Origin of the sequence: Chromobacterium sphagni (assembly GCF_001855575.1) — a bacterium.
In the GTDB taxonomy this organism is placed as follows: Bacteria; Pseudomonadota; Gammaproteobacteria; order Burkholderiales; family Chromobacteriaceae; genus Chromobacterium; species Chromobacterium sphagni.
Genome location: NZ_MKCS01000001.1, coordinates 2,978,481 through 3,093,248 on the forward strand (window position 1 = coordinate 2,978,481; position 114,768 = coordinate 3,093,248).

The 114,768-nt window shown below is 64.2% G+C and carries 99 protein-coding genes and 5 pseudogenes (1 of these 104 cut by a window edge); 75 read left to right on the forward strand and 29 right to left on the reverse strand.

Annotation, left to right across the window (positions count from 1 at the left end; translation table 11 throughout):
• The 5 genes from BI347_RS23620 to tdh all read left to right on the forward strand — a co-directional run.
• On the forward strand, positions 1–98 hold the final stretch of the coding sequence (locus BI347_RS23620; RefSeq protein WP_139167057.1) for a hypothetical protein. 109 nt of this gene lie to the left of the window's left edge; the window shows 98 of its 207 coding nt (coding positions 110–207); its start codon lies beyond the left edge, outside the window; the stop codon is at positions 96–98.
• A 164-nt stretch (positions 99–262) separates the two neighbouring features.
• Positions 263–1,267: a porphobilinogen synthase gene (hemB, locus tag BI347_RS13825; protein WP_071116115.1), complete on the forward strand. Its 1,005-nt coding sequence runs from the start codon at positions 263–265 to the stop codon at positions 1,265–1,267.
• A 72-nt stretch (positions 1,268–1,339) separates the two neighbouring features.
• Positions 1,340–1,561, forward strand: a complete 222-nt coding sequence (locus BI347_RS13830) for a hypothetical protein (protein ID WP_071113957.1) — start codon at positions 1,340–1,342, stop codon at positions 1,559–1,561.
• A 136-nt stretch (positions 1,562–1,697) separates the two neighbouring features.
• Positions 1,698–2,903 (forward strand): glycine C-acetyltransferase, encoded by a 1,206-nt coding sequence (locus BI347_RS13835; protein ID WP_071113956.1) that lies wholly within the window; start codon positions 1,698–1,700, stop codon positions 2,901–2,903.
• Positions 2,904–2,960: 57 nt separating this feature from the next.
• The gene (gene tdh / locus BI347_RS13840) at positions 2,961–3,986 is read left to right on the forward strand and encodes an L-threonine 3-dehydrogenase (RefSeq protein WP_071113955.1); all 1,026 of its coding nucleotides are present in this window, start codon (positions 2,961–2,963) and stop codon (positions 3,984–3,986) included.
• A 66-nt stretch (positions 3,987–4,052) separates the two neighbouring features.
• Here the strand turns inward: tdh and BI347_RS13845 are convergent, their stop codons facing one another.
• Entirely contained in the window at positions 4,053–5,615 is a 1,563-nt protein-coding gene (locus tag BI347_RS13845) for a methyl-accepting chemotaxis protein (RefSeq protein ID WP_420837169.1), read from the reverse strand.
• Positions 5,616–5,784: 169 nt separating this feature from the next.
• On the opposite strand from BI347_RS13845, the gene hemG reads away from it, so the two are divergent.
• The 10 genes from hemG to mpl all read left to right on the forward strand — a co-directional run bounded on the left by hemG (position 5,785) and on the right by mpl (position 16,155).
• Positions 5,785–7,110, forward strand: a complete 1,326-nt coding sequence (gene hemG, locus BI347_RS13850) for a protoporphyrinogen oxidase (RefSeq protein WP_071116116.1) — start codon at positions 5,785–5,787, stop codon at positions 7,108–7,110.
• A 42-nt stretch (positions 7,111–7,152) separates the two neighbouring features.
• Positions 7,153–8,043, forward strand: coding sequence for a glycine--tRNA ligase subunit alpha (gene glyQ / locus BI347_RS13855; RefSeq protein ID WP_071113953.1), 891 nt, complete (start codon positions 7,153–7,155; stop codon positions 8,041–8,043).
• Between the two features lie 67 nt (positions 8,044–8,110).
• Positions 8,111–8,539, forward strand: coding sequence for a surface-adhesin E family protein (locus tag BI347_RS13860; RefSeq protein ID WP_071113952.1), 429 nt, complete (start codon positions 8,111–8,113; stop codon positions 8,537–8,539).
• Positions 8,540–8,549: 10 nt separating this feature from the next.
• Entirely contained in the window at positions 8,550–10,610 is a 2,061-nt protein-coding gene (glyS, locus tag BI347_RS13865; RefSeq protein ID WP_071116117.1) for a glycine--tRNA ligase subunit beta, read from the forward strand.
• A gap of 55 nt (positions 10,611–10,665) precedes the next feature.
• Positions 10,666–11,205 carry a D-glycero-beta-D-manno-heptose 1,7-bisphosphate 7-phosphatase gene (gene gmhB, locus BI347_RS13870; RefSeq protein ID WP_071113950.1) on the forward strand — a complete coding sequence of 180 codons (540 nt, stop codon included), beginning with the start codon at positions 10,666–10,668 and terminating at the stop codon, positions 11,203–11,205.
• Between the two features lie 16 nt (positions 11,206–11,221).
• Positions 11,222–11,998, forward strand: a complete 777-nt coding sequence (locus tag BI347_RS13875; RefSeq protein ID WP_071113949.1) for a lysophospholipid acyltransferase family protein — start codon at positions 11,222–11,224, stop codon at positions 11,996–11,998.
• Positions 11,958–12,668, forward strand: a complete 711-nt coding sequence (locus tag BI347_RS13880) for a M48 family metallopeptidase (protein ID WP_071116118.1) — start codon at positions 11,958–11,960, stop codon at positions 12,666–12,668. The genes BI347_RS13875 and BI347_RS13880 overlap by 41 nt, the downstream gene beginning before the upstream one ends.
• An 18-nt stretch (positions 12,669–12,686) precedes the next feature.
• A complete protein-coding gene (gene gloA, locus BI347_RS13885; RefSeq protein ID WP_071113947.1) occupies positions 12,687–13,076 on the forward strand; it encodes a lactoylglutathione lyase in 390 nt (129 codons plus the stop codon).
• A 139-nt stretch (positions 13,077–13,215) separates the two neighbouring features.
• Positions 13,216–14,625 (forward strand): sodium:proton antiporter, encoded by a 1,410-nt coding sequence (locus BI347_RS13890; protein ID WP_071116119.1) that lies wholly within the window; start codon positions 13,216–13,218, stop codon positions 14,623–14,625.
• Between the two features lie 156 nt (positions 14,626–14,781).
• Positions 14,782–16,155 carry a UDP-N-acetylmuramate:L-alanyl-gamma-D-glutamyl-meso-diaminopimelate ligase gene (gene mpl / locus BI347_RS13895; protein WP_204378085.1) on the forward strand — a complete coding sequence of 458 codons (1,374 nt, stop codon included), beginning with the start codon at positions 14,782–14,784 and terminating at the stop codon, positions 16,153–16,155.
• 66 nt (positions 16,156–16,221) lie between these two features.
• On the opposite strand, the gene BI347_RS13900 is transcribed toward mpl, so the two are convergent.
• The gene (locus BI347_RS13900; protein WP_071116121.1) at positions 16,222–17,157 is read right to left on the reverse strand and encodes a sensor domain-containing diguanylate cyclase; all 936 of its coding nucleotides are present in this window, start codon (positions 17,155–17,157) and stop codon (positions 16,222–16,224) included.
• A 546-nt stretch (positions 17,158–17,703) separates the two neighbouring features.
• Here BI347_RS13900 and BI347_RS13905 point away from each other — a divergent pair.
• The 9 genes from BI347_RS13905 (at position 17,704) to BI347_RS13945 (ending at position 27,943) form a co-directional block, all read left to right on the forward strand.
• The gene (locus BI347_RS13905) at positions 17,704–19,023 is read left to right on the forward strand and encodes a sodium-dependent transporter (protein ID WP_071116122.1); all 1,320 of its coding nucleotides are present in this window, start codon (positions 17,704–17,706) and stop codon (positions 19,021–19,023) included.
• Positions 19,024–19,102: 79 nt separating this feature from the next.
• Positions 19,103–19,810, forward strand: coding sequence for a substrate-binding periplasmic protein (locus BI347_RS13910; protein WP_158020792.1), 708 nt, complete (start codon positions 19,103–19,105; stop codon positions 19,808–19,810).
• Positions 19,811–19,877: 67 nt separating this feature from the next.
• Complete coding sequence (locus tag BI347_RS13915) at positions 19,878–21,107, forward strand: DUF1615 family protein (protein WP_239690888.1); 1,230 nt, start codon at positions 19,878–19,880, stop codon at positions 21,105–21,107.
• A gap of 150 nt (positions 21,108–21,257) precedes the next feature.
• Positions 21,258–21,710, forward strand: coding sequence for a (2Fe-2S)-binding protein (locus BI347_RS13920; RefSeq protein WP_071113940.1), 453 nt, complete (start codon positions 21,258–21,260; stop codon positions 21,708–21,710).
• A 9-nt stretch (positions 21,711–21,719) separates the two neighbouring features.
• The gene (locus BI347_RS13925; protein WP_071116123.1) at positions 21,720–23,888 is read left to right on the forward strand and encodes a xanthine dehydrogenase family protein molybdopterin-binding subunit; all 2,169 of its coding nucleotides are present in this window, start codon (positions 21,720–21,722) and stop codon (positions 23,886–23,888) included.
• A 15-nt stretch (positions 23,889–23,903) separates the two neighbouring features.
• Positions 23,904–24,446: a hypothetical protein gene (locus BI347_RS13930; protein ID WP_071113938.1), complete on the forward strand. Its 543-nt coding sequence runs from the start codon at positions 23,904–23,906 to the stop codon at positions 24,444–24,446.
• A 7-nt stretch (positions 24,447–24,453) separates the two neighbouring features.
• The gene (locus BI347_RS13935) at positions 24,454–25,446 is read left to right on the forward strand and encodes an XdhC family protein (protein WP_071113937.1); all 993 of its coding nucleotides are present in this window, start codon (positions 24,454–24,456) and stop codon (positions 25,444–25,446) included.
• Complete coding sequence (locus BI347_RS13940) at positions 25,443–26,012, forward strand: nucleotidyltransferase family protein (RefSeq protein WP_071116124.1); 570 nt, start codon at positions 25,443–25,445, stop codon at positions 26,010–26,012. The genes BI347_RS13935 and BI347_RS13940 overlap by 4 nt, the downstream gene beginning before the upstream one ends.
• Before the next feature lie 77 nt (positions 26,013–26,089).
• A complete protein-coding gene (locus BI347_RS13945; protein ID WP_071116125.1) occupies positions 26,090–27,943 on the forward strand; it encodes a methyl-accepting chemotaxis protein in 1,854 nt (617 codons plus the stop codon).
• 91 nt (positions 27,944–28,034) lie between these two features.
• Here BI347_RS13945 and BI347_RS13950 read toward each other — a convergent pair whose 3' ends face one another.
• The 7 genes from BI347_RS13950 to hcnA all read right to left on the reverse strand — a co-directional run bounded on the left by BI347_RS13950 (position 28,035) and on the right by hcnA (position 35,075).
• Positions 28,035–29,039: an ABC transporter ATP-binding protein gene (locus BI347_RS13950; RefSeq protein ID WP_071112443.1), complete on the reverse strand. Its 1,005-nt coding sequence runs from the start codon at positions 29,037–29,039 to the stop codon at positions 28,035–28,037.
• Between the two features lie 20 nt (positions 29,040–29,059).
• Positions 29,060–29,860 carry an ABC transporter permease gene (locus BI347_RS13955; RefSeq protein WP_071112444.1) on the reverse strand — a complete coding sequence of 267 codons (801 nt, stop codon included), beginning with the start codon at positions 29,858–29,860 and terminating at the stop codon, positions 29,060–29,062.
• Entirely contained in the window at positions 29,857–30,765 is a 909-nt protein-coding gene (locus BI347_RS13960) for an ABC transporter permease (RefSeq protein WP_071112445.1), read from the reverse strand. The genes BI347_RS13955 and BI347_RS13960 overlap by 4 nt, the downstream gene beginning before the upstream one ends.
• Before the next feature lie 69 nt (positions 30,766–30,834).
• Positions 30,835–31,935, reverse strand: a complete 1,101-nt coding sequence (locus BI347_RS13965; protein WP_071112446.1) for an ABC transporter substrate-binding protein — start codon at positions 31,933–31,935, stop codon at positions 30,835–30,837.
• 167 nt (positions 31,936–32,102) lie between these two features.
• The gene (hcnC, locus tag BI347_RS13970; RefSeq protein ID WP_071112447.1) at positions 32,103–33,359 is read right to left on the reverse strand and encodes a cyanide-forming glycine dehydrogenase subunit HcnC; all 1,257 of its coding nucleotides are present in this window, start codon (positions 33,357–33,359) and stop codon (positions 32,103–32,105) included.
• A gap of 1 nt (position 33,360) precedes the next feature.
• A complete protein-coding gene (locus BI347_RS13975) occupies positions 33,361–34,767 on the reverse strand; it encodes an FAD/NAD(P)-dependent oxidoreductase (protein WP_071116126.1) in 1,407 nt (468 codons plus the stop codon).
• Positions 34,764–35,075, reverse strand: a complete 312-nt coding sequence (hcnA, locus tag BI347_RS13980) for a cyanide-forming glycine dehydrogenase subunit HcnA (protein WP_071112449.1) — start codon at positions 35,073–35,075, stop codon at positions 34,764–34,766. The genes BI347_RS13975 and hcnA overlap by 4 nt, the downstream gene beginning before the upstream one ends.
• Positions 35,076–35,609: 534 nt before the next feature.
• Between hcnA and BI347_RS13985 the strand changes: the two genes are divergently transcribed.
• The 11 genes from BI347_RS13985 (at position 35,610) to BI347_RS14035 (ending at position 43,680) form a co-directional block, all read left to right on the forward strand.
• Positions 35,610–36,128, forward strand: a complete 519-nt coding sequence (locus BI347_RS13985) for a hypothetical protein (protein ID WP_083338879.1) — start codon at positions 35,610–35,612, stop codon at positions 36,126–36,128.
• A gap of 37 nt (positions 36,129–36,165) precedes the next feature.
• On the forward strand, positions 36,166–36,669 hold the full coding sequence (locus tag BI347_RS13990; protein WP_083338880.1) for a hypothetical protein: 504 nt from the start codon (positions 36,166–36,168) through the stop codon (positions 36,667–36,669).
• 85 nt (positions 36,670–36,754) lie between these two features.
• Positions 36,755–37,750 (forward strand): asparaginase, encoded by a 996-nt coding sequence (locus tag BI347_RS13995; protein WP_071116127.1) that lies wholly within the window; start codon positions 36,755–36,757, stop codon positions 37,748–37,750.
• Between the two features lie 607 nt (positions 37,751–38,357).
• The gene (locus BI347_RS14000) at positions 38,358–38,909 is read left to right on the forward strand and encodes an AAA family ATPase (protein ID WP_071112451.1); all 552 of its coding nucleotides are present in this window, start codon (positions 38,358–38,360) and stop codon (positions 38,907–38,909) included.
• Between the two features lie 205 nt (positions 38,910–39,114).
• The gene (locus BI347_RS14005; RefSeq protein WP_071112452.1) at positions 39,115–39,330 is read left to right on the forward strand and encodes an RNA-binding S4 domain-containing protein; all 216 of its coding nucleotides are present in this window, start codon (positions 39,115–39,117) and stop codon (positions 39,328–39,330) included.
• 1 nt (position 39,331) lies between these two features.
• Positions 39,332–39,529 carry an oxidoreductase-like domain-containing protein gene (locus BI347_RS14010; protein WP_071112453.1) on the forward strand — a complete coding sequence of 66 codons (198 nt, stop codon included), beginning with the start codon at positions 39,332–39,334 and terminating at the stop codon, positions 39,527–39,529.
• Positions 39,516–40,373: a 3',5'-nucleoside bisphosphate phosphatase gene (locus BI347_RS14015; protein ID WP_071112454.1), complete on the forward strand. Its 858-nt coding sequence runs from the start codon at positions 39,516–39,518 to the stop codon at positions 40,371–40,373. The genes BI347_RS14010 and BI347_RS14015 overlap by 14 nt, the downstream gene beginning before the upstream one ends.
• A gap of 13 nt (positions 40,374–40,386) precedes the next feature.
• Positions 40,387–41,010 (forward strand): L-threonylcarbamoyladenylate synthase, encoded by a 624-nt coding sequence (locus BI347_RS14020; protein WP_071112455.1) that lies wholly within the window; start codon positions 40,387–40,389, stop codon positions 41,008–41,010.
• A 25-nt stretch (positions 41,011–41,035) separates the two neighbouring features.
• Complete coding sequence (locus BI347_RS14025) at positions 41,036–41,680, forward strand: site-2 protease family protein (RefSeq protein ID WP_071112456.1); 645 nt, start codon at positions 41,036–41,038, stop codon at positions 41,678–41,680.
• An 83-nt stretch (positions 41,681–41,763) separates the two neighbouring features.
• Positions 41,764–42,405 (forward strand): site-2 protease family protein, encoded by a 642-nt coding sequence (locus tag BI347_RS14030; protein WP_071112457.1) that lies wholly within the window; start codon positions 41,764–41,766, stop codon positions 42,403–42,405.
• A 78-nt stretch (positions 42,406–42,483) separates the two neighbouring features.
• Positions 42,484–43,680 (forward strand): tryptophan--tRNA ligase, encoded by a 1,197-nt coding sequence (locus tag BI347_RS14035; RefSeq protein ID WP_071112458.1) that lies wholly within the window; start codon positions 42,484–42,486, stop codon positions 43,678–43,680.
• Between the two features lie 46 nt (positions 43,681–43,726).
• Here BI347_RS14035 and BI347_RS25000 read toward each other — a convergent pair.
• The 5 genes and pseudogenes from BI347_RS25000 to flgA all read right to left on the reverse strand — a co-directional run.
• Positions 43,727–44,068, reverse strand: a pseudogene (locus BI347_RS25000) (methyl-accepting chemotaxis protein); the annotation flags it as partial.
• 213 nt (positions 44,069–44,281) lie between these two features.
• Positions 44,282–45,196 (reverse strand): annotated as a pseudogene (locus BI347_RS25005) (PAS domain-containing protein); the annotation flags it as partial.
• A 33-nt stretch (positions 45,197–45,229) separates the two neighbouring features.
• Positions 45,230–47,818, reverse strand: a complete 2,589-nt coding sequence (locus tag BI347_RS14045; RefSeq protein WP_071112460.1) for a TonB-dependent receptor plug domain-containing protein — start codon at positions 47,816–47,818, stop codon at positions 45,230–45,232.
• Positions 47,819–48,084: 266 nt separating this feature from the next.
• A complete protein-coding gene (locus BI347_RS14050) occupies positions 48,085–48,333 on the reverse strand; it encodes a hypothetical protein (protein WP_071112461.1) in 249 nt (82 codons plus the stop codon).
• A 58-nt stretch (positions 48,334–48,391) separates the two neighbouring features.
• The gene (flgA, locus tag BI347_RS14055) at positions 48,392–49,093 is read right to left on the reverse strand and encodes a flagellar basal body P-ring formation chaperone FlgA (RefSeq protein WP_071112462.1); all 702 of its coding nucleotides are present in this window, start codon (positions 49,091–49,093) and stop codon (positions 48,392–48,394) included.
• A 130-nt stretch (positions 49,094–49,223) separates the two neighbouring features.
• On the opposite strand from flgA, the gene flgB reads away from it, so the two are divergent.
• From flgB to asnB, 14 genes are all read left to right on the forward strand, one after another.
• Positions 49,224–49,574 carry a flagellar basal body rod protein FlgB gene (gene flgB / locus BI347_RS14060; protein WP_275638016.1) on the forward strand — a complete coding sequence of 117 codons (351 nt, stop codon included), beginning with the start codon at positions 49,224–49,226 and terminating at the stop codon, positions 49,572–49,574.
• Between the two features lie 6 nt (positions 49,575–49,580).
• Positions 49,581–49,985 carry a flagellar basal body rod protein FlgC gene (gene flgC, locus BI347_RS14065; RefSeq protein WP_071112464.1) on the forward strand — a complete coding sequence of 135 codons (405 nt, stop codon included), beginning with the start codon at positions 49,581–49,583 and terminating at the stop codon, positions 49,983–49,985.
• Positions 49,982–50,674, forward strand: a complete 693-nt coding sequence (locus BI347_RS14070) for a flagellar hook capping FlgD N-terminal domain-containing protein (RefSeq protein WP_083338881.1) — start codon at positions 49,982–49,984, stop codon at positions 50,672–50,674. The genes flgC and BI347_RS14070 overlap by 4 nt, the downstream gene beginning before the upstream one ends.
• Positions 50,675–50,694: 20 nt before the next feature.
• Positions 50,695–51,876 (forward strand): flagellar hook protein FlgE, encoded by a 1,182-nt coding sequence (locus BI347_RS14075; protein ID WP_071112465.1) that lies wholly within the window; start codon positions 50,695–50,697, stop codon positions 51,874–51,876.
• A 3-nt stretch (positions 51,877–51,879) separates the two neighbouring features.
• Positions 51,880–52,611, forward strand: coding sequence for a flagellar basal body rod protein FlgF (locus BI347_RS14080; protein ID WP_071112466.1), 732 nt, complete (start codon positions 51,880–51,882; stop codon positions 52,609–52,611).
• 31 nt (positions 52,612–52,642) lie between these two features.
• Entirely contained in the window at positions 52,643–53,431 is a 789-nt protein-coding gene (gene flgG / locus BI347_RS14085; protein WP_071112467.1) for a flagellar basal-body rod protein FlgG, read from the forward strand.
• Positions 53,428–54,081 carry a flagellar basal body L-ring protein FlgH gene (gene flgH / locus BI347_RS14090; protein ID WP_071112468.1) on the forward strand — a complete coding sequence of 218 codons (654 nt, stop codon included), beginning with the start codon at positions 53,428–53,430 and terminating at the stop codon, positions 54,079–54,081. Before flgG ends, flgH begins: the two co-directional genes overlap by 4 nt.
• 8 nt (positions 54,082–54,089) lie before the next feature.
• A complete protein-coding gene (locus tag BI347_RS14095) occupies positions 54,090–55,196 on the forward strand; it encodes a flagellar basal body P-ring protein FlgI (protein WP_071116129.1) in 1,107 nt (368 codons plus the stop codon).
• Between the two features lie 11 nt (positions 55,197–55,207).
• Complete coding sequence (locus BI347_RS14100) at positions 55,208–55,660, forward strand: rod-binding protein (RefSeq protein WP_071112469.1); 453 nt, start codon at positions 55,208–55,210, stop codon at positions 55,658–55,660.
• Positions 55,661–55,673: 13 nt separating this feature from the next.
• Entirely contained in the window at positions 55,674–57,041 is a 1,368-nt protein-coding gene (flgK, locus tag BI347_RS14105) for a flagellar hook-associated protein FlgK (protein WP_071116130.1), read from the forward strand.
• 8 nt (positions 57,042–57,049) lie between these two features.
• Positions 57,050–57,958: a flagellar hook-associated protein FlgL gene (flgL, locus tag BI347_RS14110; protein WP_071112471.1), complete on the forward strand. Its 909-nt coding sequence runs from the start codon at positions 57,050–57,052 to the stop codon at positions 57,956–57,958.
• Positions 57,959–57,968: 10 nt separating this feature from the next.
• Complete coding sequence (locus BI347_RS14115) at positions 57,969–59,003, forward strand: hypothetical protein (RefSeq protein ID WP_071112472.1); 1,035 nt, start codon at positions 57,969–57,971, stop codon at positions 59,001–59,003.
• Between the two features lie 141 nt (positions 59,004–59,144).
• The gene (locus tag BI347_RS14120) at positions 59,145–60,359 is read left to right on the forward strand and encodes a phospholipase D-like domain-containing protein (protein WP_071116131.1); all 1,215 of its coding nucleotides are present in this window, start codon (positions 59,145–59,147) and stop codon (positions 60,357–60,359) included.
• A 213-nt stretch (positions 60,360–60,572) separates the two neighbouring features.
• Positions 60,573–62,423, forward strand: coding sequence for an asparagine synthase (glutamine-hydrolyzing) (asnB, locus tag BI347_RS14125; protein WP_071116132.1), 1,851 nt, complete (start codon positions 60,573–60,575; stop codon positions 62,421–62,423).
• A gap of 184 nt (positions 62,424–62,607) precedes the next feature.
• On the opposite strand, the gene BI347_RS25010 is transcribed toward asnB, so the two are convergent.
• The 3 genes from BI347_RS25010 to BI347_RS14135 all read right to left on the reverse strand — a co-directional run bounded on the left by BI347_RS25010 (position 62,608) and on the right by BI347_RS14135 (position 64,842).
• The gene (locus tag BI347_RS25010) at positions 62,608–62,763 is read right to left on the reverse strand and encodes a transposase (protein ID WP_083338882.1); all 156 of its coding nucleotides are present in this window, start codon (positions 62,761–62,763) and stop codon (positions 62,608–62,610) included.
• 1,012 nt (positions 62,764–63,775) lie between these two features.
• Complete coding sequence (locus BI347_RS14130) at positions 63,776–64,120, reverse strand: hypothetical protein (RefSeq protein ID WP_071112475.1); 345 nt, start codon at positions 64,118–64,120, stop codon at positions 63,776–63,778.
• A gap of 278 nt (positions 64,121–64,398) precedes the next feature.
• Positions 64,399–64,842, reverse strand: a complete 444-nt coding sequence (locus tag BI347_RS14135; RefSeq protein ID WP_071112476.1) for an Lrp/AsnC family transcriptional regulator — start codon at positions 64,840–64,842, stop codon at positions 64,399–64,401.
• A gap of 125 nt (positions 64,843–64,967) precedes the next feature.
• On the opposite strand from BI347_RS14135, the gene BI347_RS14140 reads away from it, so the two are divergent.
• Positions 64,968–65,576 (forward strand): LysE/ArgO family amino acid transporter, encoded by a 609-nt coding sequence (locus BI347_RS14140; RefSeq protein ID WP_083338883.1) that lies wholly within the window; start codon positions 64,968–64,970, stop codon positions 65,574–65,576.
• Positions 65,577–65,637: 61 nt separating this feature from the next.
• On the opposite strand, the gene BI347_RS14145 is transcribed toward BI347_RS14140, so the two are convergent.
• Positions 65,638–67,719 (reverse strand): methyl-accepting chemotaxis protein, encoded by a 2,082-nt coding sequence (locus BI347_RS14145; RefSeq protein WP_071112477.1) that lies wholly within the window; start codon positions 67,717–67,719, stop codon positions 65,638–65,640.
• Between the two features lie 72 nt (positions 67,720–67,791).
• Positions 67,792–68,609: pseudogene (locus tag BI347_RS22805) on the reverse strand (polyphosphate kinase 2 family protein); the annotation flags it as partial.
• 199 nt (positions 68,610–68,808) lie between these two features.
• On the opposite strand from BI347_RS22805, the gene BI347_RS14160 reads away from it, so the two are divergent.
• From BI347_RS14160 to BI347_RS14185, 6 genes are read left to right on the forward strand one after another with little or no spacing between them, the layout of a single operon-like run.
• Positions 68,809–69,510, forward strand: coding sequence for an ABC transporter ATP-binding protein (locus BI347_RS14160; protein ID WP_071116135.1), 702 nt, complete (start codon positions 68,809–68,811; stop codon positions 69,508–69,510).
• The gene (locus BI347_RS14165) at positions 69,507–70,883 is read left to right on the forward strand and encodes an ABC transporter permease (RefSeq protein WP_071116136.1); all 1,377 of its coding nucleotides are present in this window, start codon (positions 69,507–69,509) and stop codon (positions 70,881–70,883) included. Before BI347_RS14160 ends, BI347_RS14165 begins: the two co-directional genes overlap by 4 nt.
• Positions 70,884–70,893: 10 nt before the next feature.
• Positions 70,894–71,658, forward strand: coding sequence for an outer membrane lipoprotein-sorting protein (locus tag BI347_RS14170; protein WP_071116137.1), 765 nt, complete (start codon positions 70,894–70,896; stop codon positions 71,656–71,658).
• 3 nt (positions 71,659–71,661) lie between these two features.
• Positions 71,662–72,891 carry a hypothetical protein gene (locus BI347_RS14175; RefSeq protein WP_071116138.1) on the forward strand — a complete coding sequence of 410 codons (1,230 nt, stop codon included), beginning with the start codon at positions 71,662–71,664 and terminating at the stop codon, positions 72,889–72,891.
• A 9-nt stretch (positions 72,892–72,900) separates the two neighbouring features.
• A complete protein-coding gene (locus BI347_RS14180) occupies positions 72,901–73,923 on the forward strand; it encodes a sensor histidine kinase (RefSeq protein WP_071116139.1) in 1,023 nt (340 codons plus the stop codon).
• A 27-nt stretch (positions 73,924–73,950) separates the two neighbouring features.
• The gene (locus BI347_RS14185) at positions 73,951–74,673 is read left to right on the forward strand and encodes a LytR/AlgR family response regulator transcription factor (protein ID WP_071112484.1); all 723 of its coding nucleotides are present in this window, start codon (positions 73,951–73,953) and stop codon (positions 74,671–74,673) included.
• Positions 74,674–74,676: 3 nt separating this feature from the next.
• On the opposite strand, the gene BI347_RS14190 is transcribed toward BI347_RS14185, so the two are convergent.
• The 4 genes from BI347_RS14190 to BI347_RS14205 all read right to left on the reverse strand — a co-directional run bounded on the left by BI347_RS14190 (position 74,677) and on the right by BI347_RS14205 (position 78,248).
• On the reverse strand, positions 74,677–75,177 hold the full coding sequence (locus tag BI347_RS14190) for a cupin domain-containing protein (RefSeq protein WP_071116140.1): 501 nt from the start codon (positions 75,175–75,177) through the stop codon (positions 74,677–74,679).
• A 288-nt stretch (positions 75,178–75,465) separates the two neighbouring features.
• Entirely contained in the window at positions 75,466–76,221 is a 756-nt protein-coding gene (locus BI347_RS14195; RefSeq protein ID WP_071116141.1) for a hypothetical protein, read from the reverse strand.
• A gap of 244 nt (positions 76,222–76,465) precedes the next feature.
• Positions 76,466–77,392 carry a 2-hydroxyacid dehydrogenase gene (locus BI347_RS14200; RefSeq protein WP_071112487.1) on the reverse strand — a complete coding sequence of 309 codons (927 nt, stop codon included), beginning with the start codon at positions 77,390–77,392 and terminating at the stop codon, positions 76,466–76,468.
• An 85-nt stretch (positions 77,393–77,477) separates the two neighbouring features.
• The gene (locus tag BI347_RS14205; RefSeq protein ID WP_071116425.1) at positions 77,478–78,248 is read right to left on the reverse strand and encodes an HAD-IIB family hydrolase; all 771 of its coding nucleotides are present in this window, start codon (positions 78,246–78,248) and stop codon (positions 77,478–77,480) included.
• Positions 78,249–78,594: 346 nt separating this feature from the next.
• Between BI347_RS14205 and BI347_RS14210 the strand changes: the two genes are divergently transcribed.
• From BI347_RS14210 to BI347_RS14220, 4 genes are all read left to right on the forward strand, one after another.
• Entirely contained in the window at positions 78,595–79,821 is a 1,227-nt protein-coding gene (locus tag BI347_RS14210; RefSeq protein ID WP_071116142.1) for a hypothetical protein, read from the forward strand.
• A gap of 4 nt (positions 79,822–79,825) precedes the next feature.
• Entirely contained in the window at positions 79,826–80,407 is a 582-nt protein-coding gene (locus BI347_RS14215; RefSeq protein WP_204378045.1) for an EamA family transporter, read from the forward strand.
• Positions 80,404–80,715, forward strand: coding sequence for an EamA family transporter (locus BI347_RS24375; RefSeq protein ID WP_204378046.1), 312 nt, complete (start codon positions 80,404–80,406; stop codon positions 80,713–80,715). The genes BI347_RS14215 and BI347_RS24375 overlap by 4 nt, the downstream gene beginning before the upstream one ends.
• Positions 80,716–80,920: 205 nt before the next feature.
• Positions 80,921–82,483 carry a hypothetical protein gene (locus BI347_RS14220; RefSeq protein ID WP_139167222.1) on the forward strand — a complete coding sequence of 521 codons (1,563 nt, stop codon included), beginning with the start codon at positions 80,921–80,923 and terminating at the stop codon, positions 82,481–82,483.
• A 24-nt stretch (positions 82,484–82,507) separates the two neighbouring features.
• On the opposite strand, the gene BI347_RS14225 is transcribed toward BI347_RS14220, so the two are convergent.
• Positions 82,508–83,854 (reverse strand): HD-GYP domain-containing protein, encoded by a 1,347-nt coding sequence (locus BI347_RS14225; RefSeq protein ID WP_071116144.1) that lies wholly within the window; start codon positions 83,852–83,854, stop codon positions 82,508–82,510.
• A gap of 157 nt (positions 83,855–84,011) precedes the next feature.
• Here BI347_RS14225 and BI347_RS23625 point away from each other — a divergent pair, with 157 nt between their 5' ends.
• Positions 84,012–84,269 carry a hypothetical protein gene (locus tag BI347_RS23625; RefSeq protein ID WP_139167223.1) on the forward strand — a complete coding sequence of 86 codons (258 nt, stop codon included), beginning with the start codon at positions 84,012–84,014 and terminating at the stop codon, positions 84,267–84,269.
• 116 nt (positions 84,270–84,385) lie between these two features.
• The gene (locus tag BI347_RS14230; protein WP_071116145.1) at positions 84,386–84,781 is read left to right on the forward strand and encodes a hypothetical protein; all 396 of its coding nucleotides are present in this window, start codon (positions 84,386–84,388) and stop codon (positions 84,779–84,781) included.
• Here the strand turns inward: BI347_RS14230 and BI347_RS14235 are convergent.
• Positions 84,721–86,196: a protein adenylyltransferase SelO gene (locus BI347_RS14235; protein WP_071116146.1), complete on the reverse strand. Its 1,476-nt coding sequence runs from the start codon at positions 86,194–86,196 to the stop codon at positions 84,721–84,723. The two genes, BI347_RS14230 and BI347_RS14235, sit on opposite strands and share 61 nt — an antisense overlap.
• Before the next feature lie 437 nt (positions 86,197–86,633).
• On the opposite strand from BI347_RS14235, the gene BI347_RS14240 reads away from it, so the two are divergent.
• The 5 genes and pseudogenes from BI347_RS14240 (at position 86,634) to BI347_RS14255 (ending at position 97,385) form a co-directional block, all read left to right on the forward strand.
• On the forward strand, positions 86,634–87,752 hold the full coding sequence (locus tag BI347_RS14240; protein WP_239690889.1) for a TolC family protein: 1,119 nt from the start codon (positions 86,634–86,636) through the stop codon (positions 87,750–87,752).
• Positions 87,753–88,174: 422 nt separating this feature from the next.
• Positions 88,175–88,930 (forward strand): annotated as a pseudogene (locus tag BI347_RS25105) (ABC transporter transmembrane domain-containing protein); the annotation flags it as partial.
• 258 nt (positions 88,931–89,188) lie between these two features.
• Positions 89,189–89,833, forward strand: a pseudogene (locus BI347_RS25110) (ATP-binding cassette domain-containing protein); the annotation flags it as partial.
• Positions 89,834–89,838: 5 nt separating this feature from the next.
• Complete coding sequence (locus tag BI347_RS14250; protein WP_071116427.1) at positions 89,839–91,014, forward strand: HlyD family type I secretion periplasmic adaptor subunit; 1,176 nt, start codon at positions 89,839–89,841, stop codon at positions 91,012–91,014.
• A 56-nt stretch (positions 91,015–91,070) separates the two neighbouring features.
• A complete protein-coding gene (locus BI347_RS14255; RefSeq protein ID WP_167359396.1) occupies positions 91,071–97,385 on the forward strand; it encodes an Ig-like domain-containing protein in 6,315 nt (2,104 codons plus the stop codon).
• A gap of 263 nt (positions 97,386–97,648) precedes the next feature.
• Here the strand turns inward: BI347_RS14255 and BI347_RS14260 are convergent, their stop codons facing one another.
• Positions 97,649–99,922, reverse strand: a complete 2,274-nt coding sequence (locus tag BI347_RS14260; RefSeq protein WP_071116149.1) for a YgiQ family radical SAM protein — start codon at positions 99,920–99,922, stop codon at positions 97,649–97,651.
• A 286-nt stretch (positions 99,923–100,208) separates the two neighbouring features.
• On the opposite strand from BI347_RS14260, the gene BI347_RS14265 reads away from it, so the two are divergent.
• From BI347_RS14265 to BI347_RS14300, 8 genes are all read left to right on the forward strand, one after another.
• Positions 100,209–101,060, forward strand: a complete 852-nt coding sequence (locus BI347_RS14265; protein WP_071116150.1) for a Kdo hydroxylase KdoO — start codon at positions 100,209–100,211, stop codon at positions 101,058–101,060.
• A gap of 274 nt (positions 101,061–101,334) precedes the next feature.
• Positions 101,335–103,020: a glutamine--tRNA ligase/YqeY domain fusion protein gene (locus tag BI347_RS14270; RefSeq protein ID WP_071116428.1), complete on the forward strand. Its 1,686-nt coding sequence runs from the start codon at positions 101,335–101,337 to the stop codon at positions 103,018–103,020.
• A 93-nt stretch (positions 103,021–103,113) separates the two neighbouring features.
• The gene (gene ushA, locus BI347_RS14275) at positions 103,114–104,757 is read left to right on the forward strand and encodes a bifunctional UDP-sugar hydrolase/5'-nucleotidase UshA (protein ID WP_071116151.1); all 1,644 of its coding nucleotides are present in this window, start codon (positions 103,114–103,116) and stop codon (positions 104,755–104,757) included.
• A gap of 236 nt (positions 104,758–104,993) precedes the next feature.
• The gene (locus tag BI347_RS14280; RefSeq protein WP_071113835.1) at positions 104,994–105,338 is read left to right on the forward strand and encodes a fucose-binding lectin II; all 345 of its coding nucleotides are present in this window, start codon (positions 104,994–104,996) and stop codon (positions 105,336–105,338) included.
• 287 nt (positions 105,339–105,625) lie between these two features.
• Entirely contained in the window at positions 105,626–106,843 is a 1,218-nt protein-coding gene (locus BI347_RS14285) for a 6-phosphofructokinase (protein ID WP_071116152.1), read from the forward strand.
• Positions 106,844–106,977: 134 nt separating this feature from the next.
• Positions 106,978–108,351: a cysteine--tRNA ligase gene (gene cysS / locus BI347_RS14290; RefSeq protein WP_071116153.1), complete on the forward strand. Its 1,374-nt coding sequence runs from the start codon at positions 106,978–106,980 to the stop codon at positions 108,349–108,351.
• Positions 108,352–108,458: 107 nt separating this feature from the next.
• Positions 108,459–108,674 (forward strand): 50S ribosomal protein L31, encoded by a 216-nt coding sequence (gene rpmE / locus BI347_RS14295; RefSeq protein WP_071113833.1) that lies wholly within the window; start codon positions 108,459–108,461, stop codon positions 108,672–108,674.
• A 105-nt stretch (positions 108,675–108,779) separates the two neighbouring features.
• On the forward strand, positions 108,780–110,438 hold the full coding sequence (locus BI347_RS14300) for an ArnT family glycosyltransferase (protein ID WP_071116154.1): 1,659 nt from the start codon (positions 108,780–108,782) through the stop codon (positions 110,436–110,438).
• Between the two features lie 242 nt (positions 110,439–110,680).
• On the opposite strand, the gene BI347_RS14305 is transcribed toward BI347_RS14300, so the two are convergent.
• The 3 genes from BI347_RS14305 to BI347_RS14315 form a co-directional block, all read right to left on the reverse strand.
• Positions 110,681–111,604, reverse strand: a complete 924-nt coding sequence (locus BI347_RS14305) for an HDOD domain-containing protein (RefSeq protein WP_139167043.1) — start codon at positions 111,602–111,604, stop codon at positions 110,681–110,683.
• Between the two features lie 197 nt (positions 111,605–111,801).
• Positions 111,802–113,763, reverse strand: coding sequence for an acetoacetate--CoA ligase (locus BI347_RS14310; protein WP_071113783.1), 1,962 nt, complete (start codon positions 113,761–113,763; stop codon positions 111,802–111,804).
• A 62-nt stretch (positions 113,764–113,825) separates the two neighbouring features.
• Positions 113,826–114,728: a hydroxymethylglutaryl-CoA lyase gene (locus BI347_RS14315; protein WP_071116155.1), complete on the reverse strand. Its 903-nt coding sequence runs from the start codon at positions 114,726–114,728 to the stop codon at positions 113,826–113,828.
• Between the last annotated feature and the right edge of the window lie 40 nt (positions 114,729–114,768).

The window sequence follows — 114,768 nt, forward strand, 5'->3', positions numbered from 1 at the left end:
CGTCGGCTGCAACTAAAAATTTAGAGATTATAAAAATTTATGCAACAGCGCCCAAAGAAAATAGGGAGCAGACTTGGTTTTCTCGAATTGCCCGCTAGCTGGTTCTGTGGTTTGGCGCTGGCGGCTTCGGCGCTTCCCGTGCCACGCGGGTGTGGCGGCCGCCGTCGATCAATGCAAAACCCTCCGCCAACCACCCGCGACGCTGCCCGCCTGGAAAGAATCGGCGTACAATTGCCAATGTCTTTTTAGGGGGCCTGTTGCCATGATTTTTGCTAATCGCTATTTCCCAGCTACCCGCATGCGCCGGATGCGCAAGGATGAATTCAGCCGCCGCCTGATGCGCGAGAACGTGCTGACCGCCAACGACCTGATCTATCCGGTGTTCGTGATGGAGGGCAGCAATCAGCAGGTGGATGTGCCGTCGATGCCGGGCGCGCCGAGGCTGACGCTGGACAAGTTGCTCCACGTGGCGGAAGAGGCGTTGGAGTTGGGCATTCCGATGTTGTCGCTGTTTCCGGTGATCACCGGCGCCAAGGACAACGAGGGCAGCGAGGCCTACAACCCGGAAGGCCTGGTGCCGCGCGTGGTGCGCGAGCTGAAAAAACGCTTCCCGGAGCTGGGCGTGATGACCGACGGCGCGTTGGATCCGTACACCATCCACGGCCAGGACGGCGTGTTGGACGCCAAGGGCTACGTGCTGAACGACGAAACCACCGAGATTCTGGTGAAGCAGGGCCTGTGCCACGCCGAGTCCGGGGTGGACGTGTTCGGCCCGTCGGACATGATGGACGGCCGCATCGGCGCCATCCGCGAGGCGTTTGAGGAAGAGGGCTACATCCACACCAAGATCCTGGCTTATTCCGCCAAGTATTCGTCCGGCTTCTACGGCCCGTTCCGCGACGCGCTGGGCTCGTCGGCCAATCTGGGCAAGGCCGACAAGAACAGCTACCAGATGGACCCGGGCAATATCGACGAGGCCATCCAGGAAGTGGCGCAGGACTTGGAGGAGGGCGCCGACATGGTGATGATCAAGCCGGGCATGCCGTATCTGGACGTGATCCGCCGCGTCAAGGACATCTTCCGCGTGCCCACCTTCGCCTACCAGGTGTCCGGCGAGTACGCGATGCTGAAAGCGGCGTTCCAGAACGGCTGGCTGAACGAGGAAAAGTGCATGATGGAAAGCCTGCTGGCGTTCAAGCGCGCCGGCGCCGACGGCATTCTCACCTATTTCGCGATGGATGCCGCCCGCCTGTTGCGCCAGCGCTGATAATATGAAGAGATGAGCCACACCCCTTGATCGCGCTGGCGGCAAGGGGTGTTTGTTTTTGAGGACGGGAATATGGATGTACTGCATGCGACGTGGTTCTGGGTGGTGGTGATCGCCGCGCCGGCCATCGCGCTGATAGGCACGCTGGCCAGGCTGGCGCGCAAGGAGCCGCCGATCAAGTTGCCGCCCGGCGTGGTGCCCCTGCGCTGGGAGGACGACGAGGAAGACGCGCCCTCCAGCGACGCCAGGACGCCCGCCGCGGACAACGGTGACAGCGCGCCGCCAAAACACTGAAAACTGTCACTGCTAGCCGCATGACGGCTGGGCTAGAATGGCGACAGTTTATGGCGCGGCTTGCCTGACAGGGCGGGCCGCCACGCAGTCCGGCTGCGGGCGGAATGCCCGCGTCCGGCCCATCACAAGGACTGTTATGAACCACACTTACCTTGCCCACCTGCAAGCCACGCTGGCGCAGATCCGGGCCGACGGCTACGAGAAACCGGAACGCGTGATCGCCACGCCGCAGAGCGCCGGCATCGCGCTGGCCGGCGGCGAGAAGGTGCTGAACTTCTGCGCCAACAACTACCTGGGCCTGGCCGACGACAAGCGGCTGGTGCTGGCCGCCAAGGCCGGCATGGACGAATATGGCTACGGCTGCGCCTCGGTGCGCTTCATCTGCGGCACGCAAACCATCCACAAGCAGCTGGAAAAGGCCGTTTCCGACTTCCTGGGCACCGACGATACCATTCTTTACTCCAGCTGTTTCGACGCCAACGGCGGCGTGTTCGAAACCCTGCTGGGCGAAGAGGACGCGGTGATCTCGGACGAGCTCAATCACGCTTCCATCATCGACGGCGTGCGCCTGTCCAAGGCCAAGCGCTTCCGCTACAAGAACAACGATATGGCCGACCTGGAGGCGCAACTGGTGGCCGCCGAGGCTGCCGGCGCCCGCTTCAAGCTGATCGTCACCGACGGCGTGTTCTCGATGGACGGCATCATCGCCAACCTCAAGGGCCTGTGCGAAGTGGCCGACCGCCACGGCGCCATCGTGATGGTGGATGATTCCCACGCGGTGGGCTTCATCGGCGAACACGGCGCCGGCACGCCGGAGCTGTGCGGCGTGGCCGACCGCGTCGATATCTACACCGGCACGCTGGGCAAGGCGCTGGGCGGCGCGTCCGGCGGCTATGTCGCCGCGCGCCAGCCCATCGTCGATTTGCTGCGCCAGCGCTCGCGCCCCTATCTGTTCTCCAACACGCTGGCTCCGGCCATCGCCGCCGCCAGCGTGGAAGTGCTGAACATCTTGAAGAGCGGCGAAGGCAGCGAATTGCGCGCCAAGGTGCGCCGCAACGCCGAGCTGTTCCGCAAGGAAATGGCCGCCGCCGGCTTCACCTTGGTGCCGGGCGAACACCCGATCGTGCCGGTGATGCTGGGCGACGCCCGCCTGGCCGGCGAGATGGCCGCCAGGTTGCTGAAGGAGGGCGTGTACGTGATCGGCTTCTCCTACCCGGTGGTGCCCAAGGGCAAGGCGCGCATCCGTACCCAGATGTCCGCGGCGCACAGCGAAGAGCAGGTGCTGCGCGCGGTGGCCGCCTTCATCAAGGTGGGCCGCGAACTGGGCGTCATCTCCAATTAATGCATCAGCCGCCGCGCGGGGCCGGTGCCCGGCGCGGCGGGCAAGGATAAGCGAATCATGAAGGCGCTAGCCAAACTCAAGGCCGCTCCCGGTCTTTCGATGACCGATGTGGCCATGCCGGAAGTCGGCCATAACGATCTGTTGATCAAGATTTCCAAGACCGCCATCTGCGGCACCGACATCCACATCTGGAACTGGGACGAGTGGGCGCAGAAGACCATTCCGGTGCCGATGCACGTCGGTCACGAATACGTCGGCGTGGTGGCCGGCATGGGCTCGGAAGTGCAGGGCTTTCAGATCGGCCAGCGGGTGTCCGGCGAAGGCCACATCACCTGTGGCCACTGCCGCAATTGCCGCGCCGGCCGCCGCCACCTGTGCCGCAATACCACTGGCGTGGGCGTCAACCGCGAAGGCGCGTTCGCCGAATACCTGGTGATCCCGGCCTTCAACGCCTTCCCGATCCCGGACGACATTTCCGACGATCTGGCGTCCATCTTCGACCCGTTCGGCAACGCCGTGCACACCGCGCTGAGCTTCAACCTGGTGGGCGAGGACGTGCTGATCACCGGCGCCGGCCCCATCGGCATCATGGCGGTGGCCATCGCCAGGCACGTCGGCGCGCGCCATGTCGTCATCACCGACGTCAACGACTACCGGCTGGAACTGGCGAAGAAGATGGGCGCCACCCGCGCCGTCAACGTCGCCAAGCAGGACCTGAAGGCGGTGATGGAAGAGCTGAAGATGTCCGAGGGCTTCGACGTGGGCCTGGAGATGTCCGGCAACCCGCAGGCCTTCCGCCAGATGCTGGAGACGATGAACCACGGCGGCAAGGTGGCGCTGCTGGGCATCCCGCCGTCCAATACCGCCATCGACTGGAACCAGGTGATCTTCAAAGGCCTGGAAATCAAGGGCATCTACGGCCGCGAGATGTTCGAGACCTGGTACAAGATGGTGGCGCTGATCCAGTCCGGCCTGGACATCACTCCTATCGTCACCCATCACTTCAAGGTGGACGATTTCGAGGCCGGTTTCGCCGCCATGCTGTCCGGCCAGAGCGGCAAGGTGATCCTGGACTGGAGCTGATCCGGCTCCCGGCTGCGCCACGCGAACGGCTCCCCGGTGGGAGCCGTTTTGCTTTGCGGCGCAGGCTCAGGGCCGGAACGGCAGCGTGCCCGTCGCCTGACGGGTCTTGAAGAACGCCATCATCTGTTTCAGCCGCAGCGCCTGATGGTTGAGCTGGTCGGCGGTGGCGGACAGTTGCTCGGAGGTGGAGGCATTCAGCTGGGTGGCCATGGAAAGCTGGCAAACCGCGGTATTGATCTGCATCAGCCCCTCGCTCTGCTCCTGCGACGCCATGGTGATTTCCTGCACCAGGTCCGCTGTCTTGCGGATGGAGGGCAGCATCTGCTGCAGCAGCCCGCCGGCCTGTTCGGCCAGGCCCACGCTGTCGCCGGCCAGCTTGCCGATGTCGCGCGCGGCCGTCTGGCAGTGCTCGGCCAACTTCCTCACTTCGGCCGCCACCACGGTGAAACCCTTGCCCTGCTTGCCGGCATGCGCCGCCTCGATGGCGGCGTTGAGCGCCAGCAGATTGGTCTGGTAGGCGATGTCGTCGATGATTTCGATCTGGCGCGCGATTTCCCGTATCGCCAGCACGGTCTGGCCCACCGCCTGGCTGCCCAGGCCGGCGTCCGCCGTAGCCTTGCCCGCCATTTCGTTGGTGATGTGGGCGTTGTCGGAGTTCTGCGCCACCGTGGCGGTGATCTCCTCCACCGAGGCGCTGGTCTCCTCCAGGCTGGCCGCCTGTTGCGAGGCGCTCTGGCTCAGCGCCTGCGCCGATGCGGAGACTTCTTCCGAGGTCAGGTTCAGCGCTTCGGCATTCCGCTCCAGCTCAGCTATCACGCCGGTCAGCTGCCGCACCATCTGCGCCATCGCCGCCAGGATGCTGATGTCGTCGCCGGGGCGCGGCTCCACCTTGATGGTCAGGTCGCCGCCAGCCACCTGCTTGGCGATGGCGGCCACCTCGGCCGGCTCGCCGCCCACCTGCAGGAACAGGCTGCGGCCGATGTAAGCGATGGCGGCGGCCAGCATGGCCAGGCTGAGCAGCGCGGCGGCGGCAAACCAGAGCCGCGCTTCCCGGTAGTGGCGCCGCGATTCGGCTATCTGGTCCCGCAGTAGTTGTTCGAACGCGTCCTGGATGCCGTCGCTGGCCTTGAGCAGCTGTTCGGTCATATCGCGGTCCATGCCCTTGACTTGGCGGTCCACGCTCTGGCCGGACAGGTGGTCGTTCTGATGGAAGGCGGCCAGAGCGGCGCGGTAGCGGCCATCCATCTGGCGGTGCTGCTGCAGGATGGCGTCCACGGCCGCGCGGTCCTGGCCGCTGTCCTGCAGCAGGCTGGCGGCCTGCTCCAGCTGCTGTTCCACTGCGCGCCCTTCGGTTTGGAAGGCTTCGAGATAGCGGCTGTAATCGGCGGGGTTGTTGCCGCGCAGCAGGATGTCCTTCCAGTCCTGCACCTGGATCTTGAAGCGCAGATTGGCCAGTTGCACGCTGCGGTTGATCCGGCTTTGTCGGGTGACGTGGTTCAGTTGCCATTCCATGTCGCCGCTCATGGCGGACAGCTGGTAGACGCCGGCTCCTGTCAGCAGCAGCAAGATGGCCAGATTGATCAGGCCTAGCAGGATCAGCTTGGTTTTCATGCGGATTTCGTGCGCCATCTGTGGATCTCGTCCGGGATCGGATTATCTCTGTGTTCTTGGTATAGTCCGGCGCGGATCGGGGAGGGGGCGGTTTTGTGGCGCGAAGGCTTCCATTTGATGGTCATCATGGAGCGTGGGCGGGATGGCCGGGATAATCGGCGCCGGGCAATCTTGGTTTGGAGCGCGCATGATCGCGGTGATAGGGGCGGGGGTGTCCGGCTTGTCCTGCGCCTGGTGGTTGCGGGAGCAGGGCCTGTCGGCGCGGGTATTCGAATCCTCGGGCGACGTTGGCGGCAAGGTGCGCACGCTGTCCGCCGGCATGCTGTGCGAGGCCGGGCCGAACACCCTGCTGGCGGACGAGGCGCTGCTGCGATGGTTTTCCCGCCTGGGCCTGACGCCGCTATGGCCGGCGCCGGGTTGCGGCCAGCGCCATGTGCTGCTGCGGGGAGAATATTGCCGGCTGCCGGGCGGGCCGCTGGCGCTGCTGGCGGGAGATTTTCTGACCTGGCCGGCCAAGCGCCGCCTGTTGTCCGGGCTGTTGCGGCATGGCGGCCCGCAGGCGGGGCAGGCCAGCCTGGCGGCGTTCTGTCGGGAGCGCTTTGGCGCGGAAGTGCTGGAGCGGCTGCTGGACCCGCTGGTGAGCGGGATCTTCGCCGGCGATCCGGAGGAGTTGCTGCTGGCGGAAACCCTGCCGGCGCTCGCGGTCGCCGCGCAGCAGCCGGGGCCGTTGTGGCGGGCCTTGCTGCGGACGCATCGCCGGAGCGGCCGCCGGCGCGTCTGCACCTTGGACGGCGGCTTGCAGAGTTTGCCGCGGCGCTTGGCGCAGGATCTGCAGGTGAGGCTGGACTCGCCGGTGCTGGAGTTGGCGCGCGCCGGCGGAGCCTGGCGCTTGCGCACGGCGGCGGGCTGGGAGCGCTTTGACCGGGTGGTGCTGGCCCTGCCCGCCGACCGGGCCGCCGTTTTGTTGCAGCCGCTGGCGCCGAAGCCGGCCGCGCTTTGCCTAAGGGTGCCGTACGCGCCGGTGGCGGTGGCGTCCACCCTGGTGCGGGCCAGCGCGCTGGCCCGCCCGCTGCCGGGCTTCGGCGGCCTGCATCCCGGCAGCGAAGCCGCGCTGGCGCTGGGCCATCTGATGAGCAGCAATCTCTATCCGCATGTCTGCCGGCCGGGCGAGCGGCTATTGACCAGCTTCATCGGCGGCCGGCGCCAGGCCGGGCTGATGGCGCTGGATGACGAGGCGTTGCTGGCTCTGCTCAACCGCGAGCTGGAGCGGCTGTTCGGCCTGCGCGAGCGGCCACTGGCTCAGCGGCTTACCCGCTGGCCGACAGCCTTGCCGCAGGGGACGGCGGTGCAGGGCGAGCTGCGCGCCGCCTTCGCGCCATGGGCCGAGCGGGGACTGCATCTTTGCGTCAATTGGCTGGATGGGGCGTCGCTGCCGGATTGCCTGGAGAAGGGGCGCCGTCTGGCGCTTTCCATCGCTAGTCGGGACGGCCCGGCTTTGCGCCGGCGGCGCTAGGCGGTAGAATCGGCGTTTACTTCTTCTTTTACCGCCACGTTTATGCTTACCTTCCAGGAAATCATCCTCACGCTCCAGCACTATTGGAACCGCCAAGGCTGCGCGCTGCTGCAGCCGTACGATACCGAAGTGGGCGCGGGTACCTCGCACACCGCCACCTTCCTGCGCGCGCTGGGGCCGGAGCCGTGGAACGCCGCTTACGTGCAGCCCAGCCGCCGCCCCAAGGACGGCCGCTACGGCGAAAACCCCAACCGCCTGTTCCAGCACCACCAGTTCCAGGTGGTGCTCAAGCCGGCGCCGGCCAATATCCAGGAGCTGTATCTGGGCTCCCTGAAGGAACTGGGCCTGGACCCGACCCAGCAGGATATCCGCTTTGTCGAGGACGACTGGGAAAACCCGACGCTGGGCTCCTGGGGCCTGGGCTGGGAAGTGTGGCTGAACGGCATGGAAGTGACGCAGTTCACCTATTTCCAGCAGGTGGGCGGCTTGGATTGCAAGCCGGTGCTGGGCGAGATCACCTACGGCCTGGAGCGGCTGGCGATGTATATCCAGGGCGTGGAAAACGTCTACGACCTGATCTGGACCCATCTGCCGGATGGCCAGCCGGTGACCTACGGCAACGTGTTCTATCAGAACGAAGTGGAGCAGTCCCGCTACGCTTTCGAGCACAGCAATGTCGAGCTGCTGTTCCGCCAGTTCAACGATTACGAAGCCGAAGCCAAGAAGCTGCTGGATGCCAGCCTGCCGCTGCCTGCCTACGAGATGATCCTGAAGGCCGGCCACACCTTCAACCTGCTGGATGCGCGCGGCTCGATCTCGGTGACCGAACGCGCCGCCTACATCGGCCGCATCCGCACGCTGTCGCGCGGCGTGGCCCAGGCTTATTACGACGCCCGCGAGGCGCTGGGCTTCCCGATGTGCAGCAAGGACTGACGAGGTCTTACTGGCATTGCCTATGCTGGTAAGGCCGGCGTTGGCCGGTTTGCCCCGGGAGTGGACGATGAAAGCCTGTCTTGCGATATTGCTGAGCTGCGGCCTGCCAGCCTGGGCCGAGCAGCCCGCCGACTGGGTGGTGTATCAGGACGGCCAGTCGCTGCAACTGGCGATAGACGGCAACTCCCTGTGGCTGGGCAAGGACGGATTGGTGCATTTCATCAATCAGGAGCGCTTCGGCCAGCCGCGTTACGAAAAGTCCTACCGCCTGCATTTCAATATCCGGCGCACCACAGGCTACGCCGATTGCAGGCAGTACCAGTATGTGTTTGTCGGTTCCGAGTATTTCGACCGGAACAACAAACACCTGTTTTCCACCATGTTCCCGGTGCCGCGCTACGCCTGGACGTGGCAGCCGGTGAACGAGGATTCGGTCGCCCACGCCATGATGAAGGTGATCTGCGAGGCGGCCGGCGCAGCTCCCCAAAATAATTGAAATGAAGATAATGAACGCCACCCTGCTGATAGAACTCCTGACCGAGGAGCTGCCGCCCAAGGCCCTGCCGCGTCTGGCAGCCAGTTTTGCCCAGACCATTACCGAAGAACTGAAAAAGATGCAGTTCATCGCCGCCGATGCCGAGGCGGTGGCGTACGCGTCGCCGCGCCGCCTGGCGGTGCAGCTGCCGCAGGTGTTGTCGGTACAGCCTGACCAGAGCATCACCCGCCAGGGGCCGGCGGTGGCGGCCGGCATGAAGGACGGCCAACCGACTCCGGCGCTGGCCGGTTTCGCCCGCTCCTGCGGCGTCGAAGTGTCCGACCTCGCCGTTGTCACCAACGGCAAGCAGGATGTGTACGCCTATTCCAGCACCAAGACCGGCGAAGCGCTGTCCGCGCGGCTGGCCGACGTGGTGGCGCTGGCGCTGAAGAAGCTGCCCGCGCCCAAGCTGATGCGCTGGGGCAATCTGGACGTGCAGTTCGTCCGTCCGGTGCATGGCCTGATCATGCTGCACGGCGAAACCGTGATCGACGGCGAAGTGCTGGGCCTCAAAAGCGGCAAGACCACCCGCGGACACCGCTTCCTGTCGCAGGGCGAGGTGAGCGTCGCCAACGCCGACGCCTACGCCCGAACGCTGCATGAGGACGGCAAGGTTATCGCCAGCTTCGCCGCCCGCCGCGAACTGATCGGCCACAAACTGAACGAGGCCGCCGCCCGCCTGAACGCCACCATCGCCGCGCCGGACGCGCTGTTCGACGAAGTGACCAGCCTGGTGGAATGGCCGGTGGTGATGGAAGCCGGCTTCGAAGCCGAATTCCTGCAAGTGCCGCAGGAGTGCCTGATCCTGACCATGCAGCAGAACCAGAAGTACTTCCCGCTGCTGGACAAGAGCGGCAAGCTGATGAATCGCTTCCTTCTGGTGTCCAACATCGACCCGCAGGACCCGTCCTTCGTCATCGGCGGCAACGAGCGCGTGCTGCGCGCCCGTCTGTCCGACGCCAAGTTCTTCTTCGAGCAAGACCAGAAGGTTCGCCTGGACAGCCGCCTGCCGCGGCTGGCCAACGTGGTGTACCACAACAAGATAGGCTCGCAGCTGGAGCGCGTGGAGCGTCTGCAGAGCATAGCCGGCGCCATCGCTCATGAGCTGGGCGCCGACGCCGCGCTGGCCGCCCGCGCCGCCTACCTGGCCAAGGCCGACCTGGTGTCCGACATGGTGGGCGAGTTCCCCGAGCTGCAGGGCATCATGGGCATGTACTACGCCCAGCACGACGGCGAGCACCCGGAAGTGTCGGCCGCCATCGAGGGCCACTACCACCCGCGCTTCGCCGGCGACACGCTGCCGCAGGGCAAGATCGCCACCGCCGTCGCGCTGGCCGACAAGCTGGAAACCATCATCGGCATTTGGGGCATAGGGCTGGTGCCGACCGGCGACAAGGATCCGTTCGCGCTGCGCCGCGCCGCGCTGGGCGTGGTGCGGATGGCGCTGGAGGCCGACCTGGACCTGAAAGCGCTGCTGGTCATCGTTGCCGCCGCCTTCCCGGCGGACAAGCTGTCGGCCAAGGTCGCCGACGAGGTCTACGGTTTCATGATGGACCGTCTGAAAAACTTCCTGGCCGCCGATTGCAAGGGCGACGAGATCGACGCCGTGCTGGCGCAGGCGCCCAGCCGCCTGTCCGAGGTGCGCGCGGTGCTGGCCGCGGTGGCGCAGTTCAAGGCGTTGCCGGAAGCGGCCGCGCTGGCCGCCGCCAACAAGCGGGTGAAGAACATCCTGAAGAAGGCCGAGGGCGGGATCACGGCGGTGAATCCGGCGCTGTTCGCCGAGGACGCCGAGCGCGCGCTGTTCGACGCGGTGGAAACGCTGGCGCCGGCGGTGGACGCCAAGTTCGCCGCGCACGACTTCGCCGCCGCGCTGGCGCAGCTGTCCAGCTTGAAGGCGCCGGTAGACGCCTTCTTCGACGGCGTGATGGTGATGGCGGAAGACGCCGCGGTGCGCGCCAACCGCATCGCGCTCTTGGCGCGGCTGGCCGAACTGTTCAACCGCGTGGCCGACATTTCGCTGCTGGCCGAGTGAGGATAGGGCGGAAGGCCCCTCCGGGGCTTGCGCCCTACTGTTAAATGGGGGAAGCGTGAAACTAGTCATTCTCGACCGTGACGGCGTGATCAACCAGGATCGCGACGATTTCGTCAAGAACAGCGTGGAATGGGTGCCGATCGAGCACAGCCTGGAAGCCATCGCCAACCTGACCCAGTCGGGCTGGCGGGTGGTGGTGGCCACCAACCAGTCCGGCATCGCCCGCGGCCTGTTCGACGTGCACGCGCTCAACGCCATGCACGAGAAGATGCACCGGCTGGTGAACCAGGCCGGCGGCCGCATCGACGCGGTGGTGTTCTGTCCGCACGCGGCGGATCACGGCTGCGAATGCCGCAAGCCGCTGCCCGGCATGGTGCTGGAGATCGCCGAGCGTTTCAACGTCAAGCTGGAAGGCCTGCCGCTGATAGGCGACAGCCTGCGCGACCTGGAAGCCATCGCCGCGGTAGGCGGCCAGCCTATGCTGGTGAAAACCGGCAAGGGCGTCAAGACGCTGGCGGCCGGCAACCTGCCGGAAAGCACCTTGGTCTTCAACGATTTGTATGATGCCGCCGAGCATCTGATCAATCACCATTGAGGTAGAAACTGCAAGCATGATCAGTCTATGGATACGCAATCTGCTGTACTGGCTGGTGTTGTGCATCGTCACGCCGCTGTTCTTCCTGCTGCTGTTTCTGGCCGCGCCCTTGCCGCGCCGCAGCCGCCATGTGCTGGGGGTCACCTGGGCGAAGTCCTTGCTGTGGACGCTGGAGCATGTGGTCGGTCTGAAATACAAGGTCGTCGGCCGCGAAAATATCCCGTCGGAGCCGTCGGTGATCACATCGAAGCACCAGTCGGGCTGGGAGACGCTGGCATTGCAGAAGATCTTTCCCTGGCAGGTGTACGTGGCCAAGCGCGAGCTGACCTGGATTCCCGTCTTCGGCTGGGGCCTGGTGCTGATGAACCCCATCATCATCAACCGCTCCGACCGCTCCCGCTCCAACCAGCGCCTGCTGCAGCAGGGGCTGGAGCGCAAGCGCCACGGCTTCTGGATCACGGTGTTTCCGGAGGGCACCCGCACCAAGCCTGGCATGCCGGGCAAGTACAAGCTGGGCGCGGCGCGCATGGCCAAGCAGTTCGACATGCCGATGTCTCCGGTGGCGCACAATGCCGGTGAGTTCTGGCCGCGCAACGCTTTTCTCAAGTACCCGGGCGAAATCACCGTGGTGATCGGCCCACCTATCTATCCGAGCGAGGCGGTCGGCCCGGAAGCCATGATGGCGGAGGCCGAAGCCTGGATCGAGTCGCAGCAGCGCCTGATAGGCGGAGTCGGCCCCTTTGCCCACCCAGATGAAAAACGCCAGCGTTTGGCACCGCCTGCCTCTGCCTGACGGCGAGGCGCCGGTGCTGCTCACCCGCCGCGCGCGCAAGAGCATAGGCATCAAGGTGCACGGCGGCGTGGTGGAGCTGATCGCCGCGCCCGGGGTCAGCCAACAGCGCTTGCACCAGGTGCTGGAGCTGCGCCGCGACTGGATAATCGGCCATGTGCTGCGCCAGCGCAGCCAACTGGCGGCAGGGGTCGAGCTCACCCATCTGACCCTGTTGGGCGACGCGCTGCCGCTGCAACTGGCTGGCGGCCAGCGCAGGACGGTGCGCCACGGTCCCGACGCGCTGGTGGTGGGCGGCGTGGCTGCGGACGACCGGGAGGGTTTGAAGACCGTTCTGGCCAAATTTCTGAAACGCGAGGCGGCTACGCTGTTTCCCAGCCGCCTGGCGCTGTTGGCGGCGCGCTGCCCGCGTCCGCCCGCCCAGCTGCAATTGTCGTCCGCCCGCACCCGCTGGGGCAGCTGCAGCGCCGATGGCCGGATACGGCTGAACTGGCGGCTGATGCAGGCGCCGCTGGCGGTGATCGACTACGTGATTGCCCATGAACTGGCCCATCTGCAACACATGAACCATTCCCCGGCGTTTTGGGCGGAGACCGAGCGTCTCTACCCCGCCTGGCGCGAAGCCCGCCGCTGGCTGCGCCAACATGGCGGCGCCTTGTTTGCTTTTGACTGATTTTCGAGGATATTGATTATGCGAATGCTCCATACCATGCTGCGCGTCGGGAACCTTGAGCGCTCCTTATCGTTCTATCAGGAAGTACTCGGCATGAAACTGCTGCGCCGTTCCGACTTTCCGGAAGGCCGCTTCACGCTGGCTTTCGTCGGCTACGGCGACGAGGCCGACCACACCGTGCTGGAGCTGACCCACAACTGGGACACCGAATCCTACGAGCTGGGCAATGGCTATGGCCATATCGCCATCGAAGTGGACGATGCCTACGCCGCTTGTGACATGGCGCGCGCCAAGGGCGGCAAGGTGACGCGCGAAGCCGGCCCGATGAAGCACGGCACCACGGTGATCGCCTTCATCGAGGATCCGGATGGCTACAAGATAGAGTTCATCCAGAGGGGCAACCGCTAAGCCCGCAGGCGCCGCCAGGCGGCGCCTATGCCACAGGCCGGCACCCGGAGCCCGGCCCGTGCCGACAATACAACCGGGAATGTTCTGGCAGCTTGACGCTGCGTTTTTGTTTATGGGCGCATGCCCGCGGGAAGGACTGATGAATAAGAAATTACTTGGCATGGCGGCCTTGTCCATGCTGCCGGCGCTCGCGCAGGCGGCGGATATGGATGGGGCCGCGATGGGACTGGTCTGGGGCGTGCCGTTTGCCGGCATCCTGTTGTCCATCGCGCTGTTTCCCATGCTGGCCCCCGGCGTCTGGCATCATCACTTCGGCAAGATCACCGCCGCCTGGACCGTATTGTTCCTGGCGCCGTTCGCCGTCTCCTTTGGCCTGGGCCACGCCGCCACGCTGGTGCTGCACGCGCTGCTGACCGAATACGTCCCCTTCATCATGCTGCTCTTCGCGCTGTACACCGTGTCCGGCGGCATCCTGGTGTGGGGCTCCTTGCACGGCTCCCCCCGGCTGAACACCGCCATGCTGGCCATCGGCACGCTGCTGGCATCCATCATGGGCACCACCGGAGCGGCGATGCTGCTGATCCGCCCGCTGCTCAAGGCGAACGAAGGCCGCCAGCGCAATGTGCACGTGGTGGTGTTCTTCATTTTCCTGGTGGCCAACGTCGGCGGCGGCCTGACGCCGCTGGGCGATCCACCGCTGTTCCTCGGCTTTCTTAAGGGCGTGACTTTCGGCTGGACCTTCCAGCACATGCTGTTGCCGGTGGCGACGCTGGCGGTGTTGTTATTGACGGTATTCTATTTCCTCGACCGCCACCTGTATGCGCAGGAAGCGAAGGAGGGCACGCTCAAGCCGGTGGACCGCAGCCACGACAAGCCGCTCAAGCTGTACGGCAAGCGCAACTTCTGGCTGCTGGCCGGGGTGGTGGCGGCGGTGCTGATGTCCGGCCTGTGGCAGCCCGGCATCGTCTTGGAGCTGCCCGGAGCCCATCTGGAGCTGCAGAACCTGCTGCGCGACGTCATCCTGCTGCTGCTGGCCTTCGTCTCGCTGTGGATCACGCCCAAGCAGGTGCGCGCCGGCAACGAGTTCAACTGGCTGCCCATTCTGGAGGTAGGCAAGTTGTTCGCCGGCATCTTCATCACCATCGTGCCGGTGATCGCCATCCTGCGCGCCGGCGTCCACGGCGACTTGGCCGGCCTGGTGCAGACGGTGTCCGGCCCGGACGGCAAGCCGCTGGACGGCATGTACTTCTGGATGACCGGCATCCTGTCCAGCTTCCTGGACAACGCGCCGACCTACCTGGTGTTCTTCAACCTGGCTTCCGGCGATGCGGCCACGCTGATGGGCCCGCTGGCGAGCACGCTGCTGGCCATCTCGATGGGCGCGGTGTTCATGGGGGCGATGACCTATATCGGCAATGCGCCCAACTTTATGGTCAAAGCCATCGCCGAGCACCGCCATGTCAAGATGCCGGGCTTTTTCGGCTACATGCTGTGGTCGGTCTCCATCCTGATGCCGTGCTTCGTGCTGATGACGGTGTTGTTTTTCTGAGTCCTGGCGCGTGTCTGGACGAAAGCCCGCAGCGATGGCCGCGGGCTTTTTCGTCTGGCCATGCGGTTTGTCCGGAGGAAGACGGGGGCCGACATTTCCGGCGCCTGACGCTTCGGGTATCCTAGCAACCTTGTCCTGAACGCCTTACTGACCCACATCATGCACATCCACATCCTGGGTATCTGCGGTACCTTCATGGGCGGCATCGCCGCCATCGCCAAACAGGCCGGCCACAAGGTGACCGGCTGCGACGCCAACGTCTATCCGCCGATGAGCACCCAGCTGGAGGCGATGGGAATCGAGCTGACCCAGGGGTTCGGGGCGGAGCAGGTGGATCTGGACCCTGACGTCTACGTGATCGGCAATGTGGTGACGCGCGGCAAGCCGCTGATGGAGGAAATCCTCAACCGCGGCCTGCCTTACATTTCCGGTCCGCAATGGCTGGCGGAGAACGTGCTGCAGGACAAGTGGGTGTTGGCGGTGGCCGGCACCCACGGCAAGACCACCACCAGCTCGATGCTGGCCTGGATTCTTGAAGACGCCGGCCTGGCGTCGGGCTTCCTGATCGGCGGCATCCCGCAGAACTTCGGCGTCTCGGCGCGGCTGCCGGGCGCGCCGGCGCAGGACGCGGACAGCGTCAGCCCCTTCTTCGTGATCGAGGCCGACGAATACGATACCGCCTTCTTCGACAAGCGCTCCAAGTTTGTCCACTACCGCCCGCGCACCGCGGTGCTGAACAATCTGGAGTTCGACCACGCCGACATCTTCGCCGACCTGGCCGCCATCGAAACCCAGTTCCATCATCTGGTGCGCACCATTCCTGGCAATGGCCGCATCGTCAGCAATGGCCGCGAGGCCAGTCTCGACCGCGTGCTGGAGCGCGGCTGCTGGACGCCGGTGGAGCGCTTCGGCGCCGACCAGGGCTGGCAGCTCGGCGCGTTGGCCGAGGACGGCAGCTTTGAAGTGCTGCTGGATGGCAAGTCGCAGGGCGCGGTGGGCTGGGCGCTGATGGGCGAGCACAACCGCCTGAACGCGCTGGCGGCTATCGCCGCCGCCCGCCATGTCGGCGTGACGGTGAAGGACGCGATCGCGGCCTTGTCCCGCTTTGAAAACGTCAAGCGGCGGATGGAAGTGAAGGGCGTGGCCGGCGGCGTCACCGTCTACGACGATTTCGCCCACCATCCCACCGCCATCGCCACCACGCTGGAGGGCCTGCGCCGCAAGGTGGGCGCGGCGCGCATCCTGGCGGTGCTGGAGCCGCGCTCCAACACCATGAAGCTGGGCTCGATGAAGGACGCGTTGCCGGTGTCCTTGCAGCTGGCCGACCGGGTGTTCTGCTCGGCAGTCGGCCTCAACTGGAACCCGGCCGAAGCGCTGACGCCGCTGGGCGGCAAGGCGCAGACCTTCAGCGACTTCGACGCGCTGGTCGACGCCATCGTGGCGGAGGCCCAGCCGGGCGACCATCTGCTGGTGATGAGCAACGGCGGTTTCGGCGGCATACATCAGAAGCTGCTGGGCAGGCTGGCCTGAGCCGCTTTGCCCTGATGAAAAACCGCCTGTGCGCAACGCCAGGCGGTTTTTTTCGCCTGTGGGGTGTCAGGGCAACTTGATGATGTAGTTGGCGCCGCCTTCGCGCGCTTTCAACTGTGCCTGCTCCAGCCGCTCCAGCATCGGGGCGGGGCTGGTTTCCATCGGGCGCAACGCGCTGACGCCAACGCAGGCGGCGGCCTGGTGCTCCACTCCCTGGTAGAGGAAGGTCAGTTGGCGCAACGACTTGATCAGCCGCCGGCCCATTTCATTGGCGCCGCTCATCGGCGTGCTGGGCAGCAGAATGATGAAGGCGTTGGCGCTGCGGCGCGCCACCAGGTCGCTGTCGCGGCTGCTTTGCAGGCACAGGCTGCTGGCCAGGCGGATCAGATGGCTATAGGCCGAGCCGTCGTCCTGCTCCGGCACCATTTCCGGCACGTTGACCAACTCCAGCACCAGCCCGGACAAGGGGCCGCCGTAGCGGCGGGCCCGGCTGGTTTCGGCATGGGCGATGGTCATCAGCCGGTGCATGCCCACCACTCCGGTCAGCTTGTCCTCGTCCTCGCTCTGGCCGCCTTCCTCTTTCAGCGTCTTGACGATGTTGAGCGAGCGCTCCACCAGCTGGCGCTCGAAGTCCAGCAACTGGCTCATCACCTTGGCCTCGGTGCGGTCGGAAAAGCTGAACACCAGCATCGGATGGTCGTTGAGGCTGACCTTGCGCACCGACAGCTGCGCCTCGAAGTGTCGGCCGGTGGCGGTCCTCAACTGCATGCTGCGGTTGTAGATCATGTTGTCGTCGGCCAGCTCGGCGGCGATGCCGGCGGCAATGGCGGGGTCCTGCAGGAAGTCGAAGATGGAGCGGTCCAGCAGCTCGTCGTGCGGGCAGGCAAGCAGAATGTAGGCCAGCTGGTTGGCGAAGGAGATGCGGCCATCGCCCGGGCGCGCCAGGACCAGGCAACCCTGGACGGTGTCGATCAACGGTTGGAGCGCCTGAAAAGTGACCATGAATTCAACTCCAGTGGCAAGCGAGAATGGCCCGCTTTGCCAGGCATCCGACCGGGCATTACGTGCTTTTACTTAATTTTATTCTAGTTGAGACAAATTTCACTGTGAAAGTGGCGCTGCAAGGGACGGGGTTTTGCATGCGCTCTGGGTAATCTGGCGCGGGGCGGGCTTTTTTGTTAGATACTGCCCGCAATCGTGTTACATTTTGAAACGTATCCGTGGGTACTTCATGAGGACTGGCCGGCTTCACCACCCCCGAGGCCCCAGTAGCCGCCGTTGAACAGACGGTTTCCTCTCCCGGTTCCGCGCTCCGCGCCGCCGCCCGCCTGGAAAGCCCGCGCTTTTCCGGCTGAGCCGGCCCGGCCGCGCGGACATCAGACATCCGTTGCAAGCCATAAGCCGGCTTGGGCGGATATCCGGCCGCCGCTGCAGGCGCGCGGCCACCATGCCACAGCCCCTTCTTTGCGATGGCGGAACGTGTTTCCGCGCGCGCCAAGGGGCGCGGCATGCGTTTTCAAAATCAATACGACAAAGAAGTGACAGGACATGGCTAGATCTCAATGGGGCTCGCGCCTCGGTTTCATTCTTGCGGCAGCCGGCTCGGCCATCGGGCTGGGTGCCATCTGGAAGTTTCCCTACGTGGCCGCCACCAATGGCGGCGGCGCTTTTTTGTTTATCTACCTGGGCATCTGCCTGACGCTGGGGCTGGTGCTGATGCTGTCGGAGATGGCCCTGGGACGGGCGTCGAACGCCGGGGCGGTCGGCGCCTTCCGCCGGCTGGCCGGCGGCTTCTGGCCGGTGATCGGCTATATGGGCGTGCTGGTGTGCTTTTTGATTCTGTCGTTCTACAGTGTGGTGGGCGGCTGGACCATCGCCTACATCGGCAAGGCGCTGGATGGCAGCATCATGACCGCCGACGCCAAGGCGCTGGGCGGCATTTTCGGCAGCTTCATCAGCCATCCGCTGCAGCCGCTGGCCTATCACGCCGGCTTCGCGCTGCTGACGCTGGCGGTGGTGGTGGGCGGCGTGCAGAAGGGCATCGAGGGGCTGTCCAAATTCCTGATGCCGGCCTTGTTCGTGCTGATGCTGCTGCTGATCGCGCGCGGGCTGACGTTGCCGGGCGCCTGGGACGGCGTGCTTTACTTCGTCACGCCGGACCTTTCCAAGGTCAGCGGCGCGATGCTGGTGGATGCGCTGGGACTGGCCTTCTTCTCGCTGTCGCTGGGTCTGGGCATCATGATCACTTACGGTTCCTACGTTGACCGTGAATCCAATCTGCTGGGTTCTGCGCTGTGGGTGATCGCGCTGACGGTGGCCACCTGCTTCCTGGCCGGGCTGATGGTCTTGCCGGCGGTGTTCGCTTTCGGCTTTGATCCATCCGCCGGGCCTGGCCTCACCTTCATCACCATGCCGGCGGTGTTCGCCCACCTGCCGTTTGGCCAGCTGTTTGCGGTGATGTTCTTCTGCCTGCTGTTGCTGGCGGCGTTGACGTCTTCCGTTTCGCTGCTGGAGGTGGTGACCAGCTTCGCCATCGACGAGCTGGGCTTGTCACGCCGCACCGCCGCTTGCAGCATGGCGGCCGGTATCTTCCTCTTGGGCATACCGGCGTCGTTGTCGCTGGGCGTCTGGGGGGATTTTCTGGTGATGGGAATGAATTTCTTCGACCTGCTGGATTTCCTCACCTCCAAGCTGCTGATGCCCTTGGGCGAGCTGCTGCTGGCGCTGTTTGTCGGCTGGAAGGCCTGGCCGGTGGTGAGGGGGGAGCTGTCGTCCGGCCGTTCCCCGCGGCTGATGCGGTGCATGCGCGGCTTCTGCATGGCGCTGGCGCCGGCGCTGATAGGCTGGATCATGGTGGTGAGCATCTAGCCGGGAGGCGGGTGACTAACGGGAGGCGCGGGCCTCCCGTTTTGCTATGGTTCTAACAGGGGTCCAGCAGGGAGCGTCTATGGGTTGGTGGCGATGGTGCGCCTTGTCGGGCTGGCTGCTGTGGATGCCGGCGCGGGCGGAGACCCTGCGCATCCTGTTGGGGCCCGTTCCGGAAGTGATAGAACTGGAGGCCGACGGCAAGACCTTTCATGGCGGCGGGATAGACCTGATGCGGGCGATCGCGCGCCGCGCCGGCATGGAGTTCGAGTTCATCGCCTATCCGCAGGCGCGCGCCATGTTGCTGGCGCAACAGCAGGCCGATGCCTGCCTGCCGATCAGTCCGCTGCCGGAACGGCGGGAGATGTTCAAGTGGACGGTTCCCATCGTGCCGATGCGGCTGGTGTTGCTGGCCCGCAGCGACGACCCGCGTCAACTGCATAGCCTGGAGCAGGCCAGGAAGCTGAGGGTGGGAGCGATGCGCGGCACCGCGGTGGCGGCGCGGCTGAAACAGCAAGGCCTGGTGATGGATGAAAGCGTGGACTATCTCTCCGGCCTGGAGAAGCTGCAGTTGGGACGGCTGGACCTGTGGGCGATGCTGGATGTCGGCCTGACCTCGATGTCGCGCCGGCTGGGCATTCCCCAGCCCCGGGTGGCGCTGGTGGTGGACCGGGTGGATGTCGCGTTCGCCTGCAACCGCCAGGTCAGCGACGAGGCGATGGCCCGCCTCAACCAGGCGATCAACGCCATGCATGCCGACGGTAGCTTCAAACAGTTTGATCTGAATTGAGCGCGGCATGCCAGCGGATGGCCAGACTGGGCTAAACTCCCGTTTTGCCCGTTTTGCGAGACACGCCTTGAAAGTTCGTCTGACCCTGCTCTCAGGCAGCCTGCTGCTGGCCGCCTGCGCCACGCCGCCCAACCCGGCTTCCGCTCCCGCTCCCATCGTCGCCCCCGCGATGGAGACGCCGGCCTCCGCGCCCGCGGTGGAGGCCTTGCCGCAAACGCCGCCAGCCCCGGCGCCGGTTCCGTCGCTGCCCATCTCCAGGCCGGCGCAGCCGCCGGCCGCGATCGCCGACAGCCAGGGCCGGGACTTGCTGGAGCGGCTGCTGCCGCAGGGCATACCCGACCGCAAGGGCTGGAGCCGCGACATCATGGGCGCGTTCAGCCACTTGAAGATCCCGTACACGCCGCAGTTCTTCTGCGCGGTGCTGGCGGTGGCGGAGCAGGAGTCCGGCTTCAGCCCGGACCCGGTGGTGCCCAATCTGTCCAAGATAGTCTGGGGCGAGATCGAAGAGCGCCGGCAGAAATACCTGATTCCGTCCTTCGTGGTGGACGCGGCGATGAGCAAGACCTCGCCCGACGGCCGCACCTTCAAGCAGAGGGTGAACGCGTTGCGCACCAAGCGCGAGATGAACGCGCTGTACGAGGACATGGTGCGCGAGCTGCCGTTCGGCCAGACCATCTTCGAACACAAGAACCCGATCCGCGACGGCGGGCCAATGCAGGTCAGCGTGGCCTTCGCCGAAACCCACATCCGCGCCTGGCCGTATCCGTACAACTATTCCAGCCTGCGCGACGAGGTGTTCACCCGCCGCGGCAGCGTCTATTTCGGCACCGCCATCCTGCTGCAGTATCCGGCGCCTTACCACGACATGGTGTACCGCTTCGCCGACTACAACGCCGGCCGCTACGCCAGCCGCAACGCCGCCTTCCAGCAGGCGGTGGCGCGGCTGTCCGGCCGCAAGCTGGCGCTGGACGGCGACATCATGTTGTATAGCGACAAGATGAACCGGGTGCTGTCCGGCGCCGTCAGCGACACCCAGCGCGCGCTGCAGTCGATCTCCGGCCGGCTGGGCATAGGCGACGCCGAGATGCAGCGCGACCTGCAGCAGGAAAAGCTGTCGGGCTTCGCCCAGACGCCGCTGTACCAGCGGGTGTTCGCGCTGGCAGGCCCCAGGGCGCCGCGCGAAATCATTCCGCAGATCATCCTGGTCAGCCCCAAGTTCACCCACCAGCTCACCACCGAATGGTTCGCCCGCCGCGTCGACGGCCGCTACCAGCGCTGCTTGCAGCGCGGCAATTGAGCCAGGTCTCCCCGGCTTGAGTCTCTCCCGGCAGCGCCTATAGTGATTGCAGCGGCGCCGCGGCGAAATTCCGCGCGGCGCCGGTCTGCATCCGGACGGCGGCCATAGGCATGGCCGTCGTTTGCTGTTTCTCGAAACGGGAGGCAAGGCATGAAGGTTTCCATCAACGGCAAGGAGGTGGAGCTGAACTCCTCTCCTGACACGCCGCTCCTGTGGGCGTTGCGCGACGAACTGGGGCTGACGGGCACCAAGTTCGGCTGCGGCGCCGCCCTGTGCGGCGCCTGTACGGTGCTCAAGAACGGGCTGGCGATACGCTCCTGCGTGACGCCGATTTCCACGCTGGCGGCCGACGACAGCATCACCACCATAGAAGGCAACGCCGACAAGGTGGCGCAGGCGGTGAAGCAGGCCTGGCAGCGGCTGGACGTGGTGCAGTGCGGCTTCTGCCAGAGCGGGCAGGTGCTGGCCGCCACTGCCTTGCTCAGCGCCAACCCGCATCCCAGCGACAAGGACATAGACCTGGCGCTCAGCGGCAACATCTGCCGCTGCGGCACCTATCCGCGCATCCGCGCCGCCATTCATGCGGCCGCCAAGCTGCTGTAGGAGATCGCGATGAATACAGCCATTTCCCGCCGCAGCTTCCTGAAAATGGGCGGCACCGTGGGCGGCGCCCTGTGCCTGGGCTTCATCCTGCAGGACAGCGGCCGCATGGCGATGGCCGCCGACGCGAAGCCGACCATTCCCGCCCCCAACGCCTTCATCCGCATCGAAACCGACGGCACGGTCACCATCGTCAGCAACAAGTCGGAGATGGGGCAGGGCATCTACACCTCGCTGGCGATGCTGATCGCCGAGGAACTGGAGTGCGACTGGAGCCGGGTGAAGGTAGTGTCGGCGCCGGTGGGCGCCGTCTATGCCCACACCGCGTTTCACATCCAGATCACCGGCGGCAGCACCAGCACGCTGTCCAGCTACGACCAGTACCGCAAGATAGGCGCGGCGGCGCGCGACATGCTGATATCCGCCGCCGCGCGGCGCTGGGGTGTGCCGGCCTCGCAGTGCCGCGCCGAAAACAGCCGGGTGTTCAACCAGGCCAATGGCGCCAGCCTGGGCTATGGCGAGCTGACCGAGGCCGCCGCCAAGCTGCCGGTGCCGGACTCGGTGGAATTGAAGCCGCGCCACCGCTGGAAGCTGCTGGGCACCCGCGTGCATCGGCTGGACGGGCCGGCCAAGCTGGACGGCAGCGCGCAGTTCGCCATGGATGTGCGCCTGCCCGGCATGCTGACCGCGCTGATCCGGCATTGCCCAAGCTACGGCGGCAAGCCCAGGAGCTTCAACGCCGACGCGGTGCGGGCGGTGCCGGGCGTGAAGGCGGTGTTCGCCATCGACAACGGCGTGGCAGTGCTGGCAGACGGTTTCTGGCCAGCGAAGAAGGCGCGCGATCTGTTGCAGGTGGAGTGGGACCGCGGCGCCAACGCCGCGCTGGATTCGGCCAGGCTGCGCGCCGACTACCGCGCGCGCGCCGCCAAGCCCGGCCAGGCCTACCGCAGCGAGGGCGACGCCGCGGCTGCGCTCGCCGGGGCGGCCAGGAAGCTGGAGGCCTGGTACGAGCAGCCTTACCTGTCGCACTCGCCGATGGAGCCGCTCAACTGCGTGGTTTGGCTGAAACCGGGAAGTTGCGAGATTTGGAGCGGCACCCAGTCGCAGACCATAGACGCCGGCATGGCCGCCGGCATGGCCGGGCTGAAGCCGGAGCAGGTTTCGCTGCACACCACCTTTTTGGGCGGCGGCTTCGGCCGGCGCGCGGTGCCGGTGGGGTCGGACTGGTTACGCGAGGCGATGCAGGTGGCCAAGCTGCACGGCCAGGGCGTGCCGATCAAGCTGATGTGGACGCGCGACGACGACCTGGCCGGAGCATATTACCGGCCGATGTGGCTGGACCGGGTGCGTGGCGGCCTGGACGCCCATGGCAAACCGGTGGCCTGGCTGCAGACCGGCGTCGGCCAGTCCATTATTTCAGGCACCCCGTTTGCGGCGATGATGGTCAAGAACGGCATCGACGCGGTTTCGGTCGAGGGCAGCGACGACATGCCGTATGCGCTGCCGGCGGTGCAGCTGGACCTGCACACGCCGCAAATTCCGCTGCCGGTGCTGTGGTGGCGCTCGGTGGGCCATTCGCACAGCGCCTTCAGCAAGGAAAGCTTCATCGACGAGCTGGCACGGCTGGCTGGCCAGGACCCGGTCGCCTACCGGCTGGCCCTGATGGACAAGGCGCCGCGCGAGCAGGCCGTGCTGCGCGAGGCGGCCAGGATCGCTGGCTGGGGCCGCAAGCTGCCCAAGGGGCACGGGCTGGGCGCGGCGGTGCACAGCTCCTTCGGCTCCCACGTCGCCCAGGTGGTGCAGGTGTCGATCAAGGGCAAGGAATTGAAGGTCGAGCATGTCTGGTGCGCGGTGGACTGCGGCGTGGTGGTCAATCCGGACCAGGTGGCCGCCCAGATGGAGGGCGCCATCATGTTCGGCCTGACGGCGGCGCTGTTCGGTGCGATCAGCTTCAAGGACGGCGAGATCGAACAGAAGAATTTCGACGGTTACCAGATCGTCAGGATGTTCCAGGCGCCCAGGGTGGATGTGTCCATCGTCGCCAGCGAAGAGGCCCCAGGCGGCACCGGCGAGCCGGCGGTGCCGCTGGTGGCGCCGGCGCTGGCCAACGCCATCCACGCCGCCGGTGGCGGCCGGCAACGCGCGCTGCCGCTGATCCAGCATGGCTACCAGATCGTCTAGCCCGGGAGAGTCCAGATGAAACTGCAGACTGTAGGGATGCTGCTCGCGGCTTGTATGTCCAGCGCGATGGCGGCGGGCGATCCGTCGGTGTCGCGCCAGGCTTTTGGCGAAGTGGCCAAGGTGCTGCAATCGCCGCGCTGCATGAATTGCCACACCATCACCGACTTTCCGCGCCAGGGCGACGACCGCCATCCGCACGCGCAGCTGATCAAGCGCGGGCCGGACAATATGGGCACGCCGTCCTTGATGTGCATGGCCTGTCACCAGGCGGCCAATTCGGCCGACGGCCTGGTGCCGGGGGCGCCCAATTGGCATCTGGCGCCGCTGAGCATGGGCTGGGAGGGTTTGAGCGCGGGGCAGATGTGCCGGCGGCTGGTGGACAAGACGCGCAACGGCAACCGCGACACTCCGGCGCTGGTCGCGCATATGACCGCCGATCCGCTGGTGCAGTGGGCCTGGCATCCGGGCGCCGGCCGCACGCTGCCGCCCTTGTCGCAGCAGGATTTCCACGAGGTGGTGCGGCGCTGGGCCGACAACGGCGCCTACTGCCCGCGCTGAGGCCGCCATGCATGGCAATGACGAGGAAGTGTTGAGCCAGGCGCTGGCCTGGGTTGGATCGGGCCGGCGGGCCGCGCTGCTGACGGTGCTGTCCACTTTCGGCGGCAGCCCCAGGCCGCCGGGGGCGATGGCGCTGATCCGCGACGACGGCGCGGTTTTCGGCTCGGTGTCCGGCGGCTGCGTCGAGGACGATCTGCGCCGAGAGATCGCCGCTGGCGGTTTCTTCGAGCAGGGGCCGGCGGTGCGTCTGCGCAGCTTCGGCGTCAGCGTCGAGGAGCGCCAGCGCTACCGGCTGCCCTGCGGCAACAGCTTGCGGGTGGCGGTGGAGGCGGCGCCGGACGCGCGTCAGTTGCGGCTGCTGCTGGAGGCGGTGCGCTCGCAGCACTGCCTGTGGCGCCATGTCCGCTACCGCGACGGCGTCGGCATCCTGGCGGAGGATGGTCCGCCCGGCGCGTTTGCCGAGGATGAAGAGGGCTTCAGCGTATTGCATGGACCGCGCTACCGGCTGCTGATCATCGGCGCGTCCGAGCTGGGCCGCTATCTGGCGCAGATCGCGGTGACGCTGGATTACGCGGTGACGGTGTGCGAGCCGCGCCGCGAGTACGGCCAGGGCTGGGACATCCCCGGCGTGTCCTTGTCCGCCGAGATGCCGGACGACCTGGTGCTGGCTTTCGGCTGCGACGGCCGCACCGCGGTGGTTGCCGTCACCCATGATCCCAAGCTGGACGATCTGGCGCTGATGGAGGCCTTGCGCCTGCCTTGCCATTACGTGGGCGCGCTGGGCTCCGCTACCACCACCCTCAAGCGCAAGGCGCGGCTGGCTGAACATTTCGGGCTGGGTGAGGCGGAGCTGGCCAGGCTGCACGGGCCGGTGGGCTTGGCGATAGGCTCGCGCACGCCGGCGGAGATCGCCGTCTCCATCGCCGCCGATCTGGTCGCTTGCCGCAGCGAGCAAATCCGAGGGGCCGCTGCCGACGCGCAGCGTGTCTGCCGCGCATGATAGCCGGCGTGGTGCTGGCTGCCGGGGAGGGACGCCGTTTCGGCGGCGACAAGCGGCAAGCTTTGCTGCCGGATGGCCGTACCCTGCTCGAAGCCGGCCTGGACGCGTTCATCGGCCAGCTGGGCGAGCTGGCGCTAGTGCTGCCGGACGACGACGTTTTCGGCATGGAGCTGTGCCGCCGGCTGGGCGCGAGGCCGCTTGCCTGCCGGCTCAACCGCGCCGGCATCGGCCATTCGCTGGCCTGCGCCGCCGCTTGGGCGATGTCGCTGCCGCAGTGTCGCGGCATGGTGCTGGGCTTGGCGGACATGCCGCGGGTGCAACCGCATACCGTCAGCCAGGTGGCCGCGGCCTTGTGGCACGGCCGGCCGGTGCTGGCTTGCCATCAGGGGCGGGCCGGGCATCCGCGCGGTCTGCCGGCCGCATGCTTTCCCGCTTTGCTCGACCTGACCGGAGATGTCGGCGCCCGCGACGCGCTGGACTGGAGCCAGGCCTTGCGGCTGGAGCTGGACGACCCCGGCGTGCTGCTGGACATCGACACCGCCGCGGACCTGCAGCGGCTGGACTGATGCGCGCCGGCGCATTGCTTAGGGTTGTCGCGCCGCCTTTCCTATAGTGAAGTGTCCTTGCGCATCGGGGGAAAAGCATGCGAGTGCGCTTTACAGTTGCCCATAAGCTGGTGTTGCTTATCGCTCCGCTGGTGCTGGCCCTGTTTTTCGTGGCGATAGGCTACGCCTGGAGCCAGCGGCAGCTGCTGCAGGCGCTGAATCGCGATCAGGTACTGACCGAGAACATCGGGATGGTAGGGGAGTTGATCCAGTCGCTGCAGAGCGAGCGCGGCCTCAGCTACGGCTATCTGAACCGGCATCAGCCGCCGCCGCCGCAACTGGAGCAGGCGCGCGCCGGCGCCAGCGAAGTGCTGCAAAGGCTGCGAAAGCAGCCGCAGACAGAGATGTCGGACGGCCTGCGCCATTATCTGGAAACCAGCCTGCCGCGGCCAGACCAGCTGGAACGGCTGCGGCGCGATATCGATAGCCGCCATATCTCCCCCGACCCCGCCTTCGCCCGTTATTCCGACATGATAGAGCAGCTGTCGGGCATCATTACCCTGTTCAACGCCCAGTCGCAGGATGTGCAGGCGCTTATCCTGCAATGGTCGGCGGTCAATTGCCAGAAGGAATACACCGGCCGCACCCGCGGCCTGATCACCGGTGTGCTGACGGTGGGCAGCTTCAGCATCACCAACTTCCGCCAGGTGAGCGGCGTGGTGTCGCAGGAGGAGTTGTGTCGCACGCAATACCGGCAATATGGCGGTGACGATTCCCTGCTGCGCAACGCGATGGAGCGCACCCGCCGGTTCGAGTCGGCGCGCGACGCGGTGCTGGCCCGCGGGGCGGGGGCGATGCAGAGCGAGACGCCGGACGAGTGGTTTGGCGCGGCCAGCCAGCGGGTGACCGCCCTGTACCAGGTGCAGCAGGTCTTGCTGCAGCAGGTACGGCAACGGGTGGAGGGGCAGGCGCATAGCGCGCGCCTGCATGGCTACCTGGTGTTGCTGGGCCTGCTGCTGTTGTTGCTTCCCATTGCGCTGGCGGTGCTGATCGGGCGCAATATCATCCACACCCTGGGCGCGGAGCCTGACGAAGTGGCACAAGGCATGCGCGAGTTGTCGGCCGGGCGGCTGGACTTCTTCCTGCCGCTGGCGGCCGGCGACCGCGACAGCCTGGCGTCGCATATCCGCCAGATGGGGGACCGGCTGTCGGGGGTGATCATGCAGGTGAAGCAGGACGCCGACGCGGTGGCCAACGCCTCGATCGAGCTCAACTCGGCATCGCAGGGCTTGTCGCAGGGGGCGGCGCGCGCCTCGGCGGACGTGGAGGGCACCAGCTGCGCGGTGGACGACATCTCCCGCTGCATGGTCGACATGGCTGGCGACGCCAACCACGCCGGCAGCATGGCCGACACCGCCACCGGCCAGGCGTCGGAAGGCAATCAGGTGGTGCAGCAGACCATTGCGGCGATGCACGAGATCGCCCGCCGCACCGACATTATCGACGACATCGCCTACCAGACCAATCTGCTGGCCTTGAACGCGGCGATAGAGGCGGCGCGCGCCGGCGAGCACGGCAAGGGCTTCGCGGTGGTGGCGGACGAGGTGCGCAAGCTGGCGATGCGCAGCCAGGCGGCGGCCAAGGAAATCGGCCAGGTGGCGATCCGCAGCGTGGACCTGGCGGAAAGCGCCGGCCAGCAGCTGAGCGACATCGTCGAATCCAGCCGCCGCACGCTGGAGCTGGTGCGGGGCATCTCGCAGGAGGCCACCACCCAGGCGCACCGGGTGGGCGGCATCAACGAGGCGATGCAGCGCGTCAATCAGTTGTCGCAGGGCAATGCCGCCGCCAGCGAGCAATTGTCGGCGGCGGCGCAGGAGGTGGCGATGCGGGCCGACAGCCTGCGCCGGCAGATGCAGTACTTCCAGCAAGGGCCGGATGGCAGGCAGGCCTAGCCTGCGCGGCGCCGCATGATGCGGCCCGGATGTAAAAATCCCGACCGGCCGAGCGCGGTCGGGATGGCATCTGCGGCGGTTTGGCCCGCGCTCAGCGCACTTCGCGCAAGTCGTCGCGGGAGATTTGCAGCCGCACCTGGGTGCCGCTGGACAGCAGGTCGCCGGCGTTGCGGTTGAGCCGGTCCACCTGCAGCATGGTGCCGCCGGCGTCCACCTGGTAGCGGATGATGCTGCCCAGCAACTGGTGTTGGCGGATCACCGCCGGCAGCGTGTCTTCGCCGCCGTGCTCATGCCCCACCAGCTGGATGGATTCGGGGCGTATCGCCAGGTGGCCCTGGATTTCCAGACCCAGCAGCGCATGGCTCTGCTGCGCGGACAGCAGGTTGTAGTTGCCCATGAAGCGGGCGACGAACTCGGTGGCCGGCTGGGTGTAGATGGTTTCCGCCGCCCCCTCCTGCTCCACCTTGCCCTGGTTCATCACGAAGATGCGGTCGGACATGGTCAGCGCCTCTTCCTGATCGTGAGTGACGAAGATGGTGGTCAGGCCCAAGCGGCGCTGGATGTCGCGGATCTGCTCGCGCAGGTTTCTGCGGATGCGGGCGTCCAGCGCCGACAGCGGCTCGTCCAGCAGCAGGATGCGCGGCTCCACCACCAGCGCGCGCGCCAGGGCGACGCGCTGGCGTTGGCCGCCGGACAATTGGTGCGGGTAGTGGCGCTCGCGGCCGTTCAATTCCACCAGCGCGATCACTTCCGCCACCTTGCGGCGGATCTCGTCGGCCGAGCGCTTCTGCATTTTCAGACCGAAGGCGATATTGGCCGCCACGTCCATATTGGGGAACAGCGCGTAACTCTGGAACACCATGCCGATGCCGCGTTTTTGCGGCGACAGCCGGGTGATGTCCTCGCCCTGCAGGGTAATGCTGCCGCCGCTCGGGCTTTCGAAGCCGGCGATCATGCGCAGCACGGTGGTCTTGCCGCAGCCGGACGGGCCGAGGAAGGTGACGAACTCGCCGGCCTCCACCCGCATGTTGAAATCGTGTACCACGGCCTGCTGGCCGAATTGCTTGTTCAGATGCTTGATCTGCAGATATGCCATGATGGTTCCGTAGCGGGAGCTTAGTGTTGGTCGGCCGCCAGGGCGGCGCGGTTGCGGCTGACCACCTGCATCAGGCCCATCGCCGCCCAGGTGACCAGGAAGGCGATGATGGCCAGCGCGGCCGGCTCGTAGGCGCGGTTGGCGCCGATCAGCTGCAGATAGGGGCCGAAGGCCGGGCGCGCCAGCAGGCTGGCCAGCGTGAACTCGCCGATGACGATGGCGAAGGTCAGGAAGGCGCCGGACAGGATGGCGGTTTTCAGATTGGGGAAGATCACCAGGCGCAAGATGTCGAACCAGCCGCTGCCCAGGCTTTGCGCCGCCTCGGTCAGCGAGCGCACGTCTATCGCCGCGAGGCCGGTGTCTACCGAGCGGTACAGATAGGGCATGGCCAGCGTCACGTAGCCGAACACCAGCAACAGGTCGGTGCCGCGCTCGTTGCCGGTCAGCGGCAGCCAGCCGCCGCTGCCGTAGAGGCGCAGGTAGCCGAACACCAGCACGATGGCCGGGATCACCAGCGGGAGCAGGGTGATGAACTCGATCAGCGGGCGCAGCCTGGGCAGCTTGAGCTGGACCCAGAACGCCGTGGGCACCACCAGCAGGATGCCGACCAGGATGGTCAGGAGCGCCAGCACGGCGGAATAGCCGAAGCTCTGCTGGAAGCCGGGGTCGGTCAGCACCACCTTGTAGGCTTCGAAGCTGTAGCCCTCGCGGCGCATCTTCAGGCTGAATTCAAAAGTGGCCAGCAGCGGCAGCAGGAAGTAGCCGCCTCCCAGCAGGATGGCGATCCAGGCGCCCAGGCGCGAAGTAGCGGTGGTTTTCATGCGGACTCCCGGTGGCTGCGCTTGCGCAGCCAGATGTAGCCGGCATTGGCGCTGCCGGTGATCAGAACCATGCCCAAAGCCAGCGCGTAACCCAGGTTCTGGTCGTGCAGCACGTCGCCGTGGATCTGGGCGTACAGCAGGATGGTGACGATGTTGAGAGAGCTGCCGGTCAGCGCGTAGGCGGTGGCCACCGCGCCGAAGGCGTTGGCGAACAGTAGCAGCGCCGCGCCCACCAGGCTGGGCCATAGCACCGGCAGCGCGATGTGGCGCCAGTAGGCCAGCGGCGAGCCGCCCAGGCTTTCGCAGGCTTCGCGCCATTCGTCTTTCAGGCCCTCCACCGCCGGGGCGATGATCAGCACCATCAGCGGAATCTGGAAGTACAGATAGGTGAGGGTGAGGCCGGCGAAGCTGAGGATGGTGAAGCCGCTGCCGTACAGGTCGAAGTCCAGATATTTGCGCAGCAGCATGGTGACCAGACCCATCCGGCCCAGCGTGGACAGGAAGGCGAAGGCCAGCGGGATGCCGGCGAAGTTGGACGCCACCCCGGAAAAGGTGGTCAGCGTCGGGCGGATCCAGCCGGGCAGGCCGCCGCGGATGGCCGCCAGCGCCAGCAGCAGACCCAGCGCGGTGCCGAGCGCGGCGGAGGCGGCGCTGATCTCGAGGCTGATGCGGTAGGCGCTGAGGATATTGGGCTCGAACAGGCGGATGATGTTGCCCAGCGTGAAGTTGCCTTGCGCGTCCTGGAAGGCACCCACCATCAGCATGGCGGTGGGCAGGATCAGGAACAACAGCGCGAACAGCAGGAAGGGCGCCACGCCCAGCCAGGACAGGATGGCGCTGCGTTGCGGCTTATTGCTGGAGAGGCTGGTGCGGGGAGGGGACATGGTGTCGGATGATGCGGCCATCGATGTGTTTTCTCTTGCCAGGTAAAAGGGCCGCCTTCGGCGGCCCGATACGATGCTGCTGGATCAGGCTTACTTGACGCTGCTTCCCACCACGCTGTCCCACTGCTTGGTGATGCCGGCCTTGTAGCTTTCCTGCTGCTCTATGGTGGGGAACACCGCTTTCTTGTAGGCGGCGGCGTCCGGCAGCTTGCTCATCAGATCAGCCGGAATCTTCTTCTTGGCGGTCAGGTCGTTGAAGCGGATCGGATGGCAATAGCCCTTCAGCCAGGCCACTTGGCCTTCGTCGGAGTACAGGTATTCCATCCACAGCTTGGCGGCGTTGGGGTGCGGTGCGTAGGCGTTGATGCCTTGCGCGTAGACGCCGGCCACCACGCCGGTCTTCGGCACGATCACTTCAACCTTGGGGTTGCCCTTCAGGGTGTCGCGGTCGGCCAGCGCGTTGTAGTCCCAGCGCACGATGATGGGGGTGGTGCCCTGGGCCAGCGAGGCGGCCTTGCCGATCACCGGCACGAAGTTGCCGTTCTTGTTCAATTGCGAGAAGAACTTCAGGCCGGCGTCGGCGGACTTGTTCACGTCGCCCTTGGCCTGCGACAGGCCGGCGGCGAATACGCCCTGGATGGCCTGGTTAGCGGCGCGCGGGTCGCCGGCCAGCGCCACGGCGTTCTTGAATTCGGGCTTCAAGAGGTCGGCCCAGTCGGCCGGAGCCTTGCTGATCAGGTCCTTGTTGACCTGGAAGGTCAGCACGCCGTAGTAGTCGCCATACCAGTAGCCTTCCTTGTCCTTGGCGTTGTCGGGGATGGATTTCCAGGTGGATACCTTGTAAGGCTGCAGCAGGCCCTGGGCCTTTGCCTGCGGGCCGAAGGACAGGCCGACGTCGATCACATCCGGCGTTTGCGGGCCCTTGTTGTTCTTGTTGGCCTTGATGGCCTCTAGCTCGTCGGCGGAGCCGGCGTCCGGGTTCAGTTCGTTCACCTTGATGCCGTATTTGGCCTTGAAGCCGGCGATCACGTTGCCGTAGCCGCACCAGTCGTGCGGCAGGCCGATCACGGTCAGTTCGCCTTCCTTCTTGGCGGCCTGCACCAGCGCGGCCAGATTGTCCGCCAAAGCGGAGTTGGCGATCATGCTCAGCGCGCCGACTACGGCGGCGTAACCCAGTTTGTTCTTCATCATTGCTCCCCTTCATTGGCCATTGGCTTATCAAAACTTATGCGATGGTATGAGGGATTGATGACAAATACACGTCAGTAATATGACAAAATGGTTTCAGTGCTGGACAAGTGGCGGCGAGTCGGAAGAAAAAGCCGCCGCGGCGCCAGGCCGCGGCGGCCGGAGCGGGCTCAGGCGTGGGCCGGTTCGAGCGGCGCCTCCGCGTTCTGGCGGTCGAAGCGGCTGGCCAGGAAAGGGCGGATGTCCAGCGGCAATGCCTCGTGGTGAGCCAGCTTGTCCAGCAGCACGCCGGTGATGGCCGAGGTGAGGATGCCGGTGCGGAAGTGGCCGCAAGCGTTCAGATAGCCTTCCACGCCGTCCACCGGCCCCAATATCGGCAACTCGTCCGGCGTGCCGGGGCGCAGGCCGGCCCAGCAGCGCTTGATGTTGATGTTCTTCAGTTCCGGCAGGCAGCGCACCGCGCCCTGCACCAGGCCGTTGATCTCGGGATAAGTGGTGCTTATGTCGTATCCCTTGTCCTCGGTGGTGCTGCCGATCAGGATTTCGCCGTTGTCCTTCTGCGCGATGTAGCAGTCGCTGGTGGTGATGCAGCCGCGCAAGAGCTTGGGCATTTTCTCCGACAACACGATCTGGCCTTTCACCGGCTTCACCGGGATGGACGTGCCGGTGGCCCACTGGCACAGCTCGTCCGCCCATGAGCCGCCGGCGTTGATCAGCGTGCCGCAAGAAAATTCGCCGGCCTCGGCGGTGCGCACGCCGACGACGCGGCTGCCCTGGCGGAGCACGCCGGTGACGTTGGTGTTGAAGTAGATGTCCACGCCGTTCTGCCGCGCCGCCTCGGTGTAGGCGTCGGTCAGGCGGAAGGGGCTGACTTGGTGGTCGCACAGGAATTCCAGCGCGCCTTGGGCGCTGTGGCTGATATAGGGCTCGTTCTCGCGCAGCTGCGCCTGGTCCAGCCAGCGCACCTGGCTGGAAAGGTGGGGAATCTGCGCGGCGATATGCTCGGCGTACAGTTGGTCTTCCTCGTCGTAGATGACGAACTTCAGTCCGGTCTCCTCGAACTTGAAGTCCATTCCATGCTTGGCCAGCAGCTCCTGGTGCAGCGCAGGATACAGCGCGTTGGAGGCCAGCGCGAAGTCGAAGAAGCTTTGCGGCAGGATGTGCGGCGCGCTGGCGCTGACCGTCACGGCCGAGCCGGCGGCCTCGCGCTTGTGTTTGGCGGAGGTCATGCGGAAGAAGATCACGCCGCAGCCCAGGCCGACTGATTCGCCTATCGCCCACAGGCCGCCGGCCGAGGCGCGCGAGGCGTTGCCCGGCCGTTTGGCGTCTATCAGGGCGATTTTCAGGTTGCCGCGTTTGGACAGCTGGTAGGCGCAGGAGGCGCCGATGACGCCGCCGCCGGCGATCACGATATCGTACTGCTTCATGTCAAACCTCTTCCGTCTGTTGGGTGGCCATGGACTGGAAAGCCGAGAACGGCAGCGGGTCCAGCGGGAAGCGCGGCCGGATCCAGCCCACGTCCTTCTTGCCGGTGTGTTCGCGCAGCCTGTCGCTGCAATAGCCGACGCACATTTTGCCCTGGCAGTCGCCCATGCTGACGCGGGTGCGCATCTTCAGGCTGATCAGGTCGTTCACGCCTTGCTCCAGCGCGTTATCTATGTCCTGGCGGGTGGCGTGCTCGCAACGGCAGATCACCGTGTCCGGCCGGGGCAGAGCCAACTGGCCGGCGCCGCGGCGGGTGAAGCGGTCTATGCCGACGCGGAAGCGCAGGATCGCTGCCAACTGGTCCAGGCAGGCGCGGCGCTGCTGCATGGCTTGCTGTTCGCTGAGGATGTGGCGCTGCCAAAGAATGGACAGCGCGGCGATGCGGCCGGACAGCATCGCCGCCTCGCCGCCCCTCAGGCCGCCGATGTCGCCGGCCAAGTGGATGTGAGGCTGGCTGCTGCGTTGCCAGTCGTCGTTGACCGGCTTGAGGAAGCCATCGTCGTGGTACTGGTGCTCCAGGCCCATCTGCTGGGTCAACTGGGTGCGCGGGATGAAGCCGTAACCCACGGCCAGGGTCTGCGCCGGCAGGCGGCGCTGCTGCGACAGGTCGGCGTTCCAGTCGGCGTCATAGGGCGCGATGGTGATTTCCTGCAGCTCGGCCGAGCCGCTGCCCTCTACGATGCCCCAGCCGTAATGCAGCGGGATGCCGTGGCGCTTCAGGTAAGCCACCATGCTCAGGCCGTCCAGGAACAACTGCGGCTGGTTGAGCAGGACGATGGCCTCCTTGGCCAGCCGGCCGAAGGCGCAGGCTTCATAGACGCCGGCGATTTCGGCGCCGGCGCGGTGCAACTGGCAGGCCACCAGCGGCAGCAGCGGGCCGGTGCCTGCCAGCGCGGTGCGGCCCAACGGCTTGACCACGCCGCTCTTGATTTGCAGCTGCAGGCCGCCCAGCATGATCACGCCGGGCAGGGTCCAGCCGGGGAAGGGCACGCTGCGTTCGTGGCATCCCGCGGAGAGCAGCAGCTGCGAGTAGGGTACCGGTTGTACCCGCTCATCCGGCGAGAGGGCGAACAATTGGCCGCCGTCGCCGCCGACGACGCGGGTGTTCAGGCGGATGTCGATCTGCGGGCGGAATTGTTCGAACTCGCGGTGCAGCGCCTGCATATTGTCGCGGTAGCGCTCTCCCAGATAATCCAGCACCACGCCCTGGCGCAGCGGGCCGCGGTAGACCACCCCGCCCAAGCGCGAGGCCTCGTCCAGCAGGATGCTGTGCACGCCATGGCGCGCCAGCTCCATCGCAGCGGACATGCCGGCCGGGCCGCCGCCGACGATTACCGGTTTGCCGTTCATTTCAGGCCCTCCGTGTTCAGGCGGTTGCCGGCGGTTTCCACCCGCATGCCGGGCTGCACCACGGTCTGGCAGGCGCGGCGCTTGTGGCGGCCGTCGATGCGCACCTGGCAGCAATGGCAGACGCCCATGCCGCAGTAGGAGCCGGCAATCTGCTGGTTGTCGTTGCGGCTGAGCTGGCGCAGGCCGACAGCGTTCAGCACGCTGAGCACGGTTTCGCCGGCTGCGGCGGCAACCGGCTGGTTGTTGACGTGTATGGTCAATGTCTGGCCCTGCAGGGCCTGAATGTCGTGATTGCGGTGTAAGGACATGAAGCACCTTGCTGAATGATTGGTCTGGCAGGTTGTTCGCTTTTTACTGAATGGGAAGGCCCGCCAGCTTCCTCCCGCATCCAGTATTTCCGCAGCAACCTAGGGTCAGAAACCGTTGCGGTTAGCTGCTGAAAGCCTATGGTCTTATGTTTTTATAACAATAATGCTTTTAGCATGTAGACAATGTGGTTTGTTTAATAAAAGTCAACTTTTAGATTTAATTCCTAAAAAAGTGACAGGCAGACAGACTGTCTGTCACTTTTCCGCACTGGAATCATCGCATGGCAGATATTCTGGTTTCTTAATGAAAACTCACAAAGTAGGCCGCAGAGAAAATCTTTAACTAAAACGGATATGTTTTATGCCCCTGGCGGCTACAAATGCTTACATGCGGAAACCTAAATCCTGCTGAAGACGGACCGGCTCGGTGTAATGCTGTCGTCAGGCCCGGGTGGATGCCGGGACAGAATTGCCGCCGCGCAGCCATGGCCGGGAAGGCCGTGGCATGGCGAAGAATCGTTGAGGAGAAAAGGAATGAAATTGAAAAATGCTGGCATCAAGTGGCTGGGGCCGCTGATCGCCGCCGCCAGCCTGAGCGCCTGCGTGGTGACGCCGCCGCGCGCCCAGGTGGCGTATCAGCCGGCGACGGTGCGGCTAGAAATGCCGCGCGACTGGCGCCCAGCCGAGCATCCATATTACCTGCATGCAATGAGCGATCTGCGCCAGGCCAGGGCCTATCTGGCGCGGCAGGATTATCCGCAAATCATGGAGGACGAGCGCCACGCGGTGGCCGAGATCGACGCCGCGCTGGGTGAGATGCAGCGTGCGGCTTTCGAAGACGGCAAGCAGCCCTGGCGCTACGAGCAGCCCGACGCGCGCCTGAGTCCCACCGACCGTTTCCACAAGGCGCTGGAATTGCTTGGTTCGGCTCGCCGCGACGCCAGCCATCAAGAGGACGACCCGTGGGTGCGCGATCTGCAGCACCGCATCCTGCACCATGTCGATGCCGCGCACCATGCGGTACAGCAGGCCATCGACGACGCTTTGCGCTGAGCGCAAGCCCGATACCCGGTCTTACAAGGAGAGCAAGATGAAATTGTCCGGAATACTGATGATGTTGATGGTGGCCGCGGCCGGCAATGCGGTTCTGAGCAGCCAGGCTTTGGCCGACGGCTGGCGCGATGGCGATGCCTGGACCTGGCAGCAGCACCAGTGGCATCCCGAGGAGCACCCCTACTATCTGCACGCAATGACCGATCTGCGCACCGCGCGCGATCTGCTGGCCCGTCCGGACTATCCGCGGGTGATGAATGACGAGCGCCATGCGGTGGACGAGATCAACAAGGCCTTGCGCAAGATGCGCGACGCCGCCATCGACGACGGCAAGAACGTGGATGACCGCATGCCGCCGGACGCGCGCTGGAGGCCGGAAGATCGCTTCCACCAGGCCAAGGTGCTGCTGGACAAGGCCCGCCAGGACGCTACCCATCATGAAGACGACCCCTACCTGCGCTCCTTGCAGCGTGACATCGTCCATCACATAGACGAGGCGCGGCGCGCCATCGACTACGCGGTGTCCGACGCGCTGCGCTGAGTCCCGGCCGGCCGCCGGCATGTGACGGCAGATTGGGCTTGCGTTACCATCGGGCGGATAATAAAGCCTGATGGAGTATTCTAAAATGAGCCGAATTCTGGCGCTCTACACCGGCGGTACCATAGGCATGGACCACACTCCGGAAGGCCTGGCGCCCGTGCCAGGCCTGCTGCCGCGCCTGCTGCAGCGTTTCGCCCGCCCGGGCCTGGAGTTCGACATTGTCGAATTCGAGCATCTGATAGATTCCTCCTCCCTCGCTCCCCGGCAGTGGAACCAGATCATCGATGCCCTTGCCGCGCGCTACGACGCCTATGACGGCTTCGTCGTGATTCATGGCACCGATACCATGGCTTATACCGCCAGTGTGCTGGCCTTCGCCTTGCAAGGCTGGAAGAAGCCGGTGGTGCTGACCGGCGCCCAACTGCCGCTGGTGCATCCGCGTTCCGACGGCTGGGCCAATCTGGCCGATGCGCTGGAGGCGGCCTGCCAGCCGGATCTGCATGAAGTGGCGGTGGCTTTCGACCGGCTGCTGCTGCGCGGTTGTCGCGCGCGCAAGCTGGACGTGGAGCGCTTCGCTGGTTTCGCCAGCCCCAACGACCAGCCATTGGCCGAGTTCGCCATCCATGCCCATTGGCATCGCCAGCGCTGGTTGCCAGGCGAAGGAGAGCGGCGCGAGCTGCGAGTGGATGAAAATCTGAAGCTGGCGGCGCTGATGCTGACGCCGGGCCATGGCGGCGCGCTGGCTGGCCAGATGCTGCAGCAAGGCGGCCTGGATGGCGCCATCCTGCTCGCTTACGGCAGCGGCAATGCGCCCGCCGATCCCGCCTTATTGGCTGGCATCAAGGCGATGGCCGAACGCGGCTGCCCGGTGCTGACCCTGACCCAGGTGGTGCGGGGCGGCGTGGAGGTGGGGGCTTATGCCGCCAGCCAGCCGCTGGCGCGCGCCGGTGCGCTGCCCGGCGCCGACCTGACGCCGGAGGCGGCGCTGGCCAAGCTGCAGGTGCTGCTGTCCGCCGGACATGCGCCGGCGGAACTGGCCCTCAGGCTGCGGAGGCCGCTGCGCGGCGAGATGAGCGCCTGACGCCTGACCATGCTTCAGCAGGGTTGCCTAAAAAATGGGCAGCCCTTTTTTATCTTCAGGCTTCAACGACTTGGCGGGCTTTTCCACAGCGCGTCCACATGGCTTTGCACTGCTGGTGTGGGGAAAGGCGAAGGTTCTCGCGCCGATGGCGCGGGGGTGGTTTGCCGCGTGGCGATTAAAAAATAGGCGGAGGGCGGGAGTCGGCGTCAAATCAGCCACTTGCCCCGCTTGTCCACATGTCGCGCACAGGATTGTGTACCGCAAGTGGGGATTCCGCCGGCTGCGGGCATGGTCGATTCCGCTTAAAAAACAGGCAGTGCTGTTTTGCGCTTGCAGTTCAGTGGTTTGCCTCACCTATCCACAATGCGCCCACACGGCTTTGCACCGGCATTGGGGAAAAAGTTCCCGCTTGCTTAAAAAACAGTCAGCGCGGCGAATGGCCTGATAGTTCAATGGCTTGTCTGGCTTGTCCACAGTCAGCTCACAGCCCTGTCCCCGCAAGCTGTGAAAATCCGGGAAAGCTGGGCGCGCCGGGGTATAATGGCCGGCTCGGTTCCGGTGACTGCTGGCGGCGTCTGCCGGCGGCCGCGGACAGGATGTGTGGAAGATGCGGCAGAGTCAGGTCGGCGGGCCGATCCGGGTGGCGATAGTCGGCCCGGAGTCCAGCGGCAAGAGCACGCTGGCTGAGGCGTGGGCCGAGCGTTTGAGGCGGGAAGGCCGGCGCGCCGCCTGGGTGGCGGAATACTCGCGTGCCTATTATGCCGATCGGCCTTATATTTCCAGCATGGCGGACATTGAGGCGATAGCCGCGGGCCAGTTGACGGCGGAGGCGCGGGCAGCCTGCGGCGCCGACATCCTGTTGTGCGACACCACCGTGCTTACCTGCAAGATCTGGGCGGAAGTGGCTTTCGGCCGGGCATCTCCCGCGTTGCTGCGGCTGTACCGGCCGCAGGATTACGCGCTTACCTTGCTGACCCGGCCGGACATGCCGTGGCAAGCCGATCCGCTGCGCAGCCATCCCACCCAGCGCGACTGGCTGCTGGATCTGCACCGGCGGGAATTGGCCGACATGGGGATCGCCGCCGTCGAACTGGCGGGCGGACCGGAGGAAAGGCTGGAGCGGGCGGGGCAGGCACTTTTGCCGCTGCTGGCTGCCTAAAAAATAAGCGAATGAAAAAGCGGTTGTGGAATCAGCGGTTTGCCGCGCTTGTCCACAACGACTCCACAGCCTTGTCCGTCGGCGGCGTGGATAGCCGGCAAGAGCTGCCTAAAAAATGGGCGGCGAAAAAAAGATCAGACAGATTAAGGGCTTGGCGGCCTTGTCCACAGGCCGCTCACAAGCCTGTCCAGAATAGGTGTGCAAAATGAAAGAAACGTTCCGGCTCAACAGCGAATACATCGCCTTGTGCGATCTGCTCAAGGCCTGCAATGTCTGCCAGTCCGGCGGCGAGGCCAAGCACTTCATCGCCGAGGGCAATGTGCAGGTGGATGGCGCGCAGGAACTGCGCAAGACCTGCAAGATCCGCGCCGGCCAGCAGGTGAGCGGCGATGGTTTCCATATCCAGGTCGAGGCCGTCTGAGATGGATGACGCAACGGACGCCATGCCGGAGCCGCCGTTCGAGGTGGACGACGACATGTGCTGCGGCAGCGGCTGCGATCCGTGCATCCTGGATATTTACCAGCAGGAGTTGCGCGAATACCGCACGCGGCTGGCCGCCTGGCGGCAGCGCGAGGCGCTGCGGCGGGCTCAGGCAGGAGAGGCTGATGGCCGGCATTGATCTGCATTTTCATTCCCGCGTCTCGGACGGCGCGCTGTCGCCCACCGAGGTGATAGACCGCGCCGCCGCGCGCGCGCCCAGCCTGCTGGCGCTGACCGATCACGACTGCACCGCCGGTCTGGCCGAGGCGGCGGCGGCGGCGGCGGGGCACGGCATCGATTTCCTCAACGGCGTCGAGGTGTCGGTCACCTGGGGCCGGCATACCGTCCACATCGTCGGACTGGGCATAGACCCCGGTTTTCCGCCCTTGGCCGCCGGTCTGCAGCGCATCCGCGACGGCCGGGTGGAGCGGGCGCGGCAGATGGGCGAGTCGTTGGCGGCCGCCGGCATCGCCGGAGCCTTCGAAGGCGCGATGCGCTGGTGCGACAATCCGGACATGATAGGCCGCACCCATTTCGCCCGCCATCTGGTGGACTCGGGCGCGGTCAAGGATGTGCGCACCGTGTTCCGCAAATTCCTGACGCCGGGCAAGCCCGGCTACGTCGCCCACGACTGGGCCGGCCTGGAGGATGCGGTGGGCTGGATCACCGGCGCCGGCGGCATGGCGGTGATCGCCCATCCCGGCCGTTACGACATGGGTCGCACGCTGATCGAGCGGCTGATCCTGGACTTCAAGGCGGCGGGCGGAGAAGGAGTCGAGGTGGCCTGCGGCAGCCACAGCCTGGACGACATGCACAAATTCGCGCTGCACGCCGAACGGCACCAGTTGTATGCCAGCAGCGGCAGCGACTTCCACGCGCCGGGAGAAGGCGGGCGCGACGTCGGCTACACCGAAGCGCTGCCGCCGCTGTGCCGGCCCGTCTGGCAGGCGCTGAGCGCGCGCATCATCAGGCCGGCGGCCTGACAAGGACACCATCATGGCCCAGTTTTTCGTGATCCATCCTGACAATCCGCAGGCGCGGCTGATCCGCGAGGCGGTGAAAATCCTGCGCGAGGGAGGGGTGATCGCCTACCCCACCGACTCCTGTTACGCGCTGGGCTGCGCGCTGGGCGACAAGGCGGCGATGGAGCGCATCCTGCAGATCCGCGGCCTGGATCTGAAGCAGCGCCTGATGACGCTGGTCTGCCACGACCTGTCCGAACTGGCCAATTACGCCCGGGTGGACAACAGCCAGTTCCGCCTGCTCAAGAGCGCGACGCCCGGCAGCTACACCTTCATCCTGCAGGCCAGCCGCGAAGTGCCGCGCCGCACCCTGCACCCCAAGCGCTCCACCATAGGCCTGAGGGTGCCGGACCACAAGGTGGCGCTGGCCTTGCTGGAAGATCTGGGCGAACCGATATTGTCCTGTACCCTGATGCTGCCGGGCGATGCCGAGCCGCTGTCCGACCCCTATGAAATCCGCGAGCGGCTGGAGCATCTGGTGGACGCGGTGATAGACGGCGGCTGGTGCGGAACCGAGCCCACCACCGTCATCGACATGACCGACGGCGTGGAACTGGTGCGCCAGGGAAAGGGCGCGCTGGCGCCCTTCGGTCTTTGATTCATTCTTCAACCTTCGGAAAACTATGCAGTCACTTTCATTGATTCAGCAACTGGCGATCTCCATCCTGCCCATCCTTTTCGCCATCACCGTGCCGGCCGGCGCGCAGGCCTATATGGCCGACCACCTGGGCGACCGCACCGCCTTCATGACCGGCCGCCGCACTTTCAGCCCGCTGGCGCACATCGATCCGGTGGGCTCCATCCTGCTGCCGCTGGTGGGCGTGGCGCTGGGCGGCTTCATCATCGGCTGGCCCAAGTCGCTGCAGCTCAACGCCGGCGCCATGCGCAAGCCGCGCACCGCATTGGCCAAGGTGGCACTGGTGACACCGCTGGCCAATCTGGCGATGGCGCTGTTGTGGGCGGTGCTGATCCTGGCGTCCAGCCATGTGCCCGACTATTTTGGCGAGCCGCTGGCGCTGATGGCGCTGGTGGGCGTCAAGATCAACGTGGCGCTGATGATCTTCACCCTGATTCCGCTGCCGCCGCTGCCGGGCGGGGTGATTCTGCAGGCGCTGCTGCCGCAGCGCGCCGCCTGGCAATTTTCCAAGGTCGAGCCCTACAGCTTCTGGATACTGCTGCTGCTGATGTTCAGCGGCATCCTGGGCAAGGTGCTGCTGCCGCTGGTTCAGCTGATTTTCCAGTTGATCGTGGGGGTGGTGGCATTCTGAGCGGCGGCTGACCGGCCGCTCGGGTTGGTCAAACTGCCAGCGCGCCGTCATTTCGACGGCGGGCGGCAAGGAGAGGAGAGCCCATGGTCGATTTCAACCAGCTGGTCCAGCAGATAGCCATCTATGCCTTGCCGGTGCTGTTCGCTATCACGCTGCATGAGGCGGCGCACGCTTACGCGGCGCGCCGCTTCGGCGACAACACCGCCTACATGCTGGGGCGGATGACGCTCAATCCGCTCAAGCACATCGACCCGGTCGGCACCGTGCTGCTGCCGTTGCTGTCGCTGATGATGGGCGGCTTTATCTTCGGCTGGGCCAAGCCGGTGCCGGTGAATTTCAGCGCGCTGCGCAAGCCGCGCCAGCACAGCCGCTGGGTGGCCGCAGCCGGGCCGCTGGCCAACTTCGCCATGGTATTCCTGTGGGTGGGCCTGCTGAAGCTGGCGCTGTACAGCCACACCGCCTACAGCGAGCCGCTGCTGTTGATGAGCAAGGCCGGCATAGCCATCAACATCTCGCTGATGCTGCTCAACCTGCTGCCCATCCTGCCGCTGGACGGCGGCCGCATCGTCGAGAGCCTGCTGCCGCCCGGCTGGGCCTGGCGGTATGCGCAGACCGAGCGCTACGGCATGTGGGTTCTGCTGTTGCTGCTGGCCACCGGCAAGCTCGGGATCATCCTGCAGCCGTTTTACGGCTTGATGTATGATTTGATCCGAATGTTTTTCTAAAACCTTCCGCGGGGCCAGTCCTGCCGCCGGGCGATGCTGGCGGTTTTGCGCGCCCCGCGCCAATGAGAGCAAAATAGTATGTTCGCCAACCGCATTCTTTCCGGCATGCGCCCCACCGGCAGCCTGCACCTTGGCCACTACCACGGCGTGATCAAGAACTGGGTGGAGTTGCAGCACAGTCACGAATGCTTCTTCATGGTGGCCGACTGGCACGCGCTGACCACCAACTTCGACGACGTCTCCATCATCGGCAAGTCCATCAATGAAATGGTGATCGACTGGCTAGCCTCCGGCGTCGATCCGGAAAAATCCACCATTTTCGTGCAGTCGCGCGTGCCGCAGCACGCCGAGCTGCATCTGGCGCTGTCGATGGTGACGCCGCTGGGCTGGCTGGAGCGGGTGCCCACCTATAAAGACCAGATGGAGAAGCTCAGCCACAAGGATCTGACCACCTACGGCTTCCTGGGCTATCCCTTGCTGCAGGCCGCGGACATCCTGGTGTACAAGGCCGGTCTGGTGCCGGTGGGCGAAGACCAGGTGCCGCACATCGAGCTGACCCGCGAAGTGGCTCGCCGCTTCAACCACATGTTCGGCCGCGAGCCCAATTTCGAGGAGCTGGCGCGCGCGGCGGCGAAGAAAATAGGCAAGGCCGGCAAAGAGTTCGACCGGTTGCGCACCGCCTATCTGCAGGACGGCAACGCGGAGGCGCTGGAAGCGGCGCGCGCGATCCTGGCCGCCAGCCAGAATCTGGGCGGCGCCGACCGCGAGCGTCTGGCGGGATGGCTGGAGAACAAGGGCAAGACCATCCTGCCGGAGTGCGAGGCCAAGCTGACCGCCGCCTCCAAGATGCCCGGCCTCGACGGCCAGAAGATGTCCAAGTCCTACGGCAACACCATCACCATGCGCGAGGCGCCGGAGACGGTGAGCAAGAAGATCCGCGGCATGCCGACCGACCCGGCGCGGGTGCGCCGCACCGATCCGGGCACCCCGAGCCGTTGCCCTGTTTGGCAGCTGCACGAGGTGTACAGCAACGATGAGACCAAGGCATGGGTCAAGGCGGGCTGTACCAGCGCCGGCATCGGCTGCCTGGACTGCAAGCAGCCGGTGATAGACGCCGTGGTGCGCGAGCAGCAGCCGATGTTCGAGCGCGCCGAGAAATATCTGGCCAATCCCGGACTGGTGGCGGAGATACTTGCCGACGGCAACGCCCGCGCCGAGAAAGTGGCGCGCGCGACCATGTGCGACGTGCGCGAGGCGCTGGGCCTGGGCCGCTAGGCCGGCATCGAGGCGGCGCCTGGCCGGGAGGCTGGGCTGCCGCCGCTCAACTTTGCTGCAGCAGCTCCGAGACTTCCCGCACCACTTGCACCACGTCGCGGGCGCCGCTGCGGATTTCGGAAATCGCGCCGCGCGCCTGATCCGCCAGTTGCAGGCTGCTGTGGGTCAGCGTCTGCATCTGCCCCATGGCTTCGATCGCCGAGCGCGAGTCATCCTGAATGCTCTTGACGATGCCGGAGATCTGGCCGGTGGACTGGCTGGTACGCTCCGCCAGCTTTCTCACCTCGTCGGCCACCACCGCGAAGCCGCGGCCGGTTTCGCCGGCGCGGGCAGCCTCGATGGCGGCGTTCAAGGCCAGCAGGTTGGTCTGGTCGGCGATGTCGCTGATGGTGTTGACGATGGAGCCGATCTGGCTGGAGCTGTTGCCCAGTTTGGACAGGATGGTGGACGAGTTCTCCACGCTGTCGGCCACCCGGCTGATTTCGGTGGTGGCCTGCTCCAGCACGCTGCTGCCCTGGATCGACAGCTGTTCGGTGTTTTCCGAGGCCTGCACCGCGGATTGGGCGTTTTCCGCCTGTTGTTGCAGCCGCTGCATTTGTTCGCTGATGTCGGTGGCGAATTTCACCACCCGCACCGGCCGGCCGGTGGGGTCCAGCACCGGATTGTAGGTGGCTTGCAGCCAGATCAGTTGGCCGTTCTTGTCGATGCGGCGGAACTGGCCTTGTAGGAAGCGCCCCTGCCTGAGCTGTTTCCACAGCTCGGCGTATTCCGGGCTGTGCACATAGGCGGCTTCGCAAAGCATCTGGTGGTGCTTGCCTATGACCTCGTTCTTGCCGTAGCCGAACACTTGCAGGAAGTTGTCGTTGGCGTCGAGGATATTGCCCTGCAGGTCGAATTCGATCCGCGCCATCGACTGGTCTATCGCGGTGCGCAAAGCCTTGCTGTCCTGTTCCGCCTCGACTTGGCGGGTGATGTCGGTGGCGACCTTGATCACGCCGGTCACTTTGCCGGACGCGTCCATGATCGGCGAGTAGTTCGCCTCCAGCCAGACCTCGCTGGCGTCTTTGCGCAGGCGCAGGAAGCGGCCGGATTGGAATTCGCCGCGAGCAAGCTGCTGCCAGAAGTTGTGGTAGGCCGGGCTGTTGGCGTAGCTGGAGGGGCAGAAGATGCGGTGATGCTGGCCGACGATCTCTTCGCTGCGGTAGCCCATGGTCTGCAGGAAACTGGCATTGGCGTGGATGATGGTGCCCGAACTGGAAAATTCGATGAGCGCCATCGAACGCTCGATGGCGCTCAGCATATTGCGCGCTTTGTCCAGCTCCTGCCTAGTCTGTTCAAGGTTCTGGCTGAGTTTGCGGTTGAAAAAGGCCATGGAGAATATCCTTGTCGCGAGCTGTTGTTGACGAAACCATAATCGAAGCAACTGACTTTTACAGACTAATTCAGCATAAGTAAATTTACGGATTATTTTCCACTGATATTGCGTAAGAACGACGAACGGCGACCATGCGTGCATGGTCGCCGTTTTTCTTGCCGGGACGGGAGGGGATCAGTCCAGCTTGTATTGCACGCCCAGCGTGAAGGTGCGTCCGGTGGGGTCGTACTGGCTGGAGTCGTAATAGATTCCGGCATGCGAATCCCAAGGCGACCGGCGGTTGGCCAGATTCTGCACGGCGGCGGTCAGCGTGACGCGTTTGACGCCCTTGTAGCTGGCGCTAAGGTTGAAGGTGTTGGAGCTGCCCACCCGGCTCTGGTCGTCCGCGCCGCTGCTGAAGGCCTGGGTGTAGCCGTCAGTGTGGAACCAGGTCAGGGTGGACGACCAGTCGTGATTGTCCCAGCTGGCCGACGTCTGGCCTTTCCAGCGCGGCAGCGCGCCCAGCAGGTTGCTGCCGGCGCCTTCCTGCAGCGCGCCGCCCTGTTGCAGCGGCTGGCGGAAGGACAGCAGGCGGCTCCACTGCGCGGCCAGTGTCAGCCGGCCGCCGGCCAGCTTCCAGCTTTGCCTCAGGTCCAGGTCGAAGCCCGAGGTTTCGCGGTTCCCCAGGTTGGTGAACTGCTGGGTGATGGTCTGCAGCCGGCCCTGGCTGTCGCGTACGACTTGGCCGGGGTAGGCGCCGGGGTTGCGCACCAGATTGTCGACGTCTTCCAGGCCAATCACGTCTTTCTGGCGGATCCGGTAATAGTCGATGGCGATGCTGCTGTCCGCGGTCGGCGACAGCACCAGGCCCAGGTTGGCGTTGGTGGAGTGTTCCGGCTTGATGGCTGGATTGGCCACCACCAGGTGGGTGTAGCCTATGCTCTGGTTGGGGGTGATCGGATCGTAAGGGTCCTGCACGCTGCCGTAGCTGACCGCGGTGCTGTGGGTGATTTCCGGCAGCGACGGCGCGCGGAAGCCTTTGGACAGCGAGCCGCGCAGGGTCAGGCTTTGCAGCGGCTGATAGCGCAGCCCCAGCTTGGGCGAGAAGGCGCTGCCGAAGTCGCTGTAGTGGTCGGCGCGGGCGGCGGCGCTCAGGCTGAGGCTTTTCAGCAGCGGCACGCTCAGCTCGGAGTAGGCGGCCTGCACGTTGCGGGCGCCGTTGATCAGGTCCAGCGCCGGGCGCAATTCGGTGCCGCTGGTCACTGCGGCCGAGGTGCCGGCGTTCATCATCTCGCGCCGCAGCTGGTAGCCGGCGGCGAAGCCCAGCGGTCCAGCCGGCAACTGCGCCAGCTCGGTGCTGGCGGTGGCGTCGAAACTGGCGGTGCGGTACCAGGCCGGCCGCAGGGTGTTGATCAGCAGGCTGTCCTTCGTCGCCGCGCTGTTCTGCGCCGGATCGATGAAGTTGTAGCCGCCGCTGGCCAGCAGCTTCTCATAGGCGTAGCGGTTGACGAAGTTGTACGCGTACTCGCGCAGCCGGCTGTCGGAATACAGGCCCGACACGTCCCAGTCCCATTTGTCGCCGCTGCCTTTCACTCCCGCCAGCAGGCGGCGGAACGACACGCTGTCGGTCTTGTCGCGTTGGCCCAGGTCGAACAGGGTGGCGCTGATCGGAGTGGGGCCGGCGTTGGGATTGCTGGGGTTGCCGGCCGGCAGCACATTGCTGATGGACGTCAGCGATTGGGTGGCGGCGTTCCAGGCGCGCAGCGAGCTGGTGACGGACAGCGGCGGCCCGAAGATCTGGTTGCTGTGGCTGGCGCCGTATAGGAATTCGGCATAAGCCTCGGTGACGGCGTCCAGCCGGTAGCTGCCATGCAGCGCGGCATGGTAGCGCTCTATGCCCGGCATCAGCGTGGTGTATTGCGCCGGATTGTAGGCCCATACCCGGCCGCTCTTGCCGGGGTTCAGCGCACCGTAGTCGGTGTCCTGCAGCGGGCCGATGGCGTTGGGAAAGCGCTGGACCGGGTTGCCGTTGTAGTAGTTGGTGACGTTGCGCACCAGCGATCCGCCCGGTTGGCCGCGGAAGTCGTTGTCCTTCAGCCAGGAAACGTCGGTCTGGTCCAGCCGGTCGCGCTTTTGCGCGTCGAAGGAGAACCAGAGGTTGTAGCCGTCCTGGCCCAGATCGCCCTTGCCGGCCAGCAGATTGAACTGGCGTTCGTTCTGGCCGGTGCTGGCGTCGCGGCTGACGCTGGCGCCCAGCTCGGCGCCCTGATAGTCGGAGTAGAGGATGATGTTGACCACGCCGGCGATGGCGTCCGAGCCGTAGATGGCGGATGCGCCGTCCTTGAGGATTTCTATCCGCTTCACCGCCTTGAGCGGCAGCGAGTTCAGGTCGACGAAGGTTTCCTGCAATTCCTGAGCGGTGGCGTAGTTGGACACCCGCTTGCCGTTGACCAGAATCAGCGTGTTGCGCTGGCCCAGGCCGCGCAGCGAGATGCCGGCGGTGCCGGCGGAGAAGCTGCCGGTGTACTGCTCGTTGAAGCTGTTGCCGCTGTTCACCGCCAGCGAGCGCAGCACGTCGGGCAGACTGCTCTTGCCGCTGGCGGCGATGTCGGCGGCGCTGATCACCTGCACCGGATTGGTCTTGGCCTTCGAGCTGGCGCGGATATTGGAGCCGGTGACGGTGACGCGCTCCAGCGAATTGTCCTGGGAGGTGGCGTCGGAGGCGAGGGTGGCGAAAGGCAAAGCGGCGCCCAGCCCGGCCAGCAGCAGGGTGTGTTTCATCATGGAAAAAGCTTTCTTTGTTATTCGGGAAAGGCGGTCCTGCCCGGATTGCGCGGATAAATCAGCCGGGCAGCCGGGAACAGTGGCGAGGCGGGGAGTGGTGGCGGAGTGTGGCTGGCATCATCTTTCTGGATACAAAATACATAATGGAATATGCAAAATGTATCGACATTGACGATCGTTGTGAAATGAAAGATTCGGATTAGCTAATTCCCGGAGAGGGGAATTGCGCGCCGGCGGCAACGGCCGCCAGCTGGCGCGTGGGGGGCTTATTGTCCGGGGCGCAGCGCCTGCATCTGTTGGCGCTGGGTTTCCATGCAGCTCTTGAGCGCCTGCGGCGTCTGCGCCGCCTGGATGCAGCTTTGGCTGGTCTGCAGAATCTGGATGCGCTGGGCGTGCTCCTGTAGCAGCTTGGCCTTCATTTCGCCGAAGCGGGCCTGGCCGTGCGGGGCGGAGGCGCCGGGCGCGGCGCAGGCCAGCATCGGGGCGAGCAGCAGGACGACGGGCAGAATCTTCATGGTCTCTCCTTTGCGGTAGGCGTCTTCCGGAGATATACACCATGACCCGGCCGCGCGCTCAGTCCATGGCCTCCACCTCGCCGTCGGCGCCGACGCGGGCGCTGATCACTTTGCCGCTGGCGACGTTGCGCACCCGGATCACCTCGCCTTTGCGGCCGTTGGCCAGCGCCTCGCCGGCGTTGCTGACCTCTATGCCGTCCTGGCGGGCGACGATGCGCACTTCGCCGCCGCGCTTCACCAGCAGCGGCGCCTGCAGCTGCTTGCGGCGCAGCAGTTGGCCCTGGCTGAGGGCCGCGCGCGCCGCCAGGCCGAGCGGCGGGCTGGATGCACCGAACAGGTCGGCCGGCTCGCTGACCGGACGCTGGCTCCAGGCGATGTCCTCTTTCTGCAGCGGCGCGCCGGCGGGCAGGTCGCGCGCGGCGCTGGCCACCCTGGCGTTGACGCTGGCGCGGACGATGTAGTCGCCGCTCCAGTCCTTGTCCGGACAGCCGACGCTGAAGCGCATGCGGCTGAAGGCGCGGCTGTCCGTTGCCTCCACCCGCCAGGCTTGGACGCAGGCCGGCAGATCGCGCGGCGGCAGCAGTTGCAGGCGGATGTCGGCCTGGCCCAGCCCGGCGTCGGACAGCCGTTGTTGGATCAGCTGGACGGCGTGCTGCCGGACGGCTTGTTCGGCGGAGTTGCCGGCCTGAACGGGCAGGGAGAGCAGCAGGCCGAGCAGCGGCCATGCCTGTGTGTATCGTGGTTTCGTGAATTTTGCCATTACAAACCGCGTGGTAATTGTTGCGTATACGATGCCGGGCTCGCTTATTAGTATCGCTTTCCAATAGAAAGGCTATTTCTAGTCAATAGCTTGAACATGGTAGTGAACTGATAGGGTCAAGGCAATGGGCATGCATCTGGACAAGGCCCTGAGCGTCCACCCCGAGGCCTTGCGGCTGCGGGCGGAGCGGACCCGGGTGCTGGCGTCGAATCTCGCCAACGAGAACACCCCGGGTTATCAGGCGCGTGACATCGATTTCAAGGCGGCGCTGGCATCGTCAGGCGCCGATTCTTCCATGGCGCTGGATGACGGCGGCGGCGATTTGATGTACCGGCTGCCGAACCATCCCTCGCGCGACGGCAACACCGTCGAGCTGGGCGTTGAGCAGGCCGAGTTCTCGCAGAACGTTTCCGAATTCCAGACCAGCCTCACCTTCATCAATATGAAGCTGCATGGCTTGGCCAAAGTCATCGCGGGGTAAGCAAGCATGTCATTCCGGGATATCTCGCGCATCGCCGGCTCGGCGATGACCGCGCAGACCGTGCGTCTCAACACGGTGGCCAGCAATCTGGCCAACGCCGACACCGCCGCCGGCACCGAACAGGCGGCCTATCACGGCCGCAAGCCGGTATTCAGCAGCCAGATGCAGGGCGAGGGCATGGGCGTGCAGGTGCTGGACGTGGTGCAGAACCAAGAGCCGGTGCGCAAGGCGCACGAGCCGGGCAATCCGCTGGCCGACGCCAGCGGCAATGTTTTCTACAGCAATGTCAACGCGGTGGAAGAGATGACCGACATGCTGTCGGCCAGCCGCGCTTTCCAGACCAACGTCGAGGTGCTGTCCAAAGTGAAAAGCATGCAGCAGGACCTGCTGAAGCTGGGAGACAACGCATGAGCGTGGATCAGGCGCAATCGAAGCCGTTCGCCGCGGGCGGCAACGGCCAGCAAGCGGGCGGGCAGGGTGTGGCTCCGGCCGCCGGCCAGAGCGGCGGCGGCAACGACATGTTCATGACGCTGCTGCTGGCGCAAATCCGCAACCAGAGTCCGCTGGACCCGGCCGATCCGTCGCAGTTCGTCAGCCAGCTGGCGCAGATGAGCCAGATGCAGTCCACCCAGGGCATGCTGAGCCAGTTGCAGAGCCAGGGCGCGATGCTGCGCGAGCTGCAGGGCGTGGCGCTAGGCGCGCAGGTGGGCAAGAACATGCTGGTGCAGACCGACCGCATCCGCAGCGACGGCCAGGGCAGTCTGTCCGGCCGCGTCACCCTATCTGGCGCCGAGGAGCACGCCACGCTGACGCTGACCGACGCCGCCGGCAAGCGCACCCTGGTCGATCTGGGCAAGCGCGCCGCCGGCGCGTCCGATTTCAGCGTCAAGCTGGCCGACTACGGCCTTGTCGCCGGGGACTACCAGGTGGAACTCTCCACCGCGTCGAAAAAGGCCGGCCTGCTGGAGTTGCAGGCCGCGGTCAGCGGCGTGCGCCTGCCGGTCAACGGCGGCGAGCCGACCATCACGCTGGCAGGCCTGGGCGACTTTCCGTCCTCTTCCATATCCGCCTTGCTGGGCAAGCCCGGCAGTTCCGCTTAAAGCCCGTTCCGGAGACCACCATGAGTTTTGAAATCGCTCTGTCAGGCATCAACGCCGTCAACAACCAGCTGGGCAGCATCAGCGACAACATCTCCAACTCCGGCACCTACGGCTTCAAGTCCGGCCGGGTCACCTTCGCCTCTGCCTACGCCGGCAGCCAGGCGATGGGCGTCAACGCCAACGCCAACAACCAGAACATCGGCCGCAGCGGCGGCGTGGTGTCCACCGGGCGCGCGCTGGACGCCGCCATCGACGGCCGCGGCTTCTTCGTGTCCAAGAGCGTCGCCGGCGCGATGACCTACAGCCGGGTCGGCATCTTCAACACCGACAAGGACGGCTATCTGGTGGACAACTACGGCGGCCGCATGCAGGGCTATGCCAAGTCCGACGCCGGCGCGCTGGGCGCGATCGGCGACATCCAGATCCCTACCGGCAACATCCCGGCCAAGCCCAGCGACTCGCTGCAGTACACCGGCAACATGTCCTCCGGCTGGGCGGTGCAGACCATCCCGTTCGACAAGGGCACCAATCAGAGCTTCAACTATTCCAACGTGTCCAACGTCTACGACTCGCTGGGCAACAAGCACAACCTGACGCAGTACTTCTGCAAGACCGCGGACAGCACCGTCACCGTGCACTACGTGCTGGACGGCAATCCGCTGGCCACCACCACCGACCTCAAGTTCGACACCAACGGCAAGCTGACCGCGCCGGCGGCGACCGTAGCCCTGAATCTGGGCTCTCCGGCCGGAGCTTCCCCGCTGAGCGTGGCGGTGGACTATACCGGCACCACCCAGTTCGCCGGCGAGGCCAGCACCAGCCGCAGCGCCAGCAATGGCTACGCGCCGGGCGCGCGCACCGGCGTCAGCCTGGGCGAGAACGGCGAAGTGATCGTCAGCTACAGCAATGACCAGAAGATGACGGTGGCGCAGCTGGCCATCGCCAATTTCGCCAACGAGAACGCGCTGACCGCCGGCTCGCAGACCAGTTGGCAGGAATCGGCCGGCTCCGGCGCGCCGCTGTTCTCCACCGCCGGCAGCAGCATGGCCGGCAAGCTGGCCACCGGCTCGCTGGAGCAGTCCAATGTCGACGTCACCGCCGAACTGGTCAGCCTAATGACCGCGCAGCGCAACTACCAGGCCAACACCAAGGTGATCTCGGCGGAAAACCAGGCGATGCAAGCGCTGATGCAGGCGGTGTAAGGCATGGACGCGCTGATCTACACCGCGATGAGCGGCGCCGACCGCATGTTGAAGGCGCAGCAGATCCACGCCAACAACCTGGCCAACGCCGAGACCGGCGGTTTTCGCGCCGACATCGACGCCGCCACCAGCCAGGCGGTGCCGGGCTACGGCTACGACGCCCGCCTGCTGAGCCAGAACGCGCCGACCGTGTTGGACAGCCGCAACGGCGCGGTGGTGGAGACCGGTCGCGATCTGGACATCGCCTTGCAGGGCGATGGCTTCATGGCCATTTCCGCCGCCGACGGCAGCGAGGCCTACACCCGCGCCGGCAGCATGGTGGTGGGGCCGGACGGCGCGCTCAGCGTCAACGGCCACCCGGTGCTGGGCGACGGCGGCGCCATCACGCTGCCGGAAGGCTACACCAAGGTGAGTGTGGCGGCCGATGGCACCATTTCCGTGCTCAATCCCGGCGACACCGAAATGCAGCCGGTGGACAAGCTCAAGCTGGTCAAGCCCGATCCGCGCGAGGTGGGCAAGAGCGCCGACGGCCTGATCGTCAGCCGCCAGGGCCGGCCGCTGGCCGCCGACGACACCGTCACCGTGCAAGGCGGCCATCTGGAGCGCAGCAATGTGTCCGCGGTGGAGGAGATGGTGGCCACCATGACGCTCAACCGCAATTTCGAAATGCAGATGAAGCTGTTCAACGCCGCCAGCGACATGAACGAGGCGGGCAACCGCCTGGTGCGCGCGTAAGCGCCAACCACACCGATTTGGAGAATTCAGCATGAACCCGGCATTGTGGATCAGCAAAACCGGCATCCAGGCGCAGGACGCGCGCCTGACCGCCATCGCCAACAACCTGGCCAACGTCAACACCACCGGCTTCAAGCGCGACCGCATGGTGTTCGAAGACCTGTTCTACCAGGTGGACAAGCAGCCGGGCAGCAAGGTGGACGACAACAACGTCTCGCCGTCCGGCGTGCAGCTGGGCAACGGCACCCGGCTGGTGGGTAGCCAGAAGGTGTTCACCGAGGGCAATCTCACCACCACCGGCCAGTCGCTGGACGTGGCCATCGTCGGTCAGGGTTTCCTGCAGGTGAAGATGAGCAATGGCGAAACCGGCTACACCCGCGCCGGCCAGCTGCAGCTGAACGCCAACGGCCAGCTGGTGAACGCCCAGGGCCTGCCGCTGGAACCGGAGATCACCATTCCAGCCACCGCCACCAAGGTCTCGATCAGCGAGACCGGCGCGGTGTCGGTGACCGAGGGCAGCGGCTCCACACCCACCGACATCGGCCAGGTCACGCTGGCCAACTTCATTAATCCCACCGGCCTGTTGGCGCTGGGCGACAACCTGTTCCAGGAAACCGCCGCCAGCGGCAACCCCACCACCGGCAATCCGGGCACCGACGCGCTGGGCAAGCTCAAGCAGGGCAGTCTGGAAGGCTCCAACGTGCAGGTGGTGGAGGAGATGGTGGACATGATCGCCGCGCAGCGCACCTATGAAATGAACACCAAGGTGTTGTCGGCCGCCGACAATATGCTGCAGCAGCTGGGTCAGGCGGTGCGATGAGGCTGATCCGCCTTGCGCCGCTGGCGGTCTTGCTGCTGGCGGCCTGCGCCCAGTTCCAGCCGCCGCAGCCGGAGCCGGACCCGTTGCCGGACCTTCTGCGGCAGCAGGTCCAGACCAGCCGCGGCGGCGGTGTGTTCACCCCTGCGGGCGCCTTGTCGCTCACTTCGGACAACCACGCCTTCCGTCCCGGCGACGTGCTGACCGTGGTGCTGGAGGAAACCACCCAGGCCAGCAAACAGGCCGGCACCAGCTTCGGCAAGAAATCCGGCGCCAAGGTGGCTCCGTCGCTGCTGGGCAATACCACGTTCAACGCCCAGGTGGGCATAGACGCCAGCCGCGACTTCAACGGCTCGTCCACCTCCACCCAGCAGAACGCGCTGGCCGGCTCCTTGACCGTGGTGGTGCACAAGGTGCTGGCCAACGGCTTGCTGCAGGTGAAGGGCGAGAAACAGCTGGCGCTCAACCAGGGCGAGGAAACGCTGCGGCTGGCCGGCTACGTGCGTGTGGAAGACATCGACACCGACAACCGCGTCTCCTCGCTGCGCATCGCTAACGCCCGCATCGGCTATTCCGGCACCGGCGCGCTGGCCGACGCCAACAATGCCGGCTGGCTGATGAAGTTCTTCACCAGCCCGCTGATGCCGTTTTAAGGTCCGTCATGAAACTAGCGTTTTTCCGCCGCCTGCTGGCGGTTGTTTTGCTGGCGGCCTGCCCGCTGGCCGCCTTCGCCTTGCCGTTGCGCCAGATGGTCAATGTCGAGGGCATCCGCGACAACCAGCTGATAGGCTACGGCATCGTAGTGGGCTTGGACGGCACCGGCGACAACTCGCAGGTGAAGTTCTCCGGCCAGTCGGTCGCCAACATGCTCAAGCAGTTCGGCCTGAAGATGCCGGAGAAGACCGACACCCGCGTCAAGAACGTGGCGGCGGTGATGGTCAGCGCCAGCCTGCCGCCCGGCTACAGCCGCGGCCAGACCATAGATGTGACGGTGTCGTCGCTGGGCGACGCCAAGAGCCTGCGCGGCGGCACCCTGCTGCTGACCCAATTGAAGGCGGCCAACGGCGAGGTGTACGCGCTGGCCCAGGGCAGCGTGGTGATAGGCGGGCTGTCGGCGCAGGGCAAGAGCGGCTCCAGCGTCACCGTCAACACCCCCACCGCCGGGCGCATTCCCAACGGCGCCAGCATAGAGCGCGAGATTCCCAGCGATTTCGAGCAGGGCGACTCGATCCGCCTCAGCCTGCGCCGCCCCAGTTTTGAGACTGCCAGCAATGTGGTCAAGGCCATCAACCAGAGTTACGGCAAGATCGCCAGCACCCGCAACGCCACTACGATTGAAGTGAAGGCGCCGATCGATCCCACCGAGCGGGTGGCCTTCGTCGCCAGGCTGGAGCGGCTCAACGTCAATGTCGGCGCCGAGCTGCCGCGCGTGGTGTTCAACTCGCGCACCGGCACCGTGGTGATCAGCGAAGGCGTCACCGTGCGCGCGGCGGCGGTGTCGCACGGCAGCCTGCGGGTGGTGATCTCGGAAAACCCGATGGTCAGCCAGCCGGGGCCGTTCAGCAACGGCGACACCAAGGTGGTGCCCAATTCCAGCGTCAACGTGGAACAGGGGGCGGGGCGGATGTTCAAGTGGCCGGCCGGCGCCAGCCTGCGCGCCATCATCGACGCGGTCAACCGCACCGGGGCCACGCCGGACGACGTCATGGCCATTCTGCAGGCGCTGGATCAGGCCGGCGCCATCGACGGCGAACTGATAGTGATTTAAGGAAACAGCCGATGTTGAGCAACGATCTGCAAAACCAGAACCTGCCTTCCGGCGGCGACGCCCCGGTGGCGCCGGCCAGCGCCGAATACCGCAAGAAGGCGGAAAAGGCCGCCGAACAGTTCGAAGCGCAGTTCGTGCGCGAAATGTTCAAGCAGATGCGCAAGACCACCCGCGAAGTGGCGGGCGAAGACAGCGTGTTCGCCAACTCGATCAACGGCGACATGCTGGACCTGGCTGACGGCGCGCTGGCCGACCAGCTGGCGCGCCAGCGCGTTTTCGGCGTTGCCAACGCCATCCTGGCGCAGCTGCTGCCGGCGAATGGGAATATTCCCGTTAAGCCGGAGGGCGCGGCCGTCGCCAGTGACAGTCAAGGCCAAGGCCAAGGCCAAGGCCAAGGCTATGACCATGGCCATGACCAGGGGCTGGCCGCTTTCGCCACACCGATGTTTCCCCTGAACAAGTGATGACAGCCAAACCATGCGCATGATCAACAACGCGCTGTCCGGCGCGCAGGCCGCACAGGTCGCGCTCAATACGGCCAGCCAGAATATCGCCAACGCGATGACTCCGGGCTATTCGCGCCAGGGCGTGGTGTTGACCACCCAGGCGCCGGGCACCGGCGACCCCGACAGCGCCGGCTATGGCGTGGCGGTCGGCAGCGTGCGCCGCTTCAGCGACGACTACAAGAACCTGCTGCAGTGGCAGGCAGGCTCCAGCGTCGGCGAGCAGTCCGCCGCCCAGCCTTACTTCAGCCAGCTGGAGCAGGTGATGGGCAGCGACGGCAGCAGCCTGTCGGCCGGTTTCGACAAGTTCTTCGCCGCGCTCAACGCCGCCAGCCTGGACTCCAACACCATGCGCGACCAGGTGGTGCGCGAGGCCGGCTCGCTGGCGCAGCGCTTCAACAACCTGGACGGCGTGCTCGGCTCGCAGCTGGCGGCCATCGCCGAACAGCGCCATGCCACGCTGACCCAGATCAACAGCGCCGCCGCCAACCTGGCCACCCTCAACGACAAGCTGATGTCGGCCAGGGCGCAGGGCATCAACACCTCCGGCCTGGAGGACGAGCGCGACCGCCAGATCGACTCGCTGTCGTCGCTGGTGGAGGTGCGGGTGGTGGCCCAGCCGGACGGCAGCAAGAGCGTCAGCCTGAAGAACGGCCTGCCGCTGGTCGCCAGCAACAGCGCCGCCACGCTGGACAGCGAAGGCCAGCCCGATGGCAGCCAGCAGCTGAAGCTGGCCTTCGGCACCGAGAAGTATTCCATTCCCGGCAGCGGTCTGGGCGGCCAGCTGGGCGGACTCAACCAGTTCGAAGCCGACAATCTGCGCCCTATCCAGACCCAGGTGCGCGCGCTGGCCGGCGAGCTGGCGAGCCGCGTCAACGCTCAGTTGGCCAAGGGCTACGACCTGAACGGCCAACCGGGCAAGCCGCTGTTCCAGTACGATGCCGGCGCCGCCCACGGTTTGCTGCAAACCACCGGCATCGCGGCGGCCGACCTGGGTTTTTCCGCCGATCCGGCCAAGCCGGGCAACAACGATAATCTGCGGGCCATCCTGGCGATCAAGCAGCAGGCTTTCCCGCTGGCCGGCGTCGGCCAGGTGACGCTGGGCGACGCCTATTCGCAGATGATCGGCCACCTGGCCATTTCCAGCCAGCAGAACAAGTCCGGCCTGGACACCGCCAACGTGATCCGGGCCGAGGCCGAGAAGAATTGGCAGGGCACCAGCGGCGTCAACCGCGACGAAGAAGCGGTCAACCTGATCGAATACCAGAAGATGTACCAGGCCAATATGAAAGTGATTTCGGTGGCCAACCAGCTGTTCGAAAGCACCCTGGCCATCCTGTAAGGACAAGCATGCGTATCTCCAGCAACCAGTACCAGTCCACTCTGCGACTGGCCATGCAGAACAGCAGTTCCAGCATGGCCGAGCTGCTGCAGAAGATGTCCAGCGGCAAGAGTATGCTGGTGGCCTCGGAAAATCCCATCGCCAGCGTGCGCCTGCTGCGCCTGCAGCGCGAGGAGGCGTCCTTGAGCCAGTACCGCGACAATATCGGCGCGCTCAAGTCGCAGCTGTCCAAGAACGAAGCCTTGCTCGACGGCATCAGCGCCAACCTGCGCGACGCGCGCGACATCCTGGTGGCGGCCGCTAACCAGCCGCCGGCGGAGGATTTGAAGGCGATGGCATCGCCGCTGATCAGCCTGCGCGACAGCATCCTGTTCGCCGCCAACACCAAGGACAGCGAAGGGCGCTACATGTTTTCCGGCAGCGCCATCAATACCGCCGCCATCGCGGTGGACAATACTCAGCCGGCAGGCAGCCGCTACAGCTTCGCCGGCAACACCGACAGCCAGCAGGTGACGGTGGGCGAGGGCGTGACTCAGCCGTCCAATGTCACGCTGCAGCCGATGGCCGCCTTGCTCAACCAGTTGGACAAGGCGATCGCCACGCTGCAAAGCCCGACGCTGGACAACAAGGACCCCGCCGTCGGCGCCACCATCCGCGGGGTGATGGACGGCGTGGACAGCGCACTAGGCGATGTCAGCGGCCGCATTTCCGAACTGGGCGGCTCGCAGAACGTTTTGCAGACGCTGGATGGCAACCACAACAGCCTTAGCCTGGCCAACCAGCAGAACATTCTGGAACTGGGCAGCCTGGACTACGGCACCGCCTATATGGACATGAACAATCTGTCGATGGCCTTGCAGGCCAGCCAGAAGGCCTACGGCAAGGTCAGCCAGCTGACCCTGTTCGACGTGATCTGAGTCCGCCGCCATGTCCAGCACGCTTACCTCGGTCAACCACCCCAGCGCGGACAGGCGCTGGAGCAAGAATGGATCGGCCATCGCGCCGGCAAGCGGCCGCGCCGGTGCCGGCGGCCGCCCCGCGCTGGCCAGCGCCCAGCCGTCCGCCGCCTCGGCGTCGGGCTGGCGCTACAGCACCCAGCTCAACGAGCAGCTCAGCGCCGCGCAGTGCGCGCAAGGTTTCGTCGACGACATGCTGCGGCAGCTGGAAAACTTCAAGGGCAGCCTCAGCCAGCAGCTGACTCAGCGCCGGGTGGACTGCGATGGCCTGGCCGAGCAGCGCGACCAGCTGCAGCAGGCTTGGCAGCAAAGGCGGGACGACAGCGTCGGCAGCCTGGACGGCCAGCTTAGGCTGAGCCTCGGCGCGCCATCGCGCCAGCTGTTCGCCGCGCGCGGCCTGGATCTGGACAGCCTGAGCCAGGGCCAATCGGAAACCCTGGTGTTTTCCACCGGCGGCGGCGCGCCGCCCAGCGCGGTGCAGGTGGGCGCCGGCGTCGGCCGCGAAGACATCCTGCGCCGGCTCAATCAGGCTTTGGGGCCGGCCGGCGTGCGCTGCGAGCTGGACGATCATGGCCGCTTGGGCTTCAGCTGCAGCGAACAGGACTGGAGCCGGCTGCAAAACGACCTTGTCGTTCGCGGCGGCGGGGTGCGCTTTCCAGGCGGGGTACCGCAACCCTTGGCGCTGGACGCCGAGCCGCCGGCGCTGGCGCCGGGCCAGTGGCAGGTGGACGACCATGCCCAGGTGCGGCAGACGCTGCAAGGCGTGCTGCGCGCTATCGCCCAACTGCAGCAGACGCGCTCCACCATCAACGGCGCCATCGCCGAGGCGCGCCAGTCCATCAGCCAGCTGGCGAAACAGGACGAGCCGAGCTGGGCCGACGCCTTTGTCAGCGACTTCAACGCCCGCCTCAACCAGAGCGGCGATTTCGGCCATTTGCAGCAACTGGTGCCGGCCTTGCTGGGCATCAGCCGCTACCGGGTGCTGGCGCTGTTGTCATTGCGCTGAGCGCTGATTTGAGATGCGGACGGGCCGCTCCGGCAGGAGCGGCCTTGTTGTTTTGCCCGGCCGGCGCGGGGCTGGGATGTGCGGTTCATACTTCCTTAACATGAGAATGTCATTATTCGCGATTTTGCAAAGGAAGCCGCAATGCGCAGCCGCTGCTGGCCGCTAGCCCTGGTAGTGTCGTCCACGCTGGCCCACGCCGATTTCACCATCCCCGGCTTTGAACTGGTGCATACCGCTCCGCAGCACGCCGGCCTGGATACGCCGGATTTGCGCGACCCGGCCACGGTATGGGACGAATTGTTCGACTCGGCCCGGAAGCAGATCGCGCTGGAACAGTTCTACGTGGCGGGCGAGGCGGGCGGTAAGCTCGACCAGGTGATGGACAGGCTCGAGGCGGCGGGACGGCGCGGGGTCAAGATCCGCTTCCTGATGGAAAGGAAGGGCATGTTCGCCAGCAATCCAGCCACCATAGAGCGTCTCAAGCGCATCCCAAATCTGCAATACCGTCAGCTCGATTACAACCAGATCACCGGCAACGGCATCATCCACGCCAAGTTCATCGTGGTGGATGGCAGGCAGGCTTATGTCGGCAGCCAGAATTTCGACTGGCGCTCGCTGCAACACATCCATGAAACCGGTTTGAAGGTGGACGATGCCGTCATGGCCGGCCGGATGCAGGCTATTTTCGAGCAGGACTGGGCCGCGCAGCAAACGCTCGCCGCCGGCGGCAAGACGGAGCCGCTGCGCAGCGCCATCCTGCCGGCGGACCTGCGCCAGCCGGCGGTGCTGCTGGCCAGCCCCAATGCCTATAACCCGGACGGCGTCGGCGATTCCGAAACCGCGCTGCCTCGGCTGATGGCGGAAGCGACGCAGGAAGTGCGCATCCAGCTGCTGGACTACGCGCCGCTGAGCTTCGGCAAGCCGCGCAGCTACTACCCGGTGTTCGACAACGCCATCCGCGGCGCGCTGGCGCGCGGAGTGAAGGTGAAGCTGATGGTGTCGGACTGGAATCTGGAAAAGCCGGGGGTTGATTACCTGAAAAGCCTGGCGGTGTTGCCCGGCATGGAGGTGCGCTACGTTACCATTCCGCGCGACGGCTCCTGCATCCCGTTCGCGCGGGTGATCCATAGCAAGACCATGGCGATAGACGGCAGGATCGCCTGGGTGGGCACCAGCAACTGGAGCGGCGGCTATATGGACAAGTCGCGCAATCTGGAAGTGGTGCTGCGCAATCCGGCGATGGCCGCCCGCATCGCCGCGCTGCACGAGCAGACCTGGTCTTCGCCGTTGGCGCAGCCGCTGGAGGCCGGCAAGCAGTACGCGCCGCCCGACAAGGCTTGCCGCCAGGCCTCCTGATCCGTCTGCAGCCGTCCGCCGGAGTGGGCGGATGGCTGCAAAAATACGTCAACAACCCATTCTTATTACCAGTTTTAGCCGGTGGTTCCGCGCGCGGCGCGCCGCCTGGCATATCCCGAACTCTCCCGTTCACTAAAATACTTTGTCATTCATGGCGATGCCCTTGCCGGCATGGATGTTCGCTATGGATTCCATCCACGGAGGAGAGCCAAAATGTGCGGAATCGCAGGCTGGATCAGTTTTGAGCGGGATGTCAGGGAATACCGCGAAGTCATCGACAACATGACGCGCACCATGCGGCTGCGCGGGCCGGACGCCGAAGGGGTGTGGCTGGACCACCATGCGGCGCTGGGCCACCGCCGCCTGTCCATCATCGATCTGGAGGGCGGCAGCCAGCCGATGCTGGCCGAGGCGGACGGCAAGGCGCTGGCCTGCCTGGTGTACACCGGAGAGGTGTACAACTTCCAGGAGCTGCGCAGCGAGCTGATCGGCCTGGGCCACGCCTTCCGCACCCGCAGCGACACCGAAGTGGTGCTGCGCGCCTACCTGCAATGGGGCGAAGCGCTGACCGGTCGACTCAACGGCATGTACGCGTTCGCCATCTGGGACACGCGCCAGCAGCGGCTGCTGCTGGTGCGCGACCGCATGGGGGTGAAGCCGCTGTATTACTATCCGACCGCCGACGGCGTGCTGTTCGGCTCCGAGCCCAAGGCCATCCTCGCGCATCCGGAAGCGCAGCGCCTGGTGACCGCGGACGGCCTGCGCGAAATGCTGGACCTGGTGAAGACGCCGGAGGCGGCGGTGTTCGCCGGCATGCGCGAGGTGCGGCCGGGCCAAACCATCACTGTTGACCGCGCCGGCTTGCGCAAGCACCGCTACTGGCAGCTAGAGGCGCGCGAACACGGCGACGACCTGCCCACCACCATCCGCACCGTGCGCGAGCTTCTGGATGACATCGTCGAGCGTCAGATCATCGCCGACGTGCCGCTGTGCACGCTGCTGTCCGGCGGGCTGGACTCGTCGGTGATCACCGCGCTGGCGGCCAGGAGCACCGCCAGGCAAGGCAAGGGCAGGGTGCGCTCGTTCTCGGTGGACTTCGTCAATCATGGCATCGAGTTTACCTCCGACTATCTGCGCGGCTCGCCGGACGCGCCCTTCGTGCGCGATCTGGCCGCCCATGCCGGCACCGAGCATCAGGAAATCCTGCTGGAGAGCCGCGAACTGGCCGACCCGGCGCTGCGCGCGGCAGTGCTGGGCGCGCAGGATTTGCCGCCAGCCTACTGGGGCGACATGCTGCCGTCGCTGTACAAGCTGTTCGAGGCGATCCGCGGCCAATCCACGGTGGCGCTGTCCGGGGAGTCGGCCGACGAGGTGTTCGGCGGCTATCGCTGGTTCCACGACGCGGCCGCGGTGGCGGCCGACACCTTCCCCTGGTTGAGCGGCAACGCGGGCTCCTTCTTCGACGGCCAGTCGCTTATCGCGCCTGAGCTGCTGCGGCAGCTGGACATGCCGGGCTTCCGCCGCGACAGCTACGCCCAAGCGCTGGCCGAGGTGCCGACGCTGGCCACGGACAACGCCAAGGAAAAGCGGATGCGCGAGATCAGCCACATGCACCTGACCCGCTTCGTGCAGGCGCTGCTGGACCGCAAGGACCGGATGAGCATGGCGGTGGGACTGGAGGTGAGGGTGCCGTTCTGCGACCACCGGCTGGTGGAATACGTGTTCAACGCGCCGTGGAGCATGAAGAACTTCGATGGCCGCGAGAAGAGCCTGCTGCGCGCCGCCGGCAAGGATGTGTTGCCGGATTCCATTGTCCAACGCGTCAAGAGCCCGTATCCGGCCACGCAGGACCCGGCCTATGAGCGCGCGCTGCGCGAAGGGCTGGCCAGAGTGCTGGACGACTCGGCCGCGCCGGCTTCATCCCTGCTGGACCGGACCGCCGTCCGAAGTCTGCTGGACAAGCCATATGGCGCGGTCAGTTCGGCGCCGGAGCGCGCTGGCCTGGAAATGGCGCTGGGGCTGGATAACTGGCTGCGCCACCACCAGGTGAAGCTGGGGCTTTGAGTCCAGTTTAGACCCGCTAACAAAACCTCTTGATGCCGCATCTGGCGGAGATGAAACGGAAAGTCGTCAGTCAGAAGCTCTGGAAGTCATTGCAGCCGCCACTCCCTCCGCCATCTCGCTCCCACCGGGGCGGGCGGTCACGGCTGGATGATTTTGCAGCCCTCAATGACATTCTTGTTTGTTCTCACCATGGGATACCCGTGGTGAGGGCAAATAGGATGCCGTTCAGAGCGGACCCATCATCCAAACGGGGACGGCCCTTACTACGACGACGAGGTGGCATGGGAAGCAGCGGTTGTAACGATTTCCAAAGCTTCTGGGTGACAAGTTGGCGTTTCATGCCGGTCTGACAAGGCTTGGTGCCAACTTGTTCTGCATGTTTTTGTTAACGGCTCTAATGGTATTTACAAAGTAGTACGCATTACAGGCCCATCGCACAACTTTCTTGCTATTCAACTAATCGAGCGGGAAGTTGATATCACAGTCTGCCCACTTCCAATAAAAGAAGGGGAAATTCCCAAGGAGGGGAGCGATTAGGTTCTTTCGCAAGTAAAAACAGGCTTGGCTCTGGTTAACCAAAAAACTGAGGCGAAGTATTTTGTTTTCTTGGCACAGTTTGTTCCATCCGATACAAACTCCGCAGAAGTTTACGACATGTTGACTGTTGCTTTGATTCGGAGGATTAGAGAGGGTTGGCGCTAATAGCCAGCCCAGCCAAGTAGGGCTGTTTTGCCAGAGATCATGTCCGCGCGTTGAACGGGCGGCATCAGCCTGATCGTAGTTTGGTATTGAAGATCGGCGCATTCCCATCGGGGATGCGCCGATTGTCGTTTCTGAGGACGTCTGGCCGAACTCTTTCCCCTTTCGAAATCGGCCACAGATTACCCACACTGACGCGTGGACGGTTCCGGGAACAGTAGAAAAATTCCCGCCTCACGCCAAAGCCCGCTCAAAGTTCTCGGGACTGATGACGCCCAAGTTATTGTGGTGACTGATTTTAGATGTATGTTTGGAGTCGCTAAAAAACCTCAGGCGGCCGTTTGTAAGTCGCTGATCTGCCATGTGCGTCATTGTGCAGAATATAGGTTTTTTTTAGCGGTCTTAATCTTGAGAGTCCAGGTATGTTTTTAGGTAAGGAAAAGGAAAGTAGGGAACTGGCGATTATTTTAGCGTATAACGCAATTTTTTGGATTATAGCGTGGCGGAATTTTCTGCAGTAATGCGGCGATTCAGTGAATGGGATGCCTGCTTGGAGAATTATGGACTATCCAAAAGTTATTGCAGAGTGGCAAGGGCCGGGTTGATGGCCACACCGTTTGGCGTGGCCTGCTCCTCAACTGGGGAGACCGGTTTTACTGTGCGGTATTGGATGCCCAGACCGGTATCTTGGGTTCGTAGATCACCAGATTGCCATCATCCTGCATGGTAATGAAGGAGCCGGGTTTGCCGTTGGTGCCGGTTGCCCACAGCGCCTTGCCATGGAAATCGTAGAGCACGAAGTTGCCGTCAGTCTGCATGATGGCGCGCATGGCGTCCTTGCCATTGGTGTTGGAAGCCCATAGCGGATGATGATTGGTCATCCGGTACAAAACCAGATTGCCATCGCTTTGCAGAATCAGTTGAAAGGCCCCGCTGGCGGATTGCAAAAACTGATTGACGCCAAGGAATTGATTGGGGAGAAGAGTGCTGTTTGCCATGATGCGACTCCTTTTAATCGGTTGACCAAAATGGATGCGGCACGGAAGTGCAAATTGGTTTGTGTTGGTTAATACATGGGGCTGACGAATCGGCCCTTGCGATGCGATAGGCATCGGCAGTGGATGCTATGGATTTTTCGCTGTTAAAGCAATATTGGCGGATTCAGAAAATGAATAAGCCGCCAGGTCACGGTTGAATTCATGTCAAAAAGAGCAGGCGGAATGTGGTAATTTTGAAAAATGTTTTTCTATAGCTGTTATTCATTTTTGACGGCTGGCTATTTGGGGGGCAAAACCGGCCTTCCTTGCAGCGGCGTGGACAGAATGATGGAGGTGCGGGTTTCCCCCAGATCGTTGAGCTGGGCCACCAATTGCTCCAGATGGCCGACGTCGCGCGCCAGCAGGCGGAAGATGTAGGAATCGACGCCGGTGACGTGGTGGCACTCCATCACTTCCGGCATCGCTTCCAGGCGCGCCAGCAGCGTCTTCTTGTCCGGCTGCGGCACGGTGATCCCCACCAGCGCGGACAGCGCATAGCCGGCGCGCAGCGGCGCCACCCGGGCGTGGTAGCCGCGTATCACCCCGGCTTCTTCCAGCCGCTTCACTCTTTCCGATACCGCCGGCACCGACAGGCCCACCGTCTGCGCCAGTTCGGTCAGCGACTGGCGGGCATTGGCCTGCAGCACGGCCAGAATCGCCCAGGATTTGGCGTCCACTTCCATTCGTAAACTCCTTTTGCCATTTGGCTTTGGTTTTCAAGGCCAGAATAGCTGCTGGGCGAAAAAAGCGCATGTGCATCGGCGCGGCATGGCGGCACAGTATGGCATGGTCAACGGGGGAGAAAAACATGTTCTGGCAAGCGGCCTGGATAGGCTTGGCGATTGCGGCGCCGGTGGGACCGATAGGCCTGCTGTGCATCAGCCGCACCCTGCGCGGCGGACCGCGCTTGGGTTTGGCCACCGGCCTGGGGGCGGCTAGCGCCGATGGGTTGTTTGCGTTGGCGGGAGTGGCCGGCAGCAGCGTGGCGGCGCATTTTGCCGGCCAGCTGGCGCGGCCGCTGGCTTGGGCCGGCTGTCTGCTGCTGGCCTGGATGGGCGTGGCCACGCTGCGGCGTCCGGCGCCTGGGCCGGCGAGGCGGGAGGAGGGCGCTGCCGGGCTGTGGCGCGCCTACATCGGCACGCTGTTGCTGACTTTGAGCAATCCGATGACCATTCTGTCCTTCGTCGCGGTGGCGGCCGGCTTGTCCGGCGGCCTGGCGGTCAGCGGCGCGCAGCAGCTGGCCATCGCCGCCGGGGTGTTTTGCGGCTCCGCCGCATGGTGGCTGATGTTGGCCTATGGCGGCGGCGCTTTGTTGGCGAGGCTGGGCGCGCGCGGCGGGCGCATGCTGGATGCCGGTTGTGGTTTTATCCTGCTGGGCTTCGCTGCGCTGCTGGCCTTGCGCGCGGCGGGCATCTGACGGCTTGGCGGCAATGAAAAGGCCCGGCTGAGCCGGGCCTGGGGAAGGGCGGGAGGGCCGCTTACAGCTTGAAGTGGCTGACCAGCTGCTCCAGTCCGCTGGATAGCTCGCGCAGCTGGCGCACCGCCTGGCTGACCTCGCTCACCACTTGGTTGTTGTTCTGCGCCATGCTGCTGATGCGCTCGACATTCTGCGCGATCTCCAGGCTGGCGCTGGATTGCTCGCGGGTGGCGGCGGCGATGTCGACGATGCTGGTTACCAACTGCTGGTTGTAGCCCTGCACCTCGCGCATCGCCTGGTTGGCTTCCTCGGCGATGCCCACGCTCAGATCCACCTGCTGGCTGCTGCGTTGCACGTCGCCGACCGCCTGGCGGGTTTCGCTGCTGATGGCTTCAACGATGCGGGTGATCTGGATGGTGGCTTCGGCGGTGCGGCCGGCCAGGTTGCGCACCTCATCGGCCACTACCGCGAAGCCGCGGCCCAGTTCGCCGGCGCGCGCGGCTTCGATCGCCGCGTTCAGCGCCAACAGATTGGTCTGGTCGGCGATGTCTTTGATCACGCCGACGATGGTGGTGACTTCGTTGGAGCGCTCGCCCAGGCCGCTCATCCTGTCCGCCAGCTCGTGCATGCTGTCGGTCATGCGCTGGATCTCGCTGGTGACGCGCTTGACCTTGGCCACGCTCTGTTCGGTCATCTCGCCTGTTTCGCGCGCGATGTCGCCGGCTTGCTGGGCGGTGCTGGCTATGTGCTGCGCGCCCACCGTCACCTGCTCCACGCTGGCGGCGCTGGCGGTGGCGGCATCCGACTGCTGGGCGGAGGCGTCGTGCACCTGGGTGGCAGATCCGCTCAGCCGTGCGGCGGCGTCGGACAACTGGCGGCTTTGTTCGCGCACGTTGACGAACATGTCGCGCAGGCTGTCCAGCAGGCGGTTGAAGGCGCTGGCGGTGCGGCCTATCTCGTCGCGGTTGGCGATGGCGATGCGGGTGGTGAGGTCGCCGCCGCCCTCGGCCAGTTGCTCCATGGTTTCGGCCAGGTGCTTGAGCGGGCGGGTCTGGGTGCGGATGACGATGGTCAACAGCAGCAGGATCAGCGCCAGCGCCAGCGCGCCGATGGCGATGGCAGTCAGCATTTCCTTGCGGGCGCCGTCGGTGATGGCGGAGGTGGGAACGCTGATGCCCAGGGTCCAGAACTGTCCGGTGTCGGCTATCTTGATCGGGTGGAAGAAGTGGGTGAAGCCGCCGTCTTCATAGACGAAGTCTTCGCCTTTCTTGATGTCCGCCAGGTGGCCGGCCAGCGCGTCGTCCTTGGCCACGGCCTTGCCCAGTTGCTCGGCCTGCGGGTGGACCACGTAGGTGCCGCCCTCGGACAGGATGCGGATGAAGCCGGTCTGGTACAGGCGGATCTGGCCGAAGGATTTCTGCAGCTGGTCCAGAGCCACGTCGGTGGCCGACACGCCGAGCATCTTGCCGGCGTCGTCCTTTATCACTACCGCCAGCGAGCTTTCCAGCACTTTCTTGCCCTGCACCTCGTAGGGGTAGGGTTCGGTGATGGTGTCGCGGCCACGCTGTTTGGGCACGTAGTAGAAGTCGCCCCAGCCCGGTTTTTCGTAGTCGGGCTGATAGCTTTCCGGGTGGTCCTTGAACTTGGGGAAGTCCTTGATGCGGTCGGCCGACATCATCACGTCCATCTGCGCCTTGCCCTGCGGGTTCTTGGTGATGTAGGGCTCGTAGCGGCCGGTGGGGTCGTGGCGCGGCCAGTCCAGGCGGAAGGCGTTGTCGTCGCCATCGAAGGCGTTGGGCTCCCACAGCATCCACAGGCCTATCGATTGCGGCGCGTGGTCCAGCAGCTGCAGGATGATGTTGTCGGCTTGCTTGCGGTCGGGCTTGCCGCCGCGCTTGACGCCGGCGATGGCGTCGGCCAGGTGCTGCGGCAGCAGGAAGCCCTGCGACAGCGTGTTTTCGGCATCCTTGGCGTAGCTGCCGGCCTGTTCCGACGCCAGCTGGTAGCCGGTGTTTATCGCGGCGCTGTAGTTGAGATGGGCGATCAGGGCGATCATGGCGGCGAAGGCGATGCTGATGGCGCCGGCCGCGACCAGGATGATTCGGGTACTCAGGCGTCCCCATTGTTGTTGCGCGTGACTCATGACAATTACCTGCGAGGCTGCTGGTTGATTCGAGTGCTGCACGAAACCGGACTAGTACGTATAAATTCTTATTTAAAGCGAATATACGGTTTCCCAAGTCTTCAGGCAATCACCGGATGGCCGCCAGCGGCGGGTGGTCTGATCCGGTGGCGTCATCGGCGCGGGGAGAGGCGGGGTCAAAAGGAGAGCGAGTCCCGCTCTTCCTGACCCGACATATCGCCGGGTTCGCCCACTATCAGCGGGTTGGGCGCGCGCCACGCGCCGGTCCTTGCCCGGATAGTCCAGCCGCGACAGGAAGTAGCGGATGCCGCCCAACCGGGCGCGCTTCTTGCCGTCGGATTTCTCCACCGTCCACGGCGCGTCGCCGCTGTGGCTGTGGAAGGACATCGCCTGCTTGGCGGCGGTGTAGTCGCCGCACTTGTCGAGCGACAGGATGTCGATGGGCGACAGCTTCCAGTGCTTGGGCTGATCGTCGCGGCGCGAGATGAAGCGGCGCAACTGCTCCTCGCGGCTGACCGAAAACCAGAACTTGAACGGCTTGATGCCGCTGTTGACCAGCATCCGCTCCAACTGCGGCGTCTGGCGCATGAATTCCAGGTATTGACGGGCGTCGCAGAAGCCCATCACCCGCTCCATTCCGGCGGGGTTGTACCAGGAGCGGTCGAAGAACACGATCTCGCCGGCGCTGGGCAGATGGGGATGCAGCGCTTGATGGTGCCGCCCTTGCCGGCGGCGTCGCGGCCTTCGAACAGGATGACGATTTTCTGCCCGCTTTCCTTCACCCAACTCTGCACTTTCAACAGCTCGATCTGCGGCTCCTGCTTCAGCCTTTCGTATTCGGCGCGGCGCATGCGGTTGCTGTGTGAATAGCTGGCCGGCAGCACGGCGCTGCCGTGCGGCGCCAGAGCCAGAGCCACCGGCTGCTGTGTTGGCTGATCTCCACCGATTCGTCGTGCGCGCGCGCCACGATGCGGCTGGCGCTGGCCAAGCGCGTCTCGCGCCGATGGGTGGCGTTTCATCGCAAAATATTACAAACGCATTCCGGCTGGTTTACAGTGGCGGCGTGGTGTCCATCCAGGGAGAGAGTCGATGTGGTCAGTGCAGATGCATCAGGTTTGCAAGCATTACCGGCTGGACCAGGTGACGGTGCCGGCGCTGCAGGATGTCGAGCTGGCGGTCAGGCCGGCCTGTTTCACCGTGCTGTCCGGGCCATCGGGCAGCGGCAAGACCACGCTGCTGAATCTGATCGGCGGGGTGGATCAGCCCGACAGCGGGACCATCCTGGTGGCGGGGCAGGACATCGCCCGGCTGGATGACGACGCGCTCAGCGATTTCCGCGCCCGCTACATCGGCTTCATTTTCCAGAACTTCAACTTGCTGCCGGTGCTGTCGGCGTATGAGAACGTCGAATATCCCTTGCTGCTGGCCAGGGTGTCGGCAGCAGAGCGTAAGGCGCGGGCGATGGCCTTGTTGGACGCGGTAGGCCTGGCCGACAAGGCGCGGCAGCGGCCCGGCCAGCTGTCCGGCGGCCAGCGCCAGCGGGTGGCGATCGCCCGTGCGCTGGCGCACCGGCCTTCGCTGGTGCTGGCGGATGAGCCCACCGCCAATCTGGACAGCCAGACCGGCGCCGGCATCCTGGCGCTGCTGCGCGATCTGCAGCGGCAATACCAGTTGACGGTGGTGTTTTCCTCGCATGATCCGCAGGTGATCGCCGCCGCTGACGACCACTATCAGGTGCGCGACGGCCGCGTCAGCCGCGCCGACGCGCAATTGCGCAAGGAGATGGCATGAACACCCTGAAACTGGCCTGGCGCAATCTGCTGCGCAACCGCCGCCGCACGCTGGCCACGCTGGGCACCATGGTGGTGGGCGTGGTGGCGCTGCTCTTGTTCGGCGGCTACAACCGCACTGTGCAATATGGCCTGCAGACCGGCTTCGTCCGCAGCGGCGGCCATTTGCAGATCCAGCACCGCGATTATTTTCTTTACGGCAACGGCAATCCGGCCGCCTACGGCATCCGCGACTACCGGCGCGTGATGCGGGTGGTGGAGAACGATCCGATATTGAAACCGATGCTGACGGCGGCGACGCCGACGTTGTCGCTGGGCGGCATAGCCGGCCATTACGCCGCCGGCGCCTCGCGCACCGTCATCGCCCAGGGCAGCGAGGTGGCCGGGCAGAACCGGATGCGGCGCTGGGACGATTACCATTTCGGCGACAAGCCCAAGACCATAGCCCTGACCGGCACCGAGCCGGACGCGGCGGTGATAGGGGTGGGCGTGGCGCGGGTGCTGCAATTGTGCGACGCGCTGAAAGTGAAGGGCTGCAGCGCGCCGGTCAGGGCCGCCGGCGGCGGCAACGCCATGCCGGCCGATCTGCGGGCGCTGTCCGACGCCGCGCCGCAGGCGCTGGCCGACAACCGCATAGAACTGCTGGCCGCCACCGCCGACGGCGCGCCGAATGTGGCGCGGCTGACCGTGGTCAAGGCGCAGAGCATGGGGGTGAAGGAGCTGGACGACATGTACGTCAGCATGCACCTGGCCGCCGCGCAGCGGCTGGTCTACGGCGGCGGCGAGCCGCGCGTCACCGCCATCGCGCTGCAATTGAAGCACAGCAGTCAGATACCGGCGGCGCAGGCGCGGTTGCGGCAGCTGTTCGCCACCAGTTTGAAAGACCAGCCGCTGGCCGCCTACGACTTTGCCACGCTGCAGCCGCAATACGGCCAGATCACCGGCATGTTCGGCACCATCTTCGGTTTCCTGTCCATCCTGATCGGCTGCGTGGCGCTGTTCACCATCGCCAACACCATGAATATGGTGGTGCTGGAGCGCACGGTGGAAATCGGCACGCTGCGGGCGATGGGCCTGCGCCGCGGCGGCATCCAGCGCCTGTTCCTGTGCGAGGGCGTGATGCTGGGCCTGCTGGGCAGCGTGGCCGGCATCGCGCTGGCGTTGCTGCTGGCCCAGGTGATCAACCACGCCGGCCTGACCTGGCTGCCGCCTGGCCAGGTGGACCCGTCGCCCATCATGGTGCGGCTGTGGGGCGAAACCGGCATGATGCTCGCCACCGCGCTGGGGCTGATGCTGATGGCGACTTTGTCCGCCTGGTGGCCGGCGCGGCGCGCCGCCCGGGCGGTGATCGTGGACGCTCTGCGCCACGCTTGAGGAGATGGACATGAACAAACTGCTGATAGCCGCGCTTTGCCTGCTGGGCAGCCTGGCGCAAGCCGCGCCGGATGCGCAGACAATACTGGCGAACAGCGACGCGGTGCGCAATCCAGGCAAGTCCTTCGGCCTGATCGTGTCGCTGGTGGGCTACAAGGATGGCAAGGAGAACGAGCGCAGCGCGCTGGCGGTGTATTCGCGCGCCGACCCGAACAACGGCCAGTTCCGCAGCCTGCTGCGCTTTGTCAACCCGGCGCGCGACGCCGGCAAGCTGATGCTGAAGAACGGCAACGACCTGTGGTTTTACGATCCGGCCAGCAAGGCCAGCGTGCCGATCTCGCCGCAGCAGCGCTTGCTGGGCCAAGCATCCAACGGCGACGTGGTGACGGTGAACCTGGCGCTGGACTACCGCGCCGCGCTGGCGGGAGAGGAGAATATCCAGGACGGCGACCGCCAGGCGCGCCATTGCTACAAGCTGCGCTTGACCGCGCGCAACGCCGGCGTCACCTACCACGCGATAGAGCTGTGGGTGGACACGGCGGGCTACCGCAGCCGCAAGGCCAGGTTCTACGCCGAAAGCGGCGGCCTGCTGAAAACCGCCTATTACCGGGCCTACCAGCAGGTGCTGGGCCAGGAGCGTCCCACCGAGACGGTGATCATAGACGGTCTCAATCCCAAGTGGGTGACGGTGTTGCGCAACAGCGATTTTGCCTGGCGCGAGGTGCCGGAGGCCTGGCTGCAGCGCGACTATCTGCCGCGTTTCCGGGCGGAGTGAGCGATGCGGCGCTTGGGAAGGCTGCTGGCGCTGGCCGGCCTGCTGTCAGGGGCGGCCAGCGCCGACGACGACGCGGCGGCGCTGCAATTGGCCGACCAGACCCAGTTGCCGGCGGAGAAACCTCGCGATTTGAAACTGCTGCTGGAGGCGGCGGCCATCGCCAGTCCGGGCGCGCCGGGCGGCCAGCGCTTGTCGTTCGACATCCGTTGGGACGGGCGGCTGGATCCGGATTGGCGCGCGGTGTTGTCCAATCGCCTGGACCAGAACTTCGCCGATGCGCCGGGCCGCAGCCATGGCGTCGACACGCTGAAAGAGGCTTATCTCAGCCGCGAGTTCGGCGGCGCCAGCATGCTGGACATTGGCCGCGTCAACACCCGTTACGGCGTGGGGGTCGGTTACAACCCGACCGACTTTCTGGGCGAGGGCACGGTGCGCTCGGTGGTGTCTGCCGATCAGGCCAGCTTGCGGGAGAACCGGCTGGGCAACGCCATGCTGCGCTGGCAGCGGCTGTGGGACAATGCCTCGCTGACGGCGATCTGGTCGCCCAAGCTGGCCGATGGCCCCAGCGGCAATGGCATGAGCCTGGATTTCGGCGCCAGCAATCCGCGCGAGCGGGCGCTGCTGGTCTACAGCTACCGCTTTACCGAAGCGCTGAACCCGCAATGGTTGCTGTTGCAGGAGCAGGGGCGCTCGCCGCAACTGGGTTTCAATCTGTCGCGGGTGCTGGGCGACGCCACCGTGGCCTACATCGAGTGGGCCGGCGGCAGGCAGGCGCCGCAATGGCGGCAATGGCTGGGGCAGGAGGGAGATGGCTGGAGCAACCGGCTGGCGAGCGGCCTCACCTGGACCGGCGGCAATAAGCTGAGCCTTACGCTGGAAGGCGAGTACGATGGCGGCGCGCCGGATTCGGCCAGTTGGCGGCAACTGCAGGAGAGTCCGTTCTATGGCTTGTATCGCATGCGCATGGCCACCAGCACGGCCTTGCTCACCCGGCGCGGCGCGCTGTTGCGCGCCAGTTGGCAGGACGCGCTGGCGGACAATCTGGACCTGACCGCCATGCGCGGCGTCAGCCTGGTGGATCATAGCGGGATGAACTGGGCCGAGGCGCGCTATCATCTGGGCCCGGTGGATCTGGCGCTGCAGTGGCAGCGCTTCGACGGCGGCGCCTTGAGCCAGTATGGCGCCGGGCCGGCGAAGCAGGCATGGCAGCTGGTGTTCGATTATTTCCACTGAGGTGAAATCATGAGTGCATACCAACGCTGGTCCGGCGAATTGCGCGAGCTTGCCGTCTGCAGCGCGATCAACCTGGCTATCGCCCTGGTTTTTTCCTCGCTTGGCGGTTGGGGGATGCTGTACGACAACCTGCTGATTTCGTTTTGCATCGGCTATAGCTGCTGGCTGACCGGCAGCCTGCTTGGCGGCTGGCTCAAGCTTAGCCGAATCGTCGTCTATCTGGCGGTGCTGTTGTTCAGCGTGCCTTTCGGTTTCAAGCTGGCGGCCTGGCTGGGCGCTTTCGACGTGTTGGCGCGCGCCTTCCGCGTGCCGGAGCGAGCGTATCTGTTTTTGCTGCCGACATTTCTGGTGGTGACCTTCGCCATGGCCGTCAGCATGCTGTACTACCGCTCGCAGGCGCTGGCGGGCGAGCTGGAAGCCACGCGCCGGCGCGAGGCGGAAAGCCGCGAAGCCCAGACCGCCGCCCAATTGGCGCTGCTGCAGGCGCAGATCGAGCCGCATTTCCTGTTCAACACCCTGGCCAACGTGCAAAGCCTGATCGAGATGGATCCGCCCCGCGCCTCCAGCATGTTGGGGCATCTCAATACCTATCTGCGCGCCAGCCTGGCGCGCAGCCGCAACGCCGGCGGCACGCTGGGGCAGGAGCTGGAGTTGGTGTCGGCCCTGTTGGACATTGCCGCCATCCGCATGGGCGAGCGGCTGCAAGTGAAGCTGGAAGTGGACGAGGCGCTGAAAGCGCTGCCCTTGCCGCCGCTGTTGCTGCAGCCTTTGGTGGAAAACGCGCTCAGGCACGGCCTGGAGCCCAGCGTGACCGGCGGCGAGCTGGCGATCTTCGCCGAGCGCCAGGACAAGTTTCTGCGCCTGGGCGTCAGCGACAGCGGAGTGGGAATCGCCGAATCCTCGCCGCCCGGCGTCGGCTTGGCCAATATCCGCGAACGGCTGGCGGCGCTGTACGGCCCGGCGGCGCAATTGCGGCTGATGCCGCGCCAGCCGCATGGTGTGCTGGCCGAACTGGTATTGCCGCTTGCATAATCATTCTTTGCCCGACAGGAAGTCTCCATGCCCACCGCGCTGATCGCCGACGATGAAGCCTTGCTTGCCGCCGCGCTGCAAAACGCCTTGTACAGGCTGTGGCCGCAGTTGGAGATCGTCGCGGTCGCGCACGACGGCGTGACGGCGTTGGCCGACATCAACCGGCTGCGGCCGGACTTCGCCTTTCTCGACATACGCATGCCTGGCGTGGACGGCATGGCCGTGGCGAAAAGCGTGTCCGGCTGCCGGGTGGTGTTCGTTACAGCCTACGACCAGTTCGCGTTGCAGGCATTCGAGGCCGAGGCGGCGGACTACTTGATGAAGCCGCTGGACGATGTCCGCCTGCTGCGTTGCATCGCCCGGCTGCAGAGCCAGCTGCCGGCGCCGGAAAAAGCGCCGCAGCCGGCCAGGATGGAGGCCCGAGGCTGGCTCAACTGGATCACCGCCGGGCTGGGCAACAGCAAGCGGCTGATCCCGGTGGACGAGGTGCTGTATTTCAAGGCCAGCGACAAGTACACCGAATTGGTGCTGGTCGGAGAAACCCAGCTGATCCGCACGCCGCTGAAGGAACTGGCGGCGCGGCTGGACCCCGGCCAGTTCGTTCAGATCCACCGCGGCTTGATCGTGCGGCTCGCGGCGGTGCAGGGCATAGAGCAGGACATGCTGGGACGCAGCTTCGTCCAATTGAAGGACGGCGGCGAGAGGCTGCCGCTCAGCCGCAGCTTCGCCGGCCAGTTCAAGGCGATGTAGCGTCTACTTCAGCAGTTCGAAAATCTTCGGCAGCTCCGGCTCGCCGTCCATATACGGGGCCTCGCGCAGATAGCCCACCTGGCGCAGGCTGCGCACCAGCACCTTGCCGCTGTCCGGGTAGAAGCACACTTCACTGGCGTGGTTGGGCCCCATGCCCAGGTAGACCAGATCCTGGTCAAACGGGTTGGCCAGCTGGTGGGCGATGCCGGTGCCGGCGGGACAGGACAGGCAATCGCCGGGGCCTACCTCGCAGATATCGTCGCCGTAGCGGAACACGCCGCGTCCGGACAGGATGTAGAACACCTCGTCCTCCAGCGCGTGGCTGTGGAAGGGGCAGCCGGCATGGCCTGGCGGCAGACGGGTGAGATTGACTCCCAGTTGGCCCTTGCGATCCTCCATCGCCGGTGTCAGCGGTTTGTAACCGCCGCCCCAGTGCGCGCCCTCCTGATGATCCTTTTCTTCAACCTCGCTGACATTCACCACATTGGCGGGTCTTGCGCACATGTCGATTCTCTGTTTTGATTTGGCCTATTTATGCTTTTGGCATAATAATTCCTTGGGAAAAAGGCATCGCGATGCGCCTCCCCCCTGTCTCATCCCCGGCTGTTCGACTGCCTGCGCCGCCAAAAATCAAGCTGTCGCGCGTCGGTCCGGCGGCAGGATCGCCGTCGCCGCCTGTCCGCCTGCGGTCGGTAATGCAGCTGGACGGGGACATTCCGCGACCGGATTCGAGCCTGCGCTGGCGCGGTGTGGGATTGGGGCCGGGAGGGTCGTCTCCCGGCCGATGGCGGGTCAGACTTGCCCGCGTTTCTGTTTGCGGATGCGCAGCCAGCGGAATACCGCGTGCGCCACGGAAACCGGCGACAGCGGCACCAGCGCCAGCAGTCCGTCGCCCAGGCGGTAGCCGGGGTTCATGCTGAGGAAGAAGCGGTCGGACGGCTTGGTGGAGCGCTGCCAGAACTGGTGGTCGTCCTTGCTGTCGCGCGTCAGGATGCCCAGATTGGCGATGAAGGGCCGTTCGGGAGAAACCGGATTGATGTTGAAGCTGGCGAAAAGCTCGCATGCCTTGGCCGCCAGCGGGTGGCGCTCGTCCTGGCCAGGCGCCGGCCAGAACCCGCGGGCGAACTTGTGCAGCACGCCGTAGCTGGAAGGGTGCAGCATCACGCCGAAGAAATACATGGGGCGCAAGGGGTGGCTCAGCCAGTTGTACAGCACCTGAAGCATCATGAAGGAGAAATTGCTGTTTTTGCCGCGGTATTCCTTGTACAGGCCAGACTGGATGCGCAGCACGCTGCAAGTGCGGCCGCCGATCTGGCGGCGGAAGCGGTGCATCGTACAGTAGCCGACCAGGCGCCGGCTCGCGTCGCGGTGCAGCAGCAGGCTGCTGTGCTCGGCGGGCGGGGAGAAGATCATGGCGTTGAAGGTGTCGAAGTCGGTGCCGGCGAAGATGGCATCGTGCACCTGGAACAATTCGCGGGCCAATTTCTCTTTTTGCGCCGGCTCCAGCTTGGCGGGCAGCACGCGGGTGGAGTGGATGATGTCGGCCATTTCATTCCCTTTTGTTGCGTTGCAGCATTGAAATGGGGCGATCATATAAACCGGCTGTAGCAGTGGCTACTGGCCTTTTTGATTAGCAAATATCATTTTATTATTTAAATTCAAATGACATTGAAATTTATGGATTTTCCGATGGCGGCCGCCTGATTGCGTCAGGATCGCTGTCCATTTTGCCAGCCGGCAGGGTGTCGGGGGGAGAGAACCGCAGGCGACCGGAAGCCTCCTGCCTGGAGGCTCAGTAGCCTTGCTGGCGCTGCACGCGACCGTCGGCCTCTTCGCCGCGCGCCAGTTGCCGCAGTTTGCCGACAATCTGCGCCACCGCCTCCTGGCGCAGCGTGATGGCGGCAATGTGCGGAGTGACGGTAACGGACGGGTGATGCCAGAGCGGGTGGCCGTGGGGCAGGGGCTCGACGGCGAACACGTCCAGTTGGGCGCAGCGCAGGTGGCCGTTGTTCAGCAGGGCCAGCAGCGCGTTCTGATCCACCAGGTCGCCGCGGCCGGCGTTGATCAGCATTGAGCCGGGTTGCATCAGCGACAGCCGCTCGCCGTTCAGCAGGCCGCGGGTCTGCGGCGTGGATGGCAGCAGGCAGGCCACCACCTGGCTGGTCTCCAGCAATTTTTCCAGGCCGGACTCGCCATGCAGGCTGTGCACGCTGTGGATATGCTTGGGACTGCGGCTCCAGCCGCTTACCGGATAGCCGTCGCGGACCAGCGCCTTGGCTACCGCCGTGCCGATCTCGCCCAGCCCCAGGATGCCGACATGCACGTCGGCAGGCGGCCTGGGGGCCAGCATCCGCCACTGTCCGGCCGCCTGCTGGCGGCGGTAGACATCCATATTGCGCTGATAGCCCAGCACGCCGTAACGGACGTATTCGGTCATCTGGCCGGCCATGCCGCTGTCGAGCAGCCGGTATAGCGGCATGCCGTCCGGCAGGTCGGCCCGGCCTAGCAGCTTGTCCACGCCGGCGCCCAGCGCGAAAATGGCTTCCAACCGCGGCAGGCTGGCGATCAGCCCGTCGGGCACGCCCCAAACGATCAGGTAGCGGACGGCATTCAGGCAGGCTTCGTTGACGTCAACGAAAAGTTGTTCCGGCATGGCGGCGCGGAACAGTTCGAGATAGGTGGCGACTTCCTTCGGGTTGGGAGTGTGGACCAGAATCATGGCTTGGCTTCATGGTTGGGTATGCCTGCAGTATACGCCGCCCATCGCAGGGCCTGCCAAATCGGTCGCGGCGCTATCGGCGCGATCACTGGACGGCGTAGCGCTCGCCGAGGCGGCGCATGGCGCCGATCAGCCGGGTTTCGATGTCCTCGCCGCGCTCCAGCTGTTCGGTGGCGTGCCGCAGCAATTGCGGATGGCCGCCGATCAGCACGGAATGCCTGGCGGCGGCAAACATGGACAGGTCGTTGCTGTCGTTGCCGAAGCAGACCAGCTGTTCCGCCTCGATGCCATGGCGGCGCAGGGCGCTCATCTTGCTGACGCCGGCGGCGGTGATGTCGACGATCTGCTGGTCTGAGTGGTGGTGGATATGGATGTCGTCGCGGCTGCTCAGCGCCTGTTTCAGGCCATCGCCATCGGCGCATTCGGTTACCAGCAGCTTCACCGGCTGATGAATCTCGCCGCGCGGCACATGCCTGGCGCGGCGCTGCGGGTCCACCAGCGCCATGAAGGGGTGGTCGGGTTCGCCTTGGTAATGGTAATGCCAGGCTAGGTCCACCAGATAGGATGCGGCGTGCTGTTCCGCCAGCGCAAACAGCTGTTGCAGCGTGTCGTCGGCCAGCGGGCTGATGGCGGTCAGTTCGCCGCGGTGGTAGGTCATCGCGCCGTTGGAGCCGACGAACAGGCCGTCGTGAAAGCTCGGGTCCAGCAGGTGCAGGATGTCGCGGTAGGGGCGGGCGGAGGCGAAGCCTATCTGGTGTCCTTGCCGCTCCAGCTCTGCCAGCGCGCGCTGGATGGCTGGGCTGATGCTGCTGCCGTTGAAGCAGATGGTGCCGTCTATGTCGAAGATGAAGTGCATGCGGTTCGCGCTGTTGAAAAGAGGTGGGGCGGCGTTGGCCATTTTCAGCCTGGAACGGGATTGGGCGGATGCTTCCCGCCAATGGTTCCATGGACATCGCCGGTATCGGCCAGGCGGGCAGTATACAAGCGGCATGATCCGGCTGTGAACGGGATTCCGCATCTTCTTGCCGCCGCGCATGGCCGGTGTTTGCGCTAGGTGCAAACCGTAGGCGGGAGATTGCCTGTTGCTGCCCCGATGCCGCCGGCCTATATCTGGGTGAAATCCATCTTGTCCGTTCTGTCCGCATGAAAATCAGATGACGGCGGGTGGCTGTATTTCCCAGAGGCGGCGGGAGGCAGGTGCGATGATAGGCAAGGACATGCAGTATCTGCTGGGCGACCGGAGCTTGCGGGCGCTGACGGCGCTGCCGGAGTTGCGCGGCGCCGCCGGCGTGCTGGGCAGCGATGTCGAGGGGCCGCTGTTTTTGGGCGACTTCATCGCCGAGGCGCTGTCGGCCAGGGTCCGGCCCCGCCACGGCGCCATCGAGGCCGTGCCATCCTATGGCCAGATCCTGTATCAGGAAGGCTATGCCGCCTTTACCGAAACCACCATAGGTCTGCGCCGGCCGTTGCGCCGTGTCGGCGGCGGCGGGCCGCCGGGCTGCCGCTATACCTGGGTGCAGGAAGGGACCGACACCATTCTCGCCTTGCCGATGCTGCTGGCCAGCGGCGTTGACTACGCGTATCTGGACGGACTGGCGCGCGGCAGCGCGGCCACCCCCGGCGCGGCCGAACTGGTCCGCGAGCTGGAGCGCCGGGGCATGCCAGTGGTGGGCATCACCACCGCGCCGCAACAGCCATATCGCAATCTGGTCGAGCGCAACGGGCTGCTGGCGCGGGAGCGCATTATCGGCTCGCCGTTTCCCTTGAACGAGACCCGCGAGCTGTTGCAGGGGAGGCGGCGCTGGGATGATGAAATCGGGATGGTCTGCCGCTATCTGGACGACGCCTTCGCCATCATCGACGGCTACTCGGAAATACACAGCCGGCATGGCGAGCGTTCGCGGCGCCTGTCCGATGCCGGCCGGCGTCTGCTGCGGGCGCGCTTCCTCAAGCATTGCCGCGACGAGCTCGGCATTTCCTACGATCCGGCGGAACGGCGTGGCCGGACCGCGTCCACCCTGCTGGGCGAGATCATCGAAGCCTGCGCGATGGTGGGCGACCGCGCCAAGGCTGCGATAGCCTTGAATCTTGGCCGCTCGCTGCGCGATGGCGCGCTGGTCGCCATGGGCGACGGCGGCAACGATGTGCAGATGCTGCGGCGAGCGCCGCTGTCGATAGGCGTGAACGGTCCCGACGCCGCCAGGGCGGCCAAGATAGCGGTGGTCACCGCCGACATGGGCTGCGTGCTGCCCATCCTGAGGCAGATCATCGAGGGCGAACGCGATGTCGACGCCATCATCGGCCGCGCTCAGGCCGAGGTCGGCGAGGCGGCATGGATACACCGCGGCGGCGAGCATCTGGCGCCGGAGTCGCTGGCGCGCCACCGCGACATGAAAAGACGGCTGCGCGGCGAGTTCGTCACTTACTGAGCCCATGTTCCCCCCTTTAGCCCGCCGTTTGCCCGCGCCGGCCCAACGCGGCGAAGCGGCCGCACGGCTTTCCCGGCTGGCGCTGGGCGCGGCGCTGGGCCTGTTGTCCATGGCTTGCGTGCAATTGGGGTCGGCCTGGTCGGTGCCGGCGATGCGGGAGCTCGGCCCGTTCAGCCTGACATGGCTGCGGCTGAGTTGCGCGGCGGTCTTGCTGGCGGCGCTGGTGCGTCCGCCGCTGCGGGAATTGGCGCGCGGGCATCGCGGCTTGATCCTGGGCTTGGGCGGGGCGATGGCCGGCATGATGTTGTGCTTCTTCGCCGCGCTGCGCAGCATGCCGCTGGGGCTGACGGTGGCCGTCAATTTCCTGGGGCCCTTGCTGGTGGCGGTGGCCGGCGCGCGCCGCCGGCTGGATCTGGCCTGGCCCTTGCTGGCTCTGCTGGGCGTGCTGTTGCTGGCCAGGCATCAGGGGCAATGGCAGGCCGATGCGGCGGGACTGGCGTTTGCCGCGGCGGCGGCGGCCTGCTGGGGCGGGTACATCGTGCTGATGAAGCGGGCGGGGCAGGTGTTTCGGGGCTGGACGGCTTGACGGCGGCGCTATTGGCCGCCGCCTTGCTGTCCGCGCCGTTCGGGCTGGCCAGCCATGCGCTGCCCAGCCCGCGGCAATTGGCCGCGGTGGCGGAGCTGGCGCTGCTGATGCCCTTGCTGCCCTATGTGCTTGAGATCAGCGCCTTGCGGCTGATGCCGGCGGCGTCCTTCGGCATCCTGAGCAGCGCCGAGCCGGCCGTCGCGGCGCTGGCAGGCTATCTGCTGCTGGCGCAGGCGATCGCGCCGGCGCAGATGCTGGGAGTGCTGTTGGTCGTGGCCGCCAGCCTGGGCGCGCTGACGCTGGCTTGAATGGCATGAATGGAGCGGTTGCGTTTCTGGATTCGTATTAAGTTGCCAGTTTTTGTCGTAATCAGAACGCTCCTGCCTAAAAGTTGAATATTCACATTAAATATTCAGTGGCATTTGACGATATCGCATTGAGAGAACATGGTGCGAAAGGCGTGAAATGGCGGTGAGCGGAGGGTTTCCCATAAATTTGCAGCCGCAGGTGGCGATGCGGCCCGCTTGGGCTGGCGTGCGGGTGGCGGGGGCGGTGACTGCGGCCGGAAACGATGCGCCGGCGCCGTTGCTGGACAGCAAGGGCCTGGAGGTGGGCTCGCCGGAATCGCGTTATGGCCTGAGCATGCAGACGCTGCAGCTCTTGAAGCAATACGATGTGCGCAATATGTCGGGCAAGGACCTGGATGCCTTGAGCGAGGTAATGCTTGCACAGGGAGACATGGCCGGCGACGTGGCCGGCGCCATCAGCAGCGACATCGAGTCCAAAGGCTGGAACACCGCGGGCGACAGCAATGCGCTGGAAATTTTCGCCAAGCGCCGCGACGACGCGATGGCCAGCGTCAAGGCCGGCGAAATCACAATGCGCTTGGCCGATTTCCCGTTGAAGACGAACGCGCGGGTGCGGGAGGCGCTGGAGAAGCTGGCCGGCATACACGACGCGCTGCAAGGCGACGGCAGCGTGCAGGCTGCCGCTTCCGACAGCATGAGCCAGGCGCTGGAACTCAAGCGCTTCAACGACTGGACGCGCATTGAGCAACAAGGGGCGGAGCCGGGCCAGCCCCCTGCAACTTATGATCAGAAAACCGCGGACGCGGTCATGAATACCCTGCAGCGGCTGGGCGTCAAGCTGCCGCCGGCGGACGACAAGGTCGGGGCCGGCGATCCGATGGCTCAAGCCTGGAGCGCTTATCAGGCCTGGCGGGCGCAGCACCCGGACGGCAAGCTGCAGATAGACTTGCAAGCAGCAGCGGACAAGGCCGCGGACCCGTCCAAGCCCGAGCCAACCGAAGCGCCGGCCGCCGCGGCGCAACCCGCCACTCCTATCTCCATGAAGAGGCAGGCTCAGGCGCTGGTCCAGGGCGCTCAGCTGCAGGCGCAGTATGGCATGAGCCTGCCCATGCTGCAGCTGCTCAAGGGCTTCGATGTCGCCAATGCTTCCGTGGACCAGGTGAAGCAGCTGGGTCAGTTGCTGCAGGGCAATGGCGCGTTGTCGCAGGACGATGCGGATTCATTGCTGCCCTTGACTCAGCGCGGCATGGTGGACACGATCGGCTATTACCGTCGCGATCTGAGCTGGCTTGCCGATGCCCAGCAGCATGGCGTCGTTCCGCAATACCGGACGGCGCAAGGCATGGCGGATCTGGCGAACGTGGCGGGGCGCGCCCGCAACGACCAGCAGGCCCAGGCGGTGCTGGACCGGCTGGCCGGCTTGCATCAGGCGCTGCAGGGCGACGATAGGGTGCAGGCGGTGGCCGACGGCGGTTTGCAGCAGGCCAGCGACCTGGCGGCGTTCAATGTCTGGGCGCAGGTGGAGCGGCAGGGCGCGCGCAGCGGCGACAGTGCCCAGCCGGAGTTCCGCAGCCGGCAGGATGTGGACGGGATCTTCCGTACGCTGCAGCGCATCGGGGTGGAGTTGACGCCGCTGGACGGCGACGCCAATGTCAGCCAGAAGCTGGCGCAGGCCTGGAAGGACTATCAGGGCTGGAGCCGCAGCCATCCGGACGCGCAGCCGGCGCTGCAACTGGCACCTGCTGCGCGCATCAATGATTTTGCCTGAGGGCGTGCCGCCTGTCGGACAGCGTTACGTTACCGCGCCCTCGGCATGCAGCACGTGTTCCAGCGCGGCGAAACAGGCCGGATCGATGGCGCAGCCCAGATATTGGCGCATGATGTCCAGCGTGTGCGGGATGGGGGTTGGCGGGTGGTAGGGGCGCTCGGCGTTGATGGCGTCGAAGATGTCCGCGGTGGTGATGATGCGGGTCTCCAGCGCGATGGCGTCGGCTGTCAGGCCGCGCGGATAGCCGCCGCCGTCCAGCCGTTCGTGGTGGGCGCCGGCCATGCGCGCCAGCTCTTCGAAAGATTCTATGCGGCTGAGGATGGCCTCGGTGTAGCCGGCGTGGCGTTTCATCGCCACCCATTCGTTGGGCGTCAGTTTGCCGGGCTTGTCCAGAATGGTGTTGCTGACGCCCAGCTTGCCCACGTCGTGCAGCAGCGCGCCGCGCTTGAGCCAGCGCCGACGGGTCGGCTCTATCTCCAGATACGCGGCGATGCGGTCGGCGTAATGTCCCACGCGCAGGCTGTGGCCGGCGGTGAACGGGCTTTTGGAGTCCACCACCAGACCGAATCCTTCGGCGATTTCGTCCAGATAGTCCTCGTCCAGCGGCACCTCGCATTGCGAAGGCTCCAGCGCCAGCACTGCCTGTTCGATGTCGTCGGCCTCCAGCTGGCGCCAGAAGTCCTCATCCTGGCTTATGCTGCGGAAAGCCTGTATCAGCTCAGGATCGAACCAGCCGCCGGCTCGGTTCGCCGCCTCGTTCCGCGCGGTGCCGCGGCCATGGGTGGCGTGCAGCACGTCGATCACCTGGGCCAGCAGCGTGATGCGGGCATTCAGCGGAATGGCCTCGCCGCTCAGGCCGAGCGGTCTGCCGGAGCCATCCCAGTGTTCGTCCAGGTTCTGGATGCCGAGCGCCACGTTTTCATTGAAGCGCAGCTGGCGGGCGATGTCCGCGCCGCGGTGGCAGCGGGTGTTGATCAGCTCGTCCGCCATTTCCTTGCCGTGTCGCAGCACATTGAAGATGGAGGCCGCGCGCTGGCGCCAGCCGTCGGCATGGGTGCCGGTGTTGTTGAAGACGAAGCCCAGCACCTGCGGCAGGCTAGTGCCCACCAGCTTGAATTCCTGCTTGAAGCTGCGGTCGTCGGCGAGATAGAGCTCGCTGATGCGGGCGGCGTTGCTGCTGCAGCCCAGGTCTTTCAGCAGGATGGCGTAGTACAGGTCCCACAGCTGCTGCGCCTCCAGCCCGATGGCGCGGCCGATGTGCATCCCTATCCAGCAGCTGCGCACGCAATGTCCCTCCGGCTGGCCTTCGGTGATGTCCAGCGCGTAGCTTAGCGCGCTGATCAATTGCGACAGTTTCAGGGTGGCGGCCATGGGCGCTCCGCGACGGGTACCTAATCTTTATGCCTTGGTAGTTGGGGTTTTGCAATCCCAGACGATGGCCGGGAGGATGCATGGCTATGAATGGTCGGTTTCGCGGGATAAGCGGGCGCTATGCTGAATCGACTCGATGGTGCCTATGGCCTCCGGCATGGCTGACGCGGGCCGGGATCATGCCGTCTTGCCTTGGAGAAAAGGCCGGCGTGGCCGATGGTTTTGCCGCGCGGTTTTTTCCAATCGCCAATCCTGTCCCTGGGGGCGCGCATCGATGGAGGCCGCCGCTAGCTTTGATCCTCTTTCGCCCGATGGTTTTTCGGCGCTGGCCGAGCTGGCCGGCGCGATCTGGCGCCGCCATTTCATCGCCATGATCAGCATCGAGCAGATCGAGTACATGCTGGCCGGCCGCTAAGCCCCTGACAAGCTGCGAACTTATCTGGATGCGGCGGACTGCTGGTTGCGGCTGCTGAAGCTGGAGCAGCTCTACCTGCTGCAAGAGATGCATGGCCAGCGCTTGGGGGGGGATGGATGATGGACGAGGTGGCGGCCACCGCCCGCGCCACGGGCGGCAATGCGCTGATGCCGACCGTCAACAGACACAACTCCGGCGCCATCGCGGTTTACGAGCGGCGCGGCTTCCGGTTGCGGGAGGAAGCGGTGTTCGATATCGGCAACGGCTTCATGATGGACGATTCTGTGCTGGAAAAATGCTGGAGTGAGGTGCGCCTGGCGGCGGCACGGCATGTTTTGCGGCAGGGGGCGACAGCCGGTCTGCCATCATCGCAGCAGCGAAAGGGCGAGCCATTCGGCTTGCCCTTTGTTCGCTTTGGAGGCGTTGCAGAGGAAACCTGGCTCCTGATTGCTCAGGTCCCGCAAAACGTCCGATACCCTTCCGCCACTTCCGGCGCGGCCGGCAGAGCGTAGCGCTGCAGTCCTTCCCGTTCGGTGAAAGGATCGCGCAGCGCCTCCAGCAGTTTCAGGGTCGAATCCATGTCGCCGCGTTCGCTGGCGGCGTCCAGCGCTTCCTCGACCAGATGGTTGCGCGGGATGTAGAGCGGACTGTGCCTGCGCATTGCAGCGGCGACGTCGACGGCGCGGCGCGTCTTGATGGCGAGGCGCGTCAGCCATTGCAGCAGCCACGGCTCCAGCTCCTCCGGGGTGGGGAACAGCGCGGCCAGGCGCTCGCGCTTGCCTTCGGCGGCGTCGGCCAGGTAGCGCCAGGCCAGCGTGTGGTCGACGCCTTGGGCGGCCAGCAGCGTCAGCCAGTCTTCGGCCAGCTCGCCGTCGCTGTCCTGGGCGTCGATCAGGCCCAGCTTGAGGCGGGCCTGGGCCAGCCAGTGTTCGCGGTAGCGCTCGGAGAAGCCTTCTATCGCCGCGGTGGCGGCGGGGACCGCGCTGGCCGGGTCGTCCGGCGCGATCAGCGGTAGCAGGGTTTCGGCGAGGCGGGCCAGATTCCATTGCGCGATGGCCGGCTGGTTGCTGTAAGCGTAGCGGCCGTTGCGGTCTATCGAGCTGAACACGGTGTCCGGGTGGTGCGCGTCCATGAAGGCGCAGGGGCCGTAGTCTATGGTTTCGCCGGACAAGGCCATATTGTCGGTGTTCATCACGCCGTGGATGAAGCCGGCGTGCATCCAGCGCGCGATCAGTTCGGCCTGGCGCTCGCTCACAGCCTGCAGCAGTTCCAGGTAGCGCTTGTCTGCGCCGGCGAGCTGGGGGTAGTGGCGGGCTATGGTGTAGTCGGCCAGTTTTTGCAGCATGTCGCGCTCGCCGCGGATGGCGAAGTACTGAAAGGTGCCGACGCGCAGATGGCTGGCGGCGACGCGGGTCAGCACCGCGCCGGGCAGCGGCCGCTCGCGGTGCACGGTTTCGCCGGTGGCCGCCACCGCCAGCGCGCGGGTGGTGGGGATGCCAAGAGCCTGCATCGCCTCGCCCAGGATCAGTTCGCGCAGCATCGGCCCCACCGCCGCCTTGCCGTCGCCGCGGCGCGAAAACGGCGTCGGGCCGCTGCCCTTGAAGGCGATGTCGCGCCTCTGGCCGTTGCGGTCCACCACTTCTCCCAGCAGCAGCGCGCGGCCGTCGCCCAGCGCCGGCGACAGCCCGCCGAACTGGTGGCCGGCATAGGCCTGGGCGATCGGTTGCGCGCCTTCGGGGACGTCCGCGCCGGAGAACAGCCGCGCTAGTTCGGCTTCGCTGGCTTGTTCGGTATCCAGGCCCAGTTCGTCGGCCAGTTCGGCGTTCCAGTAAAGCAGTTCCGGCGCGGGCGGTGTTTCCGGCCGCACCGGCACCCAGGCCTCGGGCAGGTCGCTGGCGTAACTGTGGTCGAATGGGATATGGATCATGGCGAGTCTAATCTTGGGTGACCGATCTTGATGCTAACTGAAAAGTCGAGCAAGGACTAATGCTACTCGCTTATTCGTGAAATCTTAAATTTGCGAGTTAATTTATGTTTTTGGCATTGAAATTGCTGTCATCTGCTGCGTAAGACGAATCAAATTCTAGGTCCTTAACACACGGTGTTGATATGTGATTATTTTGTTTCTACTTTCAATAAAGTATTAATTTTTGTTGCATAAATAATGTAAATAATATATTTTAAAACAATTTACATATGAATTTGACTTGTTTTATGCATGTAAGGCGATTGTCTTGTGCGGTTCGTAGTCCAATGTGGTGTGTCTGGGTTTTCTCGTTATTCGGGGGGCAGTGGGTTCATGCCGCCGAAAACGACTTTCTGCAGTTGTTAAGGCACGCCTCCTATTCCCATCCCCAAGCAGCCATGGCGCAGAGCGAGAGAGAAGGAGCGGATGGTGAACGCCAGGCTGCTCACTGGCAGAGATATCCCGTGCCCAGCTTCCAGAGCATGACGCCGCAAGACCGCTCGCGTTCGGAGCCGGTCAACCGATTTTCCTTGGAGCAGCCAGTTTTCGCGGGCGGGCGCATTGATGCGGGCATCGATGAGGCTGAAGCGAAATTTACCGCGAGCCAAAGTAATTTGGATCAAGTGGCTGCCGACTTGGGAATACGTTTGAGTTCTGTCTGGTATGAGTGGCATCGCCAGCGGGAGCGTAAGGTAGTGTTGCAGGAGAGCGTGCAAGCCCACCAGCGTTTGCGCGACCAGATTGGCCGACGAGTCAAGGAGGGGGTGAGCGCCCAGGCGGACTTGACGCTGGCCGTGGCGCGTTTGTCACAGGCGGAGGGCGATTTGCAGCAAGCCAGGGCTGCCGAACGCAATGTTTATGCGCAGCTTGTGCAGTTAGCAGGAACGCAGATCCATCTTCTTGGCGCGTTTCCTGTCGGTTTGGCCGATCAGGCGGTCACGGAGATGCCCTCTGTCAGCTGGCATGAGAAAGCTGTTGCTCGTGATCCGGGTCTGGCGAAGCTGGATGCGGAGGCCGAGGCTGCGGGGGCCGATATCAGGGTGAGGCGCGGGCAGCTGTTTCCTGCGGTGAGCATCCGCTACGACTATGACGCTTCGGGTCCTAGAAAGGGCTCCGGCGTATTCCTCCAGGTTTCGGCCCAGCCAGGGGCGGGTTTGTCCGGACTTTCCGGCGTAAAAACCTCGGAAGCCCATTACCAAGCCGTCAAGGATGCGCGGCGCAGCGCCGAGCTGGAGCTGCGGCAAATGCTGGATACCGATTTTTCCGATTATGACTCCGCGCTGGCAAGGATTCAATCCTACGAGCAATTGCAGAGGTCTTCCCGAGAAGTGGCGGATTCCTATGCCAGGCAGTTTGTCGCGGGCAGGAAAAGCTGGCTTGATGTACTGAACGCGGTACGTGAATCGGTAGCCGCAGATCTTTCCATTATCGACGCGAAAACGCAACGATCGCAGGCTTGGTGGCGCTTGCGTTTGCGGGCTTTTGGTCTTGGCGATGCAAGCAAGGGGGAGCAATGAACAATCTGGGTGTGGCGTTATTGCATCTCTGCCGTTTGCAACGGCACCGAATCAATCATCACAGCGTGGCCTTTGCGTTGGAAAGCAGCCTGTCGGAGGGCGGGCCGGAAGAACAGCTGTCGGAACTATGGCATCGACTTGAGCAGGCCGGCGCTCCCCTTTCGCTGGATGCTTTGACGCCCGACCGGCTGCCGGCGCTGGTTTTCCATCCTCAATCCGGCTGGAGCGTAGCCGAGGCGCTCGATGCCCAGGGAAGGCTGGTGGTGGCTAACGGCCTGGGCGGGCAAATGGCGATGGACAAGGAGCGGCAGCGTGTTCTGCAAAGTTTTGTCCTGCCCATACAGGCAAGCCGTGCAGGCGCTATGGCATGGGGCATGATCAAGGCCTCGGTATTGCAGCATCGCAAAACGCTGGTCAACGCCATGGTGGCGACTGGCTTGGTCAATCTGATTTCACTGATTGTTTCCATCTACAGCATGCAGGTGTATGACCGGGTGATCCCGACCTCCGGCGTGGCGACTTTGACGGTGCTGACTATCGGTGCGGTATTGGCGGCGATGTTCGAGTTTACGCTCAAGTGGCTGCGCGGCCATGCCATAGACCAGGCTAGTGCGGTGGTGGATTGCGAGGTTTCCAATCAACTGGTCAGCCGGTTGCTGGGTAGTCGTCTCGATGCGCGCCCCGCCCAGGTCGGCACCTTGGCGGCCCAGGTTAGGGGTTTCGATTACATCCGCGGCTTGATGACGTCGACTACGCTGTTTTTCGCCATCGATCTGCCGTTTGGATTGTTGTTCATCGGGGTCATTGCTTTGTTGGGCGGCGTGGCGGTAATTGCGCCCATCGTGGTGGTGGCGACCAGCATTGTATTGGGTTTGTATGCTGCCAAGCGGGTGCGGCGCTTGAGCGCGCAAAGCTTGCACAACAGCAATCGCAAGATGGGCGTGCTGGTCGAGGCGATAGAGGCGGGAGAAACACTCAAGGCCGGAGGCGGTGAATGGAGACTGCTGGGCAAGTGGCGTCATCTGGTCGAGCAGGTGGCCATCGATGACTTGGAGCTGAAAAACCATAATTCAAACATCAGCTATATCGTCGCGTTGCTGCAGAGCGTTGGCTATGTCGCGATGATCGCCACTGGCGCAGTGTTGGCCATGGACGGTTACATCACCACCGGCGCTCTGCTGGCTTGCTCCATCCTGAATGGACGCGCCGTGAGTCCGTTGTTGCAATTGCCCTCCTTGTTGTTGCAATGGTCACAGGCTAGGTCTGCCCTGCAAACACTGGACCAGATGCTGGCTTTGCCTGCGGATGCGTCGGATGAGAGCGAGCAGCTCACGCCGGACTCATGCCGCGGCGATATCTGGTCGGACGATCTTGGCTTCGGCTATGCCGAATCCTCTGCCGCAAGCGTAGCGTTGCGCGCACCGCTATCAGTCAGGGCGGGCAGCAAGGTAGGTATTGTCGGCGAGGTCGGTTCCGGCAAATCCACCTTGCTGAAGCTGCTGGCGGGTCTGTATGAGCCGCAAAAAGGCCAGGTGCGTCTGGATGGCGTGGATATGCGGCATCTGAGTCCAGGTTTTGTGCGCGCCAATTTGGGTTATCTCGCTCAAGACTATCGCTTGGTGGGCGGCACCTTGCGGGAAAACCTGACCTTGGGCTTGGCCGACCCCGGTGATGCATCCCTGCTTGAAGCTTGCCGCGCCACTGGCTTGATCCAACTGATCAATGCCAGCCCGAAGGGTTTGGCGCTGCCGATCAGCGAAGGTGGCCGGGGTGTGTCGGGCGGTCAGCGTCAGCTGATCGGTCTTACCCGTCTGTTTCTGGCGAATGCCAAGATTTGGCTGTTGGATGAACCTACGGCTTCGCTGGACGGAAATAGCGAAGGGAAGATTCTAAGCATGCTGAGACAGCAGGGTAGCGACCGAACCATGATCGTCGTGACGCATAAGCAAAGCCTGTTGCCCCTGTTTGATCGCCTTATCGTGATCGTGAATGGCAAGGTCGCGTTGGACGGTCCGCGAGACCTTGTATTGGCCAAGCTGCAGGGCAATGCCGACGCGAATCAAACTGTAGAAACGAATTGATTTTCATGAATGTCATCAAGCAGCAAAAAACATTGAAGTCGCCTTCCATCCATGGCGGGCGATTGATCTGGGCCAGCGCGGCGGTCGTGCTTGGCGCCGGCATTTGGGCGGCGAACGCTCCCTTGGATCAGATCACCCGCGGACCGGGTCAGATCATTGCCAGCTCGCATACTCAGATCGTGCAGGCCGCCGATGGCGGCACCATGCAGCATCTGTATGTCCGGGAGGGGGATATGGTCAAGCGCGGCCAACTTCTGGCCCAAATGGATCGTGCAAGAGCTGAGTCCATGGTCAAGGAAAGCGAAGCCAGGGCGGCGGCGTTGCAGGCCAACATTGCCCGTTTGAAGGCGGAAGTGTTCGGCGGCGCGCCGCAATTTCCGCTTGAGGTGCGGGGCTACCCGGAGTTTCAGCGCAACCAGGGCATTCTGTTCGTCAAACGGCAGGCGGCCATAAGCGAGGAGTTGAGTTCGTTGCAGTCTTCGCTCGCCATCGTCAAGAACGAGTTGAACATGAACTTGCCGCTGGTAAATCAGGGTGATGTCAGCAGGGCGGATATATTGCGCCTGCAACGCCAGGTGGCGGAGTTGAGCGGACAGATCACCAACCGTAAAAACAAGTATTTGCAAGATAGCCAGACGGAGCTGTCCAAGGCCGAGGAGGATTTGGCCTCGGTGGCGCAGATCAAGGCGCAAAGACTGGATTCGCTCAATAACACCCGTTTGTTAGCACCAGTGGACGGTGTGATCAAGAATGTCCGGATGACCACTCCGGGCGCGGTGCTGAAACCCGGGGAGGAGCTGCTCTCCATCGTCCCGGTTGGAGATGAATTATTGGTTGAAACCAAGATCAAGCCTTCTGACATCGCATATCTGAAAAAGGGTTTGCCGGCCACGGTCAAGTTTGACGCTTGGGATTACAGCATCTATGGCGCATTCAAAGGGGTGGTGAGCTATATCAGTGCCGATACCCTGACGGAAGAGGGCAAGCATGGCGATCAATTGTTTTACCGAGTGAAGATTAGCTTGCCCAAGCAGAATTTTTTGAACACCAAGGGGAAGTTGATTGAGTTACAGCCGGGCATGACGGCTCAGGTGGATATAAAAACAGGGACGAGAACAGTCCTGCAATACCTGACAAAGCCTCTTACCAAGACTTTGTCGGATTCCATGGGCGAGCGCTAAGTCTCCTCGCTTTAAATTTTCGTGATGAATATTAATTATTTAGGGGTTGTTCTGGCATGGCTATAAAAAAATCAGCACCGGCTCGTAGTGCTTCTGGTGTTATCGAAACGAAAAATAAAATTGTTGCGGCACAGTCTGCTGAGAAATCGACGGGCAAGCAGGAAATGCAGGTTAAGAAGAAAGTCTTGGTGGCAGAGGCTGAGCCCGCAACCAAGATCGATGCGGATGTGAAAGGCATGGCCACAGATGAGCAAGCTGCTCCGGTTGCTCAAAATGAGACTGTAGCTCAAGCCGATGCATCTTCCGTATCTTCGGTAGTCAGCAATGCCGGACAAGCGGAACAATCGGCTTCTGTATCGCATGCCGCAAGCGCCGGTAAATCCGGTTATTCGCCATGGCTGCTTGGCACGGCGCTGGTAGGGGGGCTGGCCGCCGCGGCAGGCGGTGGCGGTGGCGGTGGCGGTGGCGGTGGCAGTGGCGGTGGCAGTGGTAGTGGCAGTGGTAGTGGCAGTGGCAGTGGCAGTGGCAGTGGAAGCGATGGAGGCAGCCCGGCGCCGCAGCCGGCGGCTCAGTTCAAGGGAACGGTCATCGACGGTTATATCAAGGGCGCTGAAGTATTTTTGGTGGATAGGTATGGCAAGGAAATCACCACCGGGCAAAAAACCGACGACAAGGGCAATTTTAGTATCAACAACCCCGATGGCTTGGCGGTCAAGATCAAGGGTGGCGTGAATGTCGATACCGGCGCAGCCAATACCTTGGAGCTGTATGCACCGGCGGGCCAGTCCGGCAAAGTGATGGTCACCCCGCTGACTACGCTGGTGCACAAGCTGGTAACAGAGCACGGCATGTCGAGCCAGGATGCGAAAGTCCAGGTGCAAAAGGTTTTGGGTCTGAATGGCGAGGCGGATTTGCTGACCCAAGACCCGATTGAAGCCAAGAACCTTGATGCGCACAAAGCAGCGGTCAAGTTGGCGACGGTCATTGCAGGTATCGGCGCGGGTACTGCAACCGCAGAAAAATTGTTGACCGATTTGGTGGTGTCGATCAAATCCAATTCCTTGCAAGATCTGAATCAGACGCTGAAGGCTTTGGTTGAGCAGCATGCGGGAAGCGAGAAATCTGCAACCTTCGAACTGCAGATGAAAGCCATCGATGAAGCGACTGATTTCCAGAAGATCGCCGAGTCCCAAAAGGCGATCGCCGGCGATGCCATTCCTCCAGAAAAAGCGCATATCGACGTCGCAACTTTGGTTGGGGCCGAAGCGGTGAAATTTCCATTGGCGTTGCAAGTTAAAGCAGCGAGTGATGCTGAGACTGTAGTAGTCAAATTCAATGGCCAGGTACTGGTTGCGGATGGCAAGGGCGCTTATAGCATTGATGCCAGCAAGCTGGCCGATGGCGATTACAAGGTGGAAGTGATCAGCGCCGACAAGGTCGGCAATGCTTCCATTAGTAGCCAGGCGATCACTATCGATACAACCGCTCCGGTAGTGGAAATTCATGCGCAGGGTGCCCAGGCCGGTTTCAGCAAGGGCTTTACGGTTAATGCCGGCGCAGTGGTCACTGGCGTGGATTTGGCCAAGTTCGACAAGACCAGCAAGGACGGCGTCGATACCTACATAGCCAAAGCGGGCGCGTTCAAGGGCGATGAAGTACTGAAATTGGGTGCCAGCCTGACCGATGCGGCTGGCAATGAAGGCAAGGCGGTTGGTGTCGAGTTGAAGATCGACAGCACCGCGCCGGCACAGCCGGCCATCGCGCTGAAGGTCGACAGTGGTACCGTGAGCGACAAGATCACCAACGACGCTACGCTGGACATCAGCTTAGCCGCGGAGGGCGTGAGCCGCGTGGTCAAGGTGGATGGCGTCAAGGTGGATGCTTACGACGCGAGCAAGCTCGCGGAAGGCAAGCATACGGTGGAAGTGATCGACACCGACGCGGCCGGCAACAGCGTGTCGAGCGGCGCGTTCACGTTCGAACTGGCCAAGACTGCCCCGACCGTTGAGCTCAAAGCGATTGTGGCCGAGGGGGGCTTCAGCCATGGCTTCACGGTCAATGCGGGGGCGGTGGTCACTGGCGTGGATTTGGCCAAGTTCGACAAGACCAGCAAGGACGGTGTCGATACCTACATCGCCAAAGCGGGAGCGTTCAAGGGCGATGAAGCGCTGAAGCTGGATGCAAGCCTGACTGATGGCGCCGGCAACGAGGGCAAGGCAGGTCTGGCGCTTAAGATAGACACCATCGCGCCGGCGCAGCCGACGATTGCACTGAGGGTGGACAGCGGCGTGGTGGGCGACAAATTGACCAACGATGCCACACTGGACATCAGTCTGGCGGCGGATGGTGTGAGCCGCGTGGTCAAGGTAGATGGCGTCAAGGTGGATGGTTACGACGCGAGCAAGCTGGCGGACGGCAAGCATACGGTGGAGGTGATCGACGCCGATGCAGCCGGCAACAGCCTGTCGAGCGGCGAGTTCGCGTTCGAGCTGGACAGGACTACTCCGGCCGTTGAGCTGAAACCGATTGCGGGCGAGGGCGGCTTCAGCCATGGCTTCACGGTCAGTGCGGGCGCGGTGGTTACTGGCGTGGATTTGGCCAAGTTCGACAAGACCAGCAAGGACGGCATCGATACCTACATTGCAAAGGCGGGAGCATTCAAAGGCGATGAAGCGCTGAAGCTGGATGCAAGCCTGACTGATGGCGCCGGCAACGAAGGCAAGGCTGGTTTGGTGCTGAAGATAGACACCATCGCGCCGACGCTGCCGGCAATTGCGCTGAAGGTGGACAGCGGCGCGGTAGGCGACAAGATCACCAATGACGCCACACTGGACATCAGCCCGGCGGCGGATGGCGTGAGCCGGGTAGTCAAGGTGGATGGCGTCAAGGTGGATGGTTACGACGCGAGCAAGCTGGCGGATGGCAAGCATACGGTGGAGGTGATCGACGCTGATGTAGCCGGCAACAGCGTGTCGAGCGGCGAGTTCAGTTTCGAGTTGGACAAGACGGCTCCTGTGGTGGAATTGGCAACTATCTACCGGCAAGCTGGTTTCTGCTCAGGCTTTACTGTGACCGCTGGGGCTGTGGTGGCGGGCGTGGATTTAACGAAGTTTGACAAGACCAGCAAGGATGGCGTCGATACCTACATTGCCAAAGCAGGGGAGTTCAAGGGCGATGAAGCGTTGAAGCTAAGCGCGAGTTTGAGGGATGTCGCCGGGAACGAGGGCAAGTCGCGGGATGTTGAGCTGAAGATTGATAGCACTGTGCCGGCGCAGCCGACGATCGCGCTGAAGGTGGATAGCGGCATTGCTGGCGATCAGTTGACCAATGACGCTACGTTGAACATCAGCGAGACAGCCGCGGGCGTGACGCGTGTGATCAAGCTGGATGGATTTAAACTGGATTACTACAACCCGAACCATATGGATCATTATGATCCAAGCAAGCTGACTGACGGTTTGCATAAGGTGGAGGTAATCGATACCAATGCGGCGGGTAATAGCATATCTAGTGGCGAGTTCTCGTTCGTGCTTGATAAAACACCTCCGAAATGGCCGTTGTTGAAACTGGTTGAGGATACTGGAATCAAAGGCGATAACATTACTCGCAATGGCGAATACACGGTTTCTGCTGAGGATGGTGTTAGTGTCGAGTATAAAGTGTATGGCGATACTGAATGGCATGCCAATAAGCCTGTGGCGATAGAGGGGCGAAACTATAATAATATTATTAAGGCGCGTGCGGTTGATAAGGCGGGTAATGTTTCGGATGAAGCTGAGCTCCGGTTTACTTATGTCACCACTCCGCCGCCTAAGCCAGCGTTGGTTATAGATGTATCCAATAATATGGTTGATGATCCTTTGTTGACTAATAAAACACTGCATGGAATTGCAAGTGCTTATTGGATGGAGTATAGCGCGGATGGCCGGAGTTGGACGCATTTTGTATCTGATCCTGGTAAGGGGGTGGCTTATGTTGGAAGTCGTGAGGGTTTGAATCATTTCTATGCTCGTGCTACTGATGAAGCTGGAAATGTGTCGGAAGTTGGGGAGTATTTCTTTACACAGGATACTGCCCCCCCTGCTCCTGCAGAAATTAATATCGACCCTTTGATAAATGGGGATCGGGCAAAGAGTCCCTTCTCTTTTACGGTTAATAATCCGGATGATGTCGTTAAGACGCTAGTTTCATTCTCGGGTATGGGGTTTGGTAATATTGCAGCTGATCTTGGTATGAATGGAAATTATGTCATAGATCCCAAGGGTCTAATAAATGGAAATTATAAGATACAAGTATTGAGCTACGATAAGGCAGGTAATAAGACTGTAACTTATAAAGACTTTACACTAGATAAAATCACGCCTCATATCTTCTTGACTCATGATACTGGGCGTAGCGCGACGGATGGAATTACTTCGGATGGCTATTTCGATGTGACTGCCATGCCCGAGCTTGGTGCGACATTCTCTTATAGCTCGGATGGCGGTTTGACATGGTCCCCATCCAAGCCAGATGCAGTAGAAGGTTTGAATGTCATCAAGGTGATTGCAAGGCCTGAGGCGGGGGCGGCTTCATCTGCCGCAGAGTTACGTTTCATTCTGGATACTCATGCCCCGGATGTGCCGACCATTGCGTTGAAGGTGGACAGTGGGGTCGTGGGAGATAAGATTACTAACGACGCCGCGCTAGAATTTAGCAAGCTTGAGGATGGCGCAACACGTGTGATTAAGCTGGATCATGTCAAGGTAGATGGTTATGATCCCGGCAAGTTGGGCGAAGGTAAGCACACTGTTGAAGTAGTGGATACCGATGTGGCTGGTAACAGTGCGTCGAGCGGCGAATTTGCTTTCGAGTTGGTCAAGTCCACGCCTCTGCTGGATATCCGGGCGCTGTACATCGACGGGCAGGTGGATTACAGCAAGGGCTTTTCGGTAACAACGGGCGCGACTGTGACTGGCGTGGACTTGGCTAAGTTTGATAAGAGCAGCCACGACGGCCTCGATTTCTACATTGCCAAAAATAATGCATTTAATGGCGAGATTTTATTGGCTAACGCCAGTCTGATTGATGCCGCTGGAAACGAGAGCAAGGCGTTTCAGCGATTCATGGTGGATACCACTCCACCGGATGTGCGTGTGTTTCCCTTGGGCCTGCGCGGGGGCTTTAGCCATGGTTTTACCGTGACGATTGGTTCGAAAGTGACGGGGGTGGATCTGACAAAATTCGTCATGACGACAGATTACCGGAGTTGGGATAATTATGAAGCGAAAAAAGGCGAATTTGATGGCGAGCAGGTGACGATCACTGCGAGCCAAAAGGATAAGGTTGGCAATGTAGGTCAGGCGGAAATATCGATCAAATTTGATACCACCCCTCCGGTTGTGGAATTGCACGCTATTCCCCATAAGGGCGATTATAGCAGCGGCTTCACCGTGACCAAGGGCGCGGAGGTGCGTGGGCCACTGGATAAGTTTGACAAAGTGGTGGACAGTACTGGCAAGTTAGATGTCTACATCGCAAAGAACGGAGCGTTTGATGGCGAATCCCCGATTATTAGTGCCAGCCTGAAGGATGCGGCCGGAAACGTGGGCGAGGCGATTATCCAGCCTAAGATAGATACTACCGCGCCGCATCTGGGAGGAATTCGGTCTGTTGGCGGACGAGGAGACTTCGCTTATGGTTTCAGTGTGGACGCTGGGGCGGAAGTGACTGGGGTGGATTTGACGAAGTTTGTCAAGTCGTTTGATTCCGCGAAGCAGCTGGATGTTTATACCGCTCATGATGGCGCATTTAATGGGGAGCTGGTGACAATTAGCGCGCGCTTGGAAGATGCGGCTGGAAATATGTCGGATACCATTAGCGGGTCGTTTAGGATTGATACCCAGGCTCCCGATGCTCCAGGCTTCACGTTTGCTGTGGGCAACAGTATTAAATTTGTAGCGGAAGAGCATGCATCATTGTGGTACAGCGCAGATGGCATTCAGTGGGATGGAGTCCCGCCTTTGATCCCGCCCTTTGCGCATGTATTTGGCAGTTATCTAACGCATCAGGTTGACGAAGCTCAAAATGTATCGGCTGCAGTGAAAACCTTCTATTCCACGATGGCTCGAGCAGAGCAGTATGATATACAAAAGTATGATCCAGCTTCTAAAGTGGTGTTGAGATTCGGTAAGGGCGCAGACCATATTCATCTGGAAGGCTTGGCGGTAACGGCGGATACCGATTTGTCAGGCAAGCTCAGCGCTGAGCAGGTTGGCGGGGATGTGAAGCTGACGTTTGCTCAGGACAGCGGTTTTGCCGGCTCTTTGGTGCTGCATAATGTGACCCTGACTCCCGAAGAGTTGCACAAGCCTAACGTGCTATTCGTGTAAATTGATTCTTTTCCGTTTTACGGACTGAAAATCAGACAACCCGGCAAGCAAGCTTGCCGGGTTTTTTTATATGCGCAGAACCGGGGGGGCAGGCTGGGGCCTTGCCGACTGATCATGGCGAATGCGAAGTGGCCTGCTGGGCCAGGAAATGGTCGGTAGGTTGGTTTCTAATGGGGCGAGGGGATTTCGGGGCGGCAAGATAAAAAATGGCGCGACGCGTGAAAACACGTCGCGCCATCTGGTTTGTGCCGACGGAGTCCGCGTCAGCGGCTGCGGCCGGTCTTGCCGCCGGGCTTGGCCGGCGAGCGGCCAGCCTGCGGCTTGCCTGAGGCCGGCCGGCCGCTTTGGCCATGCGCGCCGACGGCCGCGGCAGGCTTGGCGCGCTGCCCCTGCTGCGGCTGGCGGGCGCCGGGCGACTTGCCGCGGTTCATCGGCGCGCCCATCTTGTGGCGCACCGCGGCGGCCTTGTCGCCAGGCGGCGTCGGCGGAATCAGGCAGTGTTTGCTGTGGCCGATCAGGTCGGCGCGGCCCATCTGGATCAGCGCGTCGTGGATGATCTGCCAATTGTCCGGGTGGTGGTAGCGCAGGAAGGCCTTGTGCAGCTTGCGGCGGTAGCCGTCGCGCACCACGTCCACCTTTTCCGAGCTGCGCGACAGGCGCTTGAGCGGGTTGCGGCGGGTGTGCCACATGGTGGTGGCCATCGCCATCGGCGTCGGGGTGAAGGTCTGCACCTGGTCCAGGCGGAAGTTGTTCTTCTTCAGCCACAGCGCCAGATTCATCATGTCCTCGTCGCTGGTGCCCGGGTGGGCCGCGATGAAGTACGGAATCAGATACTGTTCCTTGCCGGCCTGGCGGGAAAAGCGCTCGAACAGCTCCTTGAACTTGTCGTAGGCGCCCATGCCCGGCTTCATCATCTTGGACAGCGGTCCGTCCTCGGTGTGCTCCGGCGCGATCTTCAGATAGCCGCCGACATGGTGCTGCACCAGCTCCTTGATGTATTCGGGCGAACGCACCGCCAGATCGTAGCGCAGGCCGGACTGGATGTTGATCTTCTTCACTCCCGGCAAGGCGCGCGCCTTGCGGTACAGCTGGATCAGGTGGCTGTGGTCGGTATTGAGGTTCTCGCAGATGTCCGGGTACACGCAGGACAGTTTTCTACAGGAGCTCTCGATCTTCGGGTCCTTGCAGCTGAGGCGGTACATGTTCGCCGTCGGGCCGCCCAGGTCGGAGATGTGGCCGGTGAAGCCCGGCGTCTTGTCGCGGATTTCCTCGATCTCGTGCAGGATCGACTCTTCCGAGCGGCTCTGGATGATGCGGCCCTCGTGCTCGGTGATGGAGCAGAAGGTGCAGCCGCCGAAACAGCCGCGCATGATGTTGACCGAATACTTGATCATCTCCCAGGCCGGGATGTGGGCGTCGCCGTAGGCCGGGTGCGGGTTGCGGGCGTAGGGCAGGCCGTAGACGAAATCCATTTCCTCGGTGGTGAGCGGAATGGGCGGCGGAGTCAGCCACACGTCGCGCTCGCCGTGCGTCTGCACCAGCGCGCGGGCGTTGCCCGGGTTGGATTCCAGGTGCAGGGTGCGGCTGGCGTGGGCGTACAGCACCGGATCGTGGGCAACGGCCTCGAACGCCGGAATCCGGATCACGGTCTTGGCGCGCTCTGCGCGGCGCTTGGCCAGGCGCTCCTCGCGCGATTCTATGCGTATCACCTGCGGCTTGCTGGGGTCGATGCCGGCGGTGGCCTTGGCCGCCTGTTCCGGAATCTCTTCGTATGGGTTCAGGTGCGGATCGACGCGGCCGGGCAGGTCGACCACGCTGGAGTCCATCTCCTGCCACTCCTCGTCCGGGCGCCAGCCCTGCGGCACGATGAAGGCGGTGCCGCGGATGTCGCGCATCTCCGACAGCTTTTCGCCGCGGGAGGCGCGATGGGCGATCTCCACCAGCGCGCGCTCGGCGTTGCCGTACAAGAGGATGTCGGCCTTGGAGTTGACCAGCACCGACGGCCGCACCTTGTCGCTCCAGTAGTCGTAGTGGGCGATGCGGCGCAGCGACGCTTCGATGCTGCCTATCATCACGCCGACGCCGGGGTAGGCTTCGCGGCAGCGCTGCGCGTAGACGGTGACGGCGCGGTCCGGGCGCTTGTTGGGCTCGGCGTTGGGGGTGTAGGCGTCGTCGGAGCGGGCGCGGCGGTCGGCGGTGTAGCGGTTGATCATCGAATCCATATTGCCGGCGGTGACGCCGAAGAACAGGTTCGGTCTGCCCAGTTCGCGGAACGCGTCGGCGCTGTGCCAGTCCGGCTGGGCGATGATGCCCACGCGGAAGCCCTGCGCCTCAAGCAAGCGGCCCACCAGCGCCATGCCGAAGCTGGGATGGTCGATATAGCAGTCCCCGGACACCAGGATGATGTCGCAGGAGTCCCAACCCAGCTGGTCCATTTCGGCGCGGGTCATCGGCAGGAACGGGGCGGTGCCGAAACGGCTGGCCCAGTACTTGCGGTAGGAGGAAATCGGTTTGGCGGCGGCTTGCGGAGTTGTCATGCGATCACGTCTAATTCGGGCAGCCGGCTATTTTGCCAGAATCCGGCAAAAAAATCAGCATAAACAATTGTTTATTATGGCGAATCGCCCGGCTGGCTGTAGGGATTTTACATTTTGGCGATATGCGCATGGTTTTGTGATGGAAATCAAGGATCTTGCGCGATGGCACCGCCCGGCGGATGCCCGGGGCATGAGTTTGGTGTACCCTTGCGGGCTTGTGCGACGCGGCAAAGCGTCCGCCCGCCGCGCCGGGCGCATTTTATCGATCAGGATCAAGGAGGGAATCATGGGTGAACGTATCGTGAGCGTGGCGGGAGGGGAGCGCGCGCTGGTGCAAAAACTGGAGGCGGGCGCCGTGCTGCATGTGCCCGATTTCGGCTTCACCCTGAGCGCGGCCGAGCAGGCGCTGCTCGATCCGGCCCTGTCCGATCCCAAGCGCAAGAACATCAGCCTGGAGCCGGGCAACGGCGCGCTGCACGGCGTGCTGGGCGGCGCGGACAAGGAGAGGGCGGTACGGGCGCTGATCTCGCGCTACCAGCGGGCGGCGGCCGATCTGCTGGCCCAGGTGCTGCCCGAATATCAGGGCAAGGTGCGCCCGGCGCCCACCAGCCTGCGCCTGGTGCGGGTGGAAGACCGCAAAACCTCCTGGCGCAAGGACGACAGCCGCCTGCATGTGGACGCCTTCCCGTCGCGCCCAACCTATGGCGAGCGCATCCTGCGGGTGTTCTGCAACATCAACCCTGCCGGCGAGCCGCGCGTGTGGCGGGTGGGCGAGCCGTTCGAGGAGATGGCGCAGAAGATGCTGCCGCGGGTGCCCAGGCAGTGGCCGGGCTCGGCCGCCTTGTTGGCGGCGCTGAAGATCACCAAGCGCAAGCGCAGCGGTTACGACCACATCATGCTGCACCTGCACGACGCGATGAAGGCCGACCTGGAATACCAGCGCGCCTGCCCGCAGCAGACGGTGCCCTTCGCCCCGGGCGGCGCCTGGATCTGCTTCTCCGACCACGCCTCGCACGCGGTGATGTCCGGCCAGTTCATGCTGGAGCAGACCTTGTGGCTGCCGCTGGAGAACATGGACGACCCGGCCAAGTCGCCGTTGCGGCAGCTGGAGCGGATCGTCGGGCGGGCGCTGGTGTGAGCGGCCAGGCTGCCTGGATTGCCGGATAAGGATGCCAGCCGTTTTATCTGGACCATTTCGCTCCATGCAGCCTGCGGAACGCAGGCGGTTTTCATCGACATCGGCGGCCTGCTTTAAACAAAGCGATTCAGCAAGCTTGAAGCGGCGTCGGCAAAATGCCTGGCGGGCGCCGGCCGGTGCGCGAGGCCCTGGCGCCGGTGTCCAAGCTGAAACAGACATCCGGCAAAAATCGGTTACAATGACCGATTCGCCATATCCTACCCACAGCCAGAACATGAGCACGGAAAACAACGCGCCGGTTGTCAACAACTTCATCCGCACCATCATCGACCAGGACCTCGCGTCGGGCAAGCACAGCACCATCGTCACCCGCTTCCCGCCCGAGCCCAACGGATTCGCCCACATCGGCCACGCCAAGGCCATCTGCATCAACTTCGGCCTGGCCGAGGATTACAAGGGCAAGTGCAATCTGCGCATGGACGACACCAATCCGGAGAAGGAATCGCCGGAATACGTGCAGTCGTTCATCGACGACATCAGCTGGATGGGCTTCAAGTGGGATGGCGAGGTGCGCTTCGCGTCCGACTACTTCGACCGCCTGTACGGCTACGCGGTGGAGCTGATCCAGTCCGGCAAGGCCTATGTGGACGACCTGTCCGCCGAAGAAATGCGCCAGTACCGCGGCAGCCTGACCGAGCCCGGCAAGAACAGCCCCTACCGCGACCGCAGCGTCGAGGAGAACCTCGACCTGTTCACCCGCATGAAGGACGGCGAGTTCCCGGACGGCAGCAAGACGCTGCGTCTGAAGATAGACATGGCTTCAGGCAACATCAATCTGCGCGATCCGGCCATCTACCGCATCCGCCGCGTGCATCACCACCGCACCGGCGACAAGTGGTGCATCTACCCGATGTACGACTACACCCACTGCATCTCCGACGCGATCGAGGGCATCACCCACTCGCTGTGCACGCTGGAATTCGAAGACCACCGTCCGCTGTACGACTGGGTGCTGGACAACATCAGCATCGGCTGCCACCCGCGCCAGTATGAATCGTCGCGGCTGGAATTGCTGTACACCCTGACTTCCAAGCGCAAGCTGCTGTCGCTGGTGAACGAGAGCGTGGTGACCGGCTGGGACGACCCGCGCATGCCCACCATCGCCGGCATGCGCCGCCGCGGCTACAGCCCGGCCGGCATCAAGCTGTTTGCCCAGCGCATCGGCGTGTCCAAGGGCGAGAACATCATCGACATGAGCGTGCTGGAAGGCGCGGTGCGCGAGACGCTGGAAAACGACTCGCCGCGCGTGATGGCGGTAGTCAATCCGCTGAAGGTGACGCTGAGCAACTACGACGCCGCCGTCAGCGCCAGCCGCAGCGCGCCGTTCCATCCGCACCATCCGGAGTTCGGCGAGCGCGAAGTGCCGATCGCCCGCGAAATCTGGATCGAGCAGGACGATTTCGCCGAAGTGCCGCCGCCGAAGTGGCAGCGCCTGACCGCCGGCGGCGAAGTGCGCTTGCGCTACTCCTATGTGATCAAGTGCGTGGAAGTGGTGAAGGATGCCGCCGGCAACGTGGTGGAGCTGAAGTGCAGCATCGACCACGACACGTTGGGCAAGAATCCGGAAGGCCGCAAGGTCAAGGGCGTAATCCACTGGGTATCGGCAGAGCACGCGATCGAGGCCGAGGTGCGCTGGTACGACCGCCTGTTCACCGAGCCGCGTCCGGACGCGGTGCGCGGCGAAGACGGCGAATATCTCGACTTCCGCCAGTTCATCAATCCGGAATCGCTGAAGCAGGTGCCGGCCTATGTCGAGGCATCGGTGCTGCAGGCGGCGCCCGAGTCGCGCTTCCAGTTTGAGCGTTTGGGTTATTTCGTCACCGACCGCAAAGAGCACCAGCCTGGCGTCAAGGCGGTGTTCAACCGCACGGTGGGCCTGAAGGACAGCTGGAACAAGTAAGTTCCGGCGGCAATGCGAATGGCGAGCCCCCGGGTTCGCCATTTTTACGTGCGGCCCCGCTCGCAATGGGGCCGGGACGCAAGGAGAAAACAAATGCGCGTTTCGCTCAGATCCATCATGGTTTCGCTGCTGGCCGCCGGCTTGCTGTCGGCTTGCGCGGCGGTGCCCGGCAAAGGCGACTATGTCTCCGGCAAGACCTACAAGATCACCGTCCTGCACACCAACGATCATCATGGCCGCTTCTGGCCCAATGCCGACGGCGAATACGGCCTGGCGGCGCAGAAGACGGTAGTGGACCAGGTGCGGGCGGAAGTGAAGGTCGAGGGTGGCTACACGCTGCTGCTGTCCGGCGGCGACGTCAACACCGGCGTGCCGGAATCCGACCTGCAGGACGCCGAGCCCGACTTCCGCGGCATGGACCGCATCGGCTACGACGCGATGGCGGTGGGCAATCACGAGTTCGACAAGCCGCTGCCGGTATTGATGAAGCAGCGCGGCTGGATACATTTCCCCATGCTGTCCGCCAATATCTATAAAGACGGCCAGCGCATTTTCGACCCCTACGTCCTCTTCAACCTGGGCGGCGTGAAGGTGGCGGTGCTGGGGCTGACCACCGACGACACCGCCAAGATGGTGAATCCGGCGCAGATCCAGGGCATAGAGTTCAAGAGCCCGATCGCCGAGGCCGGCCAGCTGGTGCCGGAATTACGCAAGCGGGCCGACATCGTGATCGCCGCCACCCATATGGGGCACTACCCGGACGGCCGGCATGGCGTCAACGCGCCGGGCGATGTGGAAATGGCGCGAGCGGTGAAGGGCCTGGATCTGATCGTCGGCGGCCACAGCCAGAACCCGGTGTGCATGAAGGCGGAGAACGTGCGCGACGACGCCTACGTGCCGGGCGCGCCTTGCGCGCCGGACCGGCAGAACGGCGCCTGGATCGTGCAGGCGCACGAGTGGGGCAAGTATGTCGGCCGCGCCGATTTCGAATTCCGCAACGGCAGCTTCAAGCTGGTGAAATACCAGCTGATTCCGGTCAACCTGAAGAAAACAGTGATCGGCGCCGACGGCAAGGCGAAAAAAATGCCCTACACCCAATTGATTCCGGAGGACAGCAAGCTGCGCAGCTTCCTCAAGACCTATCAGGAGAAGGGGCAGGAAGAGCTGGGCGTCAAAGTGGGCGAGCTGTCCACCAGGCTGGAAGGCGACCGCGCCGTGGTGCGCAGCCGGCCTGCCAGCCTCGGCGCCTTTGTCGGTCAGGCGATGATGGCCAAGGCGCACGCCGACTTCGCGGTGATCAACTCCGGCGGCATCCGCGATTCGCTGCCGGCGGGGGCGGTCAGCTACAAGGATGTGCTCAAGGTGTTCCCGTTCGGCAGCACGCTGGTTTACGTGGATATGCCGGGCAGCGAGGCATTGGCCTATCTGAAGGCGGCCGCCGCGATGACGCCGGGCTCCGGCGCCTTCGCCCAGTTTGCCGGCGTGAGGCTGCGCATCTCGGGCGGCGAGCTGCAGGAAGCTCAAGTGGGCGGCAAGGACATCGATCCGGCCCGAACCTACCGCGTGGCGATCAACAGCTTCATGGCGGCGGGCGGCGACGGCTATCCCAGGCTCGATCCGCATCCGGGTTTCGTGAATACCGGTTTTGTCGACGCCGAAGTGCTCAGGGATTACATCGCGGTCCATACGCCGGTGCGGGCGGAGCGTTATGCGCCGTCGATGGTGGAGAGCGAGTAGACCGGCGCCGCAGGTTTGGGCGGGAGGACAATCATGCGGCTTTCGCCGGGATGGATAAACTAGCACTTGGGTCCGGTGCGGGTGCCGATGAGGTGGGGTATGGTGGCCGGGTCGAGGGCATCTGCAACGATGTCCGGGCGGTTGCGCTCCCCCGCCGCATCGCCCTGAGCCGCCTGGCCTGCAAGCCGGGCCGGCCTTCCCGGCTAGCGGGGCTGGTACCATCTGGAGGAATCACCATGGCTCAGCAAGGCGTATTCACTCTCCCCGCGCGCATCAATTTCGGCGCGACTGTGCTGGTCAACTCGGCTGCCGTGCAACAGGTCGCCATTCTGGTAGACAACGAAGTGCGCGCCACTTTCAGCGGCAGCGGCGTTACCGACAAGAATCTGGGCACCCAGGTCATCAATTCCGGCTCAGGCAATGTCCGGGTGACTGTCACCGCCAACGGCAAGTCGTCGGATCTGGTGTCCGCCCAACTGGTCCTGGCCAACAAGATCAACCTGGCCGTGCTGGGTTCGGAAGATGGCACCGATATGGATTACAACGACGCCATCGCCATTCTGAACTGGCCGTTGGGCTAAGCCTCCCCGTTGCATGCCTTGCCGGCGCCATGTCGCGCCGGCGGGCCCTCCCGGTTTTTCCCCCATAGTCGAAGCTCGCCTCCTCTCCGTCCGCCGCCGCTCTTGCGGCTTGGGCCGCTCGCCGCATTTCCCTCTTCGCCGCGCCGTCGGTTTGCCGCTGGTCAAGGAATCGGGATTTGGCTGGGCGTTGCGGCTTGAGGCCGCTTTCCCGCAAGTGGTATGTTGGTGGTTTGGCGGTGTCGCGGTGCTGGCGCCGCCCTTGTCTGTCCACTATCCAGGTTGCGATCATGTCCAAGCTTCGAGCCGTATATCTGCAATCCGGCGGCCCCACCGCCGTACTGAATGCCTCCGCCCAGGGGGCGATAGAGACGGCGCGACGCCTCGGCCTGTCGCTGTATGCCGCTTTCGACGGCCTGGCCGGCCTGCTGGAAGGCCGCCTGTGCGATACCGACGGCGTGCCGGACACGGCCATCGCCCAATTGGCCTTCATGCCCGGCGGCAGCTTCGGCGTCAGCCGTCGCATGATAGGCACTTTCGCCGAGGCGCCGGAGGATTGGCTGCGCCTGCGGGAAGTGCTGGCCAGACACGATATCCATTATCTGCTGGTCAATGGCGGCAATGGTTCGTTGGGCTGCGCCGAGCGGCTGGCCGATTTTGAAAAGCATACCGGCTACTCGCTTGGGGTGATAGGCGTGCCCAAGACCATAGACAACGACTTGATGGGCACCGACAACAGCCCGGGTTACGGCTCCTCCGCCAAATTTCTGGCCAGCGCGATGCGCGAAGTGGGCCTGGACATGACCAGCATGGGCTGGGGTCGGGTATTCATCATGGAAACCATGGGCCGCCATACCGGCTGGCTGGCCGCGGCCTGCGCCGCCGCCGCGCGCAGCCCGCATGAGGCGCCGCACCTGCTGCTGCTGCCGGAGGTGCCGTTCGACCAGACCCGTTTTCTTGCCGCGCTGGACCAGAGCCTGGCCAAGTATGGCCAATGCGCCATCGCGGTGGCCGAGGGCATCACCGGGCCCGACGGCCGTTTCGTGGCCGAGGCCAAGAAATCGGAAACCTACGGCCATGAGCAACTGGGCGGGGCCGGGCACTGGCTGGCGCAATTGATCCTGCGCGAGCGCGGCATCTCCGCCCATGTGGCCCAGGTGGACTATTTGCAGCGCGCCGGCGGCCATTTGGCGTCCAATACCGATGTGCGCCAAGCCTATCTGATGGGCGAGCGCGCGGTCGAGTGGCTGTTGGCCGGCAAAACCGGGCTGATGGCCGGTATCCGGCGCATCAACGACCATCCCTATTGCTGGGACGTGGCGGAGGTGCCGCTGTCCGAGGTGGGGGACAAGGAGAAGCGCCTGCCGCCGGAGTTCATCGCTGCCGACGGCTTCAGCGTCACCCAGGCCTTTCTCGACTACGTCAAGCCGCTGATGGAGGGCGAGCGCATTCCGCCGTTCAAGGACGGGCTGCCGGATTACCGGCCTATAGTCTGGCCAAAAGTCTGAGAGATTTGCTATCGTGCGCGCGCAAACCGTCGGCATGCCCGGCGGTTTTGCATTATTCGAGCGCTTGTAACAGCGCCTGGCCGCGCTCTGTTACAATCGCCACTTTCGACAGTCCAACCATAGGTTTTTTGATCATGCTGAGCTTGTACAACACACTGACCCGCCAGAAGGAAGAGTTCAAACCGCTAGAACCCGGCAAAGTGCGCATGTACGTCTGTGGTATGACCGTCTACGACCTCTGTCACATCGGCCACGCCCGCATGCTGGCCGCCTGGGACATCATTTACCGCTGGCTGTCGGCGTCGGGTTACCAAGTGACCTATGTGCGCAACATCACCGACATCGAAGACAAGATCATCAAGCGCGCGTTGCTGCGCAAGATCACGCCCGAGCAACTGGTGGAAGAAACCATCGCCGACATGCACCAGGACCTGGCCCAGCTCTATTTGATGCCGCCGACGCTGGAGCCGCGCGCCACCCATCACGTGCAGGGCATGATAGAGCAGATCGAAAAGCTGATCGCCAACGGCAAGGCCTATCCGGCCGCCAACGGCGACGTCTACTACGCGGTGCGCGAATTCGAAGGCTACGGCAAGCTGTCCGGCCGCACGCTGGACAAGCTGCGCGCCGGCGAGCGCGTGGAGGTGGACCCGGACAAGCGCGATCCGCTGGACTTCGTGCTGTGGAAGGCCGCCAAGCCGGGCGAGCCGTCCTGGGAAAGCCCGTGGGGTCCCGGTCGTCCGGGCTGGCATATCGAGTGCTCGGTGATGAGCTGCCACCATCTGGGCAATCATTTCGACATCCACGGCGGCGGCGAGGACTTGCAGTTTCCGCACCACGAAAACGAAATCGCCCAGGCCGAGGGCGCCAACCGGACCACCTACGTCAACTACTGGATGCACAACGGCTTCCTGCAGTTCGCCGGCGAGAAGATGTCCAAGAGCCTGGGCAACTTCTTCACCATTCGCGACGTGCTGAAGCATTTCGACGGCGAGGCGGTGCGCATGCTGATGGTGCGCGCCCACTACCGCAGCCCGATCAACTACTCGGAAGAGTTGCTGCAGGACGCCAAGCACGCGTTGACCCGTCTGTACAACGCGCTGCGCGGCCTGGAGCTGCCGGCGTCCGCCGGCATAGACTGGAGCAATCCCTACGCCGCCCGCTTCAAGACCGCGATGGACGACGATTTCAACACCGCCGAGGCGATGGCGGTGTTGTTCGAGCTGGCCGGCGAAGTCAACAAGAGCCGCGATCCGGCGCAGGCGCGCGTGCTGAAGGACTTGGCTGGCGTGCTGGGCTTCCTCACCCGCGACCCGGAGGCTTTCCTCAAGGGCGCCGCGGGCGAGGGCGAGCTGTCGGCGGAGGAGGTGGAGGCGCTGATCCAGGCGCGCAAGGATGCCCGCGCGGCCAAGAACTGGGCGGAGTCCGACCGCATCCGCGACGAGTTGACCGCCAACGGCATCGTGCTGGAGGACGGCGCCGCCGGCACCAGCTGGCGCCGCGCCTGAGCGAGCTGTCATTCGCCCGCTTGTCAAGTGGCGATAAACGGCGGATAATGCTGAGTTTCGCAAGCAGTGCAGGCAAAACCCCTGCACCCGTTATGAAAGGTAGAGAGATGAAAACCGATATTCACCCGAATTACAAAGACCTGTCCGTTACCTGCTCCTGCGGTAGCCAGTTCGTGACCAAGTCCACCATGTCCAAGGACAGCTTCGGCATCGAAGTATGCTCCAACTGCCACCCGTTCTACACCGGCAAGCAGAAGATCGTGGACACCGCTGGTCGCGTGGACAAGTTCAACCAGAAATTCGGCGGCTTCTTCAAGCGCTAAGCGCGTTGCCGTTTCTGGAGCACAAAAAGGCAGCTGCGGCTGCCTTTTTTTCATGCCGCGCATGAAGCAAGATTTCACTCATCAGAATGCTAAGGTGGCAATCGGATGCTGACTTATTCCGCTCAGACCAGCTCGCTGGCCAAGCCGACCGAAAAACCCTGGGTGCTGCTGCTGTTGTGTTTCATCTGGCTATGGCCGGGCATCCTGGGCCACGACCCCTGGAAACCGGACGAGCCATATGTGCTGGCGGTGGCGCAAGGCATGCTGCATACCGGCAACTGGCTGCTGCCGACGCTGCAGGGGGCGCCCTATTTGGACAACCCGCCGCTCTACTACTGGCTGGCGGCCGGCTTGGCGCGGCTGTTCTCGCCCTGGCTGCTGCCGGCGCACGATGCAGCCCGGCTGGCCACGCCGCTGCTGATGTCGCTGGCGCTGCTGTTGGCCGGCATGGCCGGGCGCGAGTTGATAGGCCGGCGCCACGGCCGCAGCGTGGTGATGATCCTGATCGGCTGCATCGGCCTGGTGGAGAGCGGACATCAACTGACGCCGACGATCGCCGGCTTCGCCGGCTTCGCCGCCGCTTTCTACGCGCTGGCGCTGGCGCTGCGTTCGCCCGGCCTGGCCGGCGCGCTGCTGGGGGCGGCCAGCGTGGTCACCTTCCTGGGCGCCAGCCTGACGGACCTGTTGTTGATCTGGCTGGTGGCGCTGATGTTGCCGGCCTTCTCCGGCTGGCGCAGCAAGCAGTACGCCATCACCCTGCTGCTGGCGCTGCTGCTGGCGCTGCCGGCGATCCTGGTGTGGCCGATGCTGCTGTTGCGCGGCTATCCGGCGGTATTTGTCGACTGGTGGGGCAATTACGCGCTGGGGCAGACCAGCGGTTTCCATCGCCTGCGCCTGTTCCATGATTTCGGCTATTACAGCGTGAACGTGTTGTGGTTCGCCTTTCCGGCTTGGCCGCTGGCCATCTGGACGCTGTACCGCAATCGCCAGCTGCAGTCACCCGGCCTGCAATTATCCTTGCTGTTCTCGGTGATGATCGCGCTGATGCTGACCTTGTCGGATCGCGCCAATATTATCGATGCGATGCCGCTGTTGTTGCCGTTGTCGATGCTCGCCGCTGTGGAGCTGGACAACCTGCGGCGCGGCGCGGCGGCCTTCCTCAACTGGTTCGCGCTGATGACGTTCGGCCTGTTCGGCCTATTGGTGTGGCTGGGCTGGGCGGCGATGAACTACGGTTGGCCGGAGCGCATGGCCGGGCGCGCGCAGTATTTCAGCCCATTTTACCAGCCGCATGTGTCATGGTGGCAGGCTGCCGGCGCGTTGGTGGCCACCCTGGTGTGGCTGTGGGCGCTTACCCGGCCTCATTTGCGCGGCCGCCAGGCGGTCACTAACTGGGCGGCCGGCCTGACATTGCTGTGGGGGCTGGGCATGACTTTGTGGCTGCCCTGGTTCGACGCCGCCAAGAGCTACCGGCCGGTGGTGGCCGGCATGCAGGCCAAGCTGCCGGCCGGCGCGAGCTGCATCGCCACCGAGAGCCACAACCGGTTGGCGCAGATCAGCTGGCGCTATTATGCCGGCATCGACCTGCTGCCTTTCCCCGCCGGGGAAACGCCGCCTTGCGAGTATTGGCTGATCGTGCGCAACAAGAGCGAAGGCCTGGCCGAACCGGGCTGGCAGGTGCTGTGGGCGGGGCACCGTCCGCGCGAGGAGAATATGACTTTCGCGCTGCTGCAGCGCTTGCCGCAGGCGAAACAGGCAGACTAAAAGACAAAGACCCCGCTTGATGAAGCCGCTCCGGTAAATGCCGGAACGGCTTTTATTTTTGGCGTGGCATGTGTTTGCAACCTTGTTTGTGCGCGAATGCTATTCATGCGCGATGATCAGATGTCAAAGCCCAGCTTGTCTGATGCTCTCCGCCACCCTGCGCGGTTGGGTGGCTAGCAGCGATGCGGCGCAGAGGCAATGGGCGCCGGGCCGCTTGTCCGGTGGCGAGCGTGGCGCTTGGATCATTCTTCTTGCAAGCAGGCAAGAATATGGGCTCGCCGGGTCTCGGAAATCGGCAGGATGGAGATCAGTTTTTCCTTGGCGATGCCTGGAATGTATTGGGCGATGTTGCTGATGTCGGAAGGCAAGGCCGGATTGTCCGGGTTCTGCATCAGATGCCGGGCGCAGTCGATGGCGATCTGCGCGATATGCGTGCGCGGCCTGTCTACCCCCCGGATCAGCTGGCTGATCATTTGTGGTAATTGCCAGACATCGGCCAGCAGCAGAGTCAATTGCCGGAACGTGAATCCAGCGGTGTTCAACTGGGCGAGGCTGGTTCTGTTGGCGCGTCCGGCTTCGAACTCCGCGATCGCCTGGATCGGCAATTCCGGCGCGAAATGCCAGAGCAGCAACTCGCCGGTTTCGGAAAGGAGGGTGGCCAGGGAAATTTCTTCCGGGGAAGTGTCCGAGCGGAAATTCGACCACGCCCGCGCGATGCCGGACGCCATGATTGCGGTTGAAACCGCGGTCTTCCAGCCCGGGTGATCCACCTCCACGACCGGGCTATCTGCGATCAGCGCATACAATTCATCGCTGCCAAGCTGGAGTATGGTGGCCAGCTGGGTGGTGGTTTCCTTGCCCAGCCGCCTGGAGCGATGCCGTTCGGCCTCTATCAGCAATTTGAGGGCCAGATACGGATCGTCATGAACCCGTTCGGCGAGTTCTTTGGGAGCAAATTCCGGCGCATCCTGGCCCTGGGATTTCAGCGACTGGAAAAAATCCCGAGTCGCCGAGAGAACAGGCACGTCCCCGTCTTTCAGGTAAGCCGCCCACTGTTCAATACCCCAGCTTCGCTGGTGCCGACTCAACATGTTTTCCGCTCCGAAGACCGCCGTTTCCGCTTTCTCGTACCGCCCATATTTCCAAGCCTGTCGCGACTCGGACAATGTCTTGTCCTTCTTTCATGATAATTCAGTTCGCCGCATCCAGGGGTGTAAACCTCGGGATATGGTGTCGGAGCGGCCATCGTCAGCCCATGTTCCATGGCATAGTGAGCTGGCGCTTGTTTGGCGGAGATATCATTTAGCACGCGAAAAAAAACGAGGACGTGGGTCCTCGTTTGTTCATGGGCGATCTGAAAGGCTTACTCCCCCAGCTCCTTCAAGTTCTCGAACAGCTTCAGCGCCTCGGGATTGGCCAGTGCGCTGACATTGTTGACCGGCCGGCCATGAATGACGTTCTTCACCGCCAGCTCGACTATCTTGCCGCTGACGGTCTTTGGAATGTCGGCTACCGCCACGATGCGAGCCGGCACATGGCGCGGGCTGGCGCCGTTCTTGATCTGGGCCTTGAGCCTAGCGGTCAGGTCCTCGTCCAGTTTGACGCCGTCGCGCAGCTTGACGAACAGCACCACCCGCTCGTCGTCCTCCCAGCTTTGCCCCACCGCCAGGCTTTCCAGGACTTCCGGGAAGCTTTCCACCTGGCGGTAGATCTCGGCGGTGCCGATGCGCACGCCGCCGGGATTGAGCACCGCGTCGGAGCGGCCGTAGATGACCACGCCGTTGTGGGCGGTGAGTTCGGCGTAGTCGCCATGGCACCAGATGCCGGCGAAGCGGCCGAAATAGGCCTGGCGGTACTTCTCGCCGCTCTTGTCGTTCCAGAAGCTTATCGGCATCGACGGGAAGGGGCGGGTGCAGACCAGTTCGCCTTTTTCCTGGCTGACCGGCCGGCCCTGTTCGTCGTAGATGTCTACCGCCATGCCCAGGCCGCGGCATTGCAGCTCGCCGCGGTACACCGGCAGCGAAGGCGCGCCGAGGGCGAAGCAGGACACGATGTCGGTGCCGCCGGAAATCGACGCCAGATTGAGATCGGCCTTGATGTTGGCGTACACCCAGTCGTAGCTTTCCGCCACCAGCGGTGAGCCGGTGGAGAACAGCGCGCGCAGATTGGGCAGCTGCCAGTCGCGCGCCGGCACGATGTCGGTTTTCCTCAGGCTGTCGATGTACTTGGCTGAGGTGCCGAAGTGGGTGAAGCCGTGCTCGGCGGCGTAGTCCCACAGCACGCGGCCCTCGTCGGCGAACGGCGAGCCGTCGAACAGCATCAGCGCGGCGCCGGAGGCCAGGCCCGATACCAGCCAGTTCCACATCATCCAGCCGCAGGTGGTGAAGTAGAAGAGATGGTCGCCGTTGTGAACATCGGCGTGCAGCTGGTGTTCCTTCAGATGCTGTAGCAGGGTGCCGCCGGCGCCGTGCACGATGCACTTGGGCTTGCCGGTGGTGCCGCTGGAGTAGAGGATGAGGAGCGGATGGTTGAACGGCAGGCGAGTGAACTCCACCTCGCGTGCCTCAAGGCCGGCGAGGAAAGCGTCCAGCGTCTGAGCCCTGGGCACCGCGGCGGCGAAGGCCTTGCCGTCGCTCAGATAGGGCACCACCACGATCTGCCGCACGCTGGGCAGATGCTCGGCCAGGTGGACCATCTTGGCGCGGATGTCCACCTGCTTGCCGTTGTACCAGTAGCCGTCCGGGCAGAGCAGCAGCTTGGGCTCGGTCTGGCCGAAGCGGTCCAGCGCGCCATCGGTGCCGAAGTCGGGCGAGCCGCTGGTCCACACCGCGCCCAGGCTGGCCGCCGCCAGCATCGCCGCCAGGGTTTCCGGCATATTCGGCATGAAGCCGGCCACGCGGTCGCCGGCGGCGATGCCGGCGGCGCGCATCGCCTGCTGTAGTCGCGAGACCAACTGGTTCAGTTCGCTCCAGCTGAGCTTGCGCTCAACCTTGTCTTCGCCGCGGAAGACCACCGCCAGGCTGTCGTCGTTGCGGCGCAGCAGGTTTTCCGCGTAGTTGAGCCGGGCCTCGGGAAAGAAGCGGGCGCTCAGCATGTCCTCGCCGCCCTCCAGCGCCACGCTGCCCTTGTCGCCGATCACGCCGCAATAGTCCCAGACCAGCGACCAGAAGCGGCCGGGATCGTCCACGCTGGCTTGCCACAGGCTCTGGTAGTCGGGCAGCGGCTTGTTCCAGGCGGTTTGGGCCAGCCGGGTGAAGGCGGTGATATGGCATCCGGCCAGCCGGCTGGCGGACGGCGTCCAGATCGGGGTATTGCTTGCTTGCATGGTTTCTCCTGTGGCGCGGCCCATGATTGTTGATCTTGCTTGTGCGGGAGCGCCGGTTTGTATCAAGCCTGGCGGCCGAGCGCATGCGCCAGTTTCGACGCGGGCGGCTTGCCCAGGGCATCGGCGATATACCAGGCGGCGGCCACCAGTTTAGTGAGATCGATGCCGGTGTGGTAGCCCTCGCCTTGCAACAGATAGGCTACATCCTCGCTGGCGACGTTGCCGGAGGCGCCGCGGGCGTAGGGGCAGCCGCCCAGGCCTGAGACCGAGGCGTCGAACACCCTGATGCCGCTGTCCAGCGCGGCGCGGATATTGGCTATGGCCATGCCGTAGGTGTCGTGGAAGTGCCCGGCCAAGCGGTCTGCCGGCGCTTTCCGCAACACGGCGTCCAGCATCAGGTGCACCGAGGCCGGCGTGCCCACGCCTATGGTGTCGCCCAGCGATATCTCGTAACAACCCATGTCCAGCAATGCCGCGGCCACTTCGGCCACTTTGGCCGGCGCGACCTGGCCTTCGTAGGGGCAGCCCACCACGCAAGAAACGTAGCCGCGCACGCGGATATTTGCAGCCTGAGCACGCCGCATCACCGATTCGAAACGGCGCAGGCTTTCGGCGATGCTGGCGTTGATGTTCTTCTGGCTGAAGCTTTCGCTGGCGGCGCCGAACACCGCGATCTCGCGCGCGCCGGCCGCCAGCGCGGCATCCAGGCCCTGCTCATTGGGCACCAGCACCGGGTAGGCGATGGTGTCGATGGTATCGGAGGCATCCAGCGCCTTGAGCAACTCGGCGCTGTCCGCCATTTGCGGCACCCACTTCGGCGAAACGAAGGCGCCGGCCTCGATGGCGGCGAAGCCGGCGCCGGCCAGTCGCCGGATCAGCTCCAGCTTGGCGGCCAGCGGCACCTGCTGCTTTTCATTTTGCAGCCCGTCGCGCGGGCCGACTTCTACGATCTTCACGTGTTGCATGTTTCAGCCTTGGATGCGGAGGCCGCCGCCTCGCGGCGGC

Coding starts and splice junctions, on each gene's coding strand:
- BI347_RS14080 (WP_071112466.1), top strand. CDS start 51,880: ATGGACGCGCTGATCTACACCGCGATGAGCGGCGCCGACCGCATGTTG.
- BI347_RS14050 (WP_071112461.1), bottom strand. CDS start 48,333: ATGAAGATTCTGCCCGTCGTCCTGCTGCTCGCCCCGATGCTGGCCTGC.
- BI347_RS13945 (WP_071116125.1), top strand. CDS start 26,090: ATGCGAGTGCGCTTTACAGTTGCCCATAAGCTGGTGTTGCTTATCGCT.
- BI347_RS13920 (WP_071113940.1), top strand. CDS start 21,258: ATGAAGGTTTCCATCAACGGCAAGGAGGTGGAGCTGAACTCCTCTCCT.
- BI347_RS14045 (WP_071112460.1), bottom strand. CDS start 47,818: ATGATGAAACACACCCTGCTGCTGGCCGGGCTGGGCGCCGCTTTGCCT.
- glyS (WP_071116117.1), top strand. CDS start 8,550: ATGAACGCCACCCTGCTGATAGAACTCCTGACCGAGGAGCTGCCGCCC.
- BI347_RS14300 (WP_071116154.1), top strand. CDS start 108,780: ATGCTGACTTATTCCGCTCAGACCAGCTCGCTGGCCAAGCCGACCGAA.
- BI347_RS13875 (WP_071113949.1), top strand. CDS start 11,222: ATGATCAGTCTATGGATACGCAATCTGCTGTACTGGCTGGTGTTGTGC.
- BI347_RS13880 (WP_071116118.1), top strand. CDS start 11,958: ATGAAAAACGCCAGCGTTTGGCACCGCCTGCCTCTGCCTGACGGCGAG.
- BI347_RS13935 (WP_071113937.1), top strand. CDS start 24,454: ATGCATGGCAATGACGAGGAAGTGTTGAGCCAGGCGCTGGCCTGGGTT.
- BI347_RS14145 (WP_071112477.1), bottom strand. CDS start 67,719: ATGAGTCACGCGCAACAACAATGGGGACGCCTGAGTACCCGAATCATC.
- BI347_RS14175 (WP_071116138.1), top strand. CDS start 71,662: ATGCGGCGCTTGGGAAGGCTGCTGGCGCTGGCCGGCCTGCTGTCAGGG.
- BI347_RS14170 (WP_071116137.1), top strand. CDS start 70,894: ATGAACAAACTGCTGATAGCCGCGCTTTGCCTGCTGGGCAGCCTGGCG.
- BI347_RS14255 (WP_167359396.1), top strand. CDS start 91,071: ATGGCTATAAAAAAATCAGCACCGGCTCGTAGTGCTTCTGGTGTTATC.
- BI347_RS14285 (WP_071116152.1), top strand. CDS start 105,626: ATGTCCAAGCTTCGAGCCGTATATCTGCAATCCGGCGGCCCCACCGCC.
- BI347_RS14010 (WP_071112453.1), top strand. CDS start 39,332: ATGGATGACGCAACGGACGCCATGCCGGAGCCGCCGTTCGAGGTGGAC.
- BI347_RS14030 (WP_071112457.1), top strand. CDS start 41,764: ATGGTCGATTTCAACCAGCTGGTCCAGCAGATAGCCATCTATGCCTTG.
- BI347_RS14095 (WP_071116129.1), top strand. CDS start 54,090: ATGAAACTAGCGTTTTTCCGCCGCCTGCTGGCGGTTGTTTTGCTGGCG.
- flgB (WP_275638016.1), top strand. CDS start 49,224: ATGCATCTGGACAAGGCCCTGAGCGTCCACCCCGAGGCCTTGCGGCTG.
- BI347_RS13960 (WP_071112445.1), bottom strand. CDS start 30,765: ATGGCCGCATCATCCGACACCATGTCCCCTCCCCGCACCAGCCTCTCC.
- BI347_RS14140 (WP_083338883.1), top strand. CDS start 64,968: ATGTTCTGGCAAGCGGCCTGGATAGGCTTGGCGATTGCGGCGCCGGTG.
- BI347_RS14195 (WP_071116141.1), bottom strand. CDS start 76,221: ATGGCCGACATCATCCACTCCACCCGCGTGCTGCCCGCCAAGCTGGAG.
- BI347_RS13900 (WP_071116121.1), bottom strand. CDS start 17,157: ATGGTCACTTTTCAGGCGCTCCAACCGTTGATCGACACCGTCCAGGGT.
- BI347_RS14070 (WP_083338881.1), top strand. CDS start 49,982: ATGAGCGTGGATCAGGCGCAATCGAAGCCGTTCGCCGCGGGCGGCAAC.
- BI347_RS14265 (WP_071116150.1), top strand. CDS start 100,209: ATGGGTGAACGTATCGTGAGCGTGGCGGGAGGGGAGCGCGCGCTGGTG.
- BI347_RS14100 (WP_071112469.1), top strand. CDS start 55,208: ATGTTGAGCAACGATCTGCAAAACCAGAACCTGCCTTCCGGCGGCGAC.
- BI347_RS13955 (WP_071112444.1), bottom strand. CDS start 29,860: ATGAAAACCACCGCTACTTCGCGCCTGGGCGCCTGGATCGCCATCCTG.
- BI347_RS13925 (WP_071116123.1), top strand. CDS start 21,720: ATGAATACAGCCATTTCCCGCCGCAGCTTCCTGAAAATGGGCGGCACC.
- BI347_RS13965 (WP_071112446.1), bottom strand. CDS start 31,935: ATGATGAAGAACAAACTGGGTTACGCCGCCGTAGTCGGCGCGCTGAGC.
- glyQ (WP_071113953.1), top strand. CDS start 7,153: ATGCTTACCTTCCAGGAAATCATCCTCACGCTCCAGCACTATTGGAAC.
- hemG (WP_071116116.1), top strand. CDS start 5,785: ATGATCGCGGTGATAGGGGCGGGGGTGTCCGGCTTGTCCTGCGCCTGG.
- BI347_RS14185 (WP_071112484.1), top strand. CDS start 73,951: ATGCCCACCGCGCTGATCGCCGACGATGAAGCCTTGCTTGCCGCCGCG.
- cysS (WP_071116153.1), top strand. CDS start 106,978: ATGCTGAGCTTGTACAACACACTGACCCGCCAGAAGGAAGAGTTCAAA.
- BI347_RS14315 (WP_071116155.1), bottom strand. CDS start 114,728: ATGCAACACGTGAAGATCGTAGAAGTCGGCCCGCGCGACGGGCTGCAA.
- BI347_RS13950 (WP_071112443.1), bottom strand. CDS start 29,039: ATGGCATATCTGCAGATCAAGCATCTGAACAAGCAATTCGGCCAGCAG.
- BI347_RS13930 (WP_071113938.1), top strand. CDS start 23,904: ATGAAACTGCAGACTGTAGGGATGCTGCTCGCGGCTTGTATGTCCAGC.
- BI347_RS14160 (WP_071116135.1), top strand. CDS start 68,809: ATGTGGTCAGTGCAGATGCATCAGGTTTGCAAGCATTACCGGCTGGAC.
- BI347_RS14310 (WP_071113783.1), bottom strand. CDS start 113,763: ATGCAAGCAAGCAATACCCCGATCTGGACGCCGTCCGCCAGCCGGCTG.
- BI347_RS14220 (WP_139167222.1), top strand. CDS start 80,921: ATGCGGCCCGCTTGGGCTGGCGTGCGGGTGGCGGGGGCGGTGACTGCG.
- BI347_RS14260 (WP_071116149.1), bottom strand. CDS start 99,922: ATGACAACTCCGCAAGCCGCCGCCAAACCGATTTCCTCCTACCGCAAG.
- BI347_RS14000 (WP_071112451.1), top strand. CDS start 38,358: ATGCGGCAGAGTCAGGTCGGCGGGCCGATCCGGGTGGCGATAGTCGGC.
- BI347_RS13905 (WP_071116122.1), top strand. CDS start 17,704: ATGGCTAGATCTCAATGGGGCTCGCGCCTCGGTTTCATTCTTGCGGCA.
- BI347_RS13830 (WP_071113957.1), top strand. CDS start 1,340: ATGGATGTACTGCATGCGACGTGGTTCTGGGTGGTGGTGATCGCCGCG.
- hemB (WP_071116115.1), top strand. CDS start 263: ATGATTTTTGCTAATCGCTATTTCCCAGCTACCCGCATGCGCCGGATG.
- rpmE (WP_071113833.1), top strand. CDS start 108,459: ATGAAAACCGATATTCACCCGAATTACAAAGACCTGTCCGTTACCTGC.
- flgC (WP_071112464.1), top strand. CDS start 49,581: ATGTCATTCCGGGATATCTCGCGCATCGCCGGCTCGGCGATGACCGCG.
- BI347_RS23625 (WP_139167223.1), top strand. CDS start 84,012: ATGGCTGACGCGGGCCGGGATCATGCCGTCTTGCCTTGGAGAAAAGGC.
- BI347_RS14020 (WP_071112455.1), top strand. CDS start 40,387: ATGGCCCAGTTTTTCGTGATCCATCCTGACAATCCGCAGGCGCGGCTG.
- BI347_RS14270 (WP_071116428.1), top strand. CDS start 101,335: ATGAGCACGGAAAACAACGCGCCGGTTGTCAACAACTTCATCCGCACC.
- BI347_RS14005 (WP_071112452.1), top strand. CDS start 39,115: ATGAAAGAAACGTTCCGGCTCAACAGCGAATACATCGCCTTGTGCGAT.
- BI347_RS14120 (WP_071116131.1), top strand. CDS start 59,145: ATGCGCAGCCGCTGCTGGCCGCTAGCCCTGGTAGTGTCGTCCACGCTG.
- BI347_RS14235 (WP_071116146.1), bottom strand. CDS start 86,196: ATGATCCATATCCCATTCGACCACAGTTACGCCAGCGACCTGCCCGAG.
- BI347_RS14215 (WP_204378045.1), top strand. CDS start 79,826: ATGTTCCCCCCTTTAGCCCGCCGTTTGCCCGCGCCGGCCCAACGCGGC.
- BI347_RS13940 (WP_071116124.1), top strand. CDS start 25,443: ATGATAGCCGGCGTGGTGCTGGCTGCCGGGGAGGGACGCCGTTTCGGC.
- BI347_RS13835 (WP_071113956.1), top strand. CDS start 1,698: ATGAACCACACTTACCTTGCCCACCTGCAAGCCACGCTGGCGCAGATC.
- BI347_RS13975 (WP_071116126.1), bottom strand. CDS start 34,767: ATGAACGGCAAACCGGTAATCGTCGGCGGCGGCCCGGCCGGCATGTCC.
- BI347_RS25010 (WP_083338882.1), bottom strand. CDS start 62,763: ATGAAACGCCAACTTGTCACCCAGAAGCTTTGGAAATCGTTACAACCG.
- flgG (WP_071112467.1), top strand. CDS start 52,643: ATGAACCCGGCATTGTGGATCAGCAAAACCGGCATCCAGGCGCAGGAC.
- BI347_RS13845 (WP_420837169.1), bottom strand. CDS start 5,615: ATGGCGCACGAAATCCGCATGAAAACCAAGCTGATCCTGCTAGGCCTG.
- flgH (WP_071112468.1), top strand. CDS start 53,428: ATGAGGCTGATCCGCCTTGCGCCGCTGGCGGTCTTGCTGCTGGCGGCC.
- BI347_RS14280 (WP_071113835.1), top strand. CDS start 104,994: ATGGCTCAGCAAGGCGTATTCACTCTCCCCGCGCGCATCAATTTCGGC.
- BI347_RS13890 (WP_071116119.1), top strand. CDS start 13,216: ATGAATAAGAAATTACTTGGCATGGCGGCCTTGTCCATGCTGCCGGCG.
- BI347_RS14240 (WP_239690889.1), top strand. CDS start 86,634: ATGGCGCAGAGCGAGAGAGAAGGAGCGGATGGTGAACGCCAGGCTGCT.
- BI347_RS13985 (WP_083338879.1), top strand. CDS start 35,610: ATGAAATTGAAAAATGCTGGCATCAAGTGGCTGGGGCCGCTGATCGCC.
- tdh (WP_071113955.1), top strand. CDS start 2,961: ATGAAGGCGCTAGCCAAACTCAAGGCCGCTCCCGGTCTTTCGATGACC.
- BI347_RS14190 (WP_071116140.1), bottom strand. CDS start 75,177: ATGTGCGCAAGACCCGCCAATGTGGTGAATGTCAGCGAGGTTGAAGAA.
- hcnA (WP_071112449.1), bottom strand. CDS start 35,075: ATGTCCTTACACCGCAATCACGACATTCAGGCCCTGCAGGGCCAGACA.
- flgK (WP_071116130.1), top strand. CDS start 55,674: ATGCGCATGATCAACAACGCGCTGTCCGGCGCGCAGGCCGCACAGGTC.
- BI347_RS13990 (WP_083338880.1), top strand. CDS start 36,166: ATGAAATTGTCCGGAATACTGATGATGTTGATGGTGGCCGCGGCCGGC.
- BI347_RS14130 (WP_071112475.1), bottom strand. CDS start 64,120: ATGGCAAACAGCACTCTTCTCCCCAATCAATTCCTTGGCGTCAATCAG.
- BI347_RS14165 (WP_071116136.1), top strand. CDS start 69,507: ATGAACACCCTGAAACTGGCCTGGCGCAATCTGCTGCGCAACCGCCGC.
- ushA (WP_071116151.1), top strand. CDS start 103,114: ATGCGCGTTTCGCTCAGATCCATCATGGTTTCGCTGCTGGCCGCCGGC.
- asnB (WP_071116132.1), top strand. CDS start 60,573: ATGTGCGGAATCGCAGGCTGGATCAGTTTTGAGCGGGATGTCAGGGAA.
- gloA (WP_071113947.1), top strand. CDS start 12,687: ATGCGAATGCTCCATACCATGCTGCGCGTCGGGAACCTTGAGCGCTCC.
- hcnC (WP_071112447.1), bottom strand. CDS start 33,359: ATGAAGCAGTACGATATCGTGATCGCCGGCGGCGGCGTCATCGGCGCC.
- BI347_RS14205 (WP_071116425.1), bottom strand. CDS start 78,248: ATGCACTTCATCTTCGACATAGACGGCACCATCTGCTTCAACGGCAGC.
- BI347_RS14200 (WP_071112487.1), bottom strand. CDS start 77,392: ATGATTCTGGTCCACACTCCCAACCCGAAGGAAGTCGCCACCTATCTC.
- BI347_RS14135 (WP_071112476.1), bottom strand. CDS start 64,842: ATGGAAGTGGACGCCAAATCCTGGGCGATTCTGGCCGTGCTGCAGGCC.
- BI347_RS14250 (WP_071116427.1), top strand. CDS start 89,839: ATGAATGTCATCAAGCAGCAAAAAACATTGAAGTCGCCTTCCATCCAT.
- BI347_RS14180 (WP_071116139.1), top strand. CDS start 72,901: ATGAGTGCATACCAACGCTGGTCCGGCGAATTGCGCGAGCTTGCCGTC.
- BI347_RS14025 (WP_071112456.1), top strand. CDS start 41,036: ATGCAGTCACTTTCATTGATTCAGCAACTGGCGATCTCCATCCTGCCC.
- BI347_RS14075 (WP_071112465.1), top strand. CDS start 50,695: ATGAGTTTTGAAATCGCTCTGTCAGGCATCAACGCCGTCAACAACCAG.
- BI347_RS14115 (WP_071112472.1), top strand. CDS start 57,969: ATGTCCAGCACGCTTACCTCGGTCAACCACCCCAGCGCGGACAGGCGC.
- flgL (WP_071112471.1), top strand. CDS start 57,050: ATGCGTATCTCCAGCAACCAGTACCAGTCCACTCTGCGACTGGCCATG.
- BI347_RS14225 (WP_071116144.1), bottom strand. CDS start 83,854: ATGGCCGCCACCCTGAAACTGTCGCAATTGATCAGCGCGCTAAGCTAC.
- BI347_RS14035 (WP_071112458.1), top strand. CDS start 42,484: ATGTTCGCCAACCGCATTCTTTCCGGCATGCGCCCCACCGGCAGCCTG.
- BI347_RS14210 (WP_071116142.1), top strand. CDS start 78,595: ATGATAGGCAAGGACATGCAGTATCTGCTGGGCGACCGGAGCTTGCGG.
- BI347_RS14230 (WP_071116145.1), top strand. CDS start 84,386: ATGATGGACGAGGTGGCGGCCACCGCCCGCGCCACGGGCGGCAATGCG.
- BI347_RS13860 (WP_071113952.1), top strand. CDS start 8,111: ATGAAAGCCTGTCTTGCGATATTGCTGAGCTGCGGCCTGCCAGCCTGG.
- BI347_RS13910 (WP_158020792.1), top strand. CDS start 19,103: ATGGGTTGGTGGCGATGGTGCGCCTTGTCGGGCTGGCTGCTGTGGATG.
- flgA (WP_071112462.1), bottom strand. CDS start 49,093: ATGGCAAAATTCACGAAACCACGATACACACAGGCATGGCCGCTGCTC.
- BI347_RS13995 (WP_071116127.1), top strand. CDS start 36,755: ATGAGCCGAATTCTGGCGCTCTACACCGGCGGTACCATAGGCATGGAC.
- BI347_RS14015 (WP_071112454.1), top strand. CDS start 39,516: ATGGCCGGCATTGATCTGCATTTTCATTCCCGCGTCTCGGACGGCGCG.